The sequence below is a fragment of the Marivita sp. genome, assembly GCF_022763305.1.
Classification (GTDB): Bacteria; Pseudomonadota; Alphaproteobacteria; order Rhodobacterales; family Rhodobacteraceae; genus Marivita.
In genome coordinates, this window is record NZ_JALEGT010000119.1 from 1 (window position 1) to 81,450 (window position 81,450).

Annotated in this window: 71 protein-coding genes and 1 tRNA gene; 42 read left to right on the top strand and 30 right to left on the bottom strand. The window is 62.9% G+C overall.

What is annotated here, in order from left to right:
- Positions 1-71: 71 nt before the first annotated feature.
- On the bottom strand, positions 72-524 hold the full coding sequence (locus MRY75_RS19920; protein WP_292309724.1) for a DUF4214 domain-containing protein: 453 nt from the start codon (positions 522-524) through the stop codon (positions 72-74).
- Between the two features lie 245 nt (positions 525-769).
- Between MRY75_RS19920 and MRY75_RS19925 the strand changes: the two genes are divergently transcribed.
- The 8 genes from MRY75_RS19925 (at position 770) to MRY75_RS19960 (ending at position 9,034) form a co-directional block, all read left to right on the top strand.
- The gene (locus MRY75_RS19925; RefSeq protein WP_292309725.1) at positions 770-1,564 is read left to right on the top strand and encodes a metallophosphoesterase; all 795 of its coding nucleotides are present in this window, start codon (positions 770-772) and stop codon (positions 1,562-1,564) included.
- Positions 1,565-1,769: 205 nt separating this feature from the next.
- On the top strand, positions 1,770-3,104 hold the full coding sequence (locus MRY75_RS19930; protein ID WP_292309726.1) for an extracellular solute-binding protein: 1,335 nt from the start codon (positions 1,770-1,772) through the stop codon (positions 3,102-3,104).
- A gap of 86 nt (positions 3,105-3,190) precedes the next feature.
- Entirely contained in the window at positions 3,191-4,072 is an 882-nt protein-coding gene (locus MRY75_RS19935) for a carbohydrate ABC transporter permease (RefSeq protein ID WP_292309727.1), read from the top strand.
- Positions 4,069-5,085 carry an ABC transporter permease subunit gene (locus MRY75_RS19940; protein WP_366934961.1) on the top strand — a complete coding sequence of 339 codons (1,017 nt, stop codon included), beginning with the start codon at positions 4,069-4,071 and terminating at the stop codon, positions 5,083-5,085. The genes MRY75_RS19935 and MRY75_RS19940 overlap by 4 nt, the downstream gene beginning before the upstream one ends.
- A 9-nt stretch (positions 5,086-5,094) precedes the next feature.
- Positions 5,095-6,207: a sn-glycerol-3-phosphate ABC transporter ATP-binding protein UgpC gene (gene ugpC / locus MRY75_RS19945; RefSeq protein WP_292309728.1), complete on the top strand. Its 1,113-nt coding sequence runs from the start codon at positions 5,095-5,097 to the stop codon at positions 6,205-6,207.
- Positions 6,204-7,070 carry an endonuclease/exonuclease/phosphatase family protein gene (locus MRY75_RS19950; protein ID WP_292309729.1) on the top strand — a complete coding sequence of 289 codons (867 nt, stop codon included), beginning with the start codon at positions 6,204-6,206 and terminating at the stop codon, positions 7,068-7,070. Before ugpC ends, MRY75_RS19950 begins: the two co-directional genes overlap by 4 nt.
- A gap of 7 nt (positions 7,071-7,077) precedes the next feature.
- Positions 7,078-8,334 carry an MFS transporter gene (locus MRY75_RS19955; RefSeq protein WP_292309730.1) on the top strand — a complete coding sequence of 419 codons (1,257 nt, stop codon included), beginning with the start codon at positions 7,078-7,080 and terminating at the stop codon, positions 8,332-8,334.
- On the top strand, positions 8,321-9,034 hold the full coding sequence (locus tag MRY75_RS19960; RefSeq protein ID WP_292309731.1) for a DUF1868 domain-containing protein: 714 nt from the start codon (positions 8,321-8,323) through the stop codon (positions 9,032-9,034). Before MRY75_RS19955 ends, MRY75_RS19960 begins: the two co-directional genes overlap by 14 nt.
- A 156-nt stretch (positions 9,035-9,190) precedes the next feature.
- Here the strand turns inward: MRY75_RS19960 and MRY75_RS19965 are convergent, their stop codons facing one another.
- On the bottom strand, positions 9,191-12,820 hold the full coding sequence (locus MRY75_RS19965) for a hydantoinase B/oxoprolinase family protein (RefSeq protein ID WP_292309732.1): 3,630 nt from the start codon (positions 12,818-12,820) through the stop codon (positions 9,191-9,193).
- Positions 12,780-13,076 (bottom strand): zinc ribbon domain-containing protein, encoded by a 297-nt coding sequence (locus MRY75_RS21990; RefSeq protein WP_366934962.1) that lies wholly within the window; start codon positions 13,074-13,076, stop codon positions 12,780-12,782. Before MRY75_RS21990 ends, MRY75_RS19965 begins: the two co-directional genes overlap by 41 nt.
- Between MRY75_RS21990 and MRY75_RS19970 the strand changes: the two genes are divergently transcribed.
- The 3 genes from MRY75_RS19970 (at position 12,968) to MRY75_RS19980 (ending at position 15,828) form a co-directional block, all read left to right on the top strand.
- The gene (locus MRY75_RS19970) at positions 12,968-13,894 is read left to right on the top strand and encodes a TRAP transporter substrate-binding protein (RefSeq protein ID WP_366934963.1); all 927 of its coding nucleotides are present in this window, start codon (positions 12,968-12,970) and stop codon (positions 13,892-13,894) included. The genes MRY75_RS21990 and MRY75_RS19970 overlap by 109 nt on opposite strands.
- Before the next feature lie 106 nt (positions 13,895-14,000).
- Positions 14,001-14,525: a TRAP transporter small permease subunit gene (locus tag MRY75_RS19975; protein ID WP_292309734.1), complete on the top strand. Its 525-nt coding sequence runs from the start codon at positions 14,001-14,003 to the stop codon at positions 14,523-14,525.
- Position 14,526: 1 nt separating this feature from the next.
- Complete coding sequence (locus MRY75_RS19980; protein ID WP_292309735.1) at positions 14,527-15,828, top strand: TRAP transporter large permease subunit; 1,302 nt, start codon at positions 14,527-14,529, stop codon at positions 15,826-15,828.
- Positions 15,829-15,843: 15 nt separating this feature from the next.
- Here the strand turns inward: MRY75_RS19980 and MRY75_RS19985 are convergent, their stop codons facing one another.
- Both MRY75_RS19985 and MRY75_RS19990 read right to left on the bottom strand, forming a co-directional pair.
- A complete protein-coding gene (locus MRY75_RS19985; protein ID WP_292309736.1) occupies positions 15,844-16,359 on the bottom strand; it encodes a winged helix DNA-binding protein in 516 nt (171 codons plus the stop codon).
- A gap of 257 nt (positions 16,360-16,616) precedes the next feature.
- Positions 16,617-17,465 carry an SDR family oxidoreductase gene (locus tag MRY75_RS19990; protein ID WP_292309737.1) on the bottom strand — a complete coding sequence of 283 codons (849 nt, stop codon included), beginning with the start codon at positions 17,463-17,465 and terminating at the stop codon, positions 16,617-16,619.
- An 85-nt stretch (positions 17,466-17,550) separates the two neighbouring features.
- On the opposite strand from MRY75_RS19990, the gene MRY75_RS19995 reads away from it, so the two are divergent.
- The gene (locus MRY75_RS19995) at positions 17,551-17,931 is read left to right on the top strand and encodes a helix-turn-helix domain-containing protein (protein ID WP_292309738.1); all 381 of its coding nucleotides are present in this window, start codon (positions 17,551-17,553) and stop codon (positions 17,929-17,931) included.
- A 118-nt stretch (positions 17,932-18,049) separates the two neighbouring features.
- Here the strand turns inward: MRY75_RS19995 and MRY75_RS20000 are convergent, their stop codons facing one another.
- Positions 18,050-18,622, bottom strand: coding sequence for a protocatechuate 3,4-dioxygenase (locus tag MRY75_RS20000; protein WP_292309739.1), 573 nt, complete (start codon positions 18,620-18,622; stop codon positions 18,050-18,052).
- Between the two features lie 331 nt (positions 18,623-18,953).
- On the opposite strand from MRY75_RS20000, the gene MRY75_RS20005 reads away from it, so the two are divergent.
- Entirely contained in the window at positions 18,954-20,459 is a 1,506-nt protein-coding gene (locus MRY75_RS20005) for a fumarate hydratase (protein ID WP_292309740.1), read from the top strand.
- A gap of 76 nt (positions 20,460-20,535) precedes the next feature.
- Here the strand turns inward: MRY75_RS20005 and MRY75_RS20010 are convergent, their stop codons facing one another.
- Genes MRY75_RS20010 through MRY75_RS20020 form a run of 3 tightly spaced genes read right to left on the bottom strand, consistent with a single transcriptional unit; the run spans position 20,536 to position 22,857 of the window.
- Entirely contained in the window at positions 20,536-21,894 is a 1,359-nt protein-coding gene (locus MRY75_RS20010; protein WP_292309741.1) for a HAMP domain-containing sensor histidine kinase, read from the bottom strand.
- Positions 21,891-22,550, bottom strand: a complete 660-nt coding sequence (locus MRY75_RS20015; protein ID WP_292309742.1) for a response regulator transcription factor — start codon at positions 22,548-22,550, stop codon at positions 21,891-21,893. The genes MRY75_RS20010 and MRY75_RS20015 overlap by 4 nt, the downstream gene beginning before the upstream one ends.
- Position 22,551: 1 nt before the next feature.
- The gene (locus tag MRY75_RS20020) at positions 22,552-22,857 is read right to left on the bottom strand and encodes a PepSY domain-containing protein (RefSeq protein ID WP_292309743.1); all 306 of its coding nucleotides are present in this window, start codon (positions 22,855-22,857) and stop codon (positions 22,552-22,554) included.
- A 127-nt stretch (positions 22,858-22,984) separates the two neighbouring features.
- On the opposite strand from MRY75_RS20020, the gene MRY75_RS20025 reads away from it, so the two are divergent.
- The 4 genes from MRY75_RS20025 (at position 22,985) to MRY75_RS20040 (ending at position 25,831) form a co-directional block, all read left to right on the top strand.
- On the top strand, positions 22,985-23,314 hold the full coding sequence (locus MRY75_RS20025; RefSeq protein WP_292309744.1) for a PepSY domain-containing protein: 330 nt from the start codon (positions 22,985-22,987) through the stop codon (positions 23,312-23,314).
- Positions 23,314-23,952: a cytochrome b/b6 domain-containing protein gene (locus MRY75_RS20030; RefSeq protein WP_292309745.1), complete on the top strand. Its 639-nt coding sequence runs from the start codon at positions 23,314-23,316 to the stop codon at positions 23,950-23,952. Before MRY75_RS20025 ends, MRY75_RS20030 begins: the two co-directional genes overlap by 1 nt.
- 235 nt (positions 23,953-24,187) lie before the next feature.
- Positions 24,188-24,595, top strand: a complete 408-nt coding sequence (locus MRY75_RS20035; protein WP_292309746.1) for a DUF6795 domain-containing protein — start codon at positions 24,188-24,190, stop codon at positions 24,593-24,595.
- Positions 24,596-24,631: 36 nt separating this feature from the next.
- The gene (locus MRY75_RS20040; protein ID WP_292309747.1) at positions 24,632-25,831 is read left to right on the top strand and encodes a lipase family protein; all 1,200 of its coding nucleotides are present in this window, start codon (positions 24,632-24,634) and stop codon (positions 25,829-25,831) included.
- A 200-nt stretch (positions 25,832-26,031) separates the two neighbouring features.
- Here the strand turns inward: MRY75_RS20040 and MRY75_RS20045 are convergent, their stop codons facing one another.
- The 7 genes from MRY75_RS20045 to MRY75_RS20075 all read right to left on the bottom strand — a co-directional run bounded on the left by MRY75_RS20045 (position 26,032) and on the right by MRY75_RS20075 (position 34,084).
- Complete coding sequence (locus MRY75_RS20045) at positions 26,032-26,991, bottom strand: glutathione S-transferase C-terminal domain-containing protein (protein WP_292309748.1); 960 nt, start codon at positions 26,989-26,991, stop codon at positions 26,032-26,034.
- Positions 26,992-27,002: 11 nt separating this feature from the next.
- Positions 27,003-27,140, bottom strand: coding sequence for a hypothetical protein (locus MRY75_RS20050; protein ID WP_292309749.1), 138 nt, complete (start codon positions 27,138-27,140; stop codon positions 27,003-27,005).
- Between the two features lie 326 nt (positions 27,141-27,466).
- Positions 27,467-29,356: a heavy metal translocating P-type ATPase gene (locus MRY75_RS20055; protein WP_292309750.1), complete on the bottom strand. Its 1,890-nt coding sequence runs from the start codon at positions 29,354-29,356 to the stop codon at positions 27,467-27,469.
- Between the two features lie 463 nt (positions 29,357-29,819).
- Positions 29,820-29,896, bottom strand: a tRNA-Arg gene (locus MRY75_RS20060).
- Positions 29,897-30,031: 135 nt separating this feature from the next.
- Positions 30,032-32,182, bottom strand: coding sequence for a malate synthase G (locus tag MRY75_RS20065; RefSeq protein ID WP_292309751.1), 2,151 nt, complete (start codon positions 32,180-32,182; stop codon positions 30,032-30,034).
- 126 nt (positions 32,183-32,308) lie between these two features.
- Complete coding sequence (locus MRY75_RS20070; RefSeq protein WP_292309752.1) at positions 32,309-32,479, bottom strand: DUF2256 domain-containing protein; 171 nt, start codon at positions 32,477-32,479, stop codon at positions 32,309-32,311.
- An 87-nt stretch (positions 32,480-32,566) separates the two neighbouring features.
- Positions 32,567-34,084, bottom strand: a complete 1,518-nt coding sequence (locus MRY75_RS20075) for a deoxyribodipyrimidine photo-lyase (protein WP_292309753.1) — start codon at positions 34,082-34,084, stop codon at positions 32,567-32,569.
- Between the two features lie 134 nt (positions 34,085-34,218).
- On the opposite strand from MRY75_RS20075, the gene pepN reads away from it, so the two are divergent.
- Both pepN and MRY75_RS20085 read left to right on the top strand, forming a co-directional pair.
- On the top strand, positions 34,219-36,768 hold the full coding sequence (gene pepN, locus MRY75_RS20080; protein ID WP_292309754.1) for an aminopeptidase N: 2,550 nt from the start codon (positions 34,219-34,221) through the stop codon (positions 36,766-36,768).
- Positions 36,769-36,969: 201 nt separating this feature from the next.
- Positions 36,970-37,830: a lysophospholipid acyltransferase family protein gene (locus tag MRY75_RS20085; protein ID WP_292309755.1), complete on the top strand. Its 861-nt coding sequence runs from the start codon at positions 36,970-36,972 to the stop codon at positions 37,828-37,830.
- Here the strand turns inward: MRY75_RS20085 and MRY75_RS20090 are convergent.
- Positions 37,827-38,468 (bottom strand): transglycosylase SLT domain-containing protein, encoded by a 642-nt coding sequence (locus MRY75_RS20090; RefSeq protein WP_292309756.1) that lies wholly within the window; start codon positions 38,466-38,468, stop codon positions 37,827-37,829. The genes MRY75_RS20085 and MRY75_RS20090 overlap by 4 nt on opposite strands.
- Before the next feature lie 327 nt (positions 38,469-38,795).
- Between MRY75_RS20090 and MRY75_RS20095 the strand changes: the two genes are divergently transcribed.
- Both MRY75_RS20095 and gatB read left to right on the top strand, forming a co-directional pair.
- Positions 38,796-39,989, top strand: a complete 1,194-nt coding sequence (locus tag MRY75_RS20095; protein ID WP_292309757.1) for a hypothetical protein — start codon at positions 38,796-38,798, stop codon at positions 39,987-39,989.
- A gap of 84 nt (positions 39,990-40,073) precedes the next feature.
- Positions 40,074-41,588 carry an Asp-tRNA(Asn)/Glu-tRNA(Gln) amidotransferase subunit GatB gene (gene gatB / locus MRY75_RS20100; protein WP_292309758.1) on the top strand — a complete coding sequence of 505 codons (1,515 nt, stop codon included), beginning with the start codon at positions 40,074-40,076 and terminating at the stop codon, positions 41,586-41,588.
- Between the two features lie 157 nt (positions 41,589-41,745).
- On the opposite strand, the gene MRY75_RS20105 is transcribed toward gatB, so the two are convergent.
- Positions 41,746-41,925 (bottom strand): hypothetical protein, encoded by a 180-nt coding sequence (locus tag MRY75_RS20105; RefSeq protein ID WP_292309759.1) that lies wholly within the window; start codon positions 41,923-41,925, stop codon positions 41,746-41,748.
- A 141-nt stretch (positions 41,926-42,066) separates the two neighbouring features.
- On the opposite strand from MRY75_RS20105, the gene MRY75_RS20110 reads away from it, so the two are divergent.
- Both MRY75_RS20110 and MRY75_RS20115 read left to right on the top strand, forming a co-directional pair.
- Positions 42,067-43,362 carry a helix-turn-helix transcriptional regulator gene (locus tag MRY75_RS20110; RefSeq protein WP_292309760.1) on the top strand — a complete coding sequence of 432 codons (1,296 nt, stop codon included), beginning with the start codon at positions 42,067-42,069 and terminating at the stop codon, positions 43,360-43,362.
- A 196-nt stretch (positions 43,363-43,558) separates the two neighbouring features.
- Positions 43,559-43,978 (top strand): DUF4177 domain-containing protein, encoded by a 420-nt coding sequence (locus MRY75_RS20115; RefSeq protein WP_292309761.1) that lies wholly within the window; start codon positions 43,559-43,561, stop codon positions 43,976-43,978.
- Between the two features lie 63 nt (positions 43,979-44,041).
- On the opposite strand, the gene MRY75_RS20120 is transcribed toward MRY75_RS20115, so the two are convergent.
- On the bottom strand, positions 44,042-44,299 hold the full coding sequence (locus MRY75_RS20120; protein ID WP_292309762.1) for a BolA family transcriptional regulator: 258 nt from the start codon (positions 44,297-44,299) through the stop codon (positions 44,042-44,044).
- 74 nt (positions 44,300-44,373) lie between these two features.
- Between MRY75_RS20120 and MRY75_RS20125 the strand changes: the two genes are divergently transcribed.
- Complete coding sequence (locus tag MRY75_RS20125) at positions 44,374-45,006, top strand: J domain-containing protein (RefSeq protein ID WP_292309763.1); 633 nt, start codon at positions 44,374-44,376, stop codon at positions 45,004-45,006.
- A 239-nt stretch (positions 45,007-45,245) separates the two neighbouring features.
- On the opposite strand, the gene MRY75_RS20130 is transcribed toward MRY75_RS20125, so the two are convergent.
- The 3 genes from MRY75_RS20130 to MRY75_RS20140 all read right to left on the bottom strand — a co-directional run bounded on the left by MRY75_RS20130 (position 45,246) and on the right by MRY75_RS20140 (position 47,397).
- On the bottom strand, positions 45,246-46,370 hold the full coding sequence (locus MRY75_RS20130) for an aminotransferase class V-fold PLP-dependent enzyme (RefSeq protein ID WP_292309764.1): 1,125 nt from the start codon (positions 46,368-46,370) through the stop codon (positions 45,246-45,248).
- A gap of 116 nt (positions 46,371-46,486) precedes the next feature.
- Positions 46,487-46,945, bottom strand: a complete 459-nt coding sequence (locus MRY75_RS20135; RefSeq protein WP_292309765.1) for an Lrp/AsnC family transcriptional regulator — start codon at positions 46,943-46,945, stop codon at positions 46,487-46,489.
- Positions 46,942-47,397 (bottom strand): Lrp/AsnC family transcriptional regulator, encoded by a 456-nt coding sequence (locus MRY75_RS20140; protein WP_292309766.1) that lies wholly within the window; start codon positions 47,395-47,397, stop codon positions 46,942-46,944. Before MRY75_RS20140 ends, MRY75_RS20135 begins: the two co-directional genes overlap by 4 nt.
- Positions 47,398-47,529: 132 nt before the next feature.
- Here MRY75_RS20140 and ilvC point away from each other — a divergent pair, with 132 nt between their 5' ends.
- Positions 47,530-48,552, top strand: a complete 1,023-nt coding sequence (gene ilvC / locus MRY75_RS20145; RefSeq protein ID WP_292309767.1) for a ketol-acid reductoisomerase — start codon at positions 47,530-47,532, stop codon at positions 48,550-48,552.
- 346 nt (positions 48,553-48,898) lie between these two features.
- Positions 48,899-49,828 carry a DMT family transporter gene (locus MRY75_RS20150; protein WP_292309768.1) on the top strand — a complete coding sequence of 310 codons (930 nt, stop codon included), beginning with the start codon at positions 48,899-48,901 and terminating at the stop codon, positions 49,826-49,828.
- Here the strand turns inward: MRY75_RS20150 and MRY75_RS20155 are convergent.
- Complete coding sequence (locus MRY75_RS20155; RefSeq protein ID WP_292309769.1) at positions 49,812-51,527, bottom strand: serine protease; 1,716 nt, start codon at positions 51,525-51,527, stop codon at positions 49,812-49,814. The two genes, MRY75_RS20150 and MRY75_RS20155, sit on opposite strands and share 17 nt — an antisense overlap.
- Before the next feature lie 153 nt (positions 51,528-51,680).
- On the opposite strand from MRY75_RS20155, the gene MRY75_RS20160 reads away from it, so the two are divergent.
- From MRY75_RS20160 to glmM, 9 genes are all read left to right on the top strand, one after another.
- A complete protein-coding gene (locus tag MRY75_RS20160; protein ID WP_292309770.1) occupies positions 51,681-52,610 on the top strand; it encodes a glycine--tRNA ligase subunit alpha in 930 nt (309 codons plus the stop codon).
- Positions 52,610-53,311, top strand: coding sequence for an FkbM family methyltransferase (locus MRY75_RS20165; protein ID WP_292309771.1), 702 nt, complete (start codon positions 52,610-52,612; stop codon positions 53,309-53,311). Before MRY75_RS20160 ends, MRY75_RS20165 begins: the two co-directional genes overlap by 1 nt.
- Positions 53,312-53,314: 3 nt before the next feature.
- The gene (locus MRY75_RS20170; protein WP_292309772.1) at positions 53,315-53,842 is read left to right on the top strand and encodes a DUF6446 family protein; all 528 of its coding nucleotides are present in this window, start codon (positions 53,315-53,317) and stop codon (positions 53,840-53,842) included.
- Entirely contained in the window at positions 53,842-56,061 is a 2,220-nt protein-coding gene (gene glyS, locus MRY75_RS20175) for a glycine--tRNA ligase subunit beta (RefSeq protein ID WP_292309773.1), read from the top strand. The genes MRY75_RS20170 and glyS overlap by 1 nt, the downstream gene beginning before the upstream one ends.
- A 131-nt stretch (positions 56,062-56,192) precedes the next feature.
- Positions 56,193-58,685, top strand: a complete 2,493-nt coding sequence (locus MRY75_RS20180; RefSeq protein WP_292309793.1) for a putative PEP-binding protein — start codon at positions 56,193-56,195, stop codon at positions 58,683-58,685.
- Between the two features lie 185 nt (positions 58,686-58,870).
- Positions 58,871-59,503 (top strand): cell wall hydrolase, encoded by a 633-nt coding sequence (locus MRY75_RS20185; RefSeq protein WP_292309774.1) that lies wholly within the window; start codon positions 58,871-58,873, stop codon positions 59,501-59,503.
- Between the two features lie 119 nt (positions 59,504-59,622).
- Positions 59,623-60,549 carry a dihydroneopterin aldolase gene (locus MRY75_RS20190; RefSeq protein ID WP_292309775.1) on the top strand — a complete coding sequence of 309 codons (927 nt, stop codon included), beginning with the start codon at positions 59,623-59,625 and terminating at the stop codon, positions 60,547-60,549.
- 39 nt (positions 60,550-60,588) lie between these two features.
- The gene (folP, locus tag MRY75_RS20195; RefSeq protein ID WP_292309776.1) at positions 60,589-61,608 is read left to right on the top strand and encodes a dihydropteroate synthase; all 1,020 of its coding nucleotides are present in this window, start codon (positions 60,589-60,591) and stop codon (positions 61,606-61,608) included.
- Positions 61,598-62,941 carry a phosphoglucosamine mutase gene (gene glmM / locus MRY75_RS20200; RefSeq protein WP_292309777.1) on the top strand — a complete coding sequence of 448 codons (1,344 nt, stop codon included), beginning with the start codon at positions 61,598-61,600 and terminating at the stop codon, positions 62,939-62,941. Before folP ends, glmM begins: the two co-directional genes overlap by 11 nt.
- A 114-nt stretch (positions 62,942-63,055) precedes the next feature.
- Here glmM and MRY75_RS20205 read toward each other — a convergent pair whose 3' ends face one another.
- Both MRY75_RS20205 and proS read right to left on the bottom strand, forming a co-directional pair.
- Positions 63,056-63,997, bottom strand: a complete 942-nt coding sequence (locus MRY75_RS20205) for a serine hydrolase (protein ID WP_292309778.1) — start codon at positions 63,995-63,997, stop codon at positions 63,056-63,058.
- Positions 63,998-64,040: 43 nt separating this feature from the next.
- The gene (gene proS, locus MRY75_RS20210) at positions 64,041-65,384 is read right to left on the bottom strand and encodes a proline--tRNA ligase (RefSeq protein WP_292309779.1); all 1,344 of its coding nucleotides are present in this window, start codon (positions 65,382-65,384) and stop codon (positions 64,041-64,043) included.
- Positions 65,385-65,523: 139 nt separating this feature from the next.
- Between proS and MRY75_RS20215 the strand changes: the two genes are divergently transcribed.
- The 7 genes from MRY75_RS20215 (at position 65,524) to MRY75_RS20245 (ending at position 75,714) form a co-directional block, all read left to right on the top strand.
- A complete protein-coding gene (locus MRY75_RS20215) occupies positions 65,524-67,215 on the top strand; it encodes a pentapeptide repeat-containing protein (protein WP_292309780.1) in 1,692 nt (563 codons plus the stop codon).
- Positions 67,216-67,389: 174 nt separating this feature from the next.
- On the top strand, positions 67,390-68,892 hold the full coding sequence (locus tag MRY75_RS20220) for a histidine kinase dimerization/phosphoacceptor domain -containing protein (RefSeq protein ID WP_292309781.1): 1,503 nt from the start codon (positions 67,390-67,392) through the stop codon (positions 68,890-68,892).
- Positions 68,889-69,836: an ADP-ribosylglycohydrolase family protein gene (locus MRY75_RS20225; protein ID WP_292309782.1), complete on the top strand. Its 948-nt coding sequence runs from the start codon at positions 68,889-68,891 to the stop codon at positions 69,834-69,836. Before MRY75_RS20220 ends, MRY75_RS20225 begins: the two co-directional genes overlap by 4 nt.
- A gap of 179 nt (positions 69,837-70,015) precedes the next feature.
- Positions 70,016-71,083, top strand: coding sequence for an AI-2E family transporter (locus tag MRY75_RS20230; RefSeq protein WP_292309783.1), 1,068 nt, complete (start codon positions 70,016-70,018; stop codon positions 71,081-71,083).
- Complete coding sequence (locus MRY75_RS20235) at positions 71,084-71,779, top strand: chromosomal replication initiator DnaA (protein WP_292309784.1); 696 nt, start codon at positions 71,084-71,086, stop codon at positions 71,777-71,779.
- Between the two features lie 67 nt (positions 71,780-71,846).
- On the top strand, positions 71,847-74,021 hold the full coding sequence (locus MRY75_RS20240) for an RNA degradosome polyphosphate kinase (RefSeq protein WP_292309785.1): 2,175 nt from the start codon (positions 71,847-71,849) through the stop codon (positions 74,019-74,021).
- Between the two features lie 145 nt (positions 74,022-74,166).
- The gene (locus tag MRY75_RS20245) at positions 74,167-75,714 is read left to right on the top strand and encodes a Ppx/GppA family phosphatase (RefSeq protein WP_292309786.1); all 1,548 of its coding nucleotides are present in this window, start codon (positions 74,167-74,169) and stop codon (positions 75,712-75,714) included.
- Positions 75,715-75,786: 72 nt separating this feature from the next.
- Here MRY75_RS20245 and MRY75_RS20250 read toward each other — a convergent pair whose 3' ends face one another.
- The 5 genes from MRY75_RS20250 to MRY75_RS20270 all read right to left on the bottom strand — a co-directional run bounded on the left by MRY75_RS20250 (position 75,787) and on the right by MRY75_RS20270 (position 81,382).
- Positions 75,787-77,085, bottom strand: a complete 1,299-nt coding sequence (locus MRY75_RS20250; RefSeq protein WP_292309787.1) for a DUF3422 family protein — start codon at positions 77,083-77,085, stop codon at positions 75,787-75,789.
- Between the two features lie 344 nt (positions 77,086-77,429).
- Positions 77,430-78,926 (bottom strand): NAD(P)(+) transhydrogenase (Re/Si-specific) subunit beta, encoded by a 1,497-nt coding sequence (locus MRY75_RS20255; protein ID WP_292309788.1) that lies wholly within the window; start codon positions 78,924-78,926, stop codon positions 77,430-77,432.
- A gap of 13 nt (positions 78,927-78,939) precedes the next feature.
- The gene (locus MRY75_RS20260) at positions 78,940-80,511 is read right to left on the bottom strand and encodes a Re/Si-specific NAD(P)(+) transhydrogenase subunit alpha (protein ID WP_292309789.1); all 1,572 of its coding nucleotides are present in this window, start codon (positions 80,509-80,511) and stop codon (positions 78,940-78,942) included.
- Positions 80,512-80,649: 138 nt separating this feature from the next.
- Positions 80,650-81,102, bottom strand: coding sequence for an isoprenylcysteine carboxylmethyltransferase family protein (locus MRY75_RS20265; RefSeq protein ID WP_292309790.1), 453 nt, complete (start codon positions 81,100-81,102; stop codon positions 80,650-80,652).
- A gap of 82 nt (positions 81,103-81,184) precedes the next feature.
- A complete protein-coding gene (locus tag MRY75_RS20270; RefSeq protein ID WP_292309791.1) occupies positions 81,185-81,382 on the bottom strand; it encodes a hypothetical protein in 198 nt (65 codons plus the stop codon).
- Between the last annotated feature and the right edge of the window lie 68 nt (positions 81,383-81,450).

The window sequence follows — 81,450 nt, forward strand, 5'->3', positions numbered from 1 at the left end:
ATAATCAAACAGTACCAGCCGCTGCCCTGTTCAACATGTGGCAGAGTGAATCGGCCTAACAAAAAGTCAGGTCAATTCAGGAGGACGGGTATATCATAAGGAAAACCGCTGAAATTGTTCGCCTGATCTTCCCAATACAAAGCACTCGCGACCTTGTTCTGAACAACGGCCAGATCCGGGTTCGTCCGTGCGCCGCCAATGATCTCTTCGATCATCTGACCGGTGTTGACGTTCCCGCTGGTCAGTGCCTCGATCCAGAACGCAAGGCCCGCTGCGTCAGGTTCCCGGTTGAAAAGGTTGTTGTAAATCGACGTGATGAACTGCTCGGGCGAGTTGCCCGCGGGATCGGAAAAATAGGGATAGAGCGCGCGTGTCTCATCCTGATCGGAAAAGAAGGTTGCGATCTCGAGGGTGGACACACCGTTCTCGTAGGCCGTCACCCAGAAGTCAAAGCCTTCGGGATCGGGTGCCCGGTTGTAGTAACCGACGTAATATCTCGCAATAATTTCTTCGACGCTGAGCATTTGGGTCCTCTCGATAGCCGATTAAACAATGACATGGCCGTCTTGCCTTTGAGAAGCGCAAACCGCTGTCGCAGAACAGTTTGATGCCCGTGCGCCCGGTCCCCGCGCGGCTCGACCGTCTGCCCCCGTCCCGATTTCGCAAAACTTTTGCGTCACCATCACGCGGCCTTCGCAACGCCTTGTTAGGCGCCTCACGCGTCACGCTTTCAGGCTGACATCCCTTTGCACTTCTCAAGGAAATACCCATGCTCAAGTTTCTTGTCCTGAGCGACCTGCATCTGGTCGACGAAAACGACACATCTCATGGCCTCGACACGCATCTGCGGATGCAGAAGGCGGTGGAGTGGATCAACACACGACATTCGGATGCGGATTTCTGTGTTCTGGCCGGAGACTTGGCGGATATCGGCTTCAAAGGCGCGGTCGATCCGTACCACCGCCTCAAGGCGCTGGTGGAGCAGATCTCCGTGCCCTGCCACATCACCATCGGCAATCACGACAATCGCGACAGCTTCCTGTCCGTCTTTGGCGCGGATCTGCGCGCCGAGACAGGATGTGTCGACAAGGTGGTCGATGCCAAAGGCTACCGCGTGATCCTGCTCGACAGTGTCGTCGAGGGCGATGACCACACCCATGGCGGGCACCTTTCGCCGCGCCAGTTGGACTGGCTGGAGGCGCGGCTGGCGGAGCATGACGGACCGGTTGCTGTCGTGCTGCATCACCATGCCAATCCTTTGCACGTTCGGGTCGACCGGATCATTCTCGAGAACGGCGACAGGTTTGTGCAGGTTCTGAAGACCCACAAGGATGTTCGGCAGGTGATCGCGGGCCATGTGCATTTCACCTCCTGCGGCCTTTGGCATGGCATCCCCTTCACCACGCTTGCGGGCAACCACTACAACGTGACGGTCCCGCTCCAGGCCGATGCCAAGGTCGACCGACTCTGGGGGCCGGCGCAGATGGCGGTCGTTCTGGGCGACGAAACCCAGACTCTTGTGCACTTCGACAATTATCTGGACGGTAATGCCGTCCTCGGCTGAGCGATGATCCGGCCCTCTCCTCGACTGACGAGGGCCGGAGTTCGGCCGATGCGACAGGCGTCACGGATTTGAATCACAACTGTCTCGATTCAGAGTCCAAAGGTTTCAAGAAGCTTCACCGAACCGTCAACAGACCGTCGTGACCCGACCGTACCAGTCCCCCGTGCGCCGGGAGCGCGACACAGATTTCTCAATGGGGACAATCATGAAATCCACCTTCATCAGCGTCTTTGCCGTCGCAGCTGCCCTTGGCGGTGCCGCGTCCGCGCAGGACAAGATCACCTTCGAATACTGGTACGGCCTTGGTGGCTATCTGGGCGATGTCGTCCAGCAGACCTGCGACCGTTTCAACCAAAGCCAGACTACTTACGAAATCACCTGCGTCGGTCAGGACGGCTATGCCACCGCCGTTCAGAACACCATCGCCGCCTTCCGCGCGGGCAAGCACCCGACCATCGTTCAGGCCTACGATGCCGGCACCGCCGACCTGATGATGTCGGGCGAGTTCTACCCCGTGCAGAAGATGATGGCCGATTTCAACATCGACATCGACTGGGACAACTATTTCCCCGGCATTTCGAACTACTATGCCGCCTCCAATGGCGAGCTGTTCTCGATGCCGTTCAACTCGTCAACACCGGTCATGTACTACAATGTCGACGATTTCGCTGCTGCGGGCATCGACACCCCTCCTGCCACATGGGAAGCCTTCGAAGAGGCGCTGCGCGCGCTTGAAGCGGCCCAGCCGGAGAAGTGCAACTACGGCTATGCCCCGTCGACATGGGTCGACCTCGAGCAGTTCTCGATGGCACACGGTATCCCGGTTGCCTCCCGGAACAATGGCTATGACGGTCTGGACGCGGAATACGTCTACAACACGACCCAGCACGTCAAATACATGGAAGACGTCAAGCGCTGGCTTGATGAAGGCCTGCTTGAAATCAAGACAAGCCAGGGTGGGATAAACTCGCGCGACGCCTTCGCACAGAACCAGTGTTCGATCTATTTCGGCTCCATTGCATCGCACGCCACGGTGCACGCTTCGGCTGTCGACGGTCTGAACTGGGACGTCGCAATGATCCCGGTCTATGAGGGCTTTGAGCGCACGAACACCGTGGTGGGTGGCGCGTCGCTCTGGGTTCTCTCCGGCAAGTCGGAAGATGAGTATCGCGGCGCTGCCGAATACCTGAAGTTCCTTGCAACTCCGGAAAGCGAAAAGTTCTGGGTCTCCAACACCGGCTACATTCCGGTGACCAAGGCGGCCTTCGATCAGCTGACCGCCGAAGGCTTCTACGACAACCCGCCCTACAAAGGCCGCGAAGTCGCAATGAAGTCTCTGACCTATACCGACCCAACGCCGCTGACCCGTGGCATCCGTCTGGGTGGCTTCATCCAGGCCCGCGGCGAATGGACCGCCGAAGTCGAAGCGGCGCTTGCCGGTCAGAAGACGATGCAAGAGGCCCTGGACACGGCCGTGGAACGCTCGAACGAGGTTCTGCGCCGGTTCGAGCGCACATATCGCGGCAAGCAGCTGCCCTGATCTTTTCGATCCGGCCCCGAAGCGGGCCACCGACAAAGCTCCGTCCCGAAGCATTCGGGGCGGAGGTGTCCTGACGGGGGAACAACATGCGTCGCGCCTATTTCAAGAACAACTGGATCGCCGCGCTGGTCGTGGCTCCGCAACTTCTGATCATCTTCGTCTTCTTCTACTGGCCCACCAGCCAGGCGCTTTACTGGGCATTCACCTTCGAACAGCCTTGGGGCGGCGGCAATGAGTGGGCCGGGTTCGAGAATTTCCGCGCCATCCTGACTGACGGTCGCTACTGGGACTCGATCAAGGTCTCGATCATCTACGCCGCCGGTGCGACGGTCCTGTCGATGGGCATGGCTCTCATCCTCGCCGTTTTCGCGGATCGTCAACTGCGCGGCTACAAGTATTACCGCATCGGCGCGATCTGGCCTTACGCGGTCGCGGCGCCTGCCGTGGGGCTCGCGTTCCGGTTCATCTTCAACCCCTCCGCCGGGATCATGTCCTACGTCAACGCGGCCTTCCCCGGCTTCTGGGACCCGATCCTGAACGGGAACCATGCCCTGATCATGGTGATCATTGCGGGGGCGTGGAAGCAGGTGGCTTATAATTTCATCTTCTTCCTCGCTGGTCTGCAGTCGATCCCCCGCTCTCTGATCGAGGCGGGCGCGATGGATGGAGCAAGCGTGCTGCGCCGGATGCGGGACATCCAACTGCCTCTGCTGGCACCCACCTTTTTCTTCGTCCTCGTCATCAACATCACCGACAGCTTCACCGACAGCTTCGGCATCGTCGACACGATGACGGCAGGTGGCCCGGCCCGCGCGACGAACCTGATGGTCTACAAGATCTATGTCGATGGCTTTCAGGGGCTCGACTACTCGGGTGCTGCGGCACAGTCGATCATCCTGATGTTCCTCGTGATCGCGCTGACCGTCATCCAGTTCCGCTACATCGAACGCAAGGTGCACTACTCATGACACAGGCCGATCTTCCCCTCGCGTCTGCCGTCCGGGACACGGATGCGCGCATCACCAATCCGCTGCGCCGGCGCCGGATGCCCGGCATGGTCGAGAACACGCCGCTGCTCAACATCATGACGCATGTGATCCTGCTCACCGGCATGATCATCCTGCTTTTCCCGATGTACCTCGTGTTCAACGCGGCGACCCTGTCGCTGCAGGAGGTCAATGCGCAGCCCGCCCATCTGCTGCCCGGGGACCAGTTCTGGAACAACATCCGGGAGGCCTGGATCACGCGCGATTTCGGTCAGAAATTCGTCAATTCGCTGATCGTCGCGGTCGGTGTCGTGTCGGGCAAGATCTTCATCGCCTGCATCACCGCCTTCGGCCTCGTGTTCTTTGACCACCGGCTGCGCATGCCGATCTTCTGGATGGTGTTCATCACACTGATGCTGCCCCTCGAAGTGCGGATCGTGCCGACCTACGCGGTGGCAGCGAACGCGCTGCAGCCCTTCCAAACCATCTTCGACTGGACCGGGATCAGCTGGTTCATCCGGACGGTGTCCGGGATCGAGGTCGCGCTCGAATGGAACATGCTGAACTCATATACTGGGCTGATCGTACCGCTGGTCGCCACGGCCACCGGGACCTTTCTCTATCGTCAGTTCTTTCTGACCATCCCGGACGAGTTGGTCGAAGCGGCCAAGATGGATGGCGCAGGTCCGCTGAGATTTCTGGCCGAAATCCTGGTTCCCCTATCACGCACCAATATCGCGGCCCTGGCCACGATCATGTTCGTCTACAGCTGGAACCAGTATCTCTGGCCGCTGCTGATCATCACTGACCCGAATTACGGCGTCGTTGCGGTCGAACTGGGCAAGCTGGTGCCTGACACCAATTCCACCGGCGGCGCGATCCCCAACTGGCACATCGCCATGGCCGGCACCCTCATCGTGACCATCCCCCCGGTGATCGTCGTCATCTTCATGCAGCGCTGGTTCGTGCGCGGCCTGATCAACACCGATAAGTGAGACCTTCCCATGGCCAATATCGACATCCGCCAAGTCCGCAAATCCTATGGCAAGGACGAAGTGATCCACGGCGTCGACCTCACCGTTCAAAACGGAGAATTCGTTGTCATCCTCGGCCCGTCCGGCTGCGGCAAGTCCACGCTTCTGCGCATGATCGCCGGGCTTGAAGACATCTCGGGCGGCGAGATCGCCATCGCAGGCACCGTGGTTAATGACCTCGAACCGCGCCAGCGCGGCTGCGCCATGGTGTTCCAGAACTATGCGCTCTACCCGCACATGACCGTGGCCGAGAACATCGGATATGCCCTCAAGGTCGCGGGCATCAAGAAACCTGAGCGGCTGGAGAAAGTCCGCGCAGTTGCGAAATCCGTCGGGCTGGAAGAGTTCATGGATCGCAAGCCGGGGCAATTGTCGGGCGGACAGCGCCAACGCGTCGCGATGGCCCGCGCCATCATCCGCGAACCCAAGGTGTTCCTGTTCGACGAGCCGCTGTCCAACCTCGATGCAAAGCTGCGCGTTCAGATGCGGCACGAAATCCGCCGCATCCACAACCGCATTCAGGCCACCTCGGTCTTCGTCACCCATGACCAGCACGAAGGCATGACGCTTGCTGACCGAATGGTCATCATGAACAAGGGCACGATCGATCAGGTCGGCACGCCGGAAGAAGTCTACAACCGCCCCGCCACCGTCTACGTGGCCGGGTTCATCGGATCGCCCGCAATGAACTTCCTCTCGGGTCAGGTCTCTGCGGACCACGGTGCCATTCTTCTGGCCGATGACAGCCGGATCGAAATCGCGAGCGATGCTGCGCGCAGACACGCCGGCACCCTGGTTCAACTGGGCCTTCGCCCCGAAGACCTGACACTATGCGTGCCCGGTGCCGGACACCTGACCGGCAGGTTCGATTTTTACGAAGAACTCGGTTCTTCGGGCCTGTATCACCTCATGATCGAAGACGTGCCCTTCACCGTTCTCTCCACGGCCAAACCCCGGTTCAAGCATGGTGATCCCGTGGGTGTGATTGCGGACCTTGGCAAACTGCACGTGTTTGCAGCGAGGGACGGCGTGCGGATCGAAATGGAAGAACAGAGGGCACGTCAGATGGAGCCTGCGGAATGAAACTCGCCAGCTACAACATCCAGTACGGCAAGGGTAAGGACGGTCAGTTCGACCTTGCCCGCATCGTATCCGAACTCGGAGACCCCGATCTCATTGCTCTGCAGGAGGTGGAAACCTTTACCGCGCGATCCGGCATGGTGCATCAGGCAGAAGAGATCGCAGCACGCCTGCCCCACATGCACTGGGTCTACGGTCCGGGCATCGACCTTGACGCATCCGAGATCGTGGACGGCAAGCCGGTGCACCGCCGCCGCCAGTTCGGCAACATGGTGCTCTGCCGCTGGCCGATCCTGTCCTCGATCACCCATACATTGCCAAAGATCGCGCTGCTCAACACATTCCACCTGCAGCGCACGCTGGTGGAGTGCGTGATCGATGCGCCCTCAGGCCCGCTGCGGTTCTGCTCGGTGCATCTGGATCATGTCTCGACCGACACGCGGCGGGATCAGGTCGAGTATATGTGCGACCTGCTGCTGCGCGGTCATGAACGTGGCGCAAGCGCAGGTGGCGTGGTCAAAGACCCCGATTGGAACGACCGCCCGATGCCGCCGCAACCGATGCGCGCGATCATCATGGGGGACATGAATTTCGAACCCGACAGCCGTGAGTACAGCCGCGTTGTAGGCGACCTGTCCCACATGCACGGCCGCACGATCCGCGCTCACGGATTGGCCGATGCGTGGACATTGGCAGGCCATTCCGAAGGCGACGGCGACACCATCCCCAAAGAAGGCCGGGGGCCGCGCCGCATCGACCATTGTTTCGTCACGACGGATTTGGCACACAGGATCCAGTCGATGGAGATCGGAACCGATGCACAAGGCTCCGATCACCAGCCGATCTTCGTGACACTCGATTTATGAGGCTCTGATGCGTGCGCATCCGCTAGAAGCCGTCCGCGCACGCATCGCTGATTTCAAAGCCGTCTTTGCCATACCCGCCTTCGCCACCTACCAGGCGGGCAACCTGATCATGACCACCGGCTTCTGGATGCAACGCATCGCGGTCGGCTGGGTCACATGGGAACTGACCGGCTCCGAGGCGTGGCTGGGCACAGTGGCCTTTGCCGAACTGTTCCCCTCGCTGCTGACGGCGCTGTGGGGTGGATCGCTTGCCGACAGACATGCGGCGCCGAGGATCATGTATTGGGGACAGATCGCCAGCGCCGCCGTGTCGGTGTCCTTGGCCCTTCTCTATTTCAGCGGTGGCCTGACCCCATGGGCGATGGCGGGCATGATGGCGGTTCTGGGCGCGGTATCCGGCGTGCTGCTGCCTGCCCGATTGTCGATGGCACGACACCTTGCGCCACCGAAACTTCTCTCCTCAGCCCTTGCGGTGAATTCCACAGGCTTCAACCTGTCGCGGTTTCTTGGCCCGGCCCTCGCCGCAGGTTTGCTGGTGCTCGGCTCTGCAGGACTGGTCTTCACCGTCTCGGCAATCGGTTTCCTCGCCCTGTCGATCGCACTCTACCGCATCCGGAACGTGCCGGCGCAGACCGACCGTGTGGTGTCGACCCAGCCCGTCAACATGGCAGGCGTCCTGCGCGACCTGCTGCACGCGCCGCTCATTCTCGGCGTTCTGATGCTGCAACTGGCGCAGGGGCTCTTGATCCGACCAGCCAGCGAATTGTTCCCCGCCTATTCCGAGGTGGCCTTTGGACGGGGCGAAGTTGGGCTGGGCCTCTTGAATGCCGCGCTTGGGATCGGTGCGATCCTGGGGGCGCTTCTGATGTCCAAAGCGCAGGACGGACGCGCCGCGTTGGTGCAGATCCTGACCACATCAGCCGTTTTCGCGCTCTCCCTGCTTGTCTTCGCGGTCACATCCGTCTTCTGGCTGGCACTCGCTGTTCTGCTGCTGCACGGCGCGACCATGTCGTCGTCGAACATCGCAGCACTGGCCTATGTCCAGCTGGAGGCACCGCAGGACCGGCTTGGGCGGATTCTCAGCCTCTACACCATCATCTTCCGGGTCGGCCCGGCGCTTGGCGCGTTTCTGTTCGGCATCACAGCAGAGGCAACAAGCCTGATGACCACGGGCATCAGTTTTGCCCTTGCCGGACTGCTGGCCACCGGCGGACTGGCTTTGTTCATTCTCAAACCAAGAGATCAGAACCATGACCGATCGTGACCGTGCTTTCGCCTACCTGACCGGAGCTTTGACGGAGAGCCAACTCCCCGCTGCTGTCGGGCTCAAGTTCACGCCGGATGGTCAGCCGCTGACATGCCGTGGCAACACGACGATTTGCCATGTGGACCCCAACTCCGATGCATTTGCCGCACTGGTCGAGGCACAGAACAGGCTCAAGGCCGGCCCGTTTGCCAGTGGGTTCACGTTCCTGCCGCACGAAAGTTTTCACATGACGATCTTCGAAGGCGTCATTGACTACAGCCGAACCCAAGACCGCTGGCCGGGGCACCTTCCCACAGACGCGCCCTTGGACAGAGTGACCGCGGATTTCGCGACGCGCCTGCGCGACATTGGCCTGTCCCGCACGGTGGTCGCCCGCCCAACCGGAATTTTTGGCGGCTTCAGCGTTCGCATGACAGGCGCCGACAAGAGCGAGGAGGCCTTGCTCCGCCTGACCCGGGACCAGTTGCAGGCGGCAACCAATCTGGTGCGCCCGGACCATGATGCCTACAACTTCCACATTACACTGGCCTACAATCTGCGCTGGTTTTCGACAGAAGAAGCCCACTCGATCATCGCGCTCTCGCAGGAAGTCGGCGCTGAGTTGGTTCAACGGGTCCCCCGCATCGTGCTTGGGCCCGTCGAATTCTGCACCTTCGAAACGATGCATCACTTCGACAGGCAGCACTGGATCGACTAGGTGCGACGCCTTTGACACAATCACAGCCCGCACTCCGCGAGGCTGCGGACGATGTCATTCGCACCGAAGAAAGCGCTGGCCGCTTGCGAGCGGCCAAGCACAGGTTTCTGCGACCGGGCATCAACATGGTCGTAGCCAGCCCGTATCGGGCGTGGCTCACTCTGCCGCTTCCCTGCGATCTGCGCTGGCGCCATAGCCGCCGCCGCCGGGGGTCTTGATGATGAAGACATCCCCCGGTGACATTTCGCGCCGGTCGTTACCGTGTAGCCGCTCAACCGTTCCATTCCTGCGCGCAACGAGGTTTTCCCCCGGCAGGCCGGGCGCGCCGCCGTTCACCCCGAAGGCGCAGGTCTTTCGGTGGGACGACAGGACCGTCACCGTCATGGGTGACAGGAATTCCAGTGACCGGATGATCCCGTCGCCGCCGGACTGCGCGCCCCTGCCCCCGGATCCGCGACGGATCGAAAATTCCCGGACGCGGACGGGAAAGCGCTGTTCGAGCACTTCGGGATCGGTCATGCGCGTGTTGGTCATGTGGCTGTGCACCGCCGAGCACCCGTCAAAGCCCGGTCCCGCCCCCGTCCCACCGCAAATGGTTTCGTAATTCTGAATCTCGTCATTGCCGTAGACGAAATTGTTCATCGTCCCCTGGCTGCCGGCAACAACACCAAGCGCGCCGTAAATTGCATCTGCAATGGCCTGGCTGACCTCGGTGTTGCCCGAGATCACCGCGGCGGGATAGGTGGGATTGATGAAGCTGCCTTCGGGCGAGACGATGCGAATTGGCTTGAGGCAGCCCTCGTTCATCGGAATATCGCTGCCGACCAAAGTCCGGAACACATAGAGCACCACGGCATGGCAGATCGCCAGCGGCGCGTTGTAGTTCAGCGCATCCTGCGGGCTGGTGCCCGTGAAGTCGATTGTCGCACTCCGATCGCCACGATCCACGGAAATCGCGACCTCGATCTTTGCGCCACTGTCGAGCGGATAGGTGAAACGGCTGTCCTCCAACACGTCGATGACACGACGCACGGATTCCTCGGCATTGTCCTGGACGTGCTGCATGTAGGCCTGCACGACATCAGCGCCGAACTGGTCCACCGCCTTGCGCAGTTCCGAAGCGCCCTTGGCATTGGCCGCGATCTGGGCTGTCAGATCGGCCATGTTGTGCGCGATGTTGCGGCAGGGGTAACGACCGGAACCCAACAGAGCCCGCGCTTCGGCGTTGCGCAGGCGTCCCCCGGAGACAAGCTTGAAGTTCCGGATCAGGATGCCCTCCTCGTCGATATGCGCGCTGTCCGGAGGGGCTGACCCTGGTGTCTTGCCGCCGATATCCGCGTGGTGCCCCCGCGACGCGACAAGGAACTCGATGTCGTGTCCATCCCTGTCGAAGACGGGCGTCACCACCGTCACGTCCGGCAGATGTGTCCCACCGTTGAACGGATCGTTCATCATGAACACGTCACCGGGCCGGATCTGTCCGGCATTCTCGCGCAGAATGGACCGGACGCTCGCACTCATGGACCCCAGGTGCACCGGGACATGCGGCGCGTTCGCCACCAGATCGCCGTGCGCATTGAAAATGGCACAAGAGAAATCGAGCCGTTCGCGGATGTTCACAGACGCCGCCGTTTTGGCCAAGGTCGCGCCCATCTGTTCCGCAATTGACATGAACAGGTTGTTGAAAACCTCCAGCATGATGGGATCAACAGAGGTTCCGATGGCCTCATCGCGGACCAGCGGCTCGATGCGCCGCAAGACCAGCGCTCCACCGTCAAGACAGGTGGCCTGCCAGCCCTGCTCGACGACGGTGGTTCCGGTGGGCTCGTTGATCACCGCAGGTCCCGTTACCTTGGTCCCCTTGCCCATTCTGGTTCGGTCATGGGTCGCAACGGTCTGTCGCGCGCCCCCCGACCACATTCTGGCTTCGCCGTGCTGGCTGTCCTGCGGTTCTGCAACGTGCAGATGTGCGTCTGCGCCGGATGCGCCAATGGCCTCGACCGAGATCATCTCTGCGATGATGTCGTCTCCGTCGGGCCGGAACCCAAATTCGGTCTGATGTGCATCCCGGAACGCCGCGACCATATGGTCGGACCCGGCGAGCGGCACAGGCAATGTCGTCTGCGAGGCGGACATGCGCAGAAACACGCGCGTCTGCACCGCGATGTCGGCTTCGTCGACACCCTGAGCCCGGACATCGTGGCGCGCATGCCGGGCCAGCTCCTGTGCCGCGGCCTCAATCCCGGAAAGATCGGTGATGGGCAGGTTCAACTGCCGTTCCCGCATGGACACGATATCGGCAAGGCCCATGCCGAGTGCGGAAAGTACCCCGGCATAGGGATGCAGATAGACCGATGTCATGCCCAAGGCATCCGCGACAAGGCAGGCATGTTGCCCGCCTGCACCGCCGAAGCAGTTGAGCGTGTACCGCGTCACGTCATAACCGCGTGCAACGCTGATTTCCTTGATGGCATTTGCCATGTTGTCGACGGCAATCCGCAGGAACCCCTCTGCAAGGGCTTCAACGGTCATGGGCGCATCGCCGGTCTGATCAGCAATGTCTTGCGACAGCTGTTCGAACAGGGCGCGGGGCGTGTCGGCATCTAGGGGCGCATCGCTCTTGGGGCCGAAGACGCGCGGGAAAGTCTCGGGTTGCAGCTTGCCAAGGACGACATTGCAGTCGGTGACGGTCAGAGGACCGCCGCGCCGGTAGCAGGCAGGCCCCGGATCGGCGCCCGCGCTCTCGGGGCCAACCTGCAATCGGCCATCCCGGAAAGACAGTATCGATCCCCCACCTGCCGCGACGGTGTGGATCGACATCATCGGGGCGCGCATCCGCACCCCGGCGACTTCTGTCTCGAAACTGCGCTCGAATTCGCCTGCGTAGTGGCACACATCCGTCGACGTGCCTCCCATATCGAACCCGATCAGCCGGTCGAACCCGTCTTTGTTGGCCGTCCCGACCATGCCCACAACTCCGCCTGCCGGACCGGAAAGGATCGAGTCCCGGCCATGGAACATGTCGGCATCCGTCAGGCCGCCATTCGACTGCATGAACATCAACCGATCGACCGTTCCGGGCCCAAGCGCGTCGCGCACCTGAGTGACATATCGCTTCAGGATCGGGGTCAGGTAGGCATCGGCAACCGTGGTGTCACCGCGCGAGACCAGCTTGATGAGCGCACTTGTCTGATGGCTGAGCGAAACCTGCGTAAAGCCCTGCTGTCTCGCCATCTCGCCAAGCTTCGTCTCGTGCTCGGGGTTTCGATAGCCGTGCAGCAGCGCAATGGCGACAGACCGATACCCCTGACCATAGGCGCGGCAGAGCGCCTCGCGCGCCTGAACGAGGTCCAGAGGTGTAACGACACGACCCTCGGCATCCAGTCTTTCGTCGATCTCTGCCACGTCCGCATAGAGCAGATCGGGCAGTCGGATATCGAGCGCGAAAAGATCAGGCCGGTTCTGGTATCCGATTCGCAGAAGGTCTTTGAAACCGCGCGTGATGAGAAGAAATGTCCGTTCTCCCTTCCGTTCGAGCAGCGCATTGGTGGCAACGGTAGTGCCCATCTTGACCGCCCGGATCGCGTTGGCAGGAATTGGATCGCTTGGCGTCAGCCCCAGAATATCGCGAATGCCCTGCACCGCCGCATCTTTGTAAGACTCTGGTTTTTCGGAAAGAATCTTGTGGCTTCTAAGCGCACCTTCAGGGGAACGGGCGACGATGTCGGTAAAGGTGCCGCCACGATCAATCCAGAAGTCCCACTTGGCATCCCGTTCGGTCATCATTGCTGTCTCCCAAGAACAAAGGTGTTGCCTTATGGTCAAAACGCTGACAATTTGTCAACGTTATGTATCCGGATGCAAAAACCGGGTCATCCAACAGAGGAGTTACCAATGAAACATTTCGCAATCGTATCGGCGCTCGCCTTGGGCGTGACGTCCGCAGCGCAGGCCGATACATGGGACATGCCGACACCCTACGGGGATGCGACGTTCCACACGCAGAACATCGCCCAATTCGCAGACGAGATCGCCGCGGCAACCGACGGTGCACTCGAGATCACCGTGCATTCGGGCGGTTCGCTGTTTCCACATGGCGAAATCCGCAACGTGGTGCGTTCCGGACAGGTTCCGATCGGGGAGTTCTTCCTGTCGCTCCTCGTCAACGATGACGCAGCCTTCGGCATCGACAGCCAGCCCTTCGTCGCAACAAGCTATGACGACGCGGCCCGCCTTTGGGCTGCGCAGGAACCGGTGATCACCGAACTGCTGTCGGCGCAGGGCCTGATGCCCCTCTTCTCGGTGCCATGGCCGGCGCAAGGCCTGTATACCAACGGCGAAATCGCAACTGTGGACGATCTCGCAGGTCTGCGGTTCCGTTCGTACAACGCGGCTCTCGAAGAGTTTGCCACGCTCGCCAAGGCAGCCCCGGTTCAGGTCGAAGCACCGGACATCCCGCAGGCCTTTGCCACCGGACAGGTCGAGGCGATGGTGACCTCGCCCTCCACAGGCGTGAACTCCACGGCATGGGACTTTGTCACCCACTACACCCCCATCAATGCCTGGGTGCCCAAGAACATCGTCGTCGTGAATGAACGCGCCTTCCGCCGCCTGCCCGAGGATGTTCAGGCCGCCGTCATGTCCGCCGCAGAGGCTGCAGAGGCGCGCGGCTGGGAGATGTCCGCCGCCGAAGCGGATGCACAGACCAAAGTGCTCGCGGACAACGGCATGGTGATCGTCGAGCCCAGTGCAGAACTGACCGCAGGTTTGCAGGAGATCGGGGCGCAGATGCTGGAGAATTGGAAGGCGAACGCCTCAGAGGCGGCACTTTCCATCCTGACAACCTATCAGGGGCAGTAAACCGGGCATCGCAGGTCTTCCCGGCCTGCATACTCTTGCCAAGACGGGCCCGGCGCTGGTTCTCTCTCGCCAAGAGCGCCGGGCTCGCTTTTCCCAAGGAGGCACCATGCGGGTTATCTTGGATCGGATCTATCTCGGAGCGGCATGGCTGTCGGCGTTCACCATTCTTGCCATCGCCATCCTGATCAGTGCTCAAATCTTTCTGAATGTCGCTACACGGGTCGGCGGACTGCCCCTGCCCTCCACGATCCCATCTTATGCGGATTTCTCGGGCTTCATGCTCGCGGCGGCCACGTTTCTGGCGATGCCTTACACCTTCCGCAGCGGCGGTCACATCAAGGTGTCGCTGATCACAAGCCGACTGCCCTCAAAGGCCCGCCTCTGGGCCGAGATCGCCGCGCTCGCCGTCGCCGCGTTCCTGACCGGCTTCGCCGTCTACTATATCTGGGTTCTGATCGCCGAGAGCATCCATTTCGGAGATGTGTCGAGCGGAACCATTCCGATCCCCCTGTGGATCCCGCAATCGGCAATGGGCGTTGGCATGAGCCTGCTGTGCGTCGCGGTGATCGACAGCCTTGTCCAGACCATCATCCAGGGCGAACCGGTGATCGCCGCATCCGAGGAGGCATGAGATGCCCGATCCGCTCGTTGGCCTGATCCTGCTTGCGCTGCTTTTCGTCCTTCTCGCCGGGGGCCTCTGGATTGCCCTGGCTCTGACCGGCGTCGCGGCCTTTGCCTTGGCCTTCTTTTCCAACTCCTCCGTGGGGTTGAACATGGCGGTCACCTTCTGGGGCCACAGCCATTCCTGGTCCTTGACCGCCCTGCCCCTCTTTATCCTCATGGGCGAAGTCCTGCTCCGATCCCGGCTGAGCAAGGACATGTTCAACGGGCTTGCACCGTGGCTGGGCGGACTACCGGGCCGACTCTTGCATGTGAACGTTCTGGGCTGCGCGATTTTCGCAGCGGTGTCGGGATCGTCAGCCGCGACGGCGGCCACCATCGGCAAGATGTCCATTCCCGAATTGAAGTCCCGAGGATACCCCGAGGGCCTCATCATCGGCACCCTTGCCGGATCGGCCACGCTTGGTCTTCTGATCCCCCCCTCGATCATTCTGATCGTCTACGGCGTGGCGACCGAACAGTCGATTGCGCGGCTTTTCGTGGCTGGCCTGATCCCGGGCGCGATGCTGGTCACGCTGTTCGGGGCTTACGTCGCGCTCCGAGCGTGGATGAACCCCGATCTGATCCCGGTCGAGACCACGCGGATGAGCCTGCGCGAAAAGCTGTGGGAGGCGCGTGGCCTGATCCCGGTTGCGCTGCTGATCACTGGTGTCATTGGCGCGATCTACACCGGAATGGCCTCGCCCACGGACGCGGCCGCGCTTGGCGTCTTGCTGTCGATCCTGCTCGCGGCCCTGTCCGGCACCTTCACGATGCGCGACTTTCTCGACGCGCTTCTTTCGGCGACCCGCACCTCCTGCATGATCGCGTTCATCCTGCTGGGCGCCGCATTCCTTGCCGTGGCGATGGGCTTTACCGGCCTGCCCCGCAATCTTGCAGCCTGGATCGGAGAGATGGGCCTGTCGCCCTATGTCCTTCTGGCGGTCCTGACCATCTTCTTCATCGTGCTGGGGCTTTTCCTCGACGGGATCTCGGTTGTCGTGCTGACCACCTCGATCATCATGCCGATGGTCATGGCGGTCGGGATCGACCCGATCTGGTTCGGCATCTACCTCGTGCTGGTTGTCGAGATGAGCCAGATCACACCACCTGTGGGCTTCAACCTCTTCGTCATTCAAGGATTGACCGGGATCGATGTCCTTCGCATTGCCAAGGCGGCATTGCCGTTCTTCTTCCTGTTGCTGCTGGCCGTCGTGTTGATCACGATCTTCCCCGGCATCGTCACCTACCTGCCGGAAGCCATGAACCGCTGACCATCACGGGCTGCGTTACAACGACGACGCAGCCCGGCTTGCCTGATCATACTGGCCGGACAAGGCCCGCAGACTTGCACCCATGTTGCTCAGATCCTCGCCTGTGATGTCCATGCGACCCAGCCCATCCAGCAGGCACCTTTCGCGCACAATGCGGTACGCATCGCAGAGCTTTTCCCCGGTCTCCGATGTTCGGTAGAACACTTCCTTGCCGCGCTTTTCGGACTCGATCAGTCCCGCTTTCGACAGCTTACGGAGCGCATAATTCACGGTGTGCGTGTCGTCGATATTGAGCAGGAAACAGACATCGCTCAGCCGTTTGTCCCGTCCGCGATGGTTCACATTGTGCAGGACAAGAATTTCGAGAGGGCTCATCTCCGTATGGCCGGCGGCTGCCATACATTTGACCATCCACCGTGAGAACGCGTTGAATGCGATGATCAACCCGAATTCGAACTCGGACGCTTCCCAGCCTTCACCTTCGGCAAGGTGACGGGAAGAAACAATCTTGCGCCGCGTCTGATCTGTCATGGCATTTTACCTGCGATTTACCGACATCCTATTGTTATACTGCGGCGATGCACAGTGCAAACAGCGTTGATGCAAGATGTGGTGGAGATTTTACTGCTGGGTCCACTTGCTGTCCCGACCGTTCCGGCGGTCGTCTGCGTCCCGAACCGGGCGCAACAGATCTGACGCGTGTCCATGTCGGCCGGCACGGCGGCAGGGGTCCAACGCGTTCCAGAAAACCACCGGACCGCACAAGACATGGCGGTCCGGTGAGAGCATCAGTTTTGCAGGGCCTCTGCGACAGCGGCGTCCAGCGTCGTGGTGGGCCGACCGATTAGGCGCGACAGGTCACCACTGTCGGTGCTCAGCCACCCCTCCGGAATGCCCGCTTCGGCATCTGCAATCACAGCCGCAAATCCCTCGGGCAGCCCGACACTGGCCAGAATGCCTGCATAGCTGTCCTTTGGCAGGTCGTTGTATGGGATCGCCCTGCCGACGTGGCGCGATAGCGCGGCCGCCATGTCGTTCAACGTGATGGCTGTATCTGCGCCCAGCTCATAGATCATGTTGTCGTGGCCATTTCCGGCCGCAACCGCCGCCAGCGCCTCGCCAAGGTCCTGCCGGGTGGCCGGAGTTGTCTTTCCATCCCCGGTCGCACCGATCATCGCGCCCTGTTCGACGGCGATCGGCAAAGACGCCGTCCAGTTCTCAAAGTACCACGGATTGCGCAGAATTGTGTAAGTGATCCCCGAATTCGTCAGGATCTCTTCGGTCTTGCGATGATCCCGCGCGATCAGCAGCGGGCTTTGATCTGCCTTCAAGATCGAGGTATAGATGATCCGACCGACACCAGCAGCCTGTGCCGCCGTGATCACGTTTTCATGCTGCCCGACGCGGTCCGCAAAATCCGAAGACGAGACCAACGCCAGAACATCGACACCAAGCAGCGCCACCTGCAGGGTTTCGGGTTTCGTGTAATCGAACGCGCGGGTTTCGACACCCAGATCGGCCACCTTGGCGGTGTCCCGTGCGAGAGCGATGATCGACCCGGCATCGACGTGGGATTTCAAAGCTTGGACAGCGATACGACCGAGTTGGCCGCTTGCCCCGGAAATGGCGATTGTCATGTGGAAGGCTCCTTGTCGGTTTCATTGACGAGAAGCGATGTAGAACCTAAGCTATCTTTAAGTAAGTACGCACCAAAAAGTAAGAATGAACTTTTTGAAACCCGAGTTGGACTTCGCCCCCGACGTGATGAGCGAAATGTGCCCCTCCCGTCGCCTGCTGAATGACGTGACCAGCAAGTGGGGTATCTTCGTGATGCTGGCACTGCACAGCGAAACCATGCGGTTCAGCAGCTTGCGACGCCGCATCGGCGGGGTCAGTGAAAAGATGCTGTCTCAAACGCTCAAGACGCTCGAAGCCGATGGATTTGTCGCACGCCGCAGCTTTGACGTCGTGCCACCGCATGTCGAATACTCGCTGACAGAGCACGGGATGGAATTGGCCGGTCACCTCAAGGGGCTGGCCCTGTGGCTGGAAAAGACGTTGCCGGATTTGCCCTGCGCACAGGAGTTGCTTGACCGCAAGTGATAACCATGCGCCGGCCTGCACCGCCGTCCTTGCATCGCCGGAGGATGCGATCCATGCACCGATGCCAGAGCCGCAGCATTCACAAGACAGGTTTGGAAAACGCGGCCTGCACCCTCCGTCAAACAATGACATCCAGCACGGTTTGGTCTCCCTCGAAGCGCATCGACACGGCATGTGCCTCGGCCTCGCTCATGGCGCGAAAGAGCCGATCCCTCTGGTTCTCGGGATGACCCGAGAGGTAGAATTGCGTCGTCAGGACCTCTTGCCCCGCAGCGTCGAAGATTTTGACATGGATATGCGGTGTGCGCCCCGGATAGGAGACCGGTTTGATCGTCCTGAACCGGTATTCGCCACCACCGCCCGTAATGTCATGTCCAAAACCTTGAAAGGCCATGTCCTGAGGTGCCGTATTTCGGTCTCGCGGATGCATGTACCGGCCGTTCACGTCGCATTGCCAGATTTCAACCCTGTACCCGACCCGCGGGCCACCTGCCTCATCAAGCACGCGCCCGGACAAGGTGATGATTTCACCGCCGGCGTCTTTTACCTGACCAGCGATCCGAACAAGATCGTTGTCCACATCCGCGAACCGCATCGAAGGGTCCGGATAATATGGGCCCTCCATTGCGCTCGGGGTTTCAATGGCGGCCGCCGCACGTCCGGCAGTCAGGGCCGCAAATGTGCTCGTCATCCAGGTAAAGAACGTCCGTCTGTTGGTGGTATTCGACATGCATGTCTCCATTCAAACGCCCGGCCATTTCCGAGGCACCACATACGCCACTGCATGAGGTTTTGGCCCGACTGGGCATCATCCCTCGTAGCTTGCACGAAGACCTAGAGCGTTTCCGTCGCGGGAGAATTCAAGACTGCAAAACTCCGCTCATGCCCGAAAGACCCTCGGCAGGCGCGCGAATCCGCCGCGCTTCTGCAGCCGCCCCGCTGCAAGGGAGAGGTTGTCGTGGTCGCGGAATACCGCGATGTTAGGCGCATCGACGAGAGCCGCCGTAGCCAAGAGACCTGACATGACCCTGATCCGCGAAGACGATCTGATCGCCTCCATTGCCGAGGCGCTGCAATACATCTCCTATTACCATCCGCCCGATTTCATCCGCGCCATGTCGGACGCGTGGGAGCGCGAGGAAAACCCCGGCGCGAAACAGGCCATGGCGCAGATTCTGGTCAACAGCCGCATGTGCGCGCTGGGACGCCGCCCGATCTGCCAGGACACGGGTGCCGCCAACATCCACATCAAGTACGGCGTCGAAGCCCGCACCGATTTCAAACGCTCCCTGCAGGATATCTGTGACGAAGGCACCCGTTTGGGTTACCTGCGCGACACCAACCCGCTGCGCGCATCCGTCGTCGTCGATCCCTTCGGCGACCGCAAGAACTCAGGGGACAACACCCCCTGCATGCTCACCGTCGAGATGGTCGCGGGCGATACAATCGAAGTCGAGGTTGCGGCCAAGGGTGGTGGCTCCGAGAACAAGGCCAAGTTCACCACGCTGAACCCGTCCGGCAACGTGGCCGACTGGGTGGTCGATACCGTGGAAACGCTGGGCGCGGGCTGGTGCCCGCCCGGTATCCTGGGCATCGGCATCGGCGGCAATGCGGACCGGGCGATGGCGCTGGCAAAGGCGGCCCTGTCCGATCCCATCGACCTGCACGAGCTGCAGCGTCGCGGCCCGTCCAACCGCACCGAGGAACTGCGGCTGGAAATCGCCGAGCGCGTGAACGCCCTTGGCATCGGCGCGCAGGGTCTGGGTGGCGTGACAACCGTTCTTGACGTCAAGATCCGGTCCTTCCCGACCCATGCCGCGTCATTGCCGGTCGGCCTGATCCCCAATTGCGCAGCGACCCGCCACGTACATTTCACGCTCGACGGGTCCGGTCCGGCGGAGTTCACACCGCCCGATCTGGCCGACTGGCCGGAGATCCTGCTCGATCAGGCCAGCGCTCAGGCGCGGCGCATTGATCTGGACGCGCTGACCGACGAGGTGATCGCCTCGCTCGAACCCGGTCAGACGCTGCTGCTGTCGGGCACGCTCTACACGGGTCGCGACGCCGCGCACAAACGCATGATCGACATGCTGGACCGCGGGGAGCCGCTGCCAGTCGATCTCAAGGGCCGGGCGATCTACTATGTGGGCCCCGTGGATGCCGTGGGCGACGAGGCCATCGGTCCGGCAGGTCCCACAACCTCGACCCGGATGGACAAGTTCACCGACCGCATCCTGGGCGAAACGGGTCTCAAGCTGATGATCGGCAAAGCCGAACGCGGCCCGGTCGCGCTCGAAGCGATCGCCAAGCACAAGGCGGCATATCTCATCGCTGTGGGGGGCGCAGCCTATCTCGTGTCGAAAGCCATCAAGGCCGCCAAGCCCGTGGCCTTTGCCGATCTGGGGATGGAGGCGATCTACGAATTGAAGGTCGAAGACATGCCGGTGACAGTCGCCGTGGATACGGCCGGGAATTCCATCCACAAGACCGGTCCCGCGGCATGGAAGCGCGTGCCGATTTTGGCCTGACGCACACATCCGAAAAAACTGCGGACGGGCGATCCTTCAACAGGACGCCCGTCCGCGCCTCAGACCATCAAGCAGATCAAGGTTTCGATACCGAGGCGCGGGCCGGCTGCTGAACAAGAGGCAAGCGCAGCGTTGCCCGCAATCCCGGCTCTGCGCTGGTCAGCATCAGATCCCCCCCTGCCGCCTGCGCGATATCCGTCGCGATGGAAAGGCCAAGCCCCGTACCTGTTTCATCGGCGCGCGCGTGGCGTTGCATCAGGGCCGCGCGCCGCGTTTCGGGGATGCCGTCGCCATCATCCGCAACACTCAGAAGCAAGTGTGACCCGTCTGTCTGGGCCGAGATCGCGACCGTGCTTTTTGCGTGCCGCGCGGCATTTTCTGCCAATGCGCCCAAGGCTTCTGCAAGATCGGCTTCGTGCAGAGCGACCGACAGACCCGGTGCAATCCCCTGCCGCCAATCCAGTTCCGCCCCATCGGGCGTGCGCCGCAGCACGGCGATCAGCCTGTCGGCCACAAGAGCGGGGTCGGCCTGCGCATCGACGGCGCGGGTCGCGGTCCGGGCGCGGGCCAATTCCCGGTCGACGGTGCGACGCATCGCACGGGCGGTGTCCTCGATCCCCTCGGCCTGTTCGGTGGCCCCTTCACCGCGCAGACGGGCTGCCTCGCCCATGAGCGCCTGCAACGGCGTCTTGAGCCCGTGTGCAAGGTCTGCCGCGCGGGCACGGGCGCGCTCGGTTTCGGCATCGCGCGCGGTCAGCAGATCGTCGATCTCTGCCGCGACCGGGCGCAGTTCGACGGGCCAATCCTCGCCCATCCGCATGGCCCGACCAGTGCGCAGGGCCGCAATCCGCGCGCCAAGATCGCGCAGAGGTCGCAAACCAACAGAGAGCTGTGCCCAGCCCGCGGTGATCAGAGCCAGCGCCAAAAGGCCGAGATATGGGGCGAGGTCCGCCATGAAGTTCCGCCGGGCTGCGTCGAGTTCAGAGGCATTCATCCCGACCGCCGCACGTACGGCCCCGCCCCCGAGCCGCGCCGGCAGGATACTGGACCTTTCGAGCACGAGAAGATTTGCCCCTTCCGGACCCGGCAGGTGGTGCACATGGACCGCCCCGTCCCCCAATGTGTCGGCTGGCAAGTCCAGCACCGTGTCCCAAAGCGAGCGGGATCTCTGAATGGCACCCCCCTCTTCGATCTGCCAGTAGAGGCCGCCATAGGGTTGGGAAAACCTCGGGTCTGCAGGAGGGCGTGCAAGGCTCAGACCATCCGGTCCCCGTTCCAGCCCGGCCAGAACCTGATCCAGCTGGACGCTCATCTCTGCCACGGCCCTGCGTTCGACATGTGCCGCAAAAAGTGTCGCCAGCCCCAGCGCCGCAAGGCCCAGCGCAACAAGGATCGCCACCGCACCCGCCAGCGCGAGGCGGAGGCGCAGGCTCATGCCGCCTCCAGGAAATAACCAAAGCCGCGCCGCGTGCCGATCACGCCCGGCCCCAGTTTGCGGCGCAACCGCGCGATGACCGCTTCCAGTGCATTGGCCTCGCGCGCGTCATCATCGCCGTACAGATGTTCCAGCAATTCGGTCGGTGGCACGGGCCGGTCACGATGCTGCATGAGATAGGCCAGCAACCGGTATTCCAGCGCCGTGACCTGTACCGGCACACCCCGGATGGCGACCCCCATGCGGTTGGTGTCGAGGCTCAACTCGCCCGCCTCCTGCAACGCCGCCGCATGACCTCCGGCACGGCGCACCAAAGCGCGGGCGCGCGCGATCAGCTCCTCCATCCGGAACGGCTTGGGCAGGTAATCGTCGGCTCCGGCCTCGATGCCTTCCACCCGTTCCTGCCATGTCCCGCGCGCGGTCAGGACAAGCACCGGCATGGTCCGGCCATTCGCCCGCCAGCGCTTGAGAACGGCAAGACCATCAAGGGATGGCAACCCGAGATCGAGCACCACGAGATCGTAGTCTTCGGTGTCCCCTAGGAACCAGGCGTCCTCACCGTCACCCGTCATTTCGACACGGAATCCCGCCGCCGTCAGCGCCGCCTGCAGATCAGCGGCAATCCTGGGATCGTCCTCGACGGCCAGCGCGCGCATGTCAGTCGTCGTCCTCTTCGTGTTCGACCTCGAGCACCGTACCGGAGGCGGCATCGATTTCCATCTCGTAGAGCCGTCCTTGCGGAGACACAAGCTCCAGTTCGTACACCCAGCGCCCGTCGTCGCGTTCGAGATCGATCTCGATCACGCGCCCCGGACGCACCGCCGTTGCTGCGGCAAGAATCTCTGACAGTGGCAGGATCTCGCCAGCCTCGAGTGCATGGCGTGCACGGTCGTGATCGTCGCGATCCGCAAAAGCGGGCGCAGCAGCAAGAGCAAGGATAAAGAAGAGCGCGTGGCGTGTCATGGGCCCAGTCTCTACCTTGGGCAACCTGACAGCAAGCTGACAATCAGGGTCAGTCCAGCGTCAGGCGAGTCGGTGCAAAAGGGGTCATCGGCGGCCAGGTCGGCTGCCTCGAAAAAGGAGAAGGACCATGAAACGCACCATTCTGTTCACCGCAGCTCTCGCAACCGCTGTCGGCATGTTCGCCCTTGGCGCCAACGCGCAGCAGACGGGCACTCAGACCCCGCAACCCCAGCGCATGAGCGTTTCCCAGATCGCCACGATGCTCGAAGAGCAGGGCTACACCGTGATCGAAATCGAACTGGAGCGCGGTCGCTACGATGTCGACATGATCGACAGCAATGGCATGAAGGTCGAGGCCTATCTCGATCCCGCAACAGGCGCCGTCCTGCCCTATCGTGACGACGACGACCGCCGTGACCGCGATGACGACGACCGGTACGAACGGGACGACGACTGATGGCAGACGCCTCTGATACGGCCATGATCCGGGTCTGGGACCCCCTGATCCGGATCGGCCATTGGGTGCTGGTGGCGGCTTTCGCCACCGCCTACCTGACCGAAGGCGAACCGCAATGGCTCCACAGTTTCGCCGGCTATGCCATCGCCGTTACGGTGGCGATCCGCATCCTTTGGGGCTTTGTCGGCCCACGCCGCGCGCGGTTCTCGGATTTCGTGACCGGACCGGGCCGCGTCCTGACCTATCTACGCGACCTCATCTCGGGTCGCGCGGAGCGGCATGTCGGACACAGCCCCGCAGGTGGCGCGATGACGGTCGCTCTGCTCTTTGCGCTGACGCTGACGGCGCTGTCGGGCATGGCCAATCTGGCGGTCGAGGAAGGCCAGGGCCCGCTGGCCGGCATCGTCACGGCGCAATCCCTGCCCGCCTGGATGGCGGAAGAAGACGACGATGACGACTATATTAGCGGTGGCCACGGCGAAGGCGGAGAAGCCTTCGAGGAAATCCACGAATTTGCCGCCAACGCGACCCTGCTGCTGGTGTTCCTGCACCTTGCGGGCGTGCTCTGGGCAAGTCGTGCGCATGGCGAAAACCTTGCACGATCAATGATCACGGGCCTCAAGCGACGCGCTGAATGACCCAATGCCGCCGGGCCCGACCAAGGGCGCGGCGGCAGACCTGCGCAACGGCCCCAGCAATCCGGGCATAAGTTGCCAATCCGCCCGATCTGCGGTTTTCCCACTTGACCGAACGCTGAACAGCGGCAACGCTGACGGATATATTTGGGTTGTTCGATGCGTGCAGGTTCAGGAGGCCTCGATGCTGAGAACCTGGGCAGTGATAGTTTTCTTCATTTTTTGCGGAGGTCCCGGCATGGCATTCGGTGGTTCTTTCGTTCTGGCGTCCGAAGTTCAGGGACGGCTGGTAGAGGGCGAAGGCGGTGCGCCGCTGGCCGGTGTGACCATCCGACGAAGCTGGAACTGGGGCTGGACGGGACGCAGCGGCACGGACGAGACGGTCACCGACAACGAGGGCCGCTTTCACTTTGACGAAGTCACAGGCCGCAGTCTGACCGCCGGTATCGTCCCGCACGAGCCCAGCATCCGTCAGGAAATCACCGCAGAGCTGGCCACTGGCCCGCTCACCCTTCTGAGTTTGCAGAAGTCCAATTACGACAGCAATGGCGAACTGGGCGGACAACCGATGCACATCGCCTGCCGATCTGATCTGGAACCGGACGCACGTGGTTTCTTCTGGGGTACGTGCAGCCTCGACCAATAAAATTTTTCCATCACTCCATTAGAACGGGAACATCCCATGTCATCTGGCCTGCTGATCACCCCTACAATTGCCGCCACACTTGCCGACGCCGTCTATGGCATCCGTGAAATCGGCGACGTCCGACGCGGCACCGCCGAACGTCTGGGCACGGTTGCACCGGGTATTGCCGGACCGATGCCGATGGGCGCCGTCGAAACCTTCGATTGCTTCGATCTGTCCGGCAGCGCCGTCGCCGGCCAATCCGGGATGGGGATGCTGTCCTCGAAAACGGGCTTTGGCATGGTTGTGCCCGGCAAGGGAAAACACGCCGGTGATGTCGCCGTCGTCTGCCGCGGCACCGCCATCGGACAGGACTGGCTGTCCAACCTGAACGCGGCGCTGGCGATTGGCCCGGGCGGGCTGCCGGTTCATGCCGGGTTCTGCCGGGTCTTCAACTCGATGAAGGACGATATCGACGCGGCCCTGCGCGGACGCAATCCCACCTCGATCCATGTGGTGGGCCACTCGCTGGGCGGAGCCATCGCCAACCTGTTTGCCATGCGCTTTGCACTTCAGAAGCGGGCCAATGTCTGCCTCTACACCTTCGGTGCACCACGCCCCGGCACCAGCCCCTTTGTCGCCCGCATGCAATCCGAAGTGCCGTTCGGCAACGTAAAGCGAGTCTATGCGATGTCGGACGTGGTGCCGATGGTGCCGATCTGGCCGTTCTTTCATGCCCCGGAGAATCCCGGCGGGCTCCGGGTGGAACGCGGCGGGCACCTTTTGTCCATCAGCGCGCATTTCATGTCGAATTACAAACCTGCTGTTTTCCTGCGCGAATGGGACCAGCTGGCATCGGACAGCGCCGGGATCGATGACAAGAAAAGCATCGATTACTGGGTCGACAAGGCCAGCGCGGCCGTCCCCCTGAGCGCTCCGGGTCTTTGGGCGCTCAGCAAGGCGATGAAAGGCATTCTCTACCTGATCGAGCGCGCGCTCGGGGCGGTTGTGACCAGCGGTCTCACCCTGCTGGATACGGTGGCACAGGTGATCCACAAGGGCATCACCGTCATCGGTGACGTCGTGACAAGCGCCGTGCGCAGACTGATCAGCGGCATTTCACATTTTCTCGGCCGCGTGATGGAGGTCGCCGGCGATATCACGCTGGGCTTTCTCAGATATGTGCTGGGCCTTCTCTTCAACGTCATCGCGGGCTTTGCCCGCCGCGCCATCGAAGGTATTCGCCGCGGGCTCTGATCCCGGACACGCGAACCCGTTCATCTCTGACGCGGCGTAGCATCCCGTGACTCTGCACTGTTTGGCCACGCGGACAGAGTGCAATACGCACTTGAAAGGCCCAACGTCCGGCTTCGTCGCACGTCGGATCCCGGCACTTGGACACATGCCGTCACATTCGACGCAGCGCTGCGCCATGAAGCGCAGGAGGCCGCCCGATTTCAAACCCGCAACAGGGTTGCGACGTGATCCGGCACCTCCGGCACGATCCCGTTGGGATTGAGCGCCCTGATCGAGGCATAGCCCTCGAGAATGTGGGTCATGTCCACGGTTTCCCGGATACCGGGCCAACGCAGCAGCCGCGCAAGATAGGCCGAAAGACGCGGATAGTCCCGGATGGCCTTTCGATTGGTCTTGAACAGCCCATGATATGCGGCGTCGAACCGGATCAGGGTGACAAACGCCCGGATATCGGTCTCGGTCAGCCGGTCGCCGAACAGGAAATCGCCCGTCAGACGCGCCTCCAACTCGTCCAGCATCGCGAAGACTCCGTCCACAGCCTCGGCGTAGGCGTTCTGCGATGATGCGAAACCGGCCTTGTAGACGCCATTGTTCAACAGGTCATAGAGCCGTGCATTCAGGTCGTCGATTTCGGCCGCGAGGTCTTCGGGGTAGAGCCGGATGTCCGACGGCACCAGTTCCTCGAACGCGGTATCAAACATCCGCAGGATATCGGCACTTTCGTTGTTGACCAGAACGTTCCGTTTCATGTCCCACAGCACCGGAACGGTTGCGCGCCCGGTCACATGGGGGTCTGCACGCGCGTAAAGTTCGTGCATGTATTCTACTCCGAACAAGGGATCCGGGTCTGCGCCCGGAAAGCCGCCAAAGCGCCAGCCCTGATCGGTCAGCACCGGATTGACCACCGTAACCGGGATCACGCGGTCCAATCCCTTGATCTTGCGCGCGATCAGCGTCCGGGAGGCCCATGGGCAGATCTGCGCAACATAGAGCCGGTAGCGCCCGGCCTCGGCCGTGAACCCGCCCTCGCCCGTCGGACCAGCGCGACCGTCCGCCGTGACCCAGTTGCGAAAGGTCGAGACCTGCCGGACAAATCGTCCATCGGCATCCGCTTTTTGAACGGGGTGCCACGTTTTGCTCCATGTACCATCAACAAGCATCTGATCGCTCCTCAGGACGGGTAAATGGTGAAAGACCGCATCGACCCCGACCCGAAGTCGATGTTGTCGGTCGTGGAAATGAACGCCTCCGCGGCATCCGGTCCGATCGGCAAAGCGGTCCCTGGGGCCTGCAAGCAATGCGGTTTCATGTGTCTGTCCTTGGTCTTGTCCGTGCGCCGGAGGCGTTTCTGGCCAGCAATGCGGCATTTGCCGCGTCTTCTCTTCACGGCAGAGCATAGACCCTATCCATCAAGTCCAAAATGGCGAAGATCAGGAATAACTAACCACAGTATGTTCGCAATATGTGATAGAGCCTTCTGACGAAGTGTTCGCGTTCACCGACGCGGTGCAAAGACCATCGCGTGACATGCCCCGCCACGGAACAGACGCCGCAACTGACGACATCGTTTCGCTCTGACGGACCCGGGAAGGAAAAGGCGGGACGCATCACTGGCAAATTCGCGCGTCTGCCGACCTAGGCCAAGTGTCTGGCGGATACCTCCGACGTCGGAACAGATGGCGCGCCGCCCTCGGGTACAATCCGCAAAGCCCGGAGCGCGTTCAGGATCACGGCCACGTCAATCACTTCCTGCAGCACCGCGCCCTGCACGGGCGTCAGATACCCCAGCGCCGCCGCGATCATGCCAAGCACAGACAGACCGATCCCGGCAACAACGCTTTGCAGGGCGATCTGGCGCGCTGCACGGGCGATCTGGATGCCCGGCCCGAGCCGGTCGATGCGGTCGACCAGCAGAACGACATCCGCCGCTTCAGCCGAAGCGGCCGCGCCCCGCGCACCCATCGCCACGCCGACATCCGCGGCCGCGAGTGCCGGCGCGTCATTGACGCCGTCGCCGACCATCATCACCGGGCCCTTTCGACGCTCGGTCAGCACCAGCAGGACTTTCTGGTCTGGCGAAAGACCGGCGCGCAGCCCGTCGAGCCCCAGTCCCTGCGTCACCCGTTCCGCCACATCGGCGCGGTCGCCTGTCGCCAAAAGGATCCGGGCAATCCCCTGTCGGCGCAGCCCGTCCAACATCTCGCCAGCACCATCACGCAAGGGGTCCGACATCACGAGATTGGCGGCGAACACACCGTTGATGGCAACCGACACAACCAACGATCCCGCGGCATGTCCCAATTCTTCGGGGTGCGGTGCACCGATACGGCCGGCGACAAACCCCATCCCCCCCACGATCACCCGCTTGCCGTCGACGCAGCCTTCGACACCTTCGCCGGGGCTCTCGATCACCTCGGTCGGCACCGGCAGACCAAGCCCCTTCGCCTTTGCCGCCGCGACGACGGCACTGGCCACAGGGTGCTTCGACGCCTGATCCAGTGCCGCCGCGTATTGCAGAACGTCTGTCCCGACAAAGCCGGGCGCGCACTCGATGGACATGATCTGCGGCCGTCCATCAGTCAGCGTGCCCGTCTTGTCGAGGATCAGGGTCCGGATCCGGGCCATGGTTTCAAGCGGCCCCGCCCCCTTGATGAGAACGCCGAAGGTCGCCGCCCGCGACAATCCCGCCACCAGCGCGACCGGCACGGCCAGGATCAGAGGGCAAGGCGTGGCCACCACCAGAACCGCAACAGCCCGGATCGGATCGCCTGTGAAGGCCCAGGCCAGTCCCGCAATCGTCACCGTGACCGCAAGAAAGCCCAGTGACCACCGGTCGGCCAGACGGGACATCGGCGCCTTGGACGCCTGCGCCTCCTCGACCAGCCGAACGATCCCGGCATAGGTGCTGTCCTTTGCGGGACGGGCCGCAATCAGGTCAAAACTGTCTCCTGCATTGGTCGATCCACTCAGCGCATCCGCGCCATTGTCCAGCCGCACCGGAAGGGACTCCCCGGTAAGCGCCGACGTGTCGAGAAAGGCGGTGTCCGACGCGATACTGCCATCGACCGGAACGACATCACCCTGCCGGATCAGCAAGCGATCCCCGGGACGGATTATGTCGAGTGGCACCTCCTCGAGCCCATCCGCGCCATGCCGGGTTGCCGTTCTGGGCACACGAGACAAGAGATCGTGCATTTCCCGGCGCGCCCGACCCTCGGCAAAGGCCTCGAGGAACGTGCCGCCCGAATACATCACCGCAACCACGGCCGCAGCCAGCGTTTCGCCAAAGGCCAGAGCGGCTGACATCGACAGCGCCGCCACGATGTCGAGCCCGACCTCCCCCGCCCGCAGGCTCCGCAGGATTTCGACAATCAGCGTGAACAGGGCCGGAACGACACCGACGACCCAGACCAGCCTGGCGATGTCGCCCTGCCCGACGGCATGCAGGACCAGTCCGCCCGCAAGCCCGGCGATTGCCAGCCCAAGGATGACGGTCTTGATCCTGTCGATCAGCGTCGCGTCCATGCCGATCACCTTCCCATGCGTGGCGCGCGTGCCCGGGATGGCATACCAACACCCCCGACACGTGCACGCACACATCATCGCCCAACCCGCATCCAGCGTCGAGAGCGCTTCTGCGCAGAGGCCCTGGCTCTGCGCGTTGTCAGACGCGGGCCGGCGGGGTCATATCTGGGAAGAGCCGCATCATCTCGGTATCGACGCCGAAATCGCCAAATCGGCGGAGACACCAATCGCCCATCAGATTGCGTCGCCCGAGCCGTGGCTGCTGTCTTTGACCGTGTTCGCAAGCAGAGTGAGATTCGATCTGATCAACAGTGTCGCCTCAGGTCTCCCGGGACCTGTCTCAAGAAGTAAAAGATGCCGTCTTTTTGGAAGGTGCAAGGAGCTTTGCTGTTCTCTGTCATGTTCAATGCCTCGGCCTGACCCAAGAAATGGCCAATGCATTCAACATGTTGCGCGGATTTTTTGGCGCACCCGAGAGGATTCGAACCTCTGGCCTCTGCCTTCGGAGGGCAGCGCTCTATCCAGCTGAGCTACGGGTGCCTGACGCCTCTATACGCAGAAGGGTTTGGGGGCGCAAATGCAAATCTTGCTCTGCGCCCCTGTTTCTTGCCACGGTTGGGTTGGCGCAGGATGCGTCGACGCATCCTGCGTTTCGGTCGACCGAAACGCGCCGGCTCAGCGCGCGGCTTTGAGTTCCAGACGACGCTGGTGCAGAACCGGCTCGGTATAGCCTGAGGGCTGCACGCGCCCCTCGAAGACCAGATCGCAGGCCGCCTTGAAGGCGATCCCGTCAAAGCCCGGCGCCATCCGCGTATAGGCCGGATCGCCCGCGTTCTGTTCGTCCACGACGGCGGCCATACGTTGCAGGATCTCCATCACAACTTCCTTGGACACCACGCCATGGTGCAGCCAGTTGGCGATGTGCTGGGCGCTGATGCGGCAGGTGGCGCGGTCTTCCATCAGGCCCACATTGTTGATGTCCGGCACCTTGGAGCAGCCCACGCCCTGATCGACCCAACGCACCACGTACCCGAGAATGCCCTGCGCGTTGTTCTCGACCTCGCGGGTAATCTGGTCCTTGGACCATTTCTGGAACGCAGCCAGCGGGATATCGAGGATCGTGTCCACATGCGCCCGGCGGCCGCCCTTGCGCAGCTTGTCCTGCACGGCGAACACATCGACCTTGTGATAATGCAGCGCGTGCAGCGTCGCGGCGGTGGGTGACGGTACCCAGGCGCAGTTGGCACCGCTCTTGGGGTGCTCGATCTTCTGCTCGAGCATCGCCGCCATCATGTCGGGCATCGCCCACATGCCTTTGCCGATCTGCGCTTTTCCGGACAGACCACATTCAAGGCCGATATCCACGTTGCGGTTCTCGTAGCCGCCGATCCAGGCCTTGCGCTTGATGAAGTCCTTGCGGCTGAAGGGGCCGGCTTCCATCGAGGTGTGGATCTCGTCACCGGTGCGGTCAAGGAAGCCGGTGTTGATGAAGGCCACCCGGTGTTTGGCGGCGCGGATGCACTGTTTCAGGTTCACCGACGTGCGGCGTTCCTCGTCCATGATGCCCAGCTTGACTGTGTATTGCGGCAGGCCCAGCGCCTTTTCTACGAAGGTGAAGGTCTCGTCGGCAAAGGCCACCTCGTCCGGGCCGTGCATCTTGGGCTTTACCACGTAGACCGAGCCATGATGCGAATTGCGCGCGCCTTGGGTCTTGCCCAGATCGTGCTTGGCGATCAGCGTGGTGATCATCGCATCCATCAGGCCTTCATAAATTTCGGACCCGTCCTTGAGCAGGATCGCCGGATTGGTCATCAGGTGGCCGACATTGCGCACCAGCATCAACGCGCGGCCCTTGATCGTGACCTCACCCTTGCCGTCCGGCGCGGTGTAGGTCAGGTCGGGGTTGAGCGCGCGGGTGACGGTCTTGCCGCCCTTCTCGAACGTGTCGGCCAGATCGCCCTTCATCAGCCCAAGCCAGTTGGCATAGGCCAGCGTCTTGTCCTCGGCATCGACGCAGGCGACCGAATCTTCGCAATCCATGATGGCACTGATCGCACTTTCCAGACGCACATCCGCCAGACCGGCCTGATCGCGGCTGCCGATGAAATGCGTTCGGTCGAAGACTAGTTCGACATGCAGCCCGTTGTTCCGCAGCAGCACCGCATCGGGCGCTTTCGGATGGCCCTTGTAGCCGATGAACTTCTCCGGTTGCGCCAGCGGCATATCGTCGATCAGCAGCGCGCCGTTGTTGACATAGTAGCGGCGCACATCGGCATGGCTGCCCCCCTCGATCGGGAACGCCTCGTCCAGGAAAACACGCGCGCGCGCGACAACGCGGGCACCGCGGCCCTTGTCATATCCACCCTTGGGCGCAGGCGTGCCCATCGCATCCGTGCCATAGAACCCGTCATAAAGACTGCCCCAGCGCGCATTGGCGGCGTTCAGCGCATAGCGGGCATTGGTGATCGGCACCACAAGCTGCGGTCCGGGGACCGAGGCGATTTCGGGGTCGGTGTTGGCGGTCGCGATTTCGAAATCGTCACCTTCGTCCAGCAGATATCCGATTTCGGTCAGGAAGGCCTTGTAGGCCTCATGATCGTGCGGCTGGTTGCGGTGGCGGATATGCCATTCGTCGATTTTCTGCTGCAGGTCATCACGGGTTCCGAGCAGCGCGGCGTTCCTCGGTCCGAAATCATGGGCCAATGTCGACAGCGCGCTCCAGAACGCGTCAGCCTCGACACCGGTGCCGGGCAGCGCCTGCCCTTCGATGAAGTCAAAAAGCGTCTGGTCGATCTGCAATCCGTGGCGGTCGATGCGCGTGGCCATGTCGGTCTCCCTCGCTGTATACGGCGGCATTCCATTAGAAAGAAAGTTTCCGATCCGCAACAGGTCTGGTCAGGTTTTCTGACCAAAGACCGTGTTTGGAATTATTTGAAAGTTGTGGTCGCAAGATCATTGGGCAGGACCTGACCGGTTTGGCTTTGCTTTGGTCGCACGACAGCGGTCCGAGCAATATTTCACGTCGTCCCAGACCTTTTCCCATTTCTTCCGCCAGGCGAACGGCAGACCACACGTGGCACAGGACTTGGTGGGCAGGTCGGATTTCTTGCGGTGCTTTGGCATATCGGTTTTGTGTCAGAGCAGGTATCGATCAGGTGGTTCAATGAGCAGATCAGGAGCCGCCTTTGGGCAAACGGCTTATCAGGCGCGTTAGAGGTCGAGTTTCAGCTGGGAGGCGTCAGGCTTTGTGCGGCGCGACCGGCGCGGCGCCCGGTCGTTGACGAAATGCCCGGCGCTGTCCTTGCGGCTGGCATGTTTATGAATCACGCGCTGCGTCTCGGCCCGGTCGACGCTGCGGCGCATCCCGAAAATCCGGTCGCGGGCTAGGCGCGCCGCCTCGGCCACATCGATGATCGGGTCGGGATAGGTTTTGCCCAGCACCCGCCCTGCCCCGTCCCACGCCCATGGCGTTTGCAGATGACGGTCCGGCACATCGGCCAGTTCCGGCACCCAGCGACGGGTAAACGCACCTGTCGGGTCCTGATCCGCGCCCTGTTTGATCGGGTTGTAGATGCGCGGCGTGTTGATGCCCGTGGTGCCCGATTGCATCTGCATCTGGGACCAGTGGATGCCCGGTTCGTAATCGGTGAACATCCGCGCCAGATTCGGCCCTGTACTGCGCCAGTCGAGCCAGAGGTGATAGCTCGCAACGCTCACCACCATCGCCCGCATCCGGAAATTGAGCCACCCGGTGGCGCGCAGCGAGCGCATGCAGGCGTCAAGGAACGGCAGTCCGGTTTCGCCGTTCTCCCATGCAGTAAGACGGCTGTGGTCCGGCTCCAGCGGGCGCATCCCTTCATAGGCGCGGTGCAGGCAGCGGTGTTCAAGGGCGGGTTCGTCCTCAAGCTTCTGCATGAAGTGATCGCGCCACGCGAGGCGCGACTGAAAGGACTTGAGGCTCCCTGCCCAGCCATCGCGCGGCCCACCTTTGACCTCACGTTGGCGGGCTGCGGTGGCCTGCACCACTTCGCGGATCGTGATCGTGCCCAGCGCCAGATGTGGGCTGAGGCGGGAACAGGCGGCAGCGCCCTCCAGCGGCGAGGACATCGCGCTGCGGTAGGTCTGGCCTCGTTCCGTCAGGAACCCACCCAGCAGGGACAGCGCGTGATCGCGCCCGCCCGGTTGTCTGTCCGGACAGGGGTCCGCCGCGCAGAGGGTCGGGATAGGGTCCGATGGCAAGTCGCAGGGCGGCAATGCCTTTGGAGCCTCGATCTGCGCCCGCGCCACAAAGGCGTTGCGCTGCCCCGCCCAACCATCGCGGCCTTGAAGACGGCGAACCACGCCTGATTGCGGCAGTTCGGTCCAGCGGACTCCGTGCCCCCGCGCCCAGGCCGCAACCCGTTTGTCGCGGGCAAAGGTCCAGGCGTTGCCGGTTTCCTCGTGACTCACGAGGTGATCGAAACCGATTTCGTTTCGCAATGCTTCAAGAACCGCAATCGCATCTCCGGTCCGAATGACCAGATCGCTCCCCAGACGTCGAAATGTGTCCTGTAGATCGACAAGGCTCTCTTGCAGGAACGCGAACTGCCGCCCGGACGTATCGGGCAAGGCCCAATAGTCCGGCTCTACGATATAGACCGGCAAAAGCTGCGGGTCCTGCGCCGCAAGCGCCAGCGCTGGATGATCATGAATACGCAGGTCGCGTTTGAACCAGAGTACGGTCGTCATGCCGCGCGAGGTAGCGTGTCTTGTGCCCCTGACCAGTTGGGATCCGGGCCGCTGTGGTACTCAACCCGTTTTCCTTCTTCCAAATCGCGGCGTAGGGTTTACCTCAACGCAAAGACACGCATTCGGAGCCCCTCATGAAAGACGCCGCGCCCAAGACGATCTACCTCAAGGACTATACGCCGTTCAGTTATGTGGTGGAGAGTGTTCACCTGACCTTTCGTCTGGCACCGACCGCCACGCGGGTGATCAGCCGGATTGCATTTGCGCCAAACCCGGACGCGACGGACCGGGCGTTCTTTCTGCACGGCGAAGAGCTTTCCCTGATCTGGGCGAAGATCGACGGGAAGGACGTGACGCCTGACCTGACCGACGATGGGCTGCGCTGCACCGTGCCGGACAAGCCGTTCGTGTGGGAGGCCGAGGTCGAGATCAGCCCCAAGACAAATACCGCACTCGAAGGGCTGTACATGTCGAACGACATGTATTGCACCCAATGCGAGGCGGAAGGGTTCCGCAAGATCACCTACTATCCGGACCGCCCGGACGTGATGAGCACCTTCACCGTACGGATCGAGGGTGAAGAAAAGGTGAAGCTGTCCAATGGAAATCCGGCGGGCAGCGGCGATGGCTGGGCGGAATGGCACGATCCCTGGCCGAAACCGGCCTATCTTTTTGCGCTGGTGGCCGGTGATCTGGTCAACCATCCCGACAGCTTCACCACCATGTCCGGCAAGAAGGTGGAGTTGAACATCTGGGTCCGCCCCGGCGACGAGAACAAATGCGCCTTCGGGATGGAAGCTCTCAAGAAATCAATGACTTGGGATGAAGAGGTTTACGGGTGCGAATACGATCTCGATATCTTCAACATCGTCGCCGTCGACGATTTCAACATGGGCGCGATGGAGAACAAGGGGCTCAATGTCTTCAACTCGTCCTGCGTTCTGGCCTCGCCCGAAACCTCGACCGATGCCAATTTCGAAAGAATTGAAGCAATTATTGCACATGAATATTTCCACAACTGGACGGGCAACCGGATCACCTGCCGCGACTGGTTCCAGCTTTGCCTGAAAGAGGGGCTGACGGTGTTCCGCGATGCGCAGTTTACAGCGGATATGCGCTCGGAACCGGTGAAACGCATCAGCGACGTGATCGATCTGCGCGCGCGGCAGTTCCCCGAGGATCAGGGCCCGCTGAGCCATCCGGTGCGGCCGGAGAGTTTTCAGGAAATTAACAATTTCTACACCGCCACAGTCTACGAAAAGGGTGCCGAAGTGATCGGCATGCTTAAAACGCTGGTTGGTGACGATGCTTACAAACGTGCTCTTGATCTTTATTTTGACCGCCATGATGGTCAGGCCTGCACCATCGAGGACTGGCTGCGCGTGTTCGAGGATGCCACGGGTCGCGACCTTGCGCAGTTCAAGCTCTGGTATTCGCAATCCGGCACCCCACGTGTGGCCGTATCGGAGGATTGGACAGACGGGGTCTATACCTTGACCTTCAAGCAGCACACACCGCCGACCCCTGGACAAGATGTGAAGGACCCCAAGGTCATTCCAATCGCGGTCGGCCTGCTCAACCCGAACGGGGACGAAGTTGTGCCGACACGTGTCCTTGAAATGACGCAGGCCGAGCAAAGCTTCAGCTTCGAAGGTCTGGCCAGCAAACCTGTCCCGTCGATCCTGCGTGGGTTCTCTGCCCCGATCGTCCTAGAGCGTACGGTGGGCCGCGAGGAACGCGCGTTTCTGCTGGCGCATGACACCGACGCGTTCAATCGCTGGGAATCGAACCGCAACCTCGCACGTGACTGTCTGGTGTCGATGATCTGCGATGGCGCTGAACCGGACATGGCCTGGCTTGACGGGCTGGAACGCGTGATCCGCGACGCCGACCTTGATCCAGCGTTCCGCGCACTGATGCTGGCCCTGCCGACCCAGTCGGAAATGGCGCAGGTGCTGTTCGATCTGGGAACAACACCTGACCCGGACGCAATCTGGCAGGCGTCGGAGAATCTTCGCGGCCATATGGCGGAAGCGTGGAAAGGCGTCCTGCCCGATCTCAGAGCCTCCGTCGCAGTCGATGCCCCCTACCAGCCGGATGCGGAGCAATCAGGCAAACGGTCGCTGGGCGCAGCGCTTCTGTCTCTGCAGACCCGGCTTGACGGCGGTGCGGCGGCACAGGCGCAGTACGACGCCGCCGACAACATGACCCTGCAATTGTCAGCCCTGTCGCAGCTGATCTCGGCAGGCGCCGGGGACGCCGCGGTAAAGGCCTTCGAAAATCAATGGCACCATGACCGGCTGGTGATGGACAAGTGGTTCGGACTTCAGGTCGGGATGGCAAAACCAGATGTCGCCGTGGAGGTGGCGGAAGGTCTGGTGCAACACAAGGCCTTCGATATGGGCAATCCCAACCGGTTCCGCGCGGTCATGGGCGGTTTTGCGATGAACCATGCGGGATTCCATCGAAAGGATGGCGCAGGCTATGCGTTCCTTGCCGACTGGCTGATCAGGCTTGATGACAAGAACCCGCAGACGACGGCGCGCATGTGTTCGGTGTTCCAGACGTGGAAACGCTACGATGCCGACCGCCAGGCTTTGATCCGGGCGCAGCTTGAGCGGATCAAGGCCAAACCGAAGCTGAGCCGGGACACGGACGAAATGGTAAGCCGCATTCTGGGATAAGCGCAGAGCGCTCTCTTGCGGTGCGAATACTTTGAAAAATAATCGCCCTGCCATGGAACCGGCGGGGCTTTGCCGACGTTCACGTGCAAATGGCGTGACATTGCGCATCTCGCCCGATGTCGCAGTTTCGACTTGCCTCGCGGCACAGGATGTCCTGCGCTTGTCACGCCATTGTCACGCTGCTCTGTCAGGAGAGGCCGCATGAAAGATCGCATTGACCCGCTGATCGAGGACCGCGCGCCTTGGTTGTTTCGCCCGACGCTGACCGCCAGATTGGCGCGTCCGGTATTGAACCGTCTGCTGGGCTATGACCGGACGGTCGCGCTGGCCGAGGAGGTCGCGCATCTGAGTTCCGCTGACATCATGACGACCATGGCAGACCTTCTGGCGCGCGATGTCGCGGTGTCGGGGTTGGGCCACCTGCCCGCCCATGGCCCTGCCCTGATTGTCGCCAACCATCCAACGGGCATTGCAGACGGCATTATCCTGCACTCGGTGCTAGGCTCGGTCCGAAGCGATGCGTATTTTTTTGCGAATCACGACATCCTGAAAGTCCTGCCGCAGATGGCCGACATGATCGCCCCCGTGGAATGGCGCAAGGAACGGCGCAGCCATGGCAAAACGCGGGGCACGATGGTGTTTGCGCGGCAGGCCGTGAAGGATGGACGCCTCGGCGTGATCTTCCCCTCCGGACGGCTGGCGAAACGTCGCGGCGCGCGGCTTCATGAACGTCCATGGATGGCCTCGGCCGCAATGCTGGCGCGCAAGTTTGAACTGCCGGTGATCCCTATCCATCTGCAGGCACGCAATTCCGCGCTGTTCTACCTGTTCGACGCGATCCACCCGACGCTGCGCGACATCACCCTGTTCCACGAGACGCTGAACAAGGATCGGCAGCCGTTTGAAATTCGCGTTGGGGAACCAATTTCACCCAAGGCCCTGCCCGAGAATTCCGACGAGGGGATCGCGTTGCTCCGCCGGGCCACCCTCGCCTTGGGCGAACCCCGAAAACAGGGTGTCTCGCTGCTGGATGCCACGCGGTTTCCGGCGCGGCGCGCCTAGAACCCGCGGGTCGATACGACCCCGTCCCACGGCGAGCGAACCGGGCGCGCTACTGGCCGCAAGGACCGAGACAGCCCTGCGCAGTAAGGCTGCGCGCGTGTCCAGGCCATCATGTCAGTGCGTTTCGACCGGCTGTGGAACGGGCCCCAATCCGCCGCCACACCGCGCATGCCATAAGACACCACACCGTCCCGCGGGACAGTCACGGCCATGATGCGCAGCGCACATTGCAAATTCGCATCCCCGCTTTTCAAGGCATCGCGGGACGCGGCCTTGCAGCCGTAACCACGTGCTGTGGCTGGCAGGATCTGAAGCAGTCCATACCACTTGCCGCCCCCGCCCACGGCGGCCGGGCGATAGGTGCTTTCATGTTTGGCAAGTGCCGACAAGAGACCGATCCAGAACGCCTCGCGCGCGCCGGTATCGTTTGTGGCGTAGGCCGGGCACCAGTCGCCAATATCCTTGGGCACGGTGCGGGGCAGCACGCTGGCATGGCTGCGCAGAGCGGTCAAAGCGGCCCGTGACCAACGATCGCCCTCGCTCCGATGGCTCCAGCGCATGTCGGGAAGCGGTGTGTAGGTGCGCGCCACCGGTCGCAGCGACACGGTCAGCGCATTGGTTGATGTCGCATCAACCATTGTGGCAGGCGTTGCGGAAACGGCTCCTGCGAGACCAAGCACAAACACCGCCACGCCTATGATCCCCCAGCGTGACATCAGAACTGCTTTTCCGATTTTTCCCGAAAAATCAAGAAAAACGAGACAGCAGCCCGTTCCTGAGCGGGTTTCCGCGATTCTTAGCCTGAAAGAGCCGGTTTTCGCCGAAATGGCCGACACGCCCCCGGAATACCCAGACGAATTCGTTTTGCCGCCCGATTTGCGACATGTTCTTCCGACACTCTGGGTTGAACACTGCTGCTCTTTCGGCTTCAGCCGGACACCGCGAAGGCCCAGGAAATGACCGTCTTGAACAATCTCACCAGTCTGATCCGAAAGGCGCGCGATGGGTCTTCGGCATCTGCGCCCAAAGGCAAACTGCTGAACATCGAGGCGCTTGGCCCCTCGACGCGGAGCACTCTTCCGGTCCGTGCTCGAAGCGAAGAGGAAGAGGTCCATCACGCCCTATTCGAAGCCGGTTTGTATCTTGCACGGCAGGATGCCTGGGCAACCCTGGGTGCGCGCATTCGCGAAGCGGATGCCGCCCGCGCGCTCACTCCCGGAGGTGTCCCCGAAGCCGAGATCCTCGCGGAAGGGGCGCGGGCCGATGCCGTCACGGCGGCGGGTCGCGCGGTCACGGCGGGGGATGAATTGGGCGCCGCGTCAATCATGAACGACATGCAACTCGTCCTCGAAGAAACCCCGCAGGATCATGGCGTGGCCTATGTGGTGGCCATGGCGCATGTGGATATCGGCTGGGCCTGGCGCGGCGAAGGCTGGCGGCAGGACATTCCGGCCGCGCATCGCGCCGCGTTCTTCCGGCATTTCCGCAGCGCCGCCGACCTGATCGACCCCTATGATCCGTTCGAGCTGGATTCGCCCATGCTTGCCTCGGTCCGGTGCGCGTTGCTGGCGGCCGAGACCCAGCCGCGCAGCCGTGCCAGCGACGATTATGAAGACCTGATCGACCTCGCTCCCGGCGTATCCAAGTTCATGCGCGCGCTTGGCAATCACATGCTGCCGCGCTGGTTCGGGAGCTACGAGCGGCTTGACCACGAGGCGCGACGCACGATGGAGCGCACCACCGATGTCTGGGGCAAAGGGGGATACGCCTGGACTTATTTCGACGCGCTGAACGTCGACAACGAGGCCTTCGCCCTGCTGGACGCCGACCTTTTCTGCGCGGGTCTGAAGGATATCCTGGATCGATGCGGCGACCAGCATGTTGTGAACACCTTTGCCGCCTTCACCGGAAGCGCGCTTGAGCCCGACGGCGTCAACCGGGAGGCACGGGACCGTATCGCGGATTGTTTCGACTGGATCGTGACGGAGCATCTGCGCGAGATACACCCGCGCATCTGGTACGCAGCCAAAGGTGTCTGGGCCTCGCGTCTGGAAGACCCGGATCGGCTGGCGAAGGGCCGGCAACGGGCGACTGCAGCACTGGATCGGCACGCCCGCGGTCTTCCGCCCGTCACCGCGCCACGGCGTCCCGACGCCTGACCTGCCGGAAACCCGGCACGGCCCCCTTGCCCCCTGTCCGCCTCTGGCGTATTCCACCGGGCGTTCACGCCAAGAGGAATTGCCATGCTGGACCTGACCTTCGAAGCCCCGAAACCCAAGGTGATCGCCGGCGCCAAGCATGACTGGGAACTGGTCATCGGGATGGAGGTGCACGCACAGATCGCCTCCAAGGCCAAGCTGTTCTCGGGCGCGTCGACGCAATTCGGGGCAGAGCCGAACTCGAACGTGGCCTTCGTGGACGCGGCCATGCCGGGGATGCTGCCGGTCATCAACGAGTTCTGCGTGGAACAGGCAGTGCGCACCGGGTTGGGCCTCAAGGCCCAGATCAACCTCGTAAGTGCTTTTGATCGCAAGAATTATTTCTACCCCGACCTGCCGCAGGGCTACCAGATCAGCCAGCTTTACCATCCCATCGTGGGCGAAGGCGAAGTGATCGTGGACATGGAACCGGGCATCGCGCGGCGCGTGCGGATCGAGCGCATCCATATCGAACAGGACGCGGGCAAGTCGATCCATGACATGGATCCGGCGATGAGTTTCGTGGACCTGAACCGGACGGGTGTGGCGCTGATGGAGATTGTCAGCCGTCCGGACATTCGCGGGCCGGAAGAGGCGGCGGCCTATGTGGGCAAGCTGCGGCAGATCCTGCGGTATCTGGGGACGTGCGACGGAAACATGCAGAACGGCAACCTGCGGGCGGACGTGAACGTGTCGGTCTGCCGTCCCGGCCAGTACGAGAAGTATCAGGAAACACAGGATTTTTCCCATCTCGGCACACGCTGCGAGATCAAGAATATGAACTCCATGCGTTTCATCCAGATGGCGATCGACTACGAGGCGCGGCGTCAGATCGGGATTCTGGAGGCCGGTGGGTCGATCGACCAGGAGACGCGGCTCTATGATCCGGATAAAAATGAAACAAGATCAATGCGTTCCAAGGAAGAGGCGCATGATTATCGGTATTTCCCGTGCCCGGATCTGCTGCCTCTGGAAATCGAACAGGCCTGGGTGGACGACATCGCGGCGTCCTTGCCCGAGCTTCCGGACGAGAAAAAAGCGCGCTTTGTCAATGAGTTCGGCCTGTCAGAGTATGACGCGGGCGTGCTGACGGCGGACACGGCGAACGCCGGGTATTTCGAAAACGTGGTCGCGGCGTGCGGGGATGGCAAGCTGGCGGCGAACTGGGTGATCAACGAGTTGTTCGGGCGGTTGAAAAAAGAGGATCACGACATCACGGAAAGCCCGGTGTCGCCTGCGCAACTGGCTGGAATCATTACACTAATCAAGTCGGGTGACATCTCGGGCAAGATCGCGAAGGACCTCTTTGAGATCGTCTACACCGAAGGGGGCGACCCGGCGGAGATTGTAGACGCGCGGGGGATGAAGCAGGTCACGGATACGGGGGCCATCGAGAAAGCGGTGGACGAGATCATCGCGGCGAACCCGGCGCAGGTGGAAAAAGCCCAGCAAAATCCGAAGCTTGCGGGATGGTTCGTAGGTCAGGTGATGAAGGCCACGGGCGGCAAGGCCAACCCGGCGGCGGTCAACCAGATCGTGACGGCGAAGCTGGGGTTGTAAAGCGCCGAAAAACTGGGCGTTTGTACGGTTCACGGGGTCGAACCGTACGGCCCAGAGAGGAAAAACGGGCCATTTCGGCCCGTTTTTGCGTTTTCGGGGGGTCTTGGGGGTGAACCGTACGGAACGTGTGCGCGAAGCTTACGGTTGATCCGTACGGTCAGTGCCTTTGGGCGACCATCGTGCAGTAAAGCGCGGTCGCGATCTGCGCGACGGTCTCTTTTTCGATCACGCCAAAGCACCCTGCCCCATAGGCAAGGGCCAGTCCGGCATAGGTCACGCGGTGGCACCAGATGGTGCAGATGAGGGTCGTCAAAATCGTCTTCAGTTGGTTCAGCATTTTCGTCACTCCACGAAAGGTTGAACCGGGCCCGGTGTCGGTTACAGTGCCGACAGGAATAGGATCGCAGAGGCGGCGATGAAAATCGGTGACTTTGGGTGGGCCTTGGGTGGACAGGCAAGACGTAAAAAGTGACATCGAGTGACATCTGACTGGGTAGACTTCGGCAAAGCGGTGCGGATGGCGCGCACGGCGAAAGGCATGACGCTGGAAATGCTGGCGTATGAGGCGTTGGGGAATCAGGACCGCAAAAGCTATGTCAGCGCGGTCGAAAAAGGCCGAAAACGTCTTTCCGCCCTCACCGTTCAGAAATTCGCAACCTTTTTGGACTTAGATGATCCCGTCGTCGCGCGGCTTGTGACCGGGGCAGCCGATGAAGACGAACCGATCACGCAAGTCGAGGTGAACGCGGATGCGATTGCAAAAGAACTGGAGGAGGTGCGCAAGACCCTGAAACTGTCAGAGGCACTGGCGGTGTCGCTGGCCTATGAATTCGCCGAAGGCAACCCGACCGACCTGACCAGCGCGTTGAACGAATTGCGCCGCGCGTTCGAGGTGGCGGCAAAACAGCCGACAACCGGCAATCTGGATGCCGATGTGAACGCGGTGCTGGAGGAAGTGCGTCGGCTGAATGCCGATGATCGGATGGAGGAGGCCAAAGAGGCGTTGCGGGAGGCGCTGGAGCGCAAGCGCGCGCAGCAGGAGCAGGTTGCGGCAGAGGTTTCGGCCCTGATCCGGTCAGGCATCGATCAGGCGGTGCTGATGCGCGATGTCGAAGAGGCGGCGCGGCTGGTGGTGGAGCAGGTCGAGGCGGAAACGCCGGATGTGGCGGAGCGGTTTGAAGCGCTCCGCGATGCGCAGGACGAATGGTATGAACGCGGGCGGGATCAGGGATTGGCGTTCGATCTGGAGGTCAGCATCGCGGTTGCGCAAATCTGTTTGGATCGCGCAACTGATACTGATGAGCGCGGATCAGCGTTAAACGACGCTGGGATTGTGCTGTGGACCCTTGGGGAGCGCGAAAGCGGGACCGCTCGGTTGGAGGAGGCGGTGGCGACCAATCGCGCGGCGTTGGAGGAACGTACGCGGGAGCGGGTGCCGCTGGACTGGGCCATGACGCAGAACAATCTGGGCAATGCGCTGCGAGCCCTAGGCGCGCGCGAAAGCGGGACGGCGCGGTTGGAGGAGGCGGTAGCGGCCTTTCGCGCGGCGTTGGAGGAACGCACGCGTGAGCGGGTGCAGTTTCTATGGGCCTTAACGACGGAGAACCTTGGGTTGGCGTATGAGGCACTCTTCGACAAGACGGGGGATCTTGCGAAGTTGGAGGAGGCGATTGCCTTGGTGCGGGCGGCGCGGGAGGTGTATGATGAGGCCTGGGCGTCGTTTTACATTGAGACCTCAGATGGGATTTTGGCACGGCTGGAGGCGAAGATTTGAGGGTTTGGGTGTTTGGGTGCGTATGTTGGGGCTGGTGGGTGCCGGGCTGAGGACTGGCCTACAGGTGTTGCGATGGGGTGGTGCGTGCGAGCACGCACCCTACGGGGGGCTTTGGAGTGGTGTGTCACCACGCAGCCTACGGGCTGGTCTCTGGCGGCGGGCTTGGGTATGACAGCCGAGGGTCTGTGAAGAGGCGGTGCGCATGTTCGAATACAAGGTGGTTCCGGCCCCGGTGAAGGGGGTCAAGGCCAAGGGGGTCAAGACGCCCGAGGCGCGGTTTGCGCTGGGGGTGGAGCAGGCGATCAACGAGTTGGCGGCGGAAGGCTGGGAGTATCAGCGCTCGGACGTGCTGCCCTCAACGGAACGCGTGGGGCTGACCGGGTCGGAGACGCATTGGCGGACATTGATGGTGTTCCGGCGGGCTGTGGCGGTGGCGGCCGCGCCCGAGGTGGCCGTGGCCCCTGCCCCGCCTACGCCGCCCGCCCGTGTGGAGCCGGTTCTGACGGCGGCACCGGCGGTGTCCTCTGCCGTCCCCGAAGGTGCGGGCGTGGCCGAGGCGGAGGGGCGCGCCGATCCCGTTTTCGAAGAAGGCAACGAGGAAACACGACCCGCGTAAGGCGCGCTGCGTGACGTTCCCAAATCGACGGGCCGGATGCCGGGCTGACGCCCGGCCTGCCGGTTACGTGTCGAGATCCATCGACAGCGCGTGGATCGCCTTGACGAGGTCAGGGCCAAGAGCGGCATGCACCATGCGGTGGCGCGCGATGCGGGACTGACCGGCGAAGGCATCGGCGCGGATCACGACGTGGAAATGGCTCTCTCCCCCCTCCTGGTAGCCGGCGTGCCCGCGATGGCGTTCGCTGTCATCGCGCACGGTCAGTTCGCGCGGGGCCAAGGCCTCGCGCAGACGTGTTTCGATCTGTTCCGTTCGGGTCATTTTTTCGCGTCCTGGGAGTTACCTCTGACGCGTTTTGGTCTAGAGTGTCGCCTCCGAGTCGAAAAGGGCAGGTTATGAGCAAATCAGATCCATTCGGTTTCGATATGTCGATCAAGTCGGCCAAGAAGAAGAATCCGCGAGGCCGACGCGGCATGTCCGGAGCGTCCGAGACCTCTACGCGCGTCTGCGATCACGAAGGCTGCGAGGAAGCGGGCAAGTTCCGCGCGCCCAAGGCGCCGGATGTGCTCGACGATTACTTCTGGTTCTGCCAGGAGCATGTGCGCGAGTACAACACGAAGTGGAACTTCTTCGACGGCAAGACCGAGGCCGAGATGAACGCGCAGGCGACGTCGGACAAGGTGTGGGAGCGCCAGACGAAGGATTGGCGCGATCCCGAGGCCAAGGCGTGGGCGCGGCTGGGGATCGAGGACCCGCATCAGGTGCTGGGCAGCAACGCCACGCGCAACCCCGGCAAAGCGGGCAGCTCGGCGGGGCACACCAAGCGGCTGCCGCCGACCGAACGGCGGGCGATCGAGATCCTCGAGGCGAAGGATTCGTGGTCCAAGGCCGAGGTGCGCAAGGCCTACAAGGCGCTGATCAAGGTGCTGCATCCGGACATGAACGGGGGCGACCGGTCGCAGGAAGAGCAGTTGCAGGAGGTGGTCTGGGCCTGGGACCAGATCAAGGACAGCCGCAACTTCAAGTGATCGGTTGGGTGCCGTTGAAAGGGCCGCCTTCGGGGCGGCCTTTTCCGTTTCTGCTGTCGGGCTGACGCCCGGCCTACGGGGCGGGATTGTAGGGCGCCTTATGCAGATGTCGGGCATTTGGATGCCGGTGTGACTGCATATTTATGAAAAATAGAAGCAGGGGACAGTGCGCCACTCCCCTGCTTCTTCTTTTTTTAAAATACGCATGTGACCCGGATCGAACCGGGCAGACCGTGTGGTCAGAGCACCTCGTCCAGTACATGCGTCAGCCGGGCCAGAGTGCCGTCGACATCGTAGAGCTTGTCGAGGCCGAAGAGACCGAGGCGGAAGGTGCTGAATTCGGGTGGCTCGTCGCATTGCAGGGGCACACCTGCGGCGATCTGCATGCCTCGGGCGGCGAAGGCGCGGCCGGACTGGATTTCGGGATCACTGGTGTAGCTGACCACGACGCCGGGTGCGCCAAAGCCCTCGGCGGCGACGGATCGGATGCCCTTGGTCTTGAGATGCGCGCGGACGGCGTTGCCGAGCGCCCATTGGGCGTCTTTCAGCCGGTCGAAGCCGTAGTCGCGGGTTTCCAGCATGGTGTCGCGGAATGCGCGCAGCCCGTCGGTGGGCATGGTGGCGTGATAGGCATGGCCGCCGTTTTCATACGCCTGCATGATCTGGTGCCATTTCTTGAGATCGACGGCAAAGCTGTTCGACGCGGTGTCCTGCATCCGGGTCACGGCGCGGTCGGACAGCATCACCAGCCCGGCGGAGGGCGTGGCGGACCAGCCCTTTTGCGGGGCCGAGATCAACACGTCGACGCCGGTCGCCTTCATATCCACCCAGGCGCAGCCCGAGGCGATGCAGTCAAGCACCATGAGCGCGCCGACCTCGTGTGCGGCGTCGGCCAGAGCGGTCACGTAGTCGTCGGGCAGGATGATCCCGGCGCTGGTTTCCACATGGGGTGCAAAGACGATGTCGGGTTTTTCCTCGCGGATGCGGGCGGTCACGTCGGCGATGGGTGCCGGCGCAAACGGTGCTGTGGGCTCGTTCCCGGTCTGGCGGGCCTTCATCACGACGGTGTCGCCGCCGAACTTGCCCGCGTCGAAGATTTGCGTCCAGCGATACGAGAACCAGCCATTGCGCAAGATGAGCGTCTTGGCCCCCTGCCCGAACTGGCGTGCCACGGCTTCCATGCCGTAGCTGCCGCCGCCGGGCACAAGCGCCACCGCATCGGCGTTGTAGACCTCTTTCAGCATCGACGAGATGTCGGTCATCACCTTCTGAAAGGTGGCGGACATGTGATTGAGCGAGCGGTCGGTGAACACGACCGAAAATTCTTCGAGACCCGTCGGGTCAACTGTATCGAGCAGCGCCATGGCAAAGCCTCCCTTTTGGTGTCAGGGGTACCTTGAGCGACACCGCTTGGCAAAGTGTTCTTGCAGGTGCGACACTGCTGCGTCGGTTTTGGGAAGGTGGCCGCGCCGTGACGCGCTCAGCCGATCGGACCGGGCAGGCGTTCTTCGCTGAGCAGCACGTTGGCGTCGATATTCCCCACGCCCGGCAGCGTCATGATCCGGCGGCGCAGCACGCGTTCGAAATCGGCGATGTCGCGGGCGACGACGCGCAGGCGGTAGTCGTAGAGGCCCAGCACGTGCTCAACCGTCTGGACCTCGGGGATGGCGGTCACGGCGCGTTCGAAGTCTTCGAGACTGACGCGGCCTTTGGTGGCGAGTTTGACGCCCAGAAACACAGTCACGGTGAAGCCCAGCGCCTGTGCGTCGAGGTCGAGCCTTTGGCCGCGGAAGACGCCTGCATCTTTCAGGCGCTTCAGCCTGCGCCACGCGGCGGGTTGGCTGAGGCCGAGTTGCCGGCCCAGAGCGCCCGCGCTGATCAGGGCATCGGCGGCCACGGCGCGGATCATCGCGCGGTCGATGTCGTCGAGGTCGATCATAGAGGAAGCGTCTCGTCGAATTTGACGCGGGCGACATGCATCAGGGCTTCGATGTCGGCGATATGTGGCAGGGTCAGGAGCTTGTCGCGGTAGACCTGTTGGTAATGCGGCATGTCGCGGGCGATGACCGAGAGACGCGCGTCGACCTGCCCAAGGAAGGTCTGCGCCTCGATCACCTCGGGCACGGTGCGGGCGGCGGCGAGGAATTCGTCAAAGGCGCGGGGTTGGGTCTTGTCCAGGGTCACGCGGAGCGAAACCTCGACCGTGTAGCCCAGCGCGGGCCAGTTGATCACGGCGCGGACGGCGCGGATGACACCGGCGGCGCGCATCCTGTCGATGCGGCGGGCGAGCGTGGTGGGCGTGACCCCTGCCCTGTCGGCCAGATCGGCACTGGGCAGATCGGGGGCCGCCTGAAACTGGCGCAAGATTCGGAGATCGGTAGCATCGAGCATGAAATCTCCGTAACACGTGCCTTAGGAGAATGAAATCCCCGCATATTTGCCGAGATGCGCGCAGTTCGCCGCCTGTCTGCACGGAAAATCCCTATTGTGCCCTTCAATCGAAACGCAGACGAGGGAAACATCATGCGCGTTTATTACGATCGCGATTGCGACATCAACCTGATCAAGGACATGAAAGTGGCCATCCTGGGCTATGGCTCTCAGGGTCACGCCCACGCGCTGAACCTGCGCGACTCTGGCGCCAAGAACGTGGTCGTCGCCCTGCGCGAAGGCTCGCCCTCGGCCAAGAAAGCCGAAGGCGAAGGTCTGCAGGTCATGGGCATCGCCGAAGCGGCGGCCTGGTGCGACCTGATCATGTTCACCATGCCCGATGAACTTCAGGCGGCAACCTACAAGCAGTATGTGCATGACAACCTGAAAGAAGGCTCGGCCATCGCGTTTGCCCACGGCCTGAACGTGCATTTCGGCCTGATCGAGCCGAAGCCGGGTGTCGACGTCATCATGATGGCGCCCAAGGGTCCGGGCCACACGGTGCGCGGCGAATACACCAAGGGCGGCGGCGTGCCCTGCCTTGTGGCGGTTCACAACGACGCATCCGGCCGCGCGCTGGAAATCGGCCTGAGCTATTGCTCGGCCATCGGTGGCGGCCGCTCGGGCATCATCGAGACCAACTTCCGCGAAGAGTGCGAAACCGACCTCTTCGGTGAGCAGGCGGTTCTCTGCGGTGGCCTCGTCGAGCTGATCCGCATGGGTTTCGAGACCCTCGTGGAAGCCGGTTACGAGCCGGAGATGGCCTATTTCGAGTGTCTGCACGAAGTGAAGCTGATCGTCGACCTGATCTACGAAGGCGGTATCGCGAACATGAACTACTCGATCTCGAACACCGCCGAGTATGGCGAATATGTGTCCGGCCCGCGCATCCTGCCCTACGACGAGACCAAGGCACGGATGAAGGCGGTTCTGACCGACATCCAGACCGGCAAGTTCGTGCGCGACTTCATGCAGGAAAACGCCGTGGGTCAGCCGTTCTTCAAGGCGACGCGCCGGATCAACGACGAGCACCAGATCGAGAAGGTCGGCGAGACCCTGCGCGGCATGATGCCGTGGATCTCCGCCGGCAAGATGGTGGACAAGGCGAAGAACTGATCCTGTCGGATCGGTTCAACGGAAAGGGCGGTCCATTGGGCCGCCCTTTTGCGTTTCGGTCGGGGTGCGGGCGCGATGCGTCGACGCATCGTGGCTTTGCGTCGACGCAAAGCGGGCCCCTACATGTCGTCCTTGAGCTGCAGCACACACCACGCCAGCAGTGCCAGAAGTACCAAGATCGGGATGATGAAAAACGCGTCCATGATGTCCTCCTGTCGGGATTTTACGTGCGGTCTCAGGCGTTGCTGATCCGGCAGATTGGATTTACAGAGCAGCCCGAATGCCCGCCGGATGCAACCGCCCTGGAGGCATTTGTCGCACTTACCTCCCGGGATGCCTCATTTCTATGCAAACACCCCCTGAGATCACCCCGGCCAGCTGGGGCATGGTGGCGACCCTTGGTCTTGTCTGGGGGGCCACGTTCATGTTCATCGAACTGGCGCTCGAGGGGATCACGCCCTTCTGGCTGGCCGCCGGGCGCATCGGCTTTGCCGCCCTGTTGGCGGTCGCCATCTGGCAAATGCGCGGCGGGCGGCTGTTTCTGACGCAGGAGACAGGCTGGACGGCGCTGGCGGTGGCGGGCCTGTTCAACTCGGCGGTGCCCTTCATGCTGCTCAGTTGGGGGCAGCAGACGGTGACTTCGGGCTTTGCGGGTGTCTCGATGGCGTCGGGGGCACTGATCATGCTGCCCTTGGCGCATGTCTTCGTGCCCGGCGAATGGATCACGCTGCGCCGCACCATCGGCATGCTGGTGGGGTTTGTCGGGGTGGCGGTGCTGCTGGGCGGGCAGGCGTTCGTCTCAAGCGGCGATCCGATGGAGCCTTACGGCCGGCTGGCCTGTTTTGGCGCGGCAACCTGCTATGCGATCAGTTCGGTGCTGATGCGCCGTCTGCCGCCGGTTGATCCTTTCGGTCTGGCGGTGCTGGCGCTGGTCTTCGGGTCGATGCTGGTCATTCCGGCGGCCCTTGTGGTCGAGGGGCCGCCGCCGCTTCCGGACACGCGGACGCTTTGGATCGTGGCGCTGCTCGGGCTGATCCCGACGGCGGGAGCCAATATGCTGCGCATTCTGGTGATCCGCAGCGCCGGGCCGGTCTTCATGTCGCTGGTCAGCTACCAGGTGCCGATGTGGTCGGTGATCCTGGGCATCGTGGTGCTGGACGAACCGTTCCGCCCCGTGCTCTTGCTGGCGATGGGGTTGATCCTGCTGGGTGTTCTGGTGAGCCAGTGGGGCGCGCTGAACCGGTTGTTCCGCCGCCGGGTCACTCCCAGCAGCTGACCAGCACGGTCATCGCTGTGGCTTTGGCCGTCAGGTCCACCGGGTCGAGCCGGGACAGACCGGGCGTGACCTGTGGCGACACGCCGGCCCGCGCCAGCACCTGTTGCACGGCCGCGCTGTTGGTGGCGAAGTTGACGTCGTCCGGCAATTGCCGCCCGCCGGCATCATGCGGAACGAGCATCCCGATCACGGCACCCCCATCGTCAAGCACCGGGCCACCGGCATCGCCTTCGAGCGTGCTGATGGCAAGCCGGGACAGGCTGTCTTCGCCGTTCAGTCCGCGCAGGTCGGACAGGCGGCCAAAGGTCATCGTGGCCGATGGCAGCACGCCGCCAAAGGGATAACCCGCAACTGCGATTTCGGATTGCAGGCGCGGCGCGCCCTCGCGAAACGCAGCCACGGCATTCGGGGCCAGCGGCTGTGTCGCACGCAGTACGGCAATGCCCAGCGACGGATCGGTCGCCATGACCTCGGCGTCGTAAGTGTTGTTGAGCGTGATACGCCCGCAATTGGCCACTGCACCGTCGGTTGTCACAACCCGTCCCTGACGGTCGACGAAAAAGCCCGAGGCCGTCAGTTTGGGTTTGCGGATCGCAAGTCCCGCCACCAGATCGACGCTCTGGCTGTCCTCGGCAATCACCGCCGGATCGAGCACGCCGCTGATGGGATCGAAGCTGGATCGCATGGCGGCCAGAATACGGGTGCGGCGTTCCTCATCGCCGGCGGGCCAGACCAGGGTGAAGCCCTTGATCGCACCATCCGAGAGGCGCGCTTCGGTGTGCGAGACGATCCGACTGTTCTGACCGGTCAGGGTAAACCGGTCTCCATTGCGCTCGCGCGGACCTTCCAGCGGCACGATGTCGAGCGTCTGCATGATCTCGTAGAGCCCGGCCAGACGGTCGCGGTCGCCCGGCTGGCTGATCAGCAGCACCCGCGCGCCCTCGACCGTTCCGGTGGGGTCGAAATGGGCGAAGGGGCTGTCATACCTGTCGAACGCCACCGCGCCGAGCGGCAGGTCAATGGCGATCCCGGCGCGCGTGTCACGCACGGGGGTTATGTCCATGCCTTCGAGCACGGCGTTGTACTGGCGGAACAGCTCTGCCCGCTGCGCGGTGGTCAGAACGCCCGTCGCCTCGAACCCGTTGTCGCTTTGCCAGGCGGCCATGGAAGAGCGTGTTCCGCGTCCGAAGGCACCGTCAATGGCGGCGTTGTAATAGCCTGCCCATTGCAGGGCGATCTGCAGCGCCTCGCGCTCTTCGCGGGTCAGCAGCGCCTCGGAGGCCCGGGCCTCGCGCGGGGTCTCGTCGGTGACCTGCGGTTCGGGAACGACTGCGATCTCGGGAGCGGTGATCGGTGGCACAGCAGCCGGGCCCGCACCAATCGGCCAGATGCGCTGGCCATAGCGTTCTGGGCCTTCGAGATAGCTGTCGCCGGGGATCAGACGCTGCGCGCGCAGACTGCGTAGAATGTCGTCGGCCTCGGTGCGTGGATAGGGCCCGAGGGCGATGCCGTACCAGCCGCGACCCAGGTCAAACCCGTTCACGTCCGGCAGAATGGCCGCATAATCCCGCAGGCGGTCTTCGGCGACGGACAGGCTGGGCTGCGCTTCGATCTGGACATAGACACTGTCCTGCGCGTGGGCGCCCTGCCCCCACAGCATCAGCACCGCGATCACCGAAAACAAAAAATTGCGCACCATTCTTTAGCCACCTGCCGGAAAAACGTCTTTCAACTCCATGCTCTAACAAGATTGCGACGCTACTGGAACGCGAAAATTTGGCAATCGCACGCAATTGACCCTCGTGCCCCATCCGCCTAATCAGTCGCGAGTGCAAACCGGGGTGACAGCGCCATGGATCAAACCATCACGAAACCGCGCAGTTTTCAGGAGATCATCCTGCGTCTGCAGAGCTATTGGGCCAGCAAGGGCTGCGCCGTGATGCAGCCCTACGACATGGAAGTCGGTGCCGGTACGTTCCATCCGGCCACCACACTGCGATCGCTCGGGTCGCGTCCCTGGGCCGCCGCCTATGTGCAGCCCTCGCGACGTCCGACCGACGGGCGCTACGGCGAGAACCCGAACCGTTTGCAGCATTACTATCAGTACCAGGTGCTGATCAAACCGTCGCCGCCCGATCTTCAGGACCTCTATCTCGGATCACTGCGGGCCATCGGGATCGACATGGCGCTGCATGACATCCGCTTTGTCGAGGACGACTGGGAAAGCCCCACTCTGGGTGCCTGGGGGCTGGGTTGGGAAGTGTGGTGCGACGGCATGGAAGTGTCGCAATTCACCTATTTTCAACAGGTCGGCGGGCATGATTGCCACCCGGTGTCGGGTGAACTGACCTACGGGCTGGAACGTCTGGCGATGTATGTGCTGGGCGTCGATCACGTGATGGACATGCCGTACAACGACCCGGATGCGCCCATCGCGCTGTCCTATGGCGACGTGTTCCGGCAGACGGAACAGGAATATTCGCGCTGGAACTTTGACGTGGCAGATACGGACGTTCTGTTGCGCCATTTCGAAGAGGCCGAGGCGGAATGCACCCGCATTCTGGATCAGGACGCGGATGATCCCAAGACAGGCAAGCGCATCATCATGGCGCATCCGGCCTATGACCAGTGCATCAAGGCGAGCCACATCTTCAACCTGCTCGATGCGCGCGGCGTGATCTCGGTCACGGAACGGCAAAGCTATATCGGCCGGGTGCGGGCGCTGGCAAAGCGCTGCGCGGATGCCTTTGTGCTGACCGAAGCCGGGGGTTTTGCCGCCTGATGGCAACTGCCAGCCGAAATACGCCTCTGCGGCGGGCCAAGTACGGTCTGTTGCAGCACCTTCCGGGAGAGCTTGGGCTGAAATACCGCCGCAAGCTGCGCAAGCTTTATGCGCCGGCGGCTGAGGCAGAATTTCGGGAGGCGTTGGCGGCGGCGCGCGGCAAGATTTGCATCGACCTTGGGGCCAATCTGGGCCAGCACACGCGAACGATGGCAGCGCAGGCGGCCAAGGTCTATGCGTTCGAGCCGGACCCCTGGACGGCGGCGGAACTGCGCACGCGGCTGGCGGATGTGCCGAATGTCGAGGTGATCGAGGCGGCGGCAGGGACCGAGGACGGGACCTTTCCGCTCTATCGCACGGCGTCGTTCGATGCCGACCCGGTGGAGCAGTCGCAGTCGTCGTCACTGATGGCGCAGAAGCGCAATATCGACACGGAAAGCGCCGTGGACGTGCGGGTGATCAACTTTCCGGCCTTTCTGGCGGCGCTGGAGGGCGAGATCGCGGTGATCAAGATGGACATCGAAGGGGCCGAGGTGCCGCTGCTCGAGGCGCTTTTTGACCATCCGGTCAAAACCCGGATCGGGCATCTTTTTGTGGAAACCCACGAGAGCCGCATCCCCGACCTTCTGGCGCGGACAGATGCGCTGCGGGCGCGGGCTGCGGCCATGACCCAACCGCGCGTCAACATGGATTGGAAATAGGCCATGACCGGAAAAATCCTGACTGTCGTCATTCTGGTCAGCGCGCTGATTGCTGGCGTGGCGATGTACTACCTGCAGGTGTACGCCTATTACGAAACGGTCACGCCGACCGGGACGGATGACGTACAGCTGACCACGCTGGATGGGCGCAAGGAAACGATCCTTTATGAGGATTTTCAAGCGATTGATGCCGAAAGCTCGCCCATCAGGTTCAGAGCGTGCTTCACTACGCAGACGCCGATATCGACGCTGACATCGACCTATGAGCAGTATATCGGCGCGGCCCCCCGCAATGCGCCGGGCTGGTTCAGCTGCTTTGACGCCGAGGCCATCGGTGACGCGATCCGCAACGGGCGCGCTCAGGTGTTCACAAGCCAGCGCAACCTTGAATTCGGGATCGACCGGGTGGTCGCCATCACCGAGGACGGGCGCGGCTATATCTGGCACGAAATCAATGATTGCGGGGACAAAGCCTATGACGGCACCCCCCTGGGCGATGATTGCCCTGAACGCGAAACTGGAGGCAATTGATGCCCGACCTTCTCATCGAGCTTTTTTCCGAGGAAATCCCGGCGCGGATGCAGGCCAAGGCTGCTGACGACCTCAAGTCGCGCGTGACCAACGGGCTGGTCGAGGCGGGTCTGACCTATGCGGGGGCTGCCGCCTATGCCACGCCGCGCCGTCTGGCGCTGCGGGTGGACGGGCTGACCGAGCGGTCGCCGGATGTGACCGAAGAGCGCAAGGGTCCGCGCACCGATGCGCCGGAGCAGGCGGTCGAGGGCTTTCTGCGGGGCGCCGGTGTCACCCGTGACGAGTTGATCGAACGGGACGAAAAGAAGGGCCGCGTGTTCTTTGCGGTGATCGAAAAGCCGGGCCGCCCGGCGGCCAAGATCGTGGCAGAGGTGCTTGAGGACACGATCCGCAATTTCCCCTGGCCCAAGTCGATGCGCTGGGGGGCCGGGTCGTTGCGCTGGGTGCGTCCCCTGCACCGCATTGTGTGCCTGCTGACGCGCGAGGACGGGTCCGAGGTGGTGCCGATGGAGGTGGACGGGATCATGTCGGGGCGGACGACCGAAGGGCACCGGTTCATGGCCCCCGACGCGTTCGATGTGACCGGGTTCGACGATTACGAAGCCAAGCTCAAGCGCGCGCATGTGGTGCTGGATGCCGCGGAGCGGGCCGAGGCGATCTGGCAGGACGCGACCAATCAGGCCTTTGCAAACGGGCTTGAGGTGGTCGAGGACAAGGGGCTTTTGGCCGAGGTGGCGGGGCTGGTGGAATGGCCGGTCGTGCTCATGGGGCAGATCGGGGAGGATTTCCTTGGCCTGCCGCCCGAGGTGCTGCAGACCTCGATGAAGGAACATCAGAAGTTCTTTTCGGTGAAGAACCCCAAGACGGGCCGGATCGAGCGGTTCATCACCGTGGCGAACCGGGAAACCGCCGATCATGGCGCGACGATCCTTGCGGGCAACCAGAAGGTGCTGTCGGCGCGTCTGTCGGATGCGAAGTTCTTTTGGGAAAATGACCTGCGGGTGGCCAAGTCCGAGGGCCTGACGGCGTGGACGGACAGCCTGTCGAACGTGACCTTCCACAACAAGCTGGGATCGCAGCGCGATCGGATCGAGCGGATCGCCGCGCTTGCGCGCGAGCTTGCGCCGATGGTGGGTGCGGATGCCGATCTGGCGGAACAGGCGGCGCGCGTGGCGAAGTCCGACCTGGCGTCCGAGATGGTGTATGAATTCCCGGAACTTCAGGGGCTTATGGGGCGCTATTACAGCGATGCTGCAGGTTTGGCACCCGAAGTGGGCGCGGCCTGTCAGGAGCATTATTCGCCGCTTGGCCCGTCGGACGATGTGCCCTCTGCGCCGGTCTCCGTTGCGGTGGCGCTGGCCGACAAGATCGACACGCTGACCGGGTTCTGGGCAATCGACGAGAAGCCCACGGGGTCGAAGGATCCGTTTGCGCTGCGCCGTGCGGCGCTGGGGGTGATCCGGTTGGTGCTGGAGAATGGTTTGAGCCTGTCGCTGGATCGATTCATCGACATGCAGCTTGTCCGGCACAAGGGCCATCTGATCGACGGGGTGAGCAACACCGATGTTGATGACCTGATCCGCGAGATTGCGGAGCATGGCGTCTTTGGCGCGGCGTATCGCACGCTGAAAGCGCAGCGTGATGGTGCGACTGATGGGCTGGACGCAATGAACGGAGCGGTTCCGGACAAGTCGGTGGATCTGCTGTCCTTCTTCCACGACCGCCTCAAGGTGTATCTGCGCGATCAGGGCGTGCGGCATGACGTGATCGACGCCTGCATCTCGATGCCCGGCAATGACGACCTGGCACTTCTGGTCAAGCGGGCCAAGGCGTTGCAGGCGGTTCTTGAGACCGAAGACGGGGAAAACCTTGTGCAGGGCTTCAAGCGGGCCAACAACATTCTGACGCAGGCCGAGGAAAAGGACGGGGTGGAATACTCGTTCGGGGGCGATCCGAAATTCGCCGAGGACCCGACCGAAACCGCGCTGTTCGATGCGCTGGCCACAGCCGAAGCCAAGATCGCCCCGGCGATGCAGGCGCAGGATTTCAGCACGGCGATGGCAGCGATGGCCGATCTGCGCGGGCCGGTGGATGCGTTTTTCGAGGCGGTGCAGGTCAATTCGGATAACGCGGTTCTGCGGCGCAACCGTCTGAACCTGCTGAGCAGCATCCGCAGCACCTGTCTGCAGGTGGCGGATCTGACGAAGATCGAGGGATGATACCTGCGCTGTAAACGCCACTTGTCAGATCAAACCGCCCACGTATGCTGCGTGCACGTTGAAGAGGTGCTGCGGTGCAGAAACCAGGTCCCGACAATCCGGATGTGACCCTGATCACACCGTCGTCGCCGATGTCCACGCCCACCCATGGCGGGCGGGCGAAATGCTTGCAGCGTCTTGTCCGGCTGGATCTGCCTGTCCCGCGCACGGTGGCGCTGTCTTTTGCGACAGTGCATCAGATCGCGTCGGGCTACCGCCCGGATGTGTCCGGAATCCTTGCGGAATTTGATCCGAACGCCCTGCTCTGCGTGCGACCGTCTTCGGAGGATCCGGATTGGGGTGGCCCCGGTGCGGTCCTGAACATCGGCATGAATGACGCGCGCTATGTCGATCTGTGCGACCAGATCGGACAGGCGGCGGCGACCGAGATTTACCTGCGCTTTGTGGTGAACTACGCCATTGACGTGGCGCGGCTGGATGCCGAGGCGTTCGACGAGATCGACGGCGAAGGCCATGAGGCGCTGACGGAGGCCCTGCAGCTTTACGAGGAAGAGGCGGAAGAGCCGTTTCCCCAGGACCCGGCAATCCAACTGGCCGAGATCCTGCGGTCGATGGCGCGGGCGTGGGAAGGCACGACGGCGCGGCTTTTGCGGCAGGCCAAAGGCGCGCCGATGGATGCGGGGCTGGGGCTTGTCGTGCAGGAGATGGCGCTTGGGCTGGGCAGCGGCGAATGCGGGTCCGGCGTGCTGCAACTGGTCAACCCGTCCACGGGGCTGCCACAGGTCACAGGCCGCTATCTAAGCCAGAGCCAGGGGCGCGAGGCGCTGGATGGCGGGGCGGCGTCGATTTTCCTTGAGAAGGACCCGCGTGGTCCGTCTCTCGAGGAACTGGCGCCCGAAGCCTTTGCCGCGTTGAAAGAGCATGCCGCCTTGATGCGGGCGCGGTTGCGCGAGGAAATGCAGATCGAGTTCACCATCGAGAACGGCAATCTGCATATCCTTGACGGCGTGCGCGTCGAGCGCAGCGCGCGGGCGGCGTTGCGGATCGTGGTGCGGCTGGCCGAAGACGGGATCATCACCAAGCAGGAAGCGGTGATGCGGATCGAGCCGCGGGCTTTGTCGGAGCTCTTGCACCGGCAGGTGGCGGCAACCGCCAAACGCGATGTGCTGGGGTCGGGCATTGCCGCAAGCCCGGGGGCGGCAACGGGCAAGATCGTGTTCTCGTCCGAGGCAGCGCAGGCGGGTGCGGCACGCGGCGAGCCCTGCGTTCTGGTGCGGCGCGAGACCAGCCCCGAGGACATTCGCGGCATGCATGTGGCGTGCGCCGTGCTGACCGAACGGGGCGGCATGACCAGCCACGCGGCGGTGATCGGGCGCGGTTTGGGCCTGCCTTGCGTGGTCGGTGCGGCAAACCTGCGGTTTCACGTCAAGCGCAAGCAGTTGGTGGCGACCGATGGCCGAGTGCTGCGCGAGGGGGACGAGATCACGGTGGACGGCACCAATGGTCAGGTGCTGGCCGGGTCGGTCGAGATGATCGAGGCGACGCTGGACGAGACATTCCGCACCTTCATGAGCTGGGCCGATGCCGAGCGCGATATTGGCGTGCGGGCCAATGCCGACACGCCAGCCGATGCCAAGACCGCGCTGCACTTCCGCGCGCAGGGGATCGGGCTGTGCCGCACCGAGCACATGTTCTTCGAGGCCGAACGCCTTACGCCGATGCGCGAGATGATCTTTGCCCAGAACCAGAAGGACCGGCAGGCCGCGCTCGAACTGGTGCTGCCGATGCAGCGGGCGGATTTTCTGGAACTGTTCCGCATCATGCAGGGCCAGCCGGTCTGTATCCGTCTGTTCGACCCGCCTCTGCATGAATTCCTGCCCACCAGTCGCGCGGGCCAGCGTGAACTGGCCGAGGCGCTGGACATTCCGGTGAGCGATGTGACCCGCCGGATCGAGAGCCTTGCGGAATACAACCCGATGCTGGGGATGCGCGGCGTGCGCCTGGGGATCTCGGTGCCCGAGATCTACGACATGCAGGCCCGCGCGATCTTTGAGGCCGCCGTCGAGGCCGCCGAGGAAGGCATCACCATCGTGCCGGAAATCATGGTGCCTCTGGTGTCGGCCAAGCGCGAGGTCGAACTGGTGCGCGCGCGGGTCGAGGCGGTGGCGGCGGCGGTGCGCACCGAGCGCAGTGCCGATTTCTCCTACCGGCTGGGGGTCATGGTCGAAACACCCCGCGCCTGCCTGCGCGCCGGCGACATTGCCGAGCACACCCATTTCCTGAGCTTCGGCACCAATGACCTCACGCAGATGACCTATGGTCTGTCGCGCGACGATGCGGGGCGGTTCATGTCGGAATATGTCCGGCAAGGGGTGTTCAGCGAGGACCCGTTCCACATCCTCGACACCGAAGGTGTGGGCGAATTGCTGCGCCTTGGCGTGGTGCGCGGACGGGCGGCCAAACCGAATGTGGTGCTGTCGATCTGCGGCGAACATGCCGCGCATACCGAATCAATTGCCTTCTGTCGGGCGGCGGGATTCGACTATGTAAGCTGCTCTCCGTTCCGGGTTCCGGTGGCACGTCTTGCCGCAGCACAGCTTGCGTTGGCTGACAAGATCGGGTAGATTCAAGCGAAGTTTGGCCTAGATTTTGCCTTATTCGCCGCGCGGGCATCGGACATGCAGTACATGCATGGCCGAAAAACTTGTTTAATCTGCAATATTTCTGTAACAGCCCTGCGATTGCGCGGTGCTGCCACATTTTTGTGCATCAGGCCGCCACCCACAACGCTGCGAGATCAACACTCGGCATGACGCGACTGTTTGCATTGTTTCTGGCTGCGGCCCTTCTGGCCACCCCATCCCTGGCAGAGCGCTCGAAAGACGCCGCGCAAGAGCTTCTGAACCGGGAAAAAACCATTATGGCCTCTGCTGGCCAATCGCATTTGACCTCTCTCGTGACCCCCGTCTCAGCCTCGGGTACCATCTACAACGCCTCCTGGCTGAACTCCCAACAACGCGCCTCGGGTGGTGCACAGTGGGAATGCCTCGCCGAAGCGCTCTATTTCGAAGCGCGTGGCGAAACGATCAAGGGCCAGTTCGCCGTGGCCGAAGTCATCATGAACCGCGTCAAGAGCGCCCGTTTTCCCAACAGCGTCTGCGGTGTGATCAACCAAGGCACCGGCAAGAAATACCAGTGCCAGTTCACCTATACCTGTGACGGCATCCCCGAGCGCATCCACGAGCCGCAGGCCTGGGAACGGGTCGGCAAGGTGGCGCGCGCCATCCTTGACGGGCGCGTGCCGATGAACCTGACCAATGGCGCAACCCATTACCACACAACCGCAGTGCGCCCACGGTGGTCGCGCACCTACACGAAGACCGCGTCGATCGGCGTGCATGTCTTCTACCGCCACACATGGCGTGTCAGCTCGAGCAGCTGAGCCGACACCGAATTTGACCTGCGGGATGTCGCGAGCGGTGCCTGAAATGCCCCTTCGCGGCATTTTCGTTTGTGCTAACGTCTGGTAGCCCGGACGTGACCGACCAAGGGGACCGCGCCATGAGCTCTGAAATCCGACTTGCCTTTGCGCATCCGTCCGAACGCGCCATTGCAACAGCAGATGACGGGCCCGTGGACCGCATCTCGTTGCGCGACCATATCGTCGAGGTCGAGATCGGCGCATTCCAGGCCGAGCGCGGCACACGGCAACGTGTCTGCTTCAACGTCGTGGTCGAGGTTCAGCCCATCGTTGGCCATATCGACGACGATGTGGACCGCATCCTGTCCTATGACCGGGTGACCGAGGCGATTGCAACCGAACTGGGCGCGGAACGCCTGAACCTTCTGGAAACGCTGGCCGAACGCATCGCCGAACGGATCCTGCTTGAGCCTCAGGCGCTGCGGGCCTTCGTGCGGATCGAAAAGCTGGATCGCGGCCCCGGTGCGCTTGGGGTCGAGATCGTGCGGTCGCGCCATGATCTGGGCAGCGCCGTGGCCGACGCCAGCCAGGAGCGTCCGCATCCGCGTGTGGTCTATCTGAGCAATGCCGCGCTCATGTCCGATCATCTGGGCCGCTGGATCGACCAGCTTGCGGCGGAACGTGCGCCGCTTATCCTGTGCGTTGGTCTGCCCGATGGCCCGCGTGCCACAGCCGGACAACCGATGGCGCAACGCCGCATCGACCTTTTGGCCATCGAACAGAACGGCTGGATGCTCGCGGCGCGGGACGCGCGCTGCAAGGTGGTGGCCACCCGCACCGAGCTCGACTGGGCGATGAAGAACGGTCAGGTCTGCATCTGGGCCCCCTCGAAGATCGTGCTCGATGCAGTCGACGGACCGGAGGCACCTGTGACCGATACAGTGGCCCTGACCGGCTGGTTTGCCGAGGAAATGGAGGCGCAGGAGCTTCTGGTGGTCGGCGCAGAGCCGCCGTCCCTCGGGAATGTTTCAGTTCGCAACAGCCCCATCGGCGAAAGCGTGCTCTAGACGCTTGTCAAACTGCGCAGAGCGTTTCATTCACCGCGCATGAACACCTATTTTCGCCCCCTGCCCCGGTCCGGCGGTCCGCGCCCGAAAGAGGCTCTGGATCTTGCCGGCGGACCGCTCTGGTTCACCGAAGCCATGGCGTTGCGGCGCGATGGACCGCCCGAGCTCATCCCCGCCAAGGCCATCCCCGAAGACATGCGGAACAGGCTCTCGGCGCCGCGCGCTCCGATTGCCGGGATGGATATGGGACGCGTGACGCTGATGGGCATTCTGAACGTCACGCCCGACAGCTTTTCCGATGGCGGTCGCTACCTTGATCCCGAGGCCGCAGTCACGCAGGCGCGACGGATGGCGGCCGCAGGCGCGGGCCTCATTGACGTCGGCGGCGAAAGCACGCGTCCCGGTGCAGAAACCGTGCCGGTGGACGAGGAAATCCGCCGGGTGGCCGGGCCGATTGCGGCGATTGCAGGCGAGTTGGATGTGCCGATCTCGATCGACACGCGCAAAGCCCCGGTGGCGGAGGCGGCGCTTGATGCGGGGGCGGCGCTGGTCAATGACGTGGCCGGGTTCACCTATGATGCGGCTCTTGCGCCGCTCTGCGCCGACCGGCAGGTTCCGGTCTGCGTGATGCATGCGCAGGGCGATCCGCAAACCATGCAGGTCGCGCCCCGCTATGACGATGTACGGCTCGACGTCTATGATTTCCTGTCCGAGCGTGTCGATGCGCTGGTGGCGCAGGGTATTGCGCGCGATCAGATCCTTGTCGATCCGGGCATCGGGTTCGGCAAGACGCTGGATCACAACCTTGCCCTGCTGCGCGACATCGCGCTGTTTCACGGGTTGGGCTGCCCGATCCTGCTGGGCGCGTCGCGCAAGAAATTCATCGGCACGATTTCTGGGGCTGGCACGGCGGACACACGTGTCGCGGGATCGGTGTCGGTGGCCTTGCACGGAGCGACCCAAGGCGTGCAAGTCATACGCGTGCATGATGTGAACGAGACACGCCAGGCGTTGGCGCTCTGGCAGGCAATCGAGTGGGGTTACGAGAATGGGGCGTAAGCTTTTCGGAACGGATGGTGTGCGCGGCACGGCCAATATCCACCCGATGACCGCCGAGATGGCGCTGCGCATCGGGGCCGCGGTGGGACGGCATTTCCGACAGGACTCCAAGGGTGTGCACCGTGTGGTGATCGGCAAGGACACGCGCCAATCGGGCTACATGTTCGAGAACGCGCTGACCGCCGGTCTGACCTCGACCGGGATGAATGTGCTTCTGCTGGGGCCCGTGCCGACACCGGCCGTGGGGCTGCTGACACCCTCCATGCGCGCCGATCTGGGGATCATGATTTCGGCCAGCCACAATCCGGCTGCGGATAACGGGATCAAGTTCTTCGGCCCCGACGGATTCAAGCTGTCGGATGCGGACGAGGCCGAGCTCGAGGCGCTGATCGAGACCGGGGTCGAGTCCGCACAGGCCGCGAGTATCGGACGTGCGAAGCGCATCGACGACGGGCGCTTCAGGTACCAGGAACGGGTGAAGTCCACCTTCCCGTCCGATCTGCGGCTCGACGGGCTGAAGGTGGTGATCGATTGTGCCAATGGCGCAGCCTACAAGACCGCCCCCGAAGTCCTTTGGGAACTGGGCGCCGAGGTGATCCCGCTTGGGGTTGCGCCCAATGGCGCGAACATCAACGAAGGCTGCGGGTCGACGCACCCGCAACTGGCCGCCGCCGCCGTGGTGGCGCATGGCGCGGATGTGGGCATCTGTCTGGATGGCGACGCCGACCGGGTGATCCTGATCGACGAGACCGGACAGGTGGCTGATGGCGACCAGATCATGGCACTGATGGCAGCTCGCTGGGCCGAGGAAGACCGCCTGCGTGATGGAGTTCTGGTTGCAACAGTGATGTCCAATCTCGGGCTCGAACGGTTCCTGACCGCCAAGGGGCTGCGGCTGGAACGCACGGGGGTCGGTGACCGCTACGTGGTCGAGGCGATGCGGCGCGGCGGGTGGAACCTTGGCGGTGAACAGTCCGGCCATATCGTGATGACGGATTTCGCCACGACGGGCGACGGGTTGATGGCAGGGCTGCAATTCCTCGGTGAGATGTGCCGCACCGGAAAACCTGCAAGCGCGTTGGCCCGCAGCTTTGATCCGGTGCCGCAATTGCTGAAGAACGTCCGGTACGATCCGTCGGTGGCACCGCTCGAAGTGGCGTCGGTCAAGGCCGCCATCGCGGACGCGGAAGCCCGGCTCAACGGAAGCGGGCGGCTCTTGATCCGCAAATCGGGCACGGAACCGCTGATCCGGGTCATGGCCGAATGCGAGGACGAGGCGCTGCTGGTCGACGTGGTGGACGGGATCGTGGCCGAGGTCGCCGCATCGGTTTGAAATCGGCGCGGATGGTGGCGAATGTCTTCAATGGGTGACAGCGCACGTCCTGTGCCTGGCGCAGGGATGCGTCGACGCATCCTACGTTTGCGTTGACGCAAACGCGTGCGGAGCTCAGCGGGCGCGCAGCACCGACTCCAGCCTGTCCGAGAGCGCGTGGAACCGCGCAGGATCTGCCACCGGCACGTCATACGCCATCGCCGCCACAGCTCCGAACGGGTAGACGACGGCGAAAGCCCCGGTCTTCGGCCCGAACGGGATCGCCAGAGCCCCGGCATGGGACATGCGAAAGCCGTCGTCCGCCGCCTCGTAATTCATGCCCAACCCGTAATAGCTGCCCTCGGCGCGGGCGATATGCGGCAGTGCCAGCGGATCGCGCCCCACCCGGCCCTCGGGTCCGAACCAGTGCCAGAGCAGCGCCGCATGATCCGCCATCGTCATCCGCCATCCGCCCCATGCCGCGAAGGCGCCAAAGCGCGGAGACAGTGTGCCCGTTGCCGCCGCCGGGTCGAGCACGCGCCTGCGGCAGCTGGCTTCGTAGCTGGTTCCTGTGGTGACTTCGATGATCCGCCCCAAGAGCGCGTAGTTTTCGTTGGTGTAGGCAAACTCTCCGCGGGTGCCCCCCTGGCGGCTGCGGTTCAGCACGATGTCGGTGACATGGGCGTGGCGCGGTTCTGTCTCGTTCAGCCAGAACCCCATGCGAAGCTGGGTCGAATCCCGTCCGATGCCGGCGCTGTGGGTGACAAGCTCGGCCAATGTGGCGGGTGGGGCCGCCTGACCGAGGGCATCGGTCAGGGTCATGTCCCAGGACAACGCGCCGTCATCGACCAGCGCGAGCACACAGAGCGCCGTGATCGCCTTGGAGTTCGACGCGAGGTCGAACGCGCTGTCCGCGTTGTGCTGATGGGTTGCCGTGCCGCCTTCGAGGACCGCGATACCGGTGGTCGTGGCACCTTCGGCGCGCGCCCAGTCCGAGAACACCGCAACCGGGTCTGCGCCGACCTCGGCGCCAGAGGCGGCGGCTCCGAAGGCGAGAAGGGCCAGAAGGCGTTTCATGCCTTCTGGCTAGCAAATCTCCTGGTCGCCCGGCAAGGGCGCGTCAGGCGCTGGCCTTGCCGTAGATGGCGGCAATCCGCGCGATCGCCTGTTCGGGCGGCAGTTCCTCGCTCTCGCCCGTGCGGCGCGAGGTGAGTTCCACCACGCCGTTCTTCAACCCACGCGGGCCAACGGTGATCCGCCACGGCAGGCCGATCAGGTCCATCGTGGCGAACTTGGCCCCGGCCCGTTCGCTGCGGTCGTCGTACAGCGGCTCGAGGCCCAGCGCGGTCAGGCTGGCATAGAGCGCGTCGCAGGCGGCATCTGCCTCCTCGTCGCCCTGCTTGAGGTTGACGATCCCGCAGTGGAACGGGGTCACGCCCTCGGGCCAGATGATGCCGTTGTCGTCGTGGCTGGCTTCGATGATCGCGCCCAAGAGGCGGCTGACCCCGATCCCGTGCGAGCCCATATGCACCGGCACCTTGTTGCCCTCGGCATCGGCCACGGTTGCGCCCATGGCGTCGGAATACTTGGTGCCGAAGTAGAAGATCTGCCCCACTTCGATGCCCCGCGCGGTGCGGCGGCGCTCTTCGGGGACCTTGGCGAATTCGGCCTCGTCATGGGTTTCGTCGGTGCGGGCATAGCGGGAGGTGAACTCCTCCAGCACGGCCTGACACTGTTCAACACTGTCATAGTCGATGGCGCGGTCGCCGAATTTCAGATCGGTGATCTGGCTGTCATAGAACACCTCGGATTCGCCGGTTTCGGCCAGCACGAGGAATTCGTGCGTGTCGTCACCGCCGATGGGGCCGGAATCGGCGCGCATCGGGATGGCCTGCAGGCCCATACGTTCGTAGGTGCGCAGGTAGCTGACCAGATGGCGGTTATAGGCGTGCAGCGCGTCTTCCTTGGTCAGGTCGAAATTGTAGCCGTCCTTCATCAGGAATTCGCGGCCCCGCATCACGCCGAAGCGCGGGCGGATCTCATCGCGGAATTTCCACTGGATGTGGTAGAGCGTCAGGGGCAGGTCCTTGTAGCTGCCGACATGGCTGCGGAAAATGTCGGTGATCAGCTCTTCGTTTGTGGGACCGTAGAGCATGTCGCGGCCATGCCGGTCTGTGATGCGCAGCATTTCCTGCCCGTAATCGTCATATCGGCCGGATTCGCGCCAGAGGTCCGCCGATTGCAGCGTCGGCATCAGCATCGGGATATGGCCCGCGCGGACCTGTTCCTCGTGCACGATATTTTCGATGTTGCGCAGCACCTTGTAGCCCAGCGGCAGCCAAGAATAGATGCCGGCGCTGGCCTGTTTGATCATGCCGGCACGCAGCATCAGCCGGTGGCTGACGATCTGGGCCTCGGACGGGGTTTCCTTGAGAACGGGCAGAAAATAGCGGGACAGACGCATCTGGGACCTCGGATCGGTGGTTTGGCCCGTCCTAGCGGGTTGCAGCGGCACCGACAAGAGCAGGACGCGGTGCGCCACTTGGCCTGATCCTTGCAGAGGCCTTGGGTTGAATATGTCAGACAGCCGCCCCGGAATGTGAATGCGCGACAGCGAAGCGATGTCCTTGCCCTTGTCCTACCACCTTGTGCAGGGCATCGGCAGCGTGTTGGCGATTCTGCTGCTCGGGGTCATGGTGTTCTTCCTGCTGCCCCGCCCGGAACGTCGGTCGCACCTGTCGCGCGCCCTCGATGCGGGGGCGGTCCGGGGGTTTCCGTTCTTCGATGTCACGACCCTTCTGGCGGCCACGCTGAGCCCCGGGATTATTCGATCCCAGCTCGGCGCAGACCGCCGTCGGATCGCGCGGCGTCTGTCACGCGCCGAGGCGCGGTTGCGGTCGACCGTGCCCTCCTCTTTCGGCGTGACCGGCGATCTGACCGCGCGTCAGAAAGCGCTTCTGGAGCTTGAGCAGGTCGCCCGGGAGGCGGCGCATCTGCAGCTTGGCTCTGACTATCTTCGGACGATGGAGCGTCTGTGCGCCTATGTGCGGCACGAGGCCCCGGCCAAGGGGGCCGTGGCCTTCCCCCTGCCCGAATGGCAGCCTTTGGCGGACAACGCCACCGCCGCGGAGAAAGCCAGCCATCTTGCGTGGCGCGACGTGCGCTTTGCGCATCGAAGCAGTTCCAACGCGCGCGACTGGGCCAGAGCGCGTCCGCCGCCCCGCGCGGACATCGCGCTGGCGCTGCGCATCCTAGGGCGGCGCAGTCCGGAGCAGCGCGCGTTTGAGGCGCGTCTGGCGGATGACGCGACAGACGACGCCATCTGGGTTTTCGATCTGCCCTGCCCGGCCCGGCCCGAGCGGGGTGATCCGCCTTTGCAAATCGCGCCGGCCCATGAGGCGCTGGAGGCGTGGACCCAAGAGATGTTGCGCTATCGCGGGTTCCGGCCCGACCTGCGCGGTACGAACCTGCAGGGTGCGGACCTGTCCGGGCTGATCCTGAGTGGCTGCCGTCTGGACGGAGCACGGCTCGATGGGGCGATCCTCAGCGATGCGCGGCTCGACGGGGTGCGGCTTGTTCGGGCCAGTCTGATCGGAGCGGATCTGTCCCATGCGCGGCTGGGCGGTGCGGACCTGTCGGAAACGCGCATGGAAGCCGCGAACCTTGCCTGTGCGGACCTGCGCGGCGCACGGCTGATCCGAGCAGAGTTGGACTGGGCCAATCTCAGGATGGCACGGATGCAGGGGGCCGACCTGTCGGAAGCGCGGATGGAGGTGGCATCGCTGTACAAGGCGCAGCTGGAGCACGCCTGCCTGTTCCGGGCGCGACTCGACGGGGCGGTGCTGACATCCTCCTCTCTGGCGGGGGCGGATTTGCGACAGGTGCGGGCCATCTGGGCCAATTTCGCAGAGGCGAAGATGCAGTCCGCCTGCCTGCAGGGCGCCGTTCTTGATGCTGCGGACCTGCGTCTGGCCGACCTGTCGGGCGCGGATCTGGGCCATGCGCGGATGACAGGTGCGAATCTCTACCAAACCCGGCTTGCCGGAGCTGTCTTCTGCCGCACACGGCTGAGCGGCGTCACCTCTGCGGGGACTGCGTGCTTCGAAGGCGCCGTGTTCGAGGACATGGACGAGAAAGACCTCGCTCTCGTGCCACTGCGCACCGGGTCTGACGGGATCGACAGCCACGGCCCCCATGAGGCCGTGGCCCAGTCGCTGGAGGATTGGTCAACGCAGCGCGCCGAAATGGAGCACGCGCAGATGGAAGACGGATCGGACCTGATCGACCCCGCGTGACGTCCCTTCGAAACCGCCCGGATTTCAGGCAAAGGCGCGCAGATTGACGACGGCGTCTTTTTCTCCAAAACTCAGCGGGTCAAAAAGATGAATTGTAAATTGAGATTTACAGATCATCATGTCACTCTACTTGGACATGCGTGCACTGCCCTGTTTTTTGGAGTCTGAGTCGGAATGAACGTCAATATGGCCATGCCTGCCACGCCGCACGGGCTTGAGGGCATTCTTGCGCTCGGGTTCGAGACGGTGCCCTTTGCGGCCCTGTTCTACCTGCCCGATGACAAGCTGACCATCCTGTGGCGCAATTCCGCACATGCGGTGATGTCGGGATCTGTCGGGTCGGATATCGCTGGCATGGGCATGTTCGAGGCCTTCCCGCCCAGTTCCGAAGACGGCGGGTCGGATGCCGTGGATTTCATCCGCAAGGCGACGGACGAGGTTCTGCGGAGCGGCAAGCCGCAGGAGGTCGGACCCGCACGTTTTGACCTTTTGAACGACGAGGGTCATTACGTCGAACATCACTGGCAGATGCATTTTGCGCCGATCCGCAAGGACGGTGAGATCATCGCCATCCTCCAGACGGCGCGCGACGTGACCGAGGCAACGCTGACGGCGCGATTGGCCCAGAGCCATCGGCGCGCGGCAACCTCGACCGCGTCTGTCGCCTATTTCAGCTATGATCCCGAAACCGATCTGTTCCTTCGCCATGATGCCATCGATGCCATGTTCGGCTTTGCCCCGAACGAGGCCGGGCCCTATGCAGGCCCGTTCTTCGACCGAGTCCACCCTGAGGATATTGATGCGGTCCATGCCGAAGTGGCGCGCGTGCTTGCCGCGCCGCATGGCGAGATCGCCTCGTTCGACTACCGCGTGCCGCTGCCCTCGGGCGACGAACGGTTCGTCCGCATCCGGGGCGAGATCGCAACCGATCCGATCGACCGTCGGCCCAAACTGGTGGGCACGTTCGTTGACCTGACCGATATCGAAACCGCGAGGCGTGACCTTGAACAGGCGGTAACGGCGCGCGAGGCGCTGGTGGTCGAGGCCAATCACCGGATCAAGAACAGTCTGCAGATCGCGCTGTCGCTGCTGCGGTTGCAGTCGAGCAAGCTGATGGTGGCGGGTGGACCTGCGGCCGACAAGGCGCGCGAGGCGCTGCGTGCGGTGGAATCGCGGGTCCGTGCGGTTGCGGATGTGCACGCGGCGATCCAGATCGACGATGATGCGGCACAGATCAACCTGGTCACCCTGTTCACCCGTCTGGTGCAGTCGACCCGCAAGAGCGCGGAACTGCCCGACGCCGCGATGCTGTTCACCCATCCCGACACCCGCATCCGTCTGCGCAGCGACACGGCCATCGCGCTCAGCCTGATGCTCAATGAATTGCTGACCAACGCGATCAAGTACGGCGCGCCGTCGCCACAGGCGCCGGTGACGGTCGATCTGGCGACCTCCGAGGTGGACGGGGTGCGCATCGCGGTGGCGAATGCGGATCTGAACCGTACGGCATCGACGCTCGACATCGATTCCTCGGGCACGGGTGAGCGGCTCGTGCAACAATTCGCCAGCCAGATCGGTGCCACGATCACGCGAACCAAGGACGGTGTGCAGGTCGTGGCGACCATCCTGATGCCGGTGGAGGCCACGGGTCCCGCTGTTGTTGAGGGCGCGGCATGACGGACCTGCGCAGGGACGCCCTGTTGCTTGGCGCGCTAGTGGCAGATGCGGCGAGTCTCGGGCTGCACTGGCTCTACGATCCGGATCGCATCGCCAGCATCGCCGATGAGCGCGGCACCGCCGCCTTTGCCCCGGTCGATGCCCGGTACTTCGAAGGGGTGCCCGGCTATTTCGCCCATGGCGCCCGGACGGTCGGCATGCTCACGCAATATGGCGAGGCGCTCTATCTTGCGATGCGGACCATGATCGCCAGCGGAGGCGCCTTTGACGACGCCGCCCAGCGCAGCGCCTTTGCCGCGCATTTCGGACCGGGAGGGGCCTATCAAGGCTATATCGACCGACCAACCCGTGGCACCTTGGAGCGGATCGCAGCCGAAACCCTGCCCTCGGGGATCGACGACGATCAGAACCCCGCTCTGTCCCGGCTTCCCGCCATTGTTGCCGCCTATCACGGCCGGCCGGACCTGGCCGAGCGCGCCATTGCGGCGATGCAGATCACCAATGTGAACGACGTGGCGGAGGCCTATACGGCGGTGTTTGCCGACCTCTTGTGCCGCGTGGTGCAGGGCACGCCACCGAGCGACGCGCTTGACGCGGTCGCCGACGGAGCAACCGGCGAGGTGAAAGCCGCCCTTGAGGACGCGCTGAGAACGGATGAAGCGGACAGCACGGTCTATGCCGGTCTTGTCGGCCGCGCCTGCCACCTGCCCACGGCCGGACCGGTCATGTTCCACGTCCTGCGCCACAGCACCAGCTATTCCGACGCGGTGGAGCGGAACATTCGGGCGGGCGGCGACAGCGCCGGGCGGTCCCTGATGATCGGGGCTGTTATGGGTGCCGTACACGGGATCGGGACACCCGAGGGCATCCCGCTCGATTGGGTTCTGGCGCTGAGCGATGGTGCCGCGATCTGGGACGCCTGCCAGGCTTTGGGACGGGATTGATCCGGAAATATCTGGGGTTTACACCCCCCAAACAGCGCGGCGCATTTTGCGTCAACGCAAAATAGCGATGCGTCGACGCATCGCAGTCCGTGTTCCAGCCGGTGTTCATCCTTGCACCCACCTCTTGAAACCCTCCCCCGGACAGGCGATGTAGGAACCGGATCACAGGGGCAGATCGCATGGCACTTCCCGCGCGGGAACAGCTGAAATACTGGGGCATCGCCGCCGCCGTCTTCGCGGTGGTGCTGTGGTTCCTTGGCGACGTGCTCCTGCCCTTCGTGCTGGGCGGTGCGATTGCCTATTTCCTCGATCCCGTGGCCGACCGTCTGGAGCGGATGGGGTTCAGCCGGGTGATGGCCACCGCGATCATCACGGTGATCGGCGTTCTGGCCTTCGTGCTGCTGCTGCTCTGGGTGATCCCGTCGCTGGTCAATCAGGCGCTGGACCTCTTCGACGTGGCCCCTACCCTTTTCGCCAATCTGCGCGATTTCCTGATCGAGCGTTTCCCCGACCTCATGGACACCGAAAGCCCGCTGCGCCAGTCGCTGGTGTCCGTGGGCGAGACCATCAAATCGCGCGGCGGCGAATTGCTCAATACCGTGCTCAGCTCGGCGGCGGGCATCATCAACATCGTCATGCTTTTCGTGATCGTGCCGGTGGTGGCGGTCTACCTGCTGCTGGACTGGGACAACATGGTCGCGCGCATCGACGAGCTTTTGCCGCGCGATCACGCGCCCACCATCCGCAAACTCGCCTCGGACATCGACGCGACACTGGCCAGCTTCATCCGGGGCATGGGCACCGTCTGCATCATCCTTGGCACCTATTACGCGGTGGCGCTCATGGCGCTGGGTCTGCAGTTCGGGCTGGTGGTCGGATTTGTGGCCGGGCTTGTGACCTTCATCCCCTATCTTGGCGCGCTGATCGGCGGGGCGCTGGCCATCGGCCTCGCGCTGTTCCAGTTCTGGGGTGACTGGGTGTCCATCGGCCTTGTCGCGGGCGTGTTCGTGCTGGGTCAGGTGATCGAGGGCAATGTGCTCACCCCGAAACTGGTGGGGTCGTCCGTGGGGTTGCACCCGGTCTGGCTGATCCTCGCGCTGTCGATCTTCGGCACGCTGTTCGGGTTTGTGGGCATGCTCGTCGCAGTACCTGTCGCCGCGTCCATCGGCGTGATCACGCGGTTTGCCGCGCAACAATATCTTCAAAGCCGCCTCTATCGCGGACTGAGTGACCAGGACCGGCAATAGATGGCCTTACAACTGAAATTCGACATTCCGGCGCGGCCAGCGCTGGGGCGCGGGGACTTTTACGTCACGCAAAGTAACGCAGTCGCCATCGGGCTGGTGGACACCTGGCCGAACTGGCCGAATGGCAAGCTGGCCCTTGTGGGTCCGGCAGGATCGGGCAAGACGCATCTGGCCCATGTCTGGTGCGGCGACAGTGGCGGGCGGATGATTGCGGCGCGCGATCTGGACCGCGAGTCTGTGCCTATGCTTGCCACAGCACCGATCTGCGTCGAGGAGGTGGACCGGATCGCCGGCAATCGTGCCGCCGAAGAGGCGCTGTTTCATCTGCACAATCTTGTGCTGGCCAACGGCCATTCCCTGCTGCTCACCGCCGCGTCCCCGCCTGCGGGCTGGCAGATCACCCTGCCCGACCTGGCCAGCCGGATGGCCGGCACCACGGTAGCCAAGCTGGCCGCTCCGGATGACATCCTGCTGTCGGCTGTTCTGGCCAAGCTTTTCGCCGATCGTCAGATCGTGCCCATGCCTGACGTGATCCCCTATCTGGTGCGCTGGATGCCGCGCTCGTTCGAGGCCGCCGGGCAGGTGGTGGCCCATCTCGACACCGAAGCGCTTGGCACACCCAAGGGCGTGACGCGCAGCCTTGCGCGCACCGCGCTGGCCGATCTTGAATTTCGGGAAGAAACGGCGTCAGACTAGAGGTTTAGGGTGATGTCCTGAGGCACAGCGTCACCGAACTGTCACGCGCCACCGCTAAAGGACCATCATGAACAGCGCAGATTTCCTCCATGCCCCCACCCCCGCCGCGACCGACATTCCGGATCTCGACCTGACCGGCCCCGGTCGGTTCTTCAACCGCGAGATGTCCTGGCTGGGGTTCAACTGGCGGGTTCTGGAGGAGGCCGAGAATCCGCGCGTGCCCCTGCTGGAACGGCTGCGGTTCCTGTCGATCTCGGCCACCAATCTTGACGAGTTCTACACCGTGCGCGTGGCCGGGCTGCGCGAACTGGCGCAGGCGGGCAACATCACACCGGCCGCAGACGGTCTGACCCCGGCGGAACAGCTGGTGCTGATCAACGAGGACGCGCGCAAACTGATGGCCTCGCAACAGCGCGTGCTGGTCGACCTGCGGACCCGGATGGAGTCCGAAGGCATCTCGATCCTGTCGCGCGACACGCTGGATGCCGACGACCTGACCTTTCTGGAAGACGTGTTCCTGAACCAGGTCTTCCCGGTTCTGTCGCCGCTGGCCATCGACCCCGCGCACCCGTTCCCGTTCATCGCCAACAACGGCTATTGCCTTGCACTGCAACTGGAACGGCGCAAGGACAAGACGGGCCTGCAGGCGCTCTTGCCGATCCCGGCACAGGTGGCGCGGTTCGTGGCCCTGCCCCGGCGCGATGGCGCGGACCGGTTCCTGTTTCTCGAAGACCTGCTTCTGCTGCATTTCGACCGGCTTTTCCCGGGCTACAAGCTGCGCGACCATTTCGGGTTCCGCGTCCTGCGCGACAGCGACATCGAGGTCGAGGACGAGGCCGAAGACCTTGTGCGCGAATTCGAGGTTGCCCTCAAACGGCGGCGGCGCGGCGAAGTGGTGCGCCTGACCATCACGTCAGGTGCGCCGCAGGGTCTGCGCGAAACGGTGATGCGCGAGTTGCGCGTGCGCGAAGACGACGTGATCGAGCTGACCGGGATGATCGGCGCGGCGGATCTCAAGGAACTGGTGCTCGACAGCCGCCCCGATCTGCTCTGGCCCAGCTTTACCCCGCGCGTTCCGGAACGGGTGCAGGACCATGACGGCGACATGTTCGCCGCGATCAAGCAGAAGGACATGCTGCTGCACCACCCCTACGAGACCTTCGACATGGTGGTGCGTTTCCTCAATCAGGCCGCGCGCGATCCGGACGTGGTGGCGATCAAGCAGACGCTTTATCGCACGTCGCGCCAGTCGCCCATCGTGGCAGCCCTCTGCGAGGCCGCCGAGGACGGCAAATCCGTCACCGCGCTTGTCGAACTCAAGGCGCGGTTCGACGAAGCGGCCAACATCCGCCAGTCGCGGCGGTTGGAACGCGCGGGGGCACATGTCGTCTATGGTTTTCTCGACTGGAAGACCCACGCCAAGATCTCGGTGGTGGTGCGCCGCGAAGGCGACCGGCTGGTGACCTATACCCATTACGGCACCGGCAATTATCACCCGATCACCGCGACCATCTACACGGATCTGAGCTTTTTCACCTGTGACGCCGCGCTGGGGCGCGATGCGACCAAGGTGTTCAACTACCTGTCGGGCTATGCCCTGCCCGACGGTCTGGCAAACCTGAGCATCTCGCCGCATTCGCTCAAACCCAAGATGCTCGAGATGATCGCGGCCGAAGCCGAACATGCCCGGGCCGGCAAACCGGCGCAGATCTGGATCAAGATGAATTCGCTGATCGAGCCCGACATGATCGACGCGCTTTATGAGGCCAGCCGGGCCGGGGTGCAGATCGACTGCGTGATCCGCGGGATCTGCGGCCTGCGCCCGGGCGTGAAGGGCCTGAGCGAGAACATCCGCGTGAAATCCATCGTCGGGCGATTCCTCGAACACTCGCGCATCATCTGTTTCGGCAACGGCTACGGCCTGCCCCACAAGAAAGCCCGCGTGTTCATGTCCTCCGCCGACTGGATGGGTCGCAACCTGACGCGTCGGGTGGAAACGCTGGTCGAGATCGAGAACGCCACCGTGAAGGCGCAGATCGTGAGCCAGATCATGGCCGCGAATCTGGCGGATGTGGCGCAAAGCTGGATCATGCAACCGGACGGCCGCTTTGTCCGCGCGACATGGGACGAAGGGGATTTCGCGTTCAACTGCCACCGGTTCTTCATGGAAAATCCGTCGCTGTCCGGGCGTGGATCTGCCGGCGCGTCTGACGTTCCCAAACTGACCCATACCGAGGAATAGGGCGCGCAAGAGCTTTCGAAAGCTCTTGATCCCGCTTTTCGAAAAGCGGGGTCCCGTCCCCACCGGTCCGTGTTCACGGTGTTATGTTTTCTTGACCTGCCTCCGTCGCTTTGACACGGTGCGCGCAACCTGACGAGGAGAGCCAATGGACGGAACCAGCGACACCGAACACGATCCGACGGGCCTGTTCGGGCGCCCTCTGTTCAACGATCCGCAAGCACGCGCGCTCAGTCGTGTCGGCGTGGTTGATATCGGATCGAACTCGGTGCGCCTTGTCGTCTTCGACGGCGCGGCGCGGTCTCCGGCGTATTTCTACAACGAGAAACTGATGTGCGCGCTGGGGGCGGGCATGTCCGACACCGGGCGGCTGAATCCCGAAGGCCGGTCCCGTGCCTTGCAGGCGCTGAAGCGCTTTCAGGCCCTGGCCGAAGGCATGGACCTGCCGCCTCTGACCGTTGTCGCGACAGCGGCCGTGCGCGAAGCCGAGGACGGGGCGGAGTTCCGCGAGGATGTGCTGCGCGAAACCGGTCTGCGGATCTGGGTGATCGACGGCGAAGAAGAGGCGCGGCTGTCGGCGCAGGGCGTGATGCTGGGCTGGCCCGGCAGCTACGGGCTTGTCTGCGACATCGGCGGATCATCCATGGAATTGGCCGAGATCGCGAAAGGCCGGGTGGGCAAGCGGATCAGTTCAAACCTCGGCCCGCTCAAGCTGCGCGACCTCAAGGGCGGGCACAAGGGGCGCGACGCGCATATCAAGGCCGTGATGGCCAAACTTGCGGATCACATGGGCCCGCAGCGCGACAGGCTGTTCCTCGTGGGGGGCTCGTGGCGCGCAATTGCGCGGATCGACATGCACCGCCGGGGCTATCCGCTGCATGTGCTGCACGAATACCGGATGGACAAGAAGGCGGTGTCCCAGACGGTGAAATACATCAAGTCGAGCGATCTCGAAGAGCTGCGGGCGGCCTGTGGTGTGTCCAGTGCGCGGATGGACCTTGTGCCCTATGCCGTGGACGTGCTCAAACGGCTGGTGCAGACCTTCAAGCCCAAGGATATCGCGATCTCGAGCTACGGGATCCGCGAGGGGCTGCTTTACGAACAGATGCCGCAAGACCTGCGCGACCGCGATCCGCTGATCGAGGCCTGTCGCTTTGCCGAAGCGAAGGATGCGCGCCTGCCCGGCTTTGGCAACAAGCTCTTCCGCTTCGTGCTGCCGCTGTTTTCCGGCGCTGACGCCGCACGGATGCGGCTGATCAAGGCGGCCTGCCTGCTGCATGACGTGAGCTGGCGGGCACATCCGGACTACCGTGCCGAGACCTGCTTCGACAATGCGACGCGCGCCAATCTTGGCGGGCTCAAGCATTCGGAACGGGTGTTCCTGGGCCTCGCGCTGCTGCACCGCTACAAGAACAAGCGCGAAGGCACACGGTTCGAAGAGCTGGAGGGGCTGTTGTCGGAAAAGGCAACGCTCGAGGCCGAGGTTCTGGGCAAGGCGCTGCGCTTTGGCGCTATGCTCTGGATGTCCGATGCGAGCGCAGACGGAACCGTTCTGGAGTGGCGACCACGCAAGAAACTGCTGCGGCTGAAACTGACACGGGGGTCCGTTGCGCTCTATGGCGAAGTGGCCGAGGCGCGTTTCCTGTCGTTGGCGGCCTCGCTCGAGGCAGAGACCGAAGTGGTGGTCCAGCGCTGACGGACGCGTCGACGCGTCCGTGCGGTTCCGTCGACGGAACCGCACACCCGGCATTTTACCGATTGGTCAAGTTCAGAGATCCGGGCCGCCCTGCTCCACCACGCGGCGGATGCGCCGGATGGCCAGCCAGACCATCAGCACCACGGGAATCGTCGCCGCGGCGGTCACGGCCCCTTTCGAGATGCCCAGCATGTCCGCCACCGGGTAAAGGAGGTAGCCTGCCAGCGACACCGCGTAGTAGCTGATCGCCACGACGGACAGCCCTTCGACCGTCTTTTGCAGGCGCAGCTGCATGTCCGCGCGCTGGTTCATGCTTTCGAGCAGTTGCTGGTTCTGCGCCGAGCGCGCCACCTCGACCCGGGTACGCAGAAGATCGCCCGCCCGCACCGCCCGTGCCGCCATGGCCGACAGGCGCTTTTCGGCGGATTTGACGGTGCGCATCGCCGGATCGTAGCGGCGGGTCATGAATTCGGCAAAGGTCTGGCGGCCCTGGAACCGCTCTTCGCGCAGGACCGAGACGCGTTGTTCGACAATCGCCTCGTAGGCCCCGGTCGCCCCGAACCGAAATGAGGTCTGCGCCGACAGGCTTTCCAGCTCAGCCGAGACCGCCAGCAGCGACTTCAACCGATCTTCCTCATGTCCGTCGCCATGGGTCATCGCGGCCATCAGCAGGTTCAGTTCGTTGTCGATCTCACCCATGCGCGGTCCCATCTCGCGCACACGGGTAAAGCCCAGCATGGACATGGTCTTGTAGGTTTCGATCTCGCACAGGCGCTGCACGATCCGGCCCACACGGCGGCGCCCGATGCCCTTGCGCACGAAGCAGCCAAAACGCAGATGGCCCGCCGGGTCGATGCGGAAATCGCCTGCAACGATGGCGTCGTCATCCAGCACACGGCTTACGGCAAGGCTTTCGGGCACGAACCAGTCCGAGAGGTGCTGGGAAATGGTTTCCTCGTCGGGACGATCCTCGACCCGGATCAGCGCCGAGGTGATGCGTACACCCGGCGCCGAAGCCAGCCAACTGTCCGGGAACACGTCCATATCCGCGGGATCGAACGGCCGGTCGGTCAGCCCGTTCAGAAACACCGTATAGGTCACAAATTCCGTATGCTGTTCCCATTTCAGCGTGTGCTGCCCGATCTGGCCCGAGAAATGCGTCGCCCCCGGCTGTGGATGCGCGGTGCCATAGCGGTCGAGCAGGACCTTGAGGTGATCCAGATCCAGTGTCTTGTCGCGCGCGGCGGCCGCCTTTGGCTTTTTCAGCGCAAGATAGACCGCGCGACAGGGCGCTTCGAGCGAGGGAAACGGACGCGCGTGCAGCTCGTTCGACAGGGCATAGCGCAGGGGATGATCTTCGATGGGTGCCATGGGTCGGTCTTTCAAATTTCGCCAAGACTTAGGCGCGCGGTTTTCGCAAGTAAAGGAAATTTCCTGAAATTTCAGTATTTTACCGGTATCCAACTGTATGCAGTCTTTTTTCAGAACCGCACGAGGCCCCGCGCTCAAGAATGAGGCAGAGGTGAAAAGCGTGACAGTTCAACGGTCTGACATCGGATTTGGACGCTCTGCACAGTCGCTGGGAGGGTCATTGGCGTCACCGCAGCGACACAGCAATTTGGGGCCCACAGGTTCACAATGGATGCGGCACAGGCGCATGAAAAAACCCCGCATCCTGCGATGCGGGGTTTTCCTGATCAATCTGCCGATGCCTGTCAGGTGATCTTGCTCAGCAGGGTGTCGAGGCTGGCTTTGGCGTCGCCATAGAACATCCGCGTGTTGTCCTTGAAGAACAGCGGGTTCTCGATGCCGGAATAGCCGGTGCCCTGACCACGCTTGGACACGAAGACCTGCTTGGCCTTCCAGCATTCCAGAACCGGCATGCCGGCGATGGGGCTGTTGGGATCGTCCTGTGCGGCCGGATTCACGATGTCGTTCGAGCCGATGACGATGGCGACATCCGTATCCGGGAAATCGTCGTTGATCTCGTCCATCTCGAGCACGATGTCGTAGGGCACCTTGGCTTCGGCCAGAAGCACGTTCATGTGGCCGGGCAGACGGCCCGCGACCGGGTGGATCGCGAAACGCACTTCCTTGCCCTTGGCGCGCAGGCGGCGGGTGAGTTCGGCCACGTTCTGCTGTGCCTGCGCCACCGCCATGCCGTAGCCCGGGATGATGATGATGCTGTCGGCCTCGTCCAGAGCCTGAGCGACACCGTCGGCGTCGATGGCGATCTGTTCGCCTTCCACCGCCATCTGTTCGCCTGCAGGGCCACCAAAGCCACCCAAGATCACGCTGATGAAGCTGCGGTTCATCGCCTTACACATGATGTAGGACAGGATCGCACCGGAAGAGCCCACAAGCGCACCCACCACGATCAGCAGGTCGTTGCCGAGGCTGAAGCCGATCGCGGCAGCCGCCCAGCCCGAGTAGCTGTTGAGCATGGAGACCACGACCGGCATGTCCGCGCCGCCGATGCCCATGATCAGGTGATAGCCGATGAAAAGCGCCAACAGGGTAAGCAGGACCAGCGTCCAGCTTCCCGAACCGCTCAGATACATGATCGCCAGCAGCACCGACAGCGCCGCAGCACCTGCGTTGAGCATGTGACCGCCCGGCAGCTTCTTGGCCGAAGTGTCGACCTTGCCCGCCAGTTTGCCATAGGCGATGACCGAGCCGGTGAAGGTCACGGCACCGATCCAGATGCCCAGCACCAGTTCGACCTTGAGGATGTTGATCTCCACATTGGTCTTCTTGGCGATGAGTTTGCCGAAGGACGACAGGCCGTCATAGACCTCTTTCGGCAGGCCGATGGCGGTATAGCCGTCGTCAGCAACCGCCCCCATCACGAGGTTATTGGCCTCGTAGATGTCGGCGATGTTGTTGATCATGATGTCGGCGTTGAAGCCCACGAAGACCGCCGCCAGACCGACGAGGCTGTGCATGATGGCCACAAGCTCGGGCATCTGGGTCATCTGCACGCGTGTGGCCAACTGATAGCCCACACCTGCGCCCAGCGCGATCAGCACGATAGAGGCGACGAACAGCCCCTGCCCCGGTCCGATCAGCGTTGCCAGAACGGCGATGGCCATACCGACGATGCCGTACCACACCGCGCGCTTGGCGCTTTCCTGACCGCTCAGACCGCCGAGGGACAGGATGAAGAGAACCGCTGCGACCGCATAGGCCGCGATGGTGAATCCGAATTCCATGGTGCCTGCCCCCTTAGGATTTCTGGAACATGGCGAGCATGCGCCGTGTCACGAGGAAGCCGCCGAAAATGTTGATCGAGGCCATGAAGATACCCAGCGCCGCCAGAAGCGTGATGAGAAGCGAACTGGATCCGATCTGGATCAGCGCGCCCAGGATCACGATGGACGAGATCGCGTTGGTGACGGCCATCAGCGGCGTGTGCAGCGAATGCGCCACGTTCCAGATCACCTGGAAGCCGATGAAGACCGACAGCACGAACACGATGAAGTGCTGCATGAAGCTGGCCGGAGCGACCAGACCGACACCCAGAACCAGCGCCGCCCCGATGGCGAGCAGAGTGACCTGCTGCTTGGTCTGCGCCTTGAACGCCGCCACTTCGTTGGCGCGCTTTTCTTCGGGTGTGAGTTCCTTGGCCTTTTCCTTGGGCTTGGCGGCGATCGCCTGAACCTTGGGCGGGGGCGGCGGGAAGGTAACGGCCTTGCCATGCGCGATGGTGGCGCCCCGGATCACGTCGTCTTCCATGTTGTGCACGACCTGCCCGTCTTTTTCGGGCGTGAGGTCGGTCATCATGTGACGGATGTTGGTGGCGTAGAGGTTGGACGATTGCGTGGCCATGCGCGACGGGAAATCGGTGTAGCCGATGATCGTGACACCGTTTTCGGTGACGATCTTTTCATCCATCACGGTCAGCTTGCAGTTGCCGCCCTTTTCGGCGGCAAGGTCGACGATGACCGAACCCGGCTTCATCGACGCCACCATGTCGGGGGTCCAAAGCTCGGGCGCTTCGCGGTTCGGGATCAGCGCGGTGGTGATCACGATGTCCATATCGGGGGCCAGTTCGCGGAACTTGGCAAGCTGGGCAGCGGCGAATTCCGGCGAGGACACAGAGGCATAGCCACCGGTGGCGGCACCATCCTGCTGCTCTTCCTCGAAATCGAGGAAGACGAATTCAGCCCCCATGGATTCGACCTGTTCGGCCACTTCCGGGCGCACGTCGAAGGCGTAGGTGATCGCACCCAGCGAGGTCGATGTGCCGATGGCGGCAAGACCGGCCACACCGGCACCGACGACCAGAACCTTGGCCGGGGGCACCTTGCCCGCAGCGGTGATCTGACCGGTGAAGAAGCGGCCGAAATTGTTACCCGCTTCGATCACGGCGCGATAGCCCGCGATGTTCGCCATCGAGGACAGCGCGTCCATCTTCTGCGCGCGGCTGATGCGCGGGACCATGTCCATGGCGATGACGTTGGTGCCCTGATCGGCGGCCTGCTGCATCAGCTTTTCGTTCTGGGCGGGCCAGAAGAACGAGATCAGAAGCTGGCCTTCGCGCGACTTCTTCAGTTCGGCCTCGGTCGGCGGACGCACCTTGGCGACCACATCGGCCTCTTTCCAAAGAGCTGCGGCGGTTTTGACAACCTCGACGCCCGCGTCTTTGTACGTATCGTCGTTATAGCCTGCTGCGTCGCCTGCACCGCTTTCGATGATGCACTCATACCCCAGCTTCTGAAGCTGGCGGGCGGACTCCGGGGTCATGGCAACGCGTGCCTCACCCTTCATCACTTCCTTTGGCGTCCCGATTTTCACCTGAGCCGTCCCCCTTATGGTTCGTTGCGAAGTGCCGTAGCGGCATGTTTTCCGAAGATGGGTCTACAATGCTGACCTAAAGCGCACAATGCTCCCACCCCTGCGAACCGCCCATCTAGAGCAGTTGCGGGCCTTCTTCTAGAGCCAACGTCGCGTTTGTTTCTCGTATCGGGCAAAATTCGCACGAAAATTTCGCCGCAACCGCTTTTCTTCCGCCAGGATGAAGTGTTTCTCGATCCACCAGACAAAGACCGGGATCAATGGGAGCGATAACACCGCATCCCAGTAGAGGATCATGCCGGTCAGGATCAGCGAATCAGCCAGATAGATGGGGTTGCGCGAACGCTTGAAGATGCCGCTGGTGACCAGCGCATCGGGGTCCCTGTGCGGGATGATCGTCGTGCGATGGCGGCGCATCTCGTAGGCGGCCAACGCGATCAGGACGAACCCTGCGCCGACCAGCAGCCCGCCCAGCAAATCGGCCCAGACCGGGCCGAAACTCAACCCGTAGTCGAAATGGGTCTTCTGCAGCCAAGCGACGCCAAGCGCCGCAGCCAGCCAGACCGGGGGAAGATCGACATAATTCTTCATGCACCGGACATAGCAAAGCCCGGTCGCAAGAGCGAGATGGATCAGATGGACAAAAGGCCGCCCGGACAGGACGACCCGCAGGTCACATCTTTACGCAGCCCAGAATCTCGTTCTTGGGAAGCCGGGCCACCATCACGCCGCCATCGACGCGTTTGACGTGGTAGCCATAGCCGCGCATGCGGAATTTCCATTCGGCATCCGACAGGGTCTTTTGACGTTCCGCCACAAGGAAGTGACGCAGTTCGCCCAGATCCGGGCTGGAGAAGTTTTCGGCAAACATGGGTGTGTCCTAATACGTTACCTTCCCCCTGTTTGTCGCCGTCGATTGTGACCAATTTTGGAACCAAA

Coding starts and splice junctions, on each gene's coding strand:
- MRY75_RS19920 (WP_292309724.1), bottom strand. CDS start 524: ATGCTCAGCGTCGAAGAAATTATTGCGAGATATTACGTCGGTTACTAC.
- MRY75_RS19925 (WP_292309725.1), top strand. CDS start 770: ATGCTCAAGTTTCTTGTCCTGAGCGACCTGCATCTGGTCGACGAAAAC.
- MRY75_RS19930 (WP_292309726.1), top strand. CDS start 1,770: ATGAAATCCACCTTCATCAGCGTCTTTGCCGTCGCAGCTGCCCTTGGC.
- MRY75_RS19935 (WP_292309727.1), top strand. CDS start 3,191: ATGCGTCGCGCCTATTTCAAGAACAACTGGATCGCCGCGCTGGTCGTG.
- MRY75_RS19940 (WP_366934961.1), top strand. CDS start 4,069: ATGACACAGGCCGATCTTCCCCTCGCGTCTGCCGTCCGGGACACGGAT.
- ugpC (WP_292309728.1), top strand. CDS start 5,095: ATGGCCAATATCGACATCCGCCAAGTCCGCAAATCCTATGGCAAGGAC.
- MRY75_RS19950 (WP_292309729.1), top strand. CDS start 6,204: ATGAAACTCGCCAGCTACAACATCCAGTACGGCAAGGGTAAGGACGGT.
- MRY75_RS19955 (WP_292309730.1), top strand. CDS start 7,078: ATGCGTGCGCATCCGCTAGAAGCCGTCCGCGCACGCATCGCTGATTTC.
- MRY75_RS19960 (WP_292309731.1), top strand. CDS start 8,321: ATGACCGATCGTGACCGTGCTTTCGCCTACCTGACCGGAGCTTTGACG.
- MRY75_RS19965 (WP_292309732.1), bottom strand. CDS start 12,820: ATGATGACCGAACGGGATGCCAAGTGGGACTTCTGGATTGATCGTGGC.
- MRY75_RS19975 (WP_292309734.1), top strand. CDS start 14,001: ATGCGGGTTATCTTGGATCGGATCTATCTCGGAGCGGCATGGCTGTCG.
- MRY75_RS19980 (WP_292309735.1), top strand. CDS start 14,527: ATGCCCGATCCGCTCGTTGGCCTGATCCTGCTTGCGCTGCTTTTCGTC.
- MRY75_RS19985 (WP_292309736.1), bottom strand. CDS start 16,359: ATGACAGATCAGACGCGGCGCAAGATTGTTTCTTCCCGTCACCTTGCC.
- MRY75_RS19990 (WP_292309737.1), bottom strand. CDS start 17,465: ATGACAATCGCCATTTCCGGGGCAAGCGGCCAACTCGGTCGTATCGCT.
- MRY75_RS19995 (WP_292309738.1), top strand. CDS start 17,551: ATGAACTTTTTGAAACCCGAGTTGGACTTCGCCCCCGACGTGATGAGC.
- MRY75_RS20000 (WP_292309739.1), bottom strand. CDS start 18,622: ATGACGAGCACATTTGCGGCCCTGACTGCCGGACGTGCGGCGGCCGCC.
- MRY75_RS20005 (WP_292309740.1), top strand. CDS start 18,954: ATGACCCTGATCCGCGAAGACGATCTGATCGCCTCCATTGCCGAGGCG.
- MRY75_RS20010 (WP_292309741.1), bottom strand. CDS start 21,894: ATGAGCCTGCGCCTCCGCCTCGCGCTGGCGGGTGCGGTGGCGATCCTT.
- MRY75_RS20015 (WP_292309742.1), bottom strand. CDS start 22,550: ATGCGCGCGCTGGCCGTCGAGGACGATCCCAGGATTGCCGCTGATCTG.
- MRY75_RS20020 (WP_292309743.1), bottom strand. CDS start 22,857: ATGACACGCCACGCGCTCTTCTTTATCCTTGCTCTTGCTGCTGCGCCC.
- MRY75_RS20025 (WP_292309744.1), top strand. CDS start 22,985: ATGAAACGCACCATTCTGTTCACCGCAGCTCTCGCAACCGCTGTCGGC.
- MRY75_RS20030 (WP_292309745.1), top strand. CDS start 23,314: ATGGCAGACGCCTCTGATACGGCCATGATCCGGGTCTGGGACCCCCTG.
- MRY75_RS20035 (WP_292309746.1), top strand. CDS start 24,188: ATGGCATTCGGTGGTTCTTTCGTTCTGGCGTCCGAAGTTCAGGGACGG.
- MRY75_RS20040 (WP_292309747.1), top strand. CDS start 24,632: ATGTCATCTGGCCTGCTGATCACCCCTACAATTGCCGCCACACTTGCC.
- MRY75_RS20045 (WP_292309748.1), bottom strand. CDS start 26,991: ATGCTTGTTGATGGTACATGGAGCAAAACGTGGCACCCCGTTCAAAAA.
- MRY75_RS20050 (WP_292309749.1), bottom strand. CDS start 27,140: ATGAAACCGCATTGCTTGCAGGCCCCAGGGACCGCTTTGCCGATCGGA.
- MRY75_RS20055 (WP_292309750.1), bottom strand. CDS start 29,356: ATGGACGCGACGCTGATCGACAGGATCAAGACCGTCATCCTTGGGCTG.
- MRY75_RS20065 (WP_292309751.1), bottom strand. CDS start 32,182: ATGGCCACGCGCATCGACCGCCACGGATTGCAGATCGACCAGACGCTT.
- MRY75_RS20070 (WP_292309752.1), bottom strand. CDS start 32,479: ATGCCAAAGCACCGCAAGAAATCCGACCTGCCCACCAAGTCCTGTGCC.
- MRY75_RS20075 (WP_292309753.1), bottom strand. CDS start 34,084: ATGACGACCGTACTCTGGTTCAAACGCGACCTGCGTATTCATGATCAT.
- pepN (WP_292309754.1), top strand. CDS start 34,219: ATGAAAGACGCCGCGCCCAAGACGATCTACCTCAAGGACTATACGCCG.
- MRY75_RS20085 (WP_292309755.1), top strand. CDS start 36,970: ATGAAAGATCGCATTGACCCGCTGATCGAGGACCGCGCGCCTTGGTTG.
- MRY75_RS20090 (WP_292309756.1), bottom strand. CDS start 38,468: ATGGTTGATGCGACATCAACCAATGCGCTGACCGTGTCGCTGCGACCG.
- gatB (WP_292309758.1), top strand. CDS start 40,074: ATGCTGGACCTGACCTTCGAAGCCCCGAAACCCAAGGTGATCGCCGGC.
- MRY75_RS20105 (WP_292309759.1), bottom strand. CDS start 41,925: ATGCTGAACCAACTGAAGACGATTTTGACGACCCTCATCTGCACCATC.
- MRY75_RS20120 (WP_292309762.1), bottom strand. CDS start 44,299: ATGACCCGAACGGAACAGATCGAAACACGTCTGCGCGAGGCCTTGGCC.
- MRY75_RS20125 (WP_292309763.1), top strand. CDS start 44,374: ATGAGCAAATCAGATCCATTCGGTTTCGATATGTCGATCAAGTCGGCC.
- MRY75_RS20130 (WP_292309764.1), bottom strand. CDS start 46,370: ATGGCGCTGCTCGATACAGTTGACCCGACGGGTCTCGAAGAATTTTCG.
- MRY75_RS20135 (WP_292309765.1), bottom strand. CDS start 46,945: ATGATCGACCTCGACGACATCGACCGCGCGATGATCCGCGCCGTGGCC.
- MRY75_RS20140 (WP_292309766.1), bottom strand. CDS start 47,397: ATGCTCGATGCTACCGATCTCCGAATCTTGCGCCAGTTTCAGGCGGCC.
- ilvC (WP_292309767.1), top strand. CDS start 47,530: ATGCGCGTTTATTACGATCGCGATTGCGACATCAACCTGATCAAGGAC.
- MRY75_RS20150 (WP_292309768.1), top strand. CDS start 48,899: ATGCAAACACCCCCTGAGATCACCCCGGCCAGCTGGGGCATGGTGGCG.
- MRY75_RS20155 (WP_292309769.1), bottom strand. CDS start 51,527: ATGGTGCGCAATTTTTTGTTTTCGGTGATCGCGGTGCTGATGCTGTGG.
- MRY75_RS20160 (WP_292309770.1), top strand. CDS start 51,681: ATGGATCAAACCATCACGAAACCGCGCAGTTTTCAGGAGATCATCCTG.
- MRY75_RS20165 (WP_292309771.1), top strand. CDS start 52,610: ATGGCAACTGCCAGCCGAAATACGCCTCTGCGGCGGGCCAAGTACGGT.
- MRY75_RS20170 (WP_292309772.1), top strand. CDS start 53,315: ATGACCGGAAAAATCCTGACTGTCGTCATTCTGGTCAGCGCGCTGATT.
- glyS (WP_292309773.1), top strand. CDS start 53,842: ATGCCCGACCTTCTCATCGAGCTTTTTTCCGAGGAAATCCCGGCGCGG.
- MRY75_RS20180 (WP_292309793.1), top strand. CDS start 56,193: ATGTCCACGCCCACCCATGGCGGGCGGGCGAAATGCTTGCAGCGTCTT.
- MRY75_RS20185 (WP_292309774.1), top strand. CDS start 58,871: ATGACGCGACTGTTTGCATTGTTTCTGGCTGCGGCCCTTCTGGCCACC.
- MRY75_RS20190 (WP_292309775.1), top strand. CDS start 59,623: ATGAGCTCTGAAATCCGACTTGCCTTTGCGCATCCGTCCGAACGCGCC.
- folP (WP_292309776.1), top strand. CDS start 60,589: ATGAACACCTATTTTCGCCCCCTGCCCCGGTCCGGCGGTCCGCGCCCG.
- glmM (WP_292309777.1), top strand. CDS start 61,598: ATGGGGCGTAAGCTTTTCGGAACGGATGGTGTGCGCGGCACGGCCAAT.
- MRY75_RS20205 (WP_292309778.1), bottom strand. CDS start 63,997: ATGAAACGCCTTCTGGCCCTTCTCGCCTTCGGAGCCGCCGCCTCTGGC.
- proS (WP_292309779.1), bottom strand. CDS start 65,384: ATGCGTCTGTCCCGCTATTTTCTGCCCGTTCTCAAGGAAACCCCGTCC.
- MRY75_RS20215 (WP_292309780.1), top strand. CDS start 65,524: ATGCGCGACAGCGAAGCGATGTCCTTGCCCTTGTCCTACCACCTTGTG.
- MRY75_RS20220 (WP_292309781.1), top strand. CDS start 67,390: ATGAACGTCAATATGGCCATGCCTGCCACGCCGCACGGGCTTGAGGGC.
- MRY75_RS20225 (WP_292309782.1), top strand. CDS start 68,889: ATGACGGACCTGCGCAGGGACGCCCTGTTGCTTGGCGCGCTAGTGGCA.
- MRY75_RS20230 (WP_292309783.1), top strand. CDS start 70,016: ATGGCACTTCCCGCGCGGGAACAGCTGAAATACTGGGGCATCGCCGCC.
- MRY75_RS20235 (WP_292309784.1), top strand. CDS start 71,084: ATGGCCTTACAACTGAAATTCGACATTCCGGCGCGGCCAGCGCTGGGG.
- MRY75_RS20240 (WP_292309785.1), top strand. CDS start 71,847: ATGAACAGCGCAGATTTCCTCCATGCCCCCACCCCCGCCGCGACCGAC.
- MRY75_RS20245 (WP_292309786.1), top strand. CDS start 74,167: ATGGACGGAACCAGCGACACCGAACACGATCCGACGGGCCTGTTCGGG.
- MRY75_RS20250 (WP_292309787.1), bottom strand. CDS start 77,085: ATGGCACCCATCGAAGATCATCCCCTGCGCTATGCCCTGTCGAACGAG.
- MRY75_RS20255 (WP_292309788.1), bottom strand. CDS start 78,926: ATGGAATTCGGATTCACCATCGCGGCCTATGCGGTCGCAGCGGTTCTC.
- MRY75_RS20265 (WP_292309790.1), bottom strand. CDS start 81,102: ATGAAGAATTATGTCGATCTTCCCCCGGTCTGGCTGGCTGCGGCGCTT.
- MRY75_RS20270 (WP_292309791.1), bottom strand. CDS start 81,382: ATGTTTGCCGAAAACTTCTCCAGCCCGGATCTGGGCGAACTGCGTCAC.